The 114,225-nt window shown below is 67.7% G+C and carries 99 protein-coding genes and 4 pseudogenes (1 of these 103 only partly in view); 54 read left to right on the top strand and 49 right to left on the bottom strand.

All coding sequences use genetic code 11. The features are described from left to right. The 3 genes from O1Q03_RS09465 to O1Q03_RS09455 form a co-directional block, all read left to right on the top strand. A protein-coding gene (locus O1Q03_RS09465) for an ABC transporter ATP-binding protein (protein WP_269503131.1) crosses the window boundary here: on the top strand, positions 1–446 show its final stretch. 499 nt of this gene lie to the left of the window's left edge; 446 of the gene's 945 nt are visible here — the last part of the coding sequence; its start codon lies off the left edge, out of view; it ends in the stop codon at positions 444–446. A gap of 5 nt (positions 447–451) precedes the next feature. Continuing rightward, a complete protein-coding gene (locus O1Q03_RS09460) occupies positions 452–1,222 on the top strand; it encodes an ABC transporter permease (RefSeq protein ID WP_269502996.1) in 771 nt (256 codons plus the stop codon). Between the two features lie 145 nt (positions 1,223–1,367). Beyond that, positions 1,368–2,072, top strand: a complete 705-nt coding sequence (locus tag O1Q03_RS09455; protein WP_269502994.1) for an MBL fold metallo-hydrolase — start codon at positions 1,368–1,370, stop codon at positions 2,070–2,072. 33 nt (positions 2,073–2,105) lie between these two features. Here the strand turns inward: O1Q03_RS09455 and O1Q03_RS09450 are convergent, their stop codons facing one another. Beyond that, on the bottom strand, positions 2,106–2,336 hold the full coding sequence (locus O1Q03_RS09450; protein WP_269502993.1) for a hypothetical protein: 231 nt from the start codon (positions 2,334–2,336) through the stop codon (positions 2,106–2,108). Between the two features lie 151 nt (positions 2,337–2,487). On the opposite strand from O1Q03_RS09450, the gene O1Q03_RS09445 reads away from it, so the two are divergent. The 6 genes from O1Q03_RS09445 to O1Q03_RS09420 all read left to right on the top strand — a co-directional run bounded on the left by O1Q03_RS09445 (position 2,488) and on the right by O1Q03_RS09420 (position 8,587). Beyond that, entirely contained in the window at positions 2,488–4,257 is a 1,770-nt protein-coding gene (locus tag O1Q03_RS09445) for an ATP-binding protein (RefSeq protein WP_269502992.1), read from the top strand. Positions 4,258–4,462: 205 nt separating this feature from the next. Next, a complete protein-coding gene (locus O1Q03_RS09440; RefSeq protein ID WP_269502991.1) occupies positions 4,463–4,894 on the top strand; it encodes a YciI family protein in 432 nt (143 codons plus the stop codon). A 302-nt stretch (positions 4,895–5,196) separates the two neighbouring features. Further along, positions 5,197–6,087: an alpha/beta hydrolase gene (locus tag O1Q03_RS09435; RefSeq protein WP_269502990.1), complete on the top strand. Its 891-nt coding sequence runs from the start codon at positions 5,197–5,199 to the stop codon at positions 6,085–6,087. A 93-nt stretch (positions 6,088–6,180) separates the two neighbouring features. After that, on the top strand, positions 6,181–7,080 hold the full coding sequence (locus tag O1Q03_RS09430; protein WP_269502989.1) for a LysR family transcriptional regulator: 900 nt from the start codon (positions 6,181–6,183) through the stop codon (positions 7,078–7,080). A 96-nt stretch (positions 7,081–7,176) separates the two neighbouring features. Further along, the gene (locus O1Q03_RS09425) at positions 7,177–7,503 is read left to right on the top strand and encodes a carboxymuconolactone decarboxylase family protein (RefSeq protein ID WP_269502988.1); all 327 of its coding nucleotides are present in this window, start codon (positions 7,177–7,179) and stop codon (positions 7,501–7,503) included. A gap of 76 nt (positions 7,504–7,579) precedes the next feature. Continuing rightward, a complete protein-coding gene (locus O1Q03_RS09420) occupies positions 7,580–8,587 on the top strand; it encodes an aldo/keto reductase (RefSeq protein ID WP_269502987.1) in 1,008 nt (335 codons plus the stop codon). Positions 8,588–8,779: 192 nt separating this feature from the next. Here the strand turns inward: O1Q03_RS09420 and O1Q03_RS09415 are convergent, their stop codons facing one another. Together O1Q03_RS09415 and O1Q03_RS09410 are read right to left on the bottom strand one after the other, a co-directional pair. Beyond that, positions 8,780–9,010 (bottom strand): hypothetical protein, encoded by a 231-nt coding sequence (locus O1Q03_RS09415; RefSeq protein ID WP_269502986.1) that lies wholly within the window; start codon positions 9,008–9,010, stop codon positions 8,780–8,782. A gap of 255 nt (positions 9,011–9,265) precedes the next feature. Then, the gene (locus tag O1Q03_RS09410; RefSeq protein WP_269502985.1) at positions 9,266–10,171 is read right to left on the bottom strand and encodes a hypothetical protein; all 906 of its coding nucleotides are present in this window, start codon (positions 10,169–10,171) and stop codon (positions 9,266–9,268) included. A gap of 78 nt (positions 10,172–10,249) precedes the next feature. On the opposite strand from O1Q03_RS09410, the gene O1Q03_RS09405 reads away from it, so the two are divergent. The 3 genes from O1Q03_RS09405 (at position 10,250) to O1Q03_RS09395 (ending at position 12,944) form a co-directional block, all read left to right on the top strand. Then, complete coding sequence (locus O1Q03_RS09405; RefSeq protein WP_044844401.1) at positions 10,250–10,588, top strand: helix-turn-helix domain-containing protein; 339 nt, start codon at positions 10,250–10,252, stop codon at positions 10,586–10,588. Between the two features lie 129 nt (positions 10,589–10,717). Further along, entirely contained in the window at positions 10,718–11,563 is an 846-nt protein-coding gene (locus tag O1Q03_RS09400) for a GNAT family N-acetyltransferase (RefSeq protein WP_269502983.1), read from the top strand. Positions 11,564–11,690: 127 nt separating this feature from the next. Continuing rightward, complete coding sequence (locus tag O1Q03_RS09395; RefSeq protein ID WP_269502982.1) at positions 11,691–12,944, top strand: lipoprotein-releasing ABC transporter permease subunit; 1,254 nt, start codon at positions 11,691–11,693, stop codon at positions 12,942–12,944. A 110-nt stretch (positions 12,945–13,054) separates the two neighbouring features. On the opposite strand, the gene O1Q03_RS09390 is transcribed toward O1Q03_RS09395, so the two are convergent. After that, positions 13,055–13,984 carry a 2-hydroxyacid dehydrogenase gene (locus tag O1Q03_RS09390; protein ID WP_269502981.1) on the bottom strand — a complete coding sequence of 310 codons (930 nt, stop codon included), beginning with the start codon at positions 13,982–13,984 and terminating at the stop codon, positions 13,055–13,057. 165 nt (positions 13,985–14,149) lie between these two features. Between O1Q03_RS09390 and osmF the strand changes: the two genes are divergently transcribed. The 5 genes from osmF to O1Q03_RS09365 all read left to right on the top strand — a co-directional run bounded on the left by osmF (position 14,150) and on the right by O1Q03_RS09365 (position 18,846). Beyond that, complete coding sequence (gene osmF, locus O1Q03_RS09385; protein ID WP_269502980.1) at positions 14,150–15,073, top strand: glycine betaine ABC transporter substrate-binding protein OsmF; 924 nt, start codon at positions 14,150–14,152, stop codon at positions 15,071–15,073. Continuing rightward, positions 15,070–16,248: an ABC transporter permease gene (locus O1Q03_RS09380; protein WP_269502979.1), complete on the top strand. Its 1,179-nt coding sequence runs from the start codon at positions 15,070–15,072 to the stop codon at positions 16,246–16,248. The genes osmF and O1Q03_RS09380 overlap by 4 nt, the downstream gene beginning before the upstream one ends. Further along, positions 16,245–17,183, top strand: a complete 939-nt coding sequence (locus tag O1Q03_RS09375) for an ABC transporter ATP-binding protein (RefSeq protein ID WP_269502978.1) — start codon at positions 16,245–16,247, stop codon at positions 17,181–17,183. The genes O1Q03_RS09380 and O1Q03_RS09375 overlap by 4 nt, the downstream gene beginning before the upstream one ends. Then, the gene (locus O1Q03_RS09370; RefSeq protein WP_269502977.1) at positions 17,180–17,947 is read left to right on the top strand and encodes an ABC transporter permease; all 768 of its coding nucleotides are present in this window, start codon (positions 17,180–17,182) and stop codon (positions 17,945–17,947) included. The genes O1Q03_RS09375 and O1Q03_RS09370 overlap by 4 nt, the downstream gene beginning before the upstream one ends. A 230-nt stretch (positions 17,948–18,177) precedes the next feature. Continuing rightward, positions 18,178–18,846, top strand: a complete 669-nt coding sequence (locus O1Q03_RS09365) for a lytic transglycosylase domain-containing protein (protein ID WP_269502976.1) — start codon at positions 18,178–18,180, stop codon at positions 18,844–18,846. 117 nt (positions 18,847–18,963) lie between these two features. On the opposite strand, the gene O1Q03_RS09360 is transcribed toward O1Q03_RS09365, so the two are convergent. From O1Q03_RS09360 to O1Q03_RS09330, 7 genes are all read right to left on the bottom strand, one after another. Beyond that, positions 18,964–19,299, bottom strand: coding sequence for a helix-turn-helix domain-containing protein (locus O1Q03_RS09360; protein WP_269502975.1), 336 nt, complete (start codon positions 19,297–19,299; stop codon positions 18,964–18,966). A gap of 255 nt (positions 19,300–19,554) precedes the next feature. Then, a complete protein-coding gene (locus O1Q03_RS09355; RefSeq protein WP_269502974.1) occupies positions 19,555–19,995 on the bottom strand; it encodes a dihydroneopterin aldolase in 441 nt (146 codons plus the stop codon). Beyond that, positions 19,992–20,624, bottom strand: coding sequence for a sarcosine oxidase subunit gamma (locus O1Q03_RS09350; protein WP_269502973.1), 633 nt, complete (start codon positions 20,622–20,624; stop codon positions 19,992–19,994). Before O1Q03_RS09350 ends, O1Q03_RS09355 begins: the two co-directional genes overlap by 4 nt. After that, complete coding sequence (locus tag O1Q03_RS09345) at positions 20,614–23,625, bottom strand: sarcosine oxidase subunit alpha family protein (RefSeq protein ID WP_269502972.1); 3,012 nt, start codon at positions 23,623–23,625, stop codon at positions 20,614–20,616. The genes O1Q03_RS09350 and O1Q03_RS09345 overlap by 11 nt, the downstream gene beginning before the upstream one ends. Further along, entirely contained in the window at positions 23,622–23,921 is a 300-nt protein-coding gene (locus O1Q03_RS09340) for a sarcosine oxidase subunit delta (protein WP_011547035.1), read from the bottom strand. The genes O1Q03_RS09345 and O1Q03_RS09340 overlap by 4 nt, the downstream gene beginning before the upstream one ends. Positions 23,922–23,945: 24 nt before the next feature. Then, on the bottom strand, positions 23,946–25,190 hold the full coding sequence (locus O1Q03_RS09335) for a sarcosine oxidase subunit beta family protein (protein ID WP_006480591.1): 1,245 nt from the start codon (positions 25,188–25,190) through the stop codon (positions 23,946–23,948). 15 nt (positions 25,191–25,205) lie between these two features. Next, positions 25,206–26,591, bottom strand: coding sequence for an L-serine ammonia-lyase (locus O1Q03_RS09330; protein ID WP_269502970.1), 1,386 nt, complete (start codon positions 26,589–26,591; stop codon positions 25,206–25,208). A gap of 261 nt (positions 26,592–26,852) precedes the next feature. Here O1Q03_RS09330 and O1Q03_RS09325 point away from each other — a divergent pair, with 261 nt between their 5' ends. The 8 genes from O1Q03_RS09325 (at position 26,853) to denD (ending at position 35,055) form a co-directional block, all read left to right on the top strand. After that, complete coding sequence (locus tag O1Q03_RS09325) at positions 26,853–27,920, top strand: GlxA family transcriptional regulator (protein WP_269502969.1); 1,068 nt, start codon at positions 26,853–26,855, stop codon at positions 27,918–27,920. 200 nt (positions 27,921–28,120) lie between these two features. Next, entirely contained in the window at positions 28,121–28,825 is a 705-nt protein-coding gene (locus tag O1Q03_RS09320; protein WP_269502968.1) for a FadR/GntR family transcriptional regulator, read from the top strand. Between the two features lie 14 nt (positions 28,826–28,839). Further along, positions 28,840–29,778, top strand: coding sequence for an L-threonate dehydrogenase (gene ltnD, locus O1Q03_RS09315; RefSeq protein WP_269502966.1), 939 nt, complete (start codon positions 28,840–28,842; stop codon positions 29,776–29,778). A gap of 19 nt (positions 29,779–29,797) precedes the next feature. Further along, positions 29,798–31,096: a 3-oxo-tetronate kinase gene (otnK, locus tag O1Q03_RS09310; protein WP_269502963.1), complete on the top strand. Its 1,299-nt coding sequence runs from the start codon at positions 29,798–29,800 to the stop codon at positions 31,094–31,096. Next, the gene (gene otnC, locus O1Q03_RS09305) at positions 31,093–31,734 is read left to right on the top strand and encodes a 3-oxo-tetronate 4-phosphate decarboxylase (RefSeq protein WP_269502961.1); all 642 of its coding nucleotides are present in this window, start codon (positions 31,093–31,095) and stop codon (positions 31,732–31,734) included. The genes otnK and otnC overlap by 4 nt, the downstream gene beginning before the upstream one ends. Before the next feature lie 145 nt (positions 31,735–31,879). Next, entirely contained in the window at positions 31,880–33,205 is a 1,326-nt protein-coding gene (locus O1Q03_RS09300) for an MFS transporter (RefSeq protein ID WP_269502960.1), read from the top strand. Positions 33,206–33,278: 73 nt separating this feature from the next. After that, the gene (otnI, locus tag O1Q03_RS09295) at positions 33,279–34,055 is read left to right on the top strand and encodes a 2-oxo-tetronate isomerase (RefSeq protein ID WP_269502959.1); all 777 of its coding nucleotides are present in this window, start codon (positions 33,279–33,281) and stop codon (positions 34,053–34,055) included. Positions 34,056–34,083: 28 nt separating this feature from the next. Next, positions 34,084–35,055, top strand: coding sequence for a D-erythronate dehydrogenase (gene denD / locus O1Q03_RS09290; protein ID WP_269502958.1), 972 nt, complete (start codon positions 34,084–34,086; stop codon positions 35,053–35,055). Positions 35,056–35,128: 73 nt separating this feature from the next. Here denD and O1Q03_RS09285 read toward each other — a convergent pair whose 3' ends face one another. Then, the gene (locus tag O1Q03_RS09285; protein WP_269502956.1) at positions 35,129–36,217 is read right to left on the bottom strand and encodes a lysylphosphatidylglycerol synthase domain-containing protein; all 1,089 of its coding nucleotides are present in this window, start codon (positions 36,215–36,217) and stop codon (positions 35,129–35,131) included. Next, positions 36,214–37,383, bottom strand: coding sequence for a bacteriohopanetetrol glucosamine biosynthesis glycosyltransferase HpnI (gene hpnI / locus O1Q03_RS09280; protein WP_269502954.1), 1,170 nt, complete (start codon positions 37,381–37,383; stop codon positions 36,214–36,216). The genes O1Q03_RS09285 and hpnI overlap by 4 nt, the downstream gene beginning before the upstream one ends. Positions 37,384–37,878: 495 nt before the next feature. On the opposite strand from hpnI, the gene O1Q03_RS09275 reads away from it, so the two are divergent. Beyond that, positions 37,879–38,406 carry a cytochrome b gene (locus tag O1Q03_RS09275; protein ID WP_269502953.1) on the top strand — a complete coding sequence of 176 codons (528 nt, stop codon included), beginning with the start codon at positions 37,879–37,881 and terminating at the stop codon, positions 38,404–38,406. Positions 38,407–38,455: 49 nt separating this feature from the next. Here the strand turns inward: O1Q03_RS09275 and O1Q03_RS09270 are convergent, their stop codons facing one another. Together O1Q03_RS09270 and O1Q03_RS09265 are read right to left on the bottom strand one after the other, a co-directional pair. Next, positions 38,456–38,731 (bottom strand): DUF4148 domain-containing protein, encoded by a 276-nt coding sequence (locus O1Q03_RS09270; RefSeq protein WP_269502951.1) that lies wholly within the window; start codon positions 38,729–38,731, stop codon positions 38,456–38,458. Positions 38,732–38,801: 70 nt separating this feature from the next. Next, entirely contained in the window at positions 38,802–39,146 is a 345-nt protein-coding gene (locus O1Q03_RS09265) for a DUF4148 domain-containing protein (RefSeq protein ID WP_269502950.1), read from the bottom strand. A 236-nt stretch (positions 39,147–39,382) separates the two neighbouring features. On the opposite strand from O1Q03_RS09265, the gene O1Q03_RS09260 reads away from it, so the two are divergent. Next, complete coding sequence (locus tag O1Q03_RS09260; protein ID WP_269502948.1) at positions 39,383–40,072, top strand: aspartyl/asparaginyl beta-hydroxylase domain-containing protein; 690 nt, start codon at positions 39,383–39,385, stop codon at positions 40,070–40,072. A 58-nt stretch (positions 40,073–40,130) separates the two neighbouring features. On the opposite strand, the gene O1Q03_RS09255 is transcribed toward O1Q03_RS09260, so the two are convergent. Continuing rightward, positions 40,131–44,288: a chemotaxis protein CheB gene (locus O1Q03_RS09255; protein WP_269502947.1), complete on the bottom strand. Its 4,158-nt coding sequence runs from the start codon at positions 44,286–44,288 to the stop codon at positions 40,131–40,133. 26 nt (positions 44,289–44,314) lie between these two features. Here O1Q03_RS09255 and O1Q03_RS09250 point away from each other — a divergent pair, with 26 nt between their 5' ends. Further along, complete coding sequence (locus O1Q03_RS09250) at positions 44,315–45,013, top strand: chemotaxis protein CheB (protein ID WP_269502946.1); 699 nt, start codon at positions 44,315–44,317, stop codon at positions 45,011–45,013. A gap of 19 nt (positions 45,014–45,032) precedes the next feature. Here the strand turns inward: O1Q03_RS09250 and O1Q03_RS09245 are convergent, their stop codons facing one another. Further along, complete coding sequence (locus O1Q03_RS09245) at positions 45,033–45,959, bottom strand: LysR substrate-binding domain-containing protein (RefSeq protein WP_269502944.1); 927 nt, start codon at positions 45,957–45,959, stop codon at positions 45,033–45,035. A 146-nt stretch (positions 45,960–46,105) separates the two neighbouring features. Between O1Q03_RS09245 and O1Q03_RS09240 the strand changes: the two genes are divergently transcribed. Continuing rightward, complete coding sequence (locus O1Q03_RS09240) at positions 46,106–46,531, top strand: PACE efflux transporter (RefSeq protein ID WP_269502943.1); 426 nt, start codon at positions 46,106–46,108, stop codon at positions 46,529–46,531. A 287-nt stretch (positions 46,532–46,818) separates the two neighbouring features. Here O1Q03_RS09240 and O1Q03_RS09235 read toward each other — a convergent pair whose 3' ends face one another. From O1Q03_RS09235 to O1Q03_RS09220, 4 genes and pseudogenes are all read right to left on the bottom strand, one after another. Beyond that, positions 46,819–47,766: a choline ABC transporter substrate-binding protein gene (locus O1Q03_RS09235; protein ID WP_269502942.1), complete on the bottom strand. Its 948-nt coding sequence runs from the start codon at positions 47,764–47,766 to the stop codon at positions 46,819–46,821. A gap of 109 nt (positions 47,767–47,875) precedes the next feature. Further along, a complete protein-coding gene (locus O1Q03_RS09230) occupies positions 47,876–48,874 on the bottom strand; it encodes a GlxA family transcriptional regulator (RefSeq protein ID WP_124826844.1) in 999 nt (332 codons plus the stop codon). A gap of 118 nt (positions 48,875–48,992) precedes the next feature. Beyond that, positions 48,993–49,889, bottom strand: a complete 897-nt coding sequence (gene choW, locus O1Q03_RS09225) for a choline ABC transporter permease subunit (RefSeq protein ID WP_269502941.1) — start codon at positions 49,887–49,889, stop codon at positions 48,993–48,995. Further along, positions 49,882–51,173: pseudogene (locus O1Q03_RS09220) on the bottom strand (quaternary amine ABC transporter ATP-binding protein); the annotation flags it as partial. The pseudogene O1Q03_RS09220 and the gene choW, both read right to left, overlap by 8 nt. Before the next feature lie 477 nt (positions 51,174–51,650). Here O1Q03_RS09220 and O1Q03_RS09215 point away from each other — a divergent pair. The 6 genes from O1Q03_RS09215 (at position 51,651) to O1Q03_RS09190 (ending at position 59,628) form a co-directional block, all read left to right on the top strand. Beyond that, positions 51,651–55,094: a DUF2339 domain-containing protein gene (locus tag O1Q03_RS09215; protein ID WP_269502940.1), complete on the top strand. Its 3,444-nt coding sequence runs from the start codon at positions 51,651–51,653 to the stop codon at positions 55,092–55,094. Continuing rightward, the gene (locus O1Q03_RS09210; protein WP_269502939.1) at positions 55,091–56,458 is read left to right on the top strand and encodes a DUF3999 domain-containing protein; all 1,368 of its coding nucleotides are present in this window, start codon (positions 55,091–55,093) and stop codon (positions 56,456–56,458) included. Before O1Q03_RS09215 ends, O1Q03_RS09210 begins: the two co-directional genes overlap by 4 nt. A gap of 452 nt (positions 56,459–56,910) precedes the next feature. After that, positions 56,911–57,216, top strand: a complete 306-nt coding sequence (locus O1Q03_RS09205) for an NIPSNAP family protein (RefSeq protein WP_269502938.1) — start codon at positions 56,911–56,913, stop codon at positions 57,214–57,216. 315 nt (positions 57,217–57,531) lie between these two features. Beyond that, entirely contained in the window at positions 57,532–58,182 is a 651-nt protein-coding gene (locus O1Q03_RS09200) for an NADPH-dependent FMN reductase (RefSeq protein ID WP_269502937.1), read from the top strand. A 226-nt stretch (positions 58,183–58,408) separates the two neighbouring features. Next, entirely contained in the window at positions 58,409–58,627 is a 219-nt protein-coding gene (locus O1Q03_RS09195) for a transcriptional regulator (RefSeq protein WP_096502005.1), read from the top strand. A gap of 98 nt (positions 58,628–58,725) precedes the next feature. Then, entirely contained in the window at positions 58,726–59,628 is a 903-nt protein-coding gene (locus tag O1Q03_RS09190) for a ferritin-like domain-containing protein (protein ID WP_269502936.1), read from the top strand. A gap of 92 nt (positions 59,629–59,720) precedes the next feature. Here the strand turns inward: O1Q03_RS09190 and O1Q03_RS09185 are convergent, their stop codons facing one another. The 10 genes and pseudogenes from O1Q03_RS09185 to O1Q03_RS09145 all read right to left on the bottom strand — a co-directional run bounded on the left by O1Q03_RS09185 (position 59,721) and on the right by O1Q03_RS09145 (position 70,691). Continuing rightward, complete coding sequence (locus tag O1Q03_RS09185) at positions 59,721–60,155, bottom strand: hypothetical protein (protein WP_269502935.1); 435 nt, start codon at positions 60,153–60,155, stop codon at positions 59,721–59,723. Positions 60,156–60,204: 49 nt separating this feature from the next. After that, the gene (locus O1Q03_RS09180; RefSeq protein ID WP_269502934.1) at positions 60,205–61,008 is read right to left on the bottom strand and encodes an EAL domain-containing protein; all 804 of its coding nucleotides are present in this window, start codon (positions 61,006–61,008) and stop codon (positions 60,205–60,207) included. A gap of 753 nt (positions 61,009–61,761) precedes the next feature. After that, positions 61,762–63,876, bottom strand: a complete 2,115-nt coding sequence (locus tag O1Q03_RS09175; RefSeq protein WP_269502933.1) for a phosphocholine-specific phospholipase C — start codon at positions 63,874–63,876, stop codon at positions 61,762–61,764. A 42-nt stretch (positions 63,877–63,918) separates the two neighbouring features. Further along, entirely contained in the window at positions 63,919–64,122 is a 204-nt protein-coding gene (locus O1Q03_RS09170) for a hypothetical protein (RefSeq protein ID WP_269502932.1), read from the bottom strand. Positions 64,123–64,460: 338 nt separating this feature from the next. Next, entirely contained in the window at positions 64,461–64,778 is a 318-nt protein-coding gene (locus O1Q03_RS40150; protein WP_442865776.1) for a DUF1493 family protein, read from the bottom strand. Between the two features lie 20 nt (positions 64,779–64,798). Then, a pseudogene (locus O1Q03_RS40145) lies at positions 64,799–64,930 on the bottom strand (STM2901 family protein); the annotation flags it as partial. Positions 64,931–65,028: 98 nt separating this feature from the next. Then, positions 65,029–67,029: an acetyl/propionyl/methylcrotonyl-CoA carboxylase subunit alpha gene (locus O1Q03_RS09160; RefSeq protein WP_269502930.1), complete on the bottom strand. Its 2,001-nt coding sequence runs from the start codon at positions 67,027–67,029 to the stop codon at positions 65,029–65,031. 36 nt (positions 67,030–67,065) lie between these two features. Then, positions 67,066–67,851, bottom strand: coding sequence for an enoyl-CoA hydratase/isomerase family protein (locus O1Q03_RS09155; protein ID WP_269502929.1), 786 nt, complete (start codon positions 67,849–67,851; stop codon positions 67,066–67,068). Positions 67,852–67,870: 19 nt separating this feature from the next. Continuing rightward, positions 67,871–69,478 carry a carboxyl transferase domain-containing protein gene (locus O1Q03_RS09150; protein WP_269502928.1) on the bottom strand — a complete coding sequence of 536 codons (1,608 nt, stop codon included), beginning with the start codon at positions 69,476–69,478 and terminating at the stop codon, positions 67,871–67,873. A gap of 31 nt (positions 69,479–69,509) precedes the next feature. Then, positions 69,510–70,691, bottom strand: coding sequence for an isovaleryl-CoA dehydrogenase (locus O1Q03_RS09145; RefSeq protein WP_039339638.1), 1,182 nt, complete (start codon positions 70,689–70,691; stop codon positions 69,510–69,512). Between the two features lie 172 nt (positions 70,692–70,863). Between O1Q03_RS09145 and O1Q03_RS09140 the strand changes: the two genes are divergently transcribed. After that, positions 70,864–71,610, top strand: a complete 747-nt coding sequence (locus O1Q03_RS09140) for a TetR/AcrR family transcriptional regulator (protein ID WP_269502925.1) — start codon at positions 70,864–70,866, stop codon at positions 71,608–71,610. Between the two features lie 95 nt (positions 71,611–71,705). Here O1Q03_RS09140 and O1Q03_RS09135 read toward each other — a convergent pair whose 3' ends face one another. Then, a complete protein-coding gene (locus O1Q03_RS09135; protein ID WP_269502924.1) occupies positions 71,706–72,194 on the bottom strand; it encodes a MarR family winged helix-turn-helix transcriptional regulator in 489 nt (162 codons plus the stop codon). Positions 72,195–72,385: 191 nt separating this feature from the next. On the opposite strand from O1Q03_RS09135, the gene O1Q03_RS09130 reads away from it, so the two are divergent. From O1Q03_RS09130 to O1Q03_RS09110, 5 genes are all read left to right on the top strand, one after another. Further along, positions 72,386–73,465 (top strand): aromatic ring-hydroxylating dioxygenase subunit alpha, encoded by a 1,080-nt coding sequence (locus O1Q03_RS09130; RefSeq protein ID WP_269502923.1) that lies wholly within the window; start codon positions 72,386–72,388, stop codon positions 73,463–73,465. Then, positions 73,462–74,427: a PDR/VanB family oxidoreductase gene (locus O1Q03_RS09125; RefSeq protein ID WP_269502922.1), complete on the top strand. Its 966-nt coding sequence runs from the start codon at positions 73,462–73,464 to the stop codon at positions 74,425–74,427. The genes O1Q03_RS09130 and O1Q03_RS09125 overlap by 4 nt, the downstream gene beginning before the upstream one ends. Before the next feature lie 48 nt (positions 74,428–74,475). Next, positions 74,476–75,537 carry an aromatic ring-hydroxylating dioxygenase subunit alpha gene (locus tag O1Q03_RS09120; protein WP_269502920.1) on the top strand — a complete coding sequence of 354 codons (1,062 nt, stop codon included), beginning with the start codon at positions 74,476–74,478 and terminating at the stop codon, positions 75,535–75,537. A 155-nt stretch (positions 75,538–75,692) separates the two neighbouring features. Continuing rightward, a complete protein-coding gene (locus tag O1Q03_RS09115; protein ID WP_269502919.1) occupies positions 75,693–77,036 on the top strand; it encodes an MFS transporter in 1,344 nt (447 codons plus the stop codon). Positions 77,037–77,153: 117 nt separating this feature from the next. After that, a complete protein-coding gene (locus O1Q03_RS09110) occupies positions 77,154–78,251 on the top strand; it encodes a porin (protein ID WP_269502918.1) in 1,098 nt (365 codons plus the stop codon). Between the two features lie 20 nt (positions 78,252–78,271). Here O1Q03_RS09110 and O1Q03_RS09105 read toward each other — a convergent pair whose 3' ends face one another. Then, positions 78,272–78,718 carry a hypothetical protein gene (locus O1Q03_RS09105; protein WP_269502917.1) on the bottom strand — a complete coding sequence of 149 codons (447 nt, stop codon included), beginning with the start codon at positions 78,716–78,718 and terminating at the stop codon, positions 78,272–78,274. A gap of 418 nt (positions 78,719–79,136) precedes the next feature. On the opposite strand from O1Q03_RS09105, the gene O1Q03_RS09100 reads away from it, so the two are divergent. Beyond that, positions 79,137–81,341: a TonB-dependent siderophore receptor gene (locus tag O1Q03_RS09100; protein ID WP_269502916.1), complete on the top strand. Its 2,205-nt coding sequence runs from the start codon at positions 79,137–79,139 to the stop codon at positions 81,339–81,341. A 69-nt stretch (positions 81,342–81,410) separates the two neighbouring features. On the opposite strand, the gene O1Q03_RS09095 is transcribed toward O1Q03_RS09100, so the two are convergent. The 3 genes from O1Q03_RS09095 to O1Q03_RS09085 are packed head-to-tail and all read right to left on the bottom strand — an operon-like array spanning position 81,411 to position 84,433. Beyond that, entirely contained in the window at positions 81,411–82,442 is a 1,032-nt protein-coding gene (locus tag O1Q03_RS09095; protein ID WP_269502915.1) for a Zn-dependent oxidoreductase, read from the bottom strand. Positions 82,443–82,471: 29 nt separating this feature from the next. Next, positions 82,472–83,680, bottom strand: coding sequence for a D-mannonate dehydratase ManD (manD, locus tag O1Q03_RS09090; RefSeq protein ID WP_269502913.1), 1,209 nt, complete (start codon positions 83,678–83,680; stop codon positions 82,472–82,474). A gap of 21 nt (positions 83,681–83,701) precedes the next feature. Beyond that, entirely contained in the window at positions 83,702–84,433 is a 732-nt protein-coding gene (locus O1Q03_RS09085; protein WP_269502912.1) for a GntR family transcriptional regulator, read from the bottom strand. Positions 84,434–84,591: 158 nt separating this feature from the next. On the opposite strand from O1Q03_RS09085, the gene O1Q03_RS09080 reads away from it, so the two are divergent. From O1Q03_RS09080 to O1Q03_RS09065, 4 genes are all read left to right on the top strand, one after another. Continuing rightward, positions 84,592–86,055, top strand: a complete 1,464-nt coding sequence (locus tag O1Q03_RS09080) for a mannitol dehydrogenase family protein (RefSeq protein WP_269502911.1) — start codon at positions 84,592–84,594, stop codon at positions 86,053–86,055. Between the two features lie 141 nt (positions 86,056–86,196). Further along, on the top strand, positions 86,197–87,480 hold the full coding sequence (locus tag O1Q03_RS09075; protein WP_269502910.1) for an MFS transporter: 1,284 nt from the start codon (positions 86,197–86,199) through the stop codon (positions 87,478–87,480). A gap of 598 nt (positions 87,481–88,078) precedes the next feature. Next, the gene (locus tag O1Q03_RS09070; protein ID WP_269502909.1) at positions 88,079–88,762 is read left to right on the top strand and encodes a c-type cytochrome; all 684 of its coding nucleotides are present in this window, start codon (positions 88,079–88,081) and stop codon (positions 88,760–88,762) included. Then, positions 88,759–89,694, top strand: coding sequence for a c-type cytochrome (locus O1Q03_RS09065; RefSeq protein ID WP_269502908.1), 936 nt, complete (start codon positions 88,759–88,761; stop codon positions 89,692–89,694). The genes O1Q03_RS09070 and O1Q03_RS09065 overlap by 4 nt, the downstream gene beginning before the upstream one ends. Before the next feature lie 36 nt (positions 89,695–89,730). On the opposite strand, the gene O1Q03_RS09060 is transcribed toward O1Q03_RS09065, so the two are convergent. The 4 genes from O1Q03_RS09060 to O1Q03_RS09045 all read right to left on the bottom strand — a co-directional run bounded on the left by O1Q03_RS09060 (position 89,731) and on the right by O1Q03_RS09045 (position 95,304). Next, complete coding sequence (locus O1Q03_RS09060; RefSeq protein ID WP_269502907.1) at positions 89,731–91,653, bottom strand: SMP-30/gluconolactonase/LRE family protein; 1,923 nt, start codon at positions 91,651–91,653, stop codon at positions 89,731–89,733. A 556-nt stretch (positions 91,654–92,209) separates the two neighbouring features. Beyond that, positions 92,210–92,641 (bottom strand): GFA family protein, encoded by a 432-nt coding sequence (locus O1Q03_RS09055; RefSeq protein ID WP_269502906.1) that lies wholly within the window; start codon positions 92,639–92,641, stop codon positions 92,210–92,212. Between the two features lie 92 nt (positions 92,642–92,733). Beyond that, complete coding sequence (locus O1Q03_RS09050) at positions 92,734–93,927, bottom strand: porin (protein ID WP_269502905.1); 1,194 nt, start codon at positions 93,925–93,927, stop codon at positions 92,734–92,736. A 324-nt stretch (positions 93,928–94,251) separates the two neighbouring features. Next, a complete protein-coding gene (locus tag O1Q03_RS09045) occupies positions 94,252–95,304 on the bottom strand; it encodes an RNA-guided endonuclease InsQ/TnpB family protein (protein WP_269502904.1) in 1,053 nt (350 codons plus the stop codon). A gap of 89 nt (positions 95,305–95,393) precedes the next feature. Here O1Q03_RS09045 and O1Q03_RS09040 point away from each other — a divergent pair, with 89 nt between their 5' ends. From O1Q03_RS09040 to O1Q03_RS09030, 3 genes are all read left to right on the top strand, one after another. Next, on the top strand, positions 95,394–95,930 hold the full coding sequence (locus O1Q03_RS09040) for a GNAT family N-acetyltransferase (RefSeq protein ID WP_269502902.1): 537 nt from the start codon (positions 95,394–95,396) through the stop codon (positions 95,928–95,930). A gap of 97 nt (positions 95,931–96,027) precedes the next feature. Beyond that, entirely contained in the window at positions 96,028–96,762 is a 735-nt protein-coding gene (locus O1Q03_RS09035) for a metallophosphoesterase family protein (RefSeq protein ID WP_269502901.1), read from the top strand. A gap of 58 nt (positions 96,763–96,820) precedes the next feature. Next, entirely contained in the window at positions 96,821–97,429 is a 609-nt protein-coding gene (locus O1Q03_RS09030; RefSeq protein WP_269502900.1) for an alpha/beta fold hydrolase, read from the top strand. A gap of 54 nt (positions 97,430–97,483) precedes the next feature. Here O1Q03_RS09030 and O1Q03_RS09025 read toward each other — a convergent pair whose 3' ends face one another. Both O1Q03_RS09025 and O1Q03_RS09020 read right to left on the bottom strand, forming a co-directional pair. Continuing rightward, the gene (locus O1Q03_RS09025; RefSeq protein ID WP_269502899.1) at positions 97,484–98,806 is read right to left on the bottom strand and encodes an ATP-binding protein; all 1,323 of its coding nucleotides are present in this window, start codon (positions 98,804–98,806) and stop codon (positions 97,484–97,486) included. Then, positions 98,803–99,543: a response regulator gene (locus O1Q03_RS09020; protein ID WP_269502898.1), complete on the bottom strand. Its 741-nt coding sequence runs from the start codon at positions 99,541–99,543 to the stop codon at positions 98,803–98,805. Before O1Q03_RS09020 ends, O1Q03_RS09025 begins: the two co-directional genes overlap by 4 nt. Before the next feature lie 234 nt (positions 99,544–99,777). On the opposite strand from O1Q03_RS09020, the gene O1Q03_RS09015 reads away from it, so the two are divergent. After that, entirely contained in the window at positions 99,778–100,359 is a 582-nt protein-coding gene (locus O1Q03_RS09015) for a thioredoxin family protein (protein ID WP_269502897.1), read from the top strand. Positions 100,360–100,434: 75 nt separating this feature from the next. Here the strand turns inward: O1Q03_RS09015 and O1Q03_RS09010 are convergent, their stop codons facing one another. Beyond that, entirely contained in the window at positions 100,435–101,073 is a 639-nt protein-coding gene (locus tag O1Q03_RS09010; RefSeq protein ID WP_269502896.1) for an FMN-binding negative transcriptional regulator, read from the bottom strand. Positions 101,074–101,199: 126 nt separating this feature from the next. Between O1Q03_RS09010 and pdxR the strand changes: the two are divergent. After that, positions 101,200–102,828, top strand: a pseudogene (pdxR, locus tag O1Q03_RS09005) (MocR-like pyridoxine biosynthesis transcription factor PdxR); the annotation flags it as partial. A 167-nt stretch (positions 102,829–102,995) separates the two neighbouring features. Next, complete coding sequence (locus O1Q03_RS09000) at positions 102,996–105,194, top strand: penicillin-binding protein 1A (protein WP_269502893.1); 2,199 nt, start codon at positions 102,996–102,998, stop codon at positions 105,192–105,194. 69 nt (positions 105,195–105,263) lie between these two features. Here O1Q03_RS09000 and add read toward each other — a convergent pair whose 3' ends face one another. Both add and O1Q03_RS08990 read right to left on the bottom strand, forming a co-directional pair. Then, positions 105,264–106,364 carry an adenosine deaminase gene (gene add, locus O1Q03_RS08995; protein ID WP_269502891.1) on the bottom strand — a complete coding sequence of 367 codons (1,101 nt, stop codon included), beginning with the start codon at positions 106,362–106,364 and terminating at the stop codon, positions 105,264–105,266. Positions 106,365–106,411: 47 nt separating this feature from the next. Next, on the bottom strand, positions 106,412–107,761 hold the full coding sequence (locus O1Q03_RS08990; protein WP_269502890.1) for an NCS2 family permease: 1,350 nt from the start codon (positions 107,759–107,761) through the stop codon (positions 106,412–106,414). Positions 107,762–107,855: 94 nt separating this feature from the next. Here O1Q03_RS08990 and O1Q03_RS08985 point away from each other — a divergent pair, with 94 nt between their 5' ends. Further along, positions 107,856–108,767, top strand: a complete 912-nt coding sequence (locus O1Q03_RS08985; RefSeq protein WP_269502889.1) for a LysR family transcriptional regulator — start codon at positions 107,856–107,858, stop codon at positions 108,765–108,767. Between the two features lie 30 nt (positions 108,768–108,797). On the opposite strand, the gene O1Q03_RS08980 is transcribed toward O1Q03_RS08985, so the two are convergent. The 4 genes and pseudogenes from O1Q03_RS08980 to O1Q03_RS08965 all read right to left on the bottom strand — a co-directional run bounded on the left by O1Q03_RS08980 (position 108,798) and on the right by O1Q03_RS08965 (position 113,945). Next, on the bottom strand, positions 108,798–109,850 hold the full coding sequence (locus O1Q03_RS08980) for a nucleoside hydrolase (RefSeq protein WP_269502887.1): 1,053 nt from the start codon (positions 109,848–109,850) through the stop codon (positions 108,798–108,800). Positions 109,851–109,861: 11 nt separating this feature from the next. After that, a pseudogene (locus tag O1Q03_RS08975) lies at positions 109,862–110,822 on the bottom strand (porin). A 163-nt stretch (positions 110,823–110,985) separates the two neighbouring features. Beyond that, positions 110,986–111,891, bottom strand: a complete 906-nt coding sequence (locus O1Q03_RS08970) for a hypothetical protein (RefSeq protein ID WP_269502886.1) — start codon at positions 111,889–111,891, stop codon at positions 110,986–110,988. 635 nt (positions 111,892–112,526) lie between these two features. Next, the gene (locus O1Q03_RS08965; protein ID WP_269502885.1) at positions 112,527–113,945 is read right to left on the bottom strand and encodes an MFS transporter; all 1,419 of its coding nucleotides are present in this window, start codon (positions 113,943–113,945) and stop codon (positions 112,527–112,529) included. On the opposite strand from O1Q03_RS08965, the gene O1Q03_RS08960 reads away from it, so the two are divergent. Then, complete coding sequence (locus O1Q03_RS08960) at positions 113,896–114,099, top strand: hypothetical protein (RefSeq protein ID WP_269503138.1); 204 nt, start codon at positions 113,896–113,898, stop codon at positions 114,097–114,099. The genes O1Q03_RS08965 and O1Q03_RS08960 overlap by 50 nt on opposite strands. Positions 114,100–114,225 lie beyond the last annotated feature (126 nt).

The following is a 114,225-nucleotide window of genomic DNA, read 5'->3' as shown; positions in this document are numbered from 1 at the left end:
TCGAGTTGCGCCGCGACATGTGGAAGCTCGTCGACTCGCTGCGTGAAAGCGGCGTGACGATCCTGCTCACCACGCACTACATCGAGGAAGCCGAGGAGATGGCCGACCGGATCGGCATCATCCTCGGCGGCGAGCTCGTGCTCGTCGAGGAAAAGCGCGAGCTGATGCGCAAGCTCGGCAAGAAGCAGTTGACCGTGCAGCTCGAACATCCGCTGGCAGCCGTGCCGGGCGAGCTCGCGCCGTTCGGGCTCGAACGCGCGGACGACGGCACCGCGCTCGTCTACACATACGACTCGCAGCGCGACGACGCGAGCATCGCGAAGCTGATCAACGCGCTCGGCACGGCCGGCATCGGCTTTCGCGACCTGCATACGACACAGAGCTCGCTCGAGGATATTTTCGTGAGCCTGATCGACAACCGCCGCAACGGCGCACAAGGGGCGTAACGCACATGGCCAACTGGAATCTCCACGGCATCCGCGCGATCTACCGCGCCGAAATGGCCCGCACGCGCCGTACGCTGATGCAGAGCATCATCGCGCCGGTGATCTCGACGTCGCTGTACTTCGTCGTGTTCGGCTCGGCGATCGGCTCGCGCATCAGCGACGTGAACGGGATCGGCTACGGGTCGTTCATCGTGCCGGGCCTCGTGATGCTGTCGCTGCTGTCGCAAAGCATCTCGAACGCGTCGTTCGGCATCTACTTCCCGCGCTTCACGGGCACGATCTACGAGATCCTGTCCGCGCCGGTGTCGTACTGGGAAATCGTGATCGCGTACGTGGGCGCGGCCGCGTCGAAGTCGCTGCTGCTCGGGCTGATCATCCTCGCCACCGCCGGCCTGTTCGTGCCGCTGCATATCCTGCATCCGTTCTGGATGGTGCTGTTCCTCGTGCTGACGTCGATCACGTTCAGCCTGTTCGGCTTCGTGATCGGCATCTGGGCCGACAGCTTCGAAAAGCTGCAGCTCGTGCCGCTCCTGATCATCACGCCGCTCACGTTCCTCGGCGGCAGCTTCTACTCGGTCGACATGCTGCCGCCCGCGTGGCGCATCGTCACGCTGTTCAACCCGATCGTGTACCTGATCAGCGGCTTCCGCTGGTCGTTCTACGGGCTGGCCGACGTGCACGTATGGATCAGCCTCGCCGCGACCACGCTGTTCCTGGCGATCCTGCTCGCGATCGTCGCGTGGATGTTCCGCACCGGCTACAAGTTGAAGAACTGACGCGGGTGCGCGCAGTCGCGGATGCTGCAGCCCGGTTCGCGGAACCGGACGGGCGCTGCTAGACTGGATCGGAAGATCGGCCGCTGCCCCCCGCCGCCCGACAGGCGCGGGCCGCACGGCCCCACTCCCTGCGTGAGGATCCCCGATGAGCGCTTCCCGAATCGATACCGTCCGCGACGGCCTGTTTCGCGCCACGACCTTCGTCGATACGCTGAACCTGACCTTCAGCCAGTTCTTCATCCGCTCGCCGCACGGCGACGTGCTGTGTGTCGAAACCGGCACCCGCGCGAACTTCACGCAACTGAGTGCGGCGCTCGACGCCGTCGGCATCGCGCCGTCGATGGTGAGCAGCGTGATCGTTCCGCATTTCGAGGCCGACGAAATGGGCGCGCTGCCCGATTTCCTCGCGGCCAATTCGGCGCTGGTCGCGTACGGTCATCCGATGTGTACATGGGGGCTCGCCGACGTGTTCGGCGTGCGCGCGATTCCGCTGAAGGATGGCGTGCCGACGACGCTGTCGGGCATCGACGTCGTGCCCGTCTTCACGACGCACGTGCATCAATGGGATGCGCTCGTCGTGTATCTGCCGGCGTACAAGGCCTTGCTATCGTCGGACATCCTGATGCGCTTCGGCAACGAGCAAACGGACGACCCGCTGCCCGAGATCCTCGATGCGATCACACGCTCGGACTACCTGCCGTCGCTCGCGCACATGGCGAGCGCACTGCGCCGCATCCAGGCGCTCGACCTCGACATCATCCTGCCGATGCACGGCCCGGCGATCACGCACGACATTCCGCGCGTGATCGCCGGGGTGATCGCCCACTGCGAAGCGGCCGCGGCCGCATAGCGCAAGCGCGCCGCCCGCGGGCGGCTGGCGCGCTCAGGCGCCCGTGACGATGAATTCGTCGGCCGCCTTGCTCTGGATCGAGGCCATCACCGCGAGCTCGCGCTTGCTGTGCGGCTCGCCGGACACCACGCCCGTCGCATGCTTGGCCTTCGCGCCGATCGGAAAGAACACGAACGACGCGCCGGCCGGCGCGCCCGGCTCCGCGCGCAAACGTTTGTTCAGAATCTTCAGGTACTTCTTCTTCGACACTTCCTTCGCTGCCATGGCGCCCTCCGCACGAACGTGATGCAGGTCAGCATACCAGTTTTGGACCGGGGCTCTTGCGCGGCGCACCATCGATCTGCACTAGAATGGACTGGCTTACGCGACTCGCCGCACCCGTCCGGCGCCGCCATGTTCTAATCGGAGCGATTCCATGCATGTCGAGTTGTTCGCGCAGCACCACGATTGTCCGGGCTGGCGAGGAGAAATGGCGCGGCGCATCGCCGCCTTCGACTGGTCGTGCACCGACCTCGGGCCGCTCGACGGCTGGTCGGCGAGCCTCGTCGCGGCAGTGCGCACCGTGCTCGCGTCACCGCTGCCGCTGGTGATGTTGTGGGGCCGGCCCGGCTACATGATCTACAACGACGCATACGCCGGGTTCGCCGGCGGCCGCCATCCGTATCTGCTCGGCACGCCGGTCGAACTCGGCTGGCCCGAGGTCGCCGATTTCAACCGCAACGTGATGAACGTCTGCCTCGCCGGCGGCACGCTGTCCTATCGCGACAAGGAGCTCGTGCTGCTGCGCAGCGGCCACCCGGAAGACGTGTGGATGGACCTGCACTACAGCCCGCTGCCCGACGACGACGGCGCGCCGGGCGGCGTGCTCGCCGTGGTGATCGAGACGACCGAACGCGTGCTCGCCACGCGCCATCGCCAGCACGCTGAAACCGCGCTGCAGGAATCGAACGATGCGCTGCGCCGGCTGACCGAAACGCTCGAACAGCGCGTGGCCGACGCGATCGGCGAGCGCGCGGCGATCGAGGAACAGTTGCGCCACGCGCAGAAGATGGAAGCGATCGGCAGCCTGACCGGCGGCATCGCACACGACTTCAACAACGTGCTGCAGGTGATCAGCGGCAACCTGCAGATCCTCGCCGTCGAGCTCGGCGAATCCGCGAGTGCGCAGCCGCGGATCGAAAGCGCGAACAACGCGGTGCGGCGCGGCGCGCAACTGGCGTCGCACCTGCTCGCGTTCGCGCGACGCCAGCCGTTGTCGCCGACGGTACTGAATCCGCGCCGGCTGATCGACGGGATGAGCGAGATGCTGCGCCGCGCGCTCGGCGAAACCGTGCGCATCGTTCCCGCGCTGGCACCCGACGTCGGCAACGTGCTCGCCGATCGGCATCTGCTCGAAAACGCGCTGCTCAACCTCGCGATCAACGCGCGCGACGCGATGCGCGGCGAAGGCACGCTGACGATCGCCGCGTACAACAGCACGCAATCGGAGCCGGCCGCCGGCACGCCCGGTCCGTCGTTGCCGGCGGGCGACTACGTGACGTTCGAGATCACCGACACCGGCAGCGGGATGACGGCGGACGTGCTCGAACGCGTGTTCGAACCGTTCTTCACGACCAAGCCGGACGGCGAAGGCACCGGGCTCGGGCTCAGCATGGTGTTCGGTTTCGTCAAGCAAAGCGGCGGCCATATGTCGATCGACAGCACGCCGGGCCAGGGCACCACCGTGCGCCTCGTGCTCCCGCGCTGCCACGATGTCTGCGCGGCCGAGCCGGCGCGCGCGCCGCAGCACGATCCGGTGCGCGGCCGCGAGACGATCCTCGTCGTCGAGGACGATACGGACGTGCGCCTGACGGTCGTCGAGATGCTCGCGCAGCTCGGCTACAAGGTCATCACGGCATCCGACGGCGAAGCCGCGCTGCGGATGCTCGACAGCGGCATGGAGATCGACCTGCTGTTTACCGACGTGATCATGCCGGGCCGCATCAAGGGCGGCGAACTCGCGCGGCGCGCGGCGCTGCGCACGCCGCCGTTGCCGGTGCTGTTCACGTCCGGCTACACGCGCGACGAGATTTTCCATGCAGGACGGCTCGACCCCGGCATCATGCTGCTCAGCAAGCCGTACCGCCGCGACGAACTCGCGACGCGGATACGCAGCGTGCTCGATGCGCACGTCAAGGCGGCGTGAGCGGCCGATCCGCGCGCTGGTGTGCGCGGCGCTCGGCCAACCGGGCATGTCGACGAGCGCCGGCCGCCCCGTCATCCACCTTCGAAATTTTTTTCGCAGCCGATGTCGATTGACGCGATCGTCACGCGTCGTAGTGTCGTAACCGGTCGTTTTGCGGTCCGCACGGCCGGCCGCCATCCCCTTTCCCGTTCAAGGAGCAGCAACAATGCGCGTCATGGTGATCGTCAAGGCAACGGCCTCTTCCGAATCGGGCGCGATGCCCGATACCGCCCTGCTGGCCGCGATGGGCCAGTACAACGAAGAACTCGTGAAGGCCGGCGTGATGCTCGCCGGCGAAGGGCTGCACCCGAGTTCGCGCGGCAAGCGCGTGCATTTCTCCGGCAACGAGCGGACCGTCATCGACGGCCCGTTCGCCGAGACCAAGGAACTGATCGCCGGCTACTGGGTGTGGCAGGTGAAGTCGATGGAAGAAGCCGTCGAATGGGTCAAGCGCTGCCCGAACCCGATGCCGACGGAGTCGGACATCGAGATCCGCCAGATCTTCTCGCCGGAAGACTTCGGCGCGGAATTCACGCCGGAGCTGCAGGAACAGGAAGCGCGGCTGCGCGCGGAGATGGAGGGCAAGCGTAACGCGTAAGTGGGCGCGGCCGGCCGCGTCGCGGCGCGGAGCGGCGGCAGCGGCGGTAGCCCGGTCAATCGTCGGAACAAACCGTTCGACGACGCGTCGCGCGGGTCGCGCATCACCTCGATACGTTACCCCCGATGTGGTGCGCACTCGTGCGCTGTCTCGGCTGACGCGTGCAGCGGCCCCGCCGCGCCGGCCACCTGACAACTCGTATGTTTCGCCGAAATATGGCTGAAAGGCGCGATTGCTAGAGTCGCCTAACAGGGTTTTCCCGATGCCCGACTGCCAAACGAAAACGACCCATGCGAGGCTCCATGAACCTGGTACGCGCGTTCTGGCTACTCCTGCTGCTCGCTGTCGCGGGCCCGGCCCTCGCCTTTCAGGCGCGGGTCATCGCGATCCCGAGCGCGGCGATGAACGAGACGCTCAAGGCAACCGTCGTGCTGCCGGACGACTACGCGCGCCTGCGCCACGGCCCTGAACGCGGCGTCGAACGCTTTCCGGTCGTCTACCTGCTGCACGGCTCGGGCGGCGACCACACCGACTGGACCGCGAACACGCAGATCGCCGCGCTGGCCGATCGCTATCACGTGATCCTCGTGATGCCCGACGGCGGACACGAAAGCTGGTACATCGACAGCCCGTTCGACTCCGGCAGCCGCTACGAAACCTTCGTCGGCGACGAAGTCGTGTCCTATGTCGACATGCACTTCAGGACGATCGCGACCAAGGGCGCCCGCGCGATCACCGGGCTCAGCATGGGCGGCTTCGGCGCGCTGCGCATCGCGCTCGACCGGCCCGACACGTTCGGCGCGGTCGGCAGCATCAGCGGCGCGGTCGACCCGCGCTGCTGCGAGGACGAGCCGGGCATCGACCACGTGTTCGGCGACCCGGTCCGCCATCCGTCGTTCTGGAATCGCAGTGCGATCATCGCAAGCGCGCGCGCGTTCGTCCGCGCGCACCTCGACATGACGATCGACTGCGGCCGCGACGACTCGTTCGTCGGCTCGAACCGCACGCTGCACGAACGGCTCGTCGCGCTCGGCGTGCCGCACGACTATGCGGAGCGGCCGGGCGGCCATACGTGGGACTACTGGGCGCATGCGATCCACTACCAGATGCGGTTCTTCGCGATGTCGTTCCAGCACGGCGGCTATGCGTACCACCCCGCGCCCCATGCGCCGGGCATGACACGCGCGGGCTGACGGGCACGGCGCAGCCCTTCGCATCACGCAGCTAGGCGCGGCGCGGCGAACCCGATGGTACGATGCGCTGGCATCGACCACCCACGTTCCTCCATGCCGCGCGACAACTTTGCGGACCTGCTTGCCTTCATCGCCGTCGCACGCGAGCGCAGCTTCACGCGCGCGGCCGCCCGGCTCGGCGTATCGCAATCCGCACTCAGCCATACGATCCGCTCGCTCGAGACGCGTCTCGGCGTGCGGCTGCTCACGCGCACGACGCGCAGCGTGTCGCCGACCGAAGCCGGCGAGCGCCTGCTGCTGAACCTCGCGCCGCGCTTCGACGAAATCGAGGCCGAACTGTCCGCGCTCGCCGAGCTGCGCGACAAGCCGGCCGGCACGGTGCGCATCAACGCGACCGACTACGTGATCCGCACGGTGCTGTGGCCGAAGCTGTCGCCGATGCTGCGCGACTATCGCGACCTGAAGGTCGAGTTCGTGACCGACTACGGGCTGTCCGACATCGTCGCGGAACGCTTCGACATCGGCGTGCGGCTCGGCGACCAGGTCGCGAAGGACATGATCGCGGTGCGCATCTCGCCCGACCTGAAAATGGCGATCGTCGGCGCGCCCGCGTATTTCGCGCAACGCGAGCGGCCCGCGACGCCGCAGGATCTCGTCGCGCACGACTGCATCAACCTGCGGCTGCCGACCCACGGCGCGCTGTACGCATGGGAACTCGCGCGCGGCGACGACGCACTGCAAGTGCGCGTCGACGGCCAGGTCACGTTCAACGGCACCTACGAAATGCTCGACGCGGCGCTCGCCGGCTACGGCCTCGCGTACGTGCCGGCCGAACTCGCGGCGCCGCATGTCGATGCCGGCCGCCTCGTCAGCGTGCTCGACGACTGGTGTCCGACGTTTCCCGGTCATCACCTGTACTACGCGAGCCGGCGGCAGTCGTCGCGCGCGCTCGCGCTGATCGTCGACGCGCTGCGCCATCCGGCTCACTCATGAACCCGCGCGATAAGTGCATGCGAATTATTGGGGATTATCGCTAAGCGTATCGGTGACTACCATCGTCGATGTCTTCAACGTGACCCGGAGCCATCGATGTCCGAACCGACTTCTCCCGCGCGCCGCGCGTTCGGCGCCATCGCGCCGGCCCTCGCCGATTACACGGACGACGTGCTGTTCGGCGACGTGTGGCAGCGCCCCGGCCTGTCGCCGCGCGATCGCAGCCTGATCACCGTCGCGAGCCTCATTGCGCTGTATCGCGTGAACGAGCTGCCGTTCCATCTGAAGAAAGCGCTCGACAACGGCCTCACGCGCGACGAGCTGATCGAGGCGATCACCCACCTCGCGTTCTACTCGGGCTGGCCGACCGCAAGCTCGGCGCTGCCGATCGCGCAACGCGTCTTCGACGAAGCGGGCGTGTGAGCGCAACGCACGGCCGGCACCTTCTCATTCAACCGACTTGAACCGACGCGGGCGCACGCCCGCATGGAGTCTGCATATGGATTACCGCTATCTCGGGCGCAGCGCGCTCAAGGTGTCGCCGCTGTGTGTCGGCGCGATGATGTTTGGTGGCGAAACCGACGAAGCGACGTCGGTGCGCATCATCGACAAGGCGTTCGACCAGGGCGTCAACTTCATCGACACGGCCGACGTCTATCACGCCGGACGCTCGGAAGAAATCGTCGGCCGCGCGATCGCGCGGCATCGCGACAGCTGGGTCGTCGCGACGAAATTCGGCTATCCGGCCGGACCGGACGCGGGGCCGAACCGCCAGGGCCAGTCGCGCAAGTGGATCTTCGAATCGGTCGACGCAAGCCTGAAGCGGCTCGGTACCGATTACATCGATATCCTCTATTTCCATCGCGCGCTGACCGACGCGCCGCTCGACGAAGCGATGCGCGCGGTGGCCGACCTGATCCGGCAAGGCAAGGTGCGCTACATCGGGCTGTCGAACTTCAAGGGCTGGCGCATTGCCGAGATCGTGCGACTCGCGGATCAGCTCGGCATCGACCGGCCGGTTGCGAGCGAACCGCTGTACAACCTCGTCGATCGCACGGCCGAGGTCGAACAGCTTCCGGCCGCCGCGCATTACGGGATCGGCGTCGTGCCGTACAGCCCGCTCGCGCGCGGCGTGCTGACCGGCAAGTATGCGGTCGATGCGCAGCCGCCCGCCGATTCGCGCGCGGGCCGCGGCGACCGGCGCATCCAGCAGACGGAATGGCGGCCGGAGTCGCTGCACATCGCGCAGCAGGTGGCCGCGCATGCGGCTGCGCGCGGCACGACGTCGGTCGCGTTCGCGCTCGCGTGGGTGATGAAGAACCGGATCGTCAGCTCGACGATCGCGGGGCCGCGCACCGAAGCGCACTGGGACAGCTACGTCGATGCGCTGGCGCTCGAACTCGGCCCCGACGACGAGCGCTTCGTCGATGCGCTGGTGCCGCCTGGGCACGTGTCGACGCATGGTTATACGGATCCCGGCTACCCCGTCGAAGGACGGAAGGTTTGACGTCGGGAGAGTGAAGCGGGATGCGCGCTGCCCGCCGGCATGATGCGGCGATCGCGATTGCAAGCGCGTGAAGAACGAACGACTGACGGGCCGGACGGTGTGGTCCGGCAAGCGCGTGAGCGGGTGCCGTGCGCGTCGAGCGACGCGGCGAAAAACAGAAAAGGAAAAACGAAGACGGCGGCGGCCGCGAACTCAGTTGCCGCGCGCCGCGTCGGCGCTCACCACGCGATCGAAAAATTCCTGCGCTTGCGCCAGTTCGTCGAGCGCGCGATCGAGGCGCGACATCGCGCGTGCATATTCCGCCGACGAGATGTCGTCGTCGCTTTCGCCGCGCAGGGCGCGAAACGCCTGATCGACATTGCGCGTCGCTTCGACGAAGCGTTGCGCGGCCCGGGCTTCCTGCGAACAGATGTGGGTCGACATCGACACTTCTCCCTCAGGGTTGCTGTGTGAAGCAAGCCGACGCTCAGTGTGCGTCGCGCGCATGTCGACGGCGTGAACGCATCGACCGCCGCACAGCGTGCTTCGAGCCGATTGTCGCTCGGGGTTCGCGGATCCGCTATGGCGAGATTGCAACAAATTCTTGCGCGCGCCGTGACGATGGCCGCACCAGCGCGTGCGTTGCATGCGCATACGCTTCGCTGCCGATGTCACGCGCCGCACTCGGCGGCGCAAACGTCACGCGCGCCCGATGCGCGGATGCGTCAAGCCGCCGAACGCCGCCGCTTCACCGGGCGACAGATCGAACAGATCGCCGGTGGGTTCGCGCGGATGCTCGGTAGCGGGACGACTGCGCAACCGCGCCACATGCGCGGGCGCGACATAGGCGGCCGCCGTTTCGATCGGCGGCACGTCGAACAGATCGCGCGTGACGCCGCGCACGGCGTCCGTCGGTGAACGGCCGCGCAGGCGCGCAACCAGTTCGACGAAGCGATCGAAATCGCCGGCGCGTGTCGCCTTGTTCACATCGGCGAGATCGCGCGCCTTCAGCACGCACGGCTGCGCGAGCCGCACAAAATACGGTGCCTCGAGCTCGACCGACAGCGCGAGCGGATAGCTCTTTCCCGTTTGTTCCTTTGCACGCCCGATGCAGTCGACCACGGCCGCGCCCTGCGCGACGCCGAGCGGCTTGCCCGTGCTCACGCTGCGCAGGTGATCCGGGAACACGCGCAGTTGCGTGCCGACCGTCAGCGCGGTGGACGATGCGCACACCAGCGCGTAGTGCTGTTCGCGACGCCGGCCCGACGGCAGCGTCGAGCGGCTCGCGATGAACGTGTGCGGCGGCAGCGGCCGCACCTGGCCGCTTGCGTCGACCCATGCATTCCACAGCAGTGCGTCTTCGCGCTTGCGTTCGCCCGGCCGCGTGCGCGACGCGACCGGCGAAAACAGCGCGAGCAGCGAGCCCGTGCGATGCGCGGCGACTTGCGCGCTGCTGCCGAGCGGCTGGTTGATGCCCCACAGAAAACGCCCGCCTCCGAGCCGCCGCTCCCACTCCTTGCGGAGCACGACGGTCGGCAGTTCCTCGCCGGACTCGGTACCGATCTTCGTCCAGCAGAACGTGGGAGGGAGGTGTTTCAGTGTCATCAACTTTCTCGGAATACAGCCTCGCTGGTGACAGCAAGCCCATTCAACAACCGTAACTGTATAGGTATAATGCATCGCATGGAAGCCCCGGACCACGATTTTCCTGTTCAAGACCTGTTGCGCCGTCTGATGGCGGACACGCGCTCGTCCAGCGAAATCGCGCGGCTTTCCGGCGTGAGCCAGCCGACCGTGTCGCGTTTGCGGTTGTCGAACGGGCACCGGCTGCGGCGCAGCGCGCCATTCAACAAGCTATGCAGTTTCTATGGTGTCGATACCGGGCCAGCGCGCCGCCGCTACAACGACCTGCTGCGCGACGCGATCGTCGACGCGTGGGACGGCTCGGACGAGCACGGCCGCGCGCTGCTCGTGGTGATCCAGGGATTGAAGGATCTGCAGGCGAAGGCGGACGACGGGTGATGGTGCAGCGGGCACGCAGCACCGCCCGCATCGACCGGCAATTCGCGCACCGTCAACCGCGCGAAACGACCATGCCGATGCCCGTCGCCGGGACTATGATGGTTCGGTCAGCAGCCCCGGGGGCGAACCGTGGATCGAGACGAAGACTTCATCGTGCGCACCATGTCGGCGGACGACGTCGCCATGTCGGTCGAATGGGCGGCCGCGGAAGGCTGGAACCCCGGGCGGCACGACGCGCAGTGTTTCAGGCAGGCGGATCCGGCCGGCTTCTTCGTCGGCGTGTTGCGCGGCGAACCGGTCGCGTGCGTCGCCACCGTCGCGTACGACGCACACTTTGGCTTCCTCGGCCTGTACATCGTCAAACCCGCGTATCGCGGCCGAGGCCTCGGCATGCGAATCTGGCGGCACGGCATGCGCTACCTTGGCGATCGCAACGTCGGCCTCGACGGCGTCGTTGCCCGGCAGGCTGACTACGGGAAGTCAGGCTTCCGCATCGCGTACCGCAACATTCGCTATCAGGGGCACGTAACCGGCATCGGATGCGCGCAGGTGGCGGCAGCGGCCGACGTGCCGTTCGAGCAGTTGCTTGCGTACGATCGCCAGTGTTTCCCCGCCGCGCGCGAGCGCTTCGTCTCCGCGTGGATCGCCCAGCCCGACGCCGTCGCGCTCGCGGCGCTCGACGCAGGCCGCGTCGCCGGATACGGTGTCGTGCGCCGCTGCCACACGGGCTGCAAGATCGGCCCGCTCTTCGCCGACGATGCAGACGTCGCGACCGGGCTGTTTCATGCGCTGGCGGCGCGCATGCCCGGCGAGACGATCGTGCTCGACGTACCGGAAACGAACCCTGCGGCCGTCGCGCTGGCGGAACGGCACGGCATGACGAGCGTGTTCGAAACCGCGCGGATGTACACGCAGCACGCGCCCGCGATTGCGATCGAGCGCGTGTTCGGCGTGACGTCGTTCGAGTTGGGATGACGGCGCGAACGAGCGGGCCCGATCGATCTGCCGCACATCACGACAGGCCAACCTCTGCGCGCGACCGCCCGGCGTTCGCTAGAATGCGCGGCTCGTCGTGACTCGAATCAGATCGAAAGGAACCGCTGTGAAACTCCCGTTCGAATGGCAGATCGGGCTGCGCTATGCGCGCGGCGGCCGTCGCACGGCCGGCGACGGCTTCGTGTCGTTCATCGCGGGCGCCGCGATGGCCGGCATCGCGCTCGGCGTCGCCGCGCTGATCGTCGTGCTGTCGGTCATGAACGGCTTTCGCACCGAGGTGCGCGACCGGATGCTGTCGGTGCTCGCGCACGTGGAAATCTTTGCGCCGTCCGGCGCGCTGCCCGACTGGCGGCTGACCGCCCATGAATCGTTGCAAAACGCGACGGTTCGCGCCGTCGCGCCCTATGTGGATACGCAGGCGCTGCTGACCAACGCCGGTAACGTGACGGGCGTCGCGCTGCGCGGCATCGATCCGGTGCTGGAGCCGCGCGTGTCCGACGTCGTGCGCCAGCTGAAGACCGGGCGCCTCGATGCGCTCGTGCCGGGCGGCATGGGCATCGTGCTCGGCGCCGCGCTGGCCGATGCATTGCACGTGAAGGTCGGCGATCGCGTCACGTTCTTCGCGCCGGGCCGAGCCACGCGCATCGACGACGCGCTGCCGCGATTCCGTCAGTTCACGGTGGTCGGCACGTTCGAGTCGGGCCATTACCAGTACGACAGCGCGCTTGCCTACATCCATCTGCGCGACGCACAGACACTGTCGAACGTGACCGCGCCGACCGGCTTGCGCTTGCGCATCGACGATCTGCAGCGCGCGCCGGAAGTCGCGCAGGCGCTGGCGCATACGCTGTCCGGCAGTTTGTATATCCGCGACTGGACGCAGCAGAACCGCACGTGGTTCGAGGCCGAGCGGCTGCAAAAGCGCATGCTGTCGCTGATCCTGATGCTGATCGTCGCGGTCGCCGCGTTCAATCTCGTGTCGTCGCTCGTGATGACCGTCACGCAGAAGCAAGGCGACATCGCGATCCTGCGCACGCTCGGCGCGCCGCCCGTATCGATCACGAAGATCTTCGCGGTCCAGGGGATGACGATCGGCCTCGCCGGCACGCTGGCGGGCGTCGCGCTCGGCTGCGCGATCGCGGCGAGCATCCCGACGGTGCTGCCGGCGCTCGAGCGACTGCTCGGCATCCACTTCCTGACGCCGTCCGTGTATTTCCTCAGCGCGCTGCCGTCGAAACTCGTGCCGGCCGACGTGATCGCGATCGCCGCGGCCGCATTCCTGATGTCGTGCGTCGCGACGCTGTACCCGAGCTGGCGTGCCGCACGCGTGCGGCCGGCCGAAGCGCTGCGCGACGAATAGGCGCAAGCGCCACAATCGTCTTATCTTCGCGGGCCGGCCGCGACAAATGCGCGCCAGATCGCGCGCGTCCCCGACACACCTGCGCGAGCCGCGACGCGCTCGCCCCGCGCTTACACCGGCGTCAGCACCGGCTCCCCGGCGAAGTGCCGCGCGGCGTTGTCGAGAAACTGCTGGACCGAGCGATCGAACGCCTCCGGCGACCAGCCGCCCATGTGCGGTGTCAGCACGATGTTGTCGAGTTCGATCAGCGCGCGCGGCGGCGCCGGTTCGCCTTCGTACACGTCGAGCCCGGCGCCCGCGATGCGCCGCTCGCGCAACGCATCCGCCAAAGCAGCGGTATCGACAACGCTGCCGCGCGACACGTTGACGAGAAACCCGCCGGGCCCGAGCGCATCGAGCACCGCGCGGTCGATCAGATGGCGCGTACCGGCGCCGCCGGGCGTCGCGACGATCAGGAAATCGGCCCACTGCGCGAGCGCGTCGAGCCGGTCGAAGAAGCGGTACGGCACGGGCTTGGCGGAACGGTTGTGATAGCCAATCTCGATGTCGAAGCCGGCCGCGCGACGCGCGCATTTCTCGCCGATCTTGCCGAGGCCGACGATCCCGAGCTTCTTGCCCGACACGTTCGGCGGCATCGGCAGCGCATCGCGCCACACGCCGTCGCGCGTCGCCGCATCGAGCCGCACCACGCCGCGCACGGCGGCGAGCAGCAGCGCAAACGCGTGATCGGCAACGCAATCGTCGTTGGTGCCCGCGCCCGTGACCACGGTGATGCCGCGCGCCTTCGCGTGCGCGACGTCGATGTGCTCGTAGCCCGCGCCGAGCGCGCTGACGAACGTGAGTTGCGGCAGGCGATCGATGTCGGCGGCGGTCAGGCCCGTGCTGCCGTTGGTCAGCACCGCGCGAACGGCGCCGCCGTGTTCGGCGATCGCGCGTTCGCGTTCGTCGGCGGTCGGCGCATAGTGGACGTCGTACGACGCGGCGATCTGGCGATGCGCGTCGCCGCGCAACGCGATGAGGACCAGCAACTCGGGTTTCATGTCGGGAAATGTCCGCAGGCGGCAATGCGCTCCAGTGTAACAACGGCGCGTGACGCGCGCGGGTTACCCCCACGCGCGCTGTGGACGCGCCGCCTCAAGCGGTTTGCCAAAGCCGACTCAGTCAAGTAACTTTCGGCGTACGTCCCCGTTCTGGAGATTGGCCCGATGAAGCTCGCCCTGCCCGCCCGGATACTGGGCCTCGCGTTCGCCGCCGCTGTCGTTGCACCCGGCGCGCACGCCGACACGCCCGTCGTGGTGTCGTCGAAGATCGACACCGAAGGCAACCTGCTCGGCAACGTCATCGCCCAGGTGCTGAAGGCCCACGGCATCCCCGTCACCGAAAAGATCGCGCTCGGCGCGACGCCGATCGTGCGCAAGGCGCTCACGAGCGGCGAGATCGACATCTATCCCGAATACACCGGCAACGCCGCGTTCTTCTTCAACAAGGCCGACGACCCTGTATGGAAGAACGCGGCGCAGGGCTACGACACCGCGAAGAAGCTCGACTACGCGGCCAACCATCTCGTCTGGCTCGCACCGGCGCCCGCGAACAACACGTGGGGCGTCGCCGTGCTCGCGCCGGTTGCGCAGTCGCAGCATCTGAAGACCTTCTCCGACTTCGGCAAGTGGACCTCGAGCGGCGGCAAGGTGAAGCTCGCCGCGTCGGCCGAATTCGTGAACAGCGCGTCCGCGCTGCCGTCGTTCGAGAAGGCCTACGGCTTCAAGCTGAAGCCCGACCAGCTCGTCGTGCTGTCGGGCGGCGACACGGCCGCGACGATCAAGGCGGCCGCGAACCAGACCGACGGCGTGAACGCGGCGATGGTGTACGGCACCGACGGCGGCATCGCATCGAGCGGCCTCGTCGTGCTCGACGACGACAAGCACGTGCAGCCCGTCTATGCGCCGACGCCCGTGATTCGCGAAGCCGTGCTGAAGGCGCATCCGCAAATCGCCGACTATCTGAAGCCCGTGTTCGCGAGCCTCGACCTGAAGACGCTGCAGACGTTGAACGCGCGCATCCAGATCAACGGCGAACCCGCGGCCGGCGTGGCCAAAAGCTACCTGAAGTCGAAGGGCTTCATTCAATGACCGATCGCGCGGCGGTGTCCGCGCGGCGCGTGACGCTCGACAAGGTCGGCATCCTGATCGGCCTGCTGACGATCGCCGCGGTGTTCGGCCTGCCGTTCATGGTGCTGCGCCCGAACCGCATCGCGGCCGGCACCGGGCTGTCGGTGTTCGCCGCGCTGCCCGCGGTGCAGGGGGCAGCGCTCGCCGCGCTGTGGATCGTCGGCGCGCTGTGGGCGATGACGGCGAGCCGCCCCGCATCGCGACTCGCGGCCGGCTGCGCGTGGCTCGCGACGCTTGCGTATGCGGTCGGCGCGGCGGCCGCGCACATCGTCGCGCCCGACGACATGCTCGCACGCGTGTCGCCCGCCGCAGGCGTGTGGCTGCTGTTGTTCGCATGGGCCGTGCTCGTCGCGGACGCGCTCGCGCGCCTCGCGTTCGGCCCGTGGCGGCGGCTCGCCGCGCTCGTCGTCGCGATCGCGGCGATTTCGCTGCCGCTTGCGAGCGGCTGGTGGGACGGCCTGTCCGTGATGCGCGAATACGCGGTGCGCAACGACGACTTCTGGCGCGAAGCGATGCGCCACGTGTCGCTCGCGGGCGGCTCGGTCGCGGCCGCGCTCGTCGCGGGCCTGCCGCTCGGCATCGCATGCGCACGCATCGCGCCGGTGCGCACCGTCGTGATGCCGGTGCTCAATGTCGTGCAGACGGTCCCGAGCATCGCGATGTACGGGCTGATGATGGCGCCGCTCGGCCTGCTCGCCGCGCACGTGCCGCTCGCGGCCGCGCTCGGCATCCGCGGGATCGGCGTTGCGCCGGCCGCGCTCGCGCTGTTCCTCTATTCGCTGCTGCCGATCGCGTCGAGCGTCGTGGTCGGGCTCGCACAGGTGCCGGAGCACGTGAGCGAAGCGGCGCGCGCGATGGGCATGACGCGCGCGCAGCGGCTGCTGCGCGTCGACCTCGTGCTCGCGCTACCGGTGATCCTGAGCGGCGTGCGCATCGTGCTGGTGCAGAACATCGGGCTGACCGCGGTCGCCGCGCTGATCGGCGGCGGCGGGTTCGGCACCTTCATCTTCCAGGGGATCGGGCAGTCGGCCGCCGATCTCGTGCTGCTCGGCGCGATTCCGACGATCGCGCTCGCGCTGACGGCCGCCGTCGTGTTCGAAGCCGCGACCACGCTCGCGAAGGGACGGTCCGCATGATCGAGATCGAACGCATCGGCAAACGCTTCGGCGACATCGTCGCCGTCGACGATGTGTCGCTGACGATGCAGCAAGGCACGATCACCGCGCTCGTCGGCGCATCGGGCAGCGGCAAGTCGACGTTGCTGCGGATGATCAACCGGCTGATCGCGCCGACGAGCGGCACGATCCGCATCGACGGCGCGGACACCGCGAGCGTGCCGCCCGAGCATCTGCGGCGCCGCATCGGCTACGTGATCCAGGGGCACGGGCTGTTTCCGCACTGGAGCGTCGCGCGCAACATCGCGACCGTCCCGCGGCTGCTCGGCTGGCCGACGCAGCGCATCGACGCGCGCGTGCGCGAATTGCTCGAACTGTTTCACCTCGCGCCGGCCGAATTCGCGAACAAGCTGCCGCACGAGCTGTCGGGCGGCCAGCAGCAGCGCGTCGGCGTCGCGCGCGCGCTCGCGGCGGAGCCCGCGATGCTGCTGATGGACGAGCCGTTCGGCGCGCTCGACCCGATCATCCGCAACAAGGCGCAGGACGATCTGTACGCGCTGCAGCGCCGCCTCGGCATCACGGTCGTGATCGTCACGCACGACATCGAGGAAGCGCTGAAGCTCGGCGACACGATCGCGGTGATGGACGGCGGCCGGCTGCTGCAGGTCGCGTCGCCCGCCGAGATTCTCGGCAAGCCGGCGGAAGGCGTCGTCGAACAGCTCGTCGCGGGCGTCGACCGGCCGCTGCGCCTGCTCGCGCTGACGCCGATCGACGCGGTGGCCGAACCCGGCCACGCTGACGGCGAACCGATCGCCGCGACGCGTACGCTGCGCGATGCGGTGTCCGAACTGCTGTGGCGCGGGGCCGACGCACTGCCGGTCGACGACGGCCACGGGCGCGGCACGCGCCGCATCACGCTCGACGCGATCCGCGCACATGCGAGGAAGCCCGCATGACGGCGCACGCCGCACGGTCGCCTCTGCCGCGGCGGCTGCCCGCCTATGCGGCGCGCGCGGCTGCACTTGCGCTGCTGCTCGTGCTGCTGTTGCGCCCCGCATGGCTGCAGGGCGTGTTCGCGCCGTTCGCGGACAACGGCGCGCCGGTCATCTACGATCGCGCGAGCCTGCTCGACCTCACGCTCGCGCATCTCGGCACCGTCGCGCTGTCGAGCCTGATCGGCACGATCGTCGCGGTCGCGGCCGGCATCGCCGTCACGCGGCCGTCCGGTGCGGATTTTCTGCCGGTCGCGCGCAGCGTCGTCGACATCGGCCAGACCTTTCCGCCGGTCGCCGTGCTCGCACTCGCGGTGCCGGCCGTCGGCTTCGGACTGAAGCCCGTGCTGATCGCACTCGTTCTGTACGGGCTCCTGCCGATTTTCGAGAGCACGATCGCGGGGCTCGAGGACGTGCCGCGCGACGTCGTCGACGCCGCGCGCGGGATGGGGATGAGCGGCTGGCAGCAACTGGTGTCCGTTGAACTGCCGCTCGCGTTTCCGGTGATCGTGAACGGCATCCGGCTCGCGGTCGTGATCAATCTGGGCACCGCGACGATCGGCTCGACGGTCGCCGCGCGCGGGCTCGGCGACGTGATCATCGCGGGGCTGCAGACGTCGAACACCGCGTTCGTGCTGCAGGGCGGCGTGATCGTCGGGCTGCTCGCGGTGCTGGTGAGCGATGCGATCGGCGCGCTTGCGCGAATGGCGAGCGCGCGGCACACGTAAAAAGGACCGGTTAACGGCCTCGTGCGCGAAAGCGGAAACCGCGCGGAAATCCGGCGATGCCGGTTCGTCCGGACTCCGATGCGTGTTTGCGCAACGATCGCGCGCGATGCCTGGCTCGACGCGGCCCGGCACGTCACAAGCCTACACCGCGCTTTCATTCGAAGCCGTGCTCGAACGCAAGCCGTGATTGGTCGATATACTATGCGCCTCCCATTCCCCTGCCCTCCACCATGCGACGACGGTTTTTCTGGCTGATCGTGCTTTCGCTCGGCATTGCGCAGCAGGCCTCCGCGCAACAGGCGGCCGTGGTGCCGGCGCCCGCGCCCGACGCAGTCGCGTCCGCGCCGATCGATGCGTCCGCACCGATCGCCGACGATCAGCCGAATGAAGCAAACCGCCGCATCACGTCGTACCTGACGAAGAAATTCGGCGTCGCAAAGGAACGGGCCGCGAAGCTCGCCGATATCGTGAGCGTCACTGCGACGAAATATTCGCTGCCTCCGGCACTCGTTTACGCCATCATTTCGATCGAATCGCGCTTCCAGGAGAAAGCGCGCGGCCAGCACGGCGCGACCGGCCTGATGCAGGTCGTGCCCACCGCGCACCGCGGGCTGCTGCGCAACGTGAAGGATCTGACCGAGCCGAACGTCAACGTCGACGCCGGTTCCGCGATCCTGTCGGGCTATGTGCGGGCGGCCGGCGGCAATGTACAGGCCGGGCTGAGGAACTATGGCGGATCCAATGCGTATGCGGCGAAGGTGATGCAGCGCGTCGACACGTTCCGGTTCGTGCTCGACGCCGAAGACGGCACGCACAACGCGGGCGCCGGCAAAGCGCGTATGGTGCCGGTCAGCGATTCGTCAACTGCGGCGCCCGCCGCGATCCGCAACGCGAAGTAAGCGCCTGTCGGGTCCATTTCAGCGACGCGCGCGTGCGCATCCTGAAGAATTGGAAAGCGCAGCTGGACGCGCCGCCCTGAGCAGGGCACGACGCACATCACCCGTGGCGATGGATCATCACGCGCCGCCGGTCGAACCGGACGAGCCCGGCGGTGCCGCACTTACCGCGGCGTGATCGCGCACTGCGTTGCGCGCGGCCTGAACGTCGCGTTTCGGCACGACGAGCAAATTCAGGCCGAAGCCGTCCAGCACCTTGAACAGCTTGTCGAGACTCACCGCGCGGCCGTTTTCGAGGCGTGACAGCACGTCCTTCGAGACCCCGAGCATGTCGGCCGCATCGTCGATCCGCATCTGGATTTGTGCGCGCCGGTTGCGCACGAGCGCCCCCAAGGCGGCGAGATCCAGTGCGAGTGGGTCGGGTGTCGCGACGGGTTGCGGTAAGGTGCGGGCCATAATTCCGGGATTTCAGGAACAAAGCGCCATCGACTGGGGGTCGGCGGCATAGTTACGGGAATATCGGAATTATGGAGACTCGTCGGCGGAATCCGCAATTGTTCTCATATTTCAGAAACAAACGGACCACTGGCCGGCCGCGGCTCGTAATTCGCATATTTCAGGAACTATAAACGAGCGCGGCGGCACATCTGTGCCGCCGCGCTCGCTGGGTCGCCGGATCGCCTTCCTCTCCCCTTGATCCGGCTCCTCCGATTACAGTTGCCCCGCCGCCCCCGTCCACCGCAGGTAATCCCCGCGTGTCCAGTCGAGCGACACACCCACGCGCTTCGTGCCCGGCCGGATCTTCGGCTTGTACACCGACAGCGTCAGCGACTCCAGCGCCGGCCATTCGCGAAACGACAGCACCGCGATGTCGGCAACCAGCGTTTCGAGCAGCCGCGTATGCGGCTTGTGCGACAGGAACGACGCGAGACGCGTGCAATAGCCGTCGTAGTCGATCCACTCGCCCTGCTCGCTCGGCTCGCAGCGGTATCCGAGCCGCGCATCGATCACGATCGGCTGAGGCGCCTCGTGCTCGTGCGCGTGAATGCCGATTCGCGCGGGCACCTTCAATTCGTCGACGAACACGCTCCAGCCGCGCCCGCGCAGGCGCGGCGATTCGATCGCCACGAACGGTTCGTCGAACGGCTTCATGATGCGAGCGGCGCCGCGGCGTCGAGCATGATGCGCACGAAATAGTCGGCGAAGCTGCGACGCAGGACGATCTCGAACGACTCGTCGCCGGTCGGGATCAGCGTGATCGGCGACTTGAAGTAGTGCGACTGCGCGCACTGGCCCGGCTTGAACACGCGCGGATGCAGATCGAGCGGGCAGCCGCGCGCAATCACGTCACGCACGCGTTCGCCGCTGATTTCCACCACCGTGTAGCCGCTGCCGACGTCGACGGCCGCCGCATACAGACCCTGTACGGCTTCCGCGAGCACGCCCTCGAGCACGCCGGCCTGCACCGGCCCGTTCGAGCGCACCAGCCACTCGTCCGGACCGAGCCACAACACGTCGTACTCCGCGCCGCGCGCGACCGTGTTCGGCTCGGCGGGCGGCCGGCAGCCGACCACGCGCTCGAACGCGGCGACGAAGGCCGGATCGCTCAGCTCGCCGCGCACGTTGACGAGATCGAGGAACGGCCGCTCGCGCAGCGTGAACTTCTTCGATGCGCGCGCCTGGTGCAGCTTCAGCACGTCGGCCGCGCCGACGAACGGCGATTCAAGCGTCACGCCGCCCGCACCCGCCACCTGCGTCTGGTTTCTGGTTTCATTCCACATGCTGACGCACCCCTTCGGTATCGTAGAAAACCGGGCTCGAGATCTTCGCGACGATGCGCTTGCCGTTGGCCAGCGGAATCACGACGCTCTCGCCCATCTTGTTCAGGCCGCCCTTCACCACCGCGAGCGCGATCGAGCGCTTCAGGATCGGGCTGTAATAACTCGACGTCACGTGGCCGATCATCGGCGTCGGCTCGGTGGCGGACACCTGGGTGTCCTTCGCGATGATCTGCGCGCCTTCCGGCAGCACGAACTGTTCGTCTTCCGTCAGCAGGCCGACGAACTGCTTGCGGCCTTCCTTCGACGTATCCGAGCGCGACAGCGAGCGCTTGCCGAGGAAGTCCTTCGACTTCGCGACGACGCCGCCCATTCCGAGGTCGTACGGCGTGATCGACCCGTCGGTATCCTGACCGACGATGATGTAGCCCTTCTCCGCGCGCAGCACGTGCATCGTTTCCGTGCCGTACGGCGTGATGTCGAACTCGGCACCGGCTGCCATCAGCGCTTCCCACACCGCGCGGCCCGCGTTGGCCGGCACGTTCACTTCGTACGCCAGCTCGCCCGAGAAGCTGATCCGCATCACGCGCGCCTTCGCGCCTGCGACGGTGCCGTTGCGGTAGCTCATGAACGGGAACGCTTCGTTGCCGAAGTCGATGTCCTGGCACACCTTCTGCACGACCTTGCGGCTCTTCGGGCCGACCACCGCGAACGTCGCCCAGTGGTCGGTGACGGACGCGAGCCGCACCTTCATGTCGGGCCATTCGGTCTGCAGCCAGCGCTCGAGCCACGTCAGCACGCGCGCCGCGCCGCCGGTGGTGGTCGTCATCATGAAATGCTGGTCGGCAAGGCGCACGGTCACGCCATCGTCGAACACCATCCCGTTCTCGTCGAGCATCAGCCCGTAGCGGCACTTGCCCACTTCGAGCTTGTTCCACGGGTTCGTGTACATCCAGTTCAGCAGCTTCACCGCGTCCGGACCCTGGATGTCGATCTTGCCGAGCGTCGACGCATCGAGGATGCCGACGCTGTTGCGCACCGCGAGGCATTCGCGCTTCACGGCCGCATGGAGATCCTCGCCCTTCTTCGGGAAATACCAGGGCCGCTTCCAGTTGCCGACGTCTTCGAACATCGCGCCGTGCTCGACGTGCCATTCATGCACGGCCGTCTTGCGGATCGGATCGAGGAAGTCGCCGGTTTCGCGGCCCGCGAACGTACCGAACGACACGGGCGTGTAGTTCGGGCGGAACGTGGTCGTGCCCGTTTCCGGAATCGTCTTGCCGAGCGCCTGCGCGAGGATCGCCATCCCGTTGATGTTGCCGAGCTTGCCTTGATCGGTGCCGAAGCCCATCGCCGTGTAGCGCTTCACGTGCTCGACCGACTCGAAACCTTCGCGCGCGGCGAGCAGGATGTCGGCGGCCGCCACGTCGTTCTGGAAGTCGACGAACTGCTTCGGCCCGCGTGCCGCGGCCTCGCGGCTGCCGACCAGCCACAACGGCTGCAGCGGGCCTTCGACGGTTTCGGCGACCTGCGGCGCGACGGGGCGCTGCGCGGCCGTGTAGCCGGCGGCCTTCGCCGCTTCGGCGCCCGCGTCGAGCGCGAGCCGCAGTGCACGGGCGAGACCGAACTCGCCCGCGGCCGCACCGACGCTCGCCTCCGCCTGCACGGGCTTGCCCGGCAGGAAGCATGCCTTCTCGTCGTTCCAGCATGCCTTGCCGCCCGATTGCGCGAACAGGTGCAGCACCGGGCTGAAGCCGCCCGACATCGCGACGAGGTCGCACGGCAGCGACTGCGTCTTGCCGCCCGTCTTGCCGTTCGAGTAGGACGCGACGTCGACCGACGATACGCGCCACTTGCCCGAAGCGGCCGTGACGACCGCACCGCTCATCACCGTCACGCCCTGCCGCTTGGCCGCCGCCGGCAACGCACCGTTCGACGATGCGCGCGAATCGACGACCGTCACCTTCGCGCCGCATGCCTTCAGGTCGAGCGCGGTCTGGTACGCACGATCGTTGTTCGTGAACACGACCGCGTTGCGGCCCGGCAGCACGCCGAAGCGATGGATGTAGGTGGACACCGCGCCCGCGAGCATCACGCCCGGCAGGTCGTTGTTGCCGAACACGATCGGCCGCTCGTGCGCACCGGTCGCGAGGATCACGCGCTTCGCGCGGACCTTCCACAGCAGTTCGCGCGTGCCCTTGCGCATCGACACCGGCTGGTGATCGGTCAGGCGTTGCGTGACCGTCACGAGGTTGTGGTCCTGGTAGCCGAACGCGGTGCTGCGCGACAGGATCGTCACGTCGGGCAGCTTGCGCAGCTCGGCCTCGATCTTCTCGACCCATTGCAGCGCGGGCTTCGCGTCGATCTCCGCGCGGCACGACAGCAGGCTGCCGCCGAGTTCGCGCTGGTCGTCGACGAGGATCACGCGCGCGCCGGCCGTGGCGGCCGCGTGCGCGGCGGCGAGGCCCGACGGGCCACCGCCGACCACGAGCACGTCGCAGTGCGCGTAACACTTGTCGTAGCGATCGGCGTCGAGCACTTCAGGCGCCTTGCCGAGGCCGGCGGCCTCGCGGATCTTCTCTTCGTACTTCGGCCACATGTTGCGCGGCCACATGAACGTCTTGTAGTAGAAGCCCGCCGGCATGAAGCGCGACAGCTTCTGATTGATCGCGTACTTGTCGTTCTCGAGCGACGGTTCGGCGTTCACGCTCGTCGCGACGAGGCCCTGGTACAGCTCGATCTCGGTCGCGCGCGCGTTCGGCACGGTGTACGGACCGGACTCGAGCTGCACGACGGCATTCGGTTCTGCCACGTCCGCCGTCACGATCCCGCGCGGACGGTGGTACTTGAAGCTGCGCGCGACGAAATGCACGCCGTTGGCGAGCAGCGCGGACGCGAGCGTGTCGCCCTGGAAGCCCTGATACGTGCGGCCGTTGAACGTGAACGTCAACGGAATCGCGCGATTGATGCGGCCACCGGTGCCGAGGCGGTCTTTCTGGCTCATTTGCTCGTGCCCTCTTCGTGTGCGTTGCCGGCAGATGCTCCACCGAACTTTTCGTAGCCCTTGATATCGTAGGTCACCGTGTCGCGCGTGACCTTGAACCAGCGGCGGCAGCCCTGCGTGTGCAGCCATTGCTCCTTGTGCAGCCCGCGCTTGTTCTCGCGCATGAACACGTACTCGCCCCATTCGCGGTCGGTCATGGTCTCGTTCGCCACCGGGCGCACGATGTCGGCTTCACCGCCGCACGTGAACTCGGATTCGGCGCGCGGCCCGCACCACGGACATTCGATCAGCAACATGTTTCTTTCTCCTTCAGTGCGGGGTTAGTGCGCGACGGCGGCAGCGCCGTGCTCGTCGATCAGGTGACCGGTGTAGAAGCGGTCGAGTGCAAACGGCGCGTTCAGCGGATGCGGTTCGTCGCGGGCGATCGTGTGCGCGAACACCCAGCCCGAGCCCGGCGTCGCCTTGAAGCCGCCGGTGCCCCAGCCGCAGTTGAAATACAGGCCCTTCACGTCGGTCTTGGTGATGATCGGGCACGCGTCCGGCGACACGTCGACGATGCCGCCCCACTGGCGGTTCATCCGCACGCGCGAGAACACCGGGAACATCTCGACGATCGCCTGCAGCGTGCTTTCGATGATGTGGAAGCTGCCGCGCTGGCCGAAGCCCGTGTACTGGTCGATGCCCGCGCCGATCACGAGGTCGCCCTTGTCGGACTGGCTGATGTACGCGTGCACCGCGTTCGACATGATCACCGAGTTGACCACCGGCTTGATCGGCTCGGACACCAGCGCCTGCAGCGGGTGGCTTTCGATCGGCAGACGCACGCCGGCCATGTCGGCGAGCGTCGTCGTGTTGCCGGCCGCGACCACCGCGACCTTCTTCGCCTTGATGAAACCCTTCACCGTGTCGACGCCGACCACCGCGCCGCCTTCGCGACGAATGCCCGTGACCTGGCAGTTCTGGATGATGTCGACGCCGGCGCGATCCGCGCCGCGCGCGAAGCCCCAGGCCACCGCGTCGTGACGTGCGACACCCGCACGGCGCTGGATCGATGCGCCGAGCACCGGGTAGCGGCTGTTCAGGTTGATCGTCGGCTCGATTTCCTTGATCTGCGCGGGCGTCAGGAATTCGGCGTCGACGCCGTTCAGCCGGTTCGCGTTCACGCGACGCTCGGTGTCACGCACGTCCTGCAGCGTGTGCGCGAGGTTCATCACGCCGCGCTGGCTGAACATCACGTTGTAGTTGAGATCCTGCGACAGCCCTTCCCACAGCTTCATCGCCTTCTCGTACAGCGCGGCCGACTCGTCCCACAGGTAGTTCGAGCGCACGATCGTCGTGTTGCGCGCGGTGTTGCCGCCGCCGATCCAGCCTTTCTCGAGGATCGCGACGTTCGTGATCCCGTGCTCCTTCGCGAGGTAATACGCGGTCGCGAGGCCGTGGCCGCCGCCGCCGACGATCACGACGTCGTATTCCTTCTTCGGTTCCGGGCTCTTCCACTGCTTTTCCCAGTTCTCGTGATACGAGAGGCCGTTGCGGAACAGGCTGAATATCGAGTAGCGGCTCATGTTAGTGATCCTTCGTTAGCATTCGATGACGTTCACGGCAAGACCGCCGCGCGACGTTTCCTTGTATTTCGTCTTCATGTCGGCACCCGTCTCGCGCATCGTCTTGATCACCGAATCGAGCGATACGTAGTGCTGGCCGTTACCCTTGAGCGCCATCCGCGATGCGTTCAGCGCCTTGATCGCGCCCATCGCGTTGCGCTCGATGCACGGAATCTGCACGAGCCCGCCGACGGGATCGCAGGTCATGCCGAGGTTGTGCTCCATGCCGATCTCGGCGGCGTTCTCGACCTGGTCGGGCGTGCCGCCCATCACCGCGGCGAGCGCGGCGGCGGCCATCGAGCACGCGACGCCCACTTCGCCCTGGCAACCGACTTCCGCACCGGAGATCGATGCGGTTTCCTTGTAGATGATCCCGATCGCCGCGGCCGTCAGCAGGAATTCGATGATCCCGGCCTCGCTCGAGCCCGGCACGAACTTCACGTAGTAGTGCAGCACGGCGGGAATCACGCCGGCCGCGCCGTTGGTGGGCGCGGTGACGACGCGGCCGCCCGCGGCGTTCTCTTCGTTGACGGCCATCGCATACAGGTTGACCCAGTCGAGCATCGACAGCGGATCGCGCAGCGACTCTTCCGAACGCGCACGCAGGCGGGCGTTCAGTTCGGCCGCGCGGCGCTTCACGCGCATCGGGCCCGGCAGGTCGCCCTCGACCTTGCAGCCGCGCTCGACGCATGCGGCCATCGTGCGCCAGATCGCGAGCAGCCCGGCGCGCACTTCGTCGGCCGGACGCAGCGCGCTTTCGTTGCGCAGCATCAGTTCGGCGATCGACAGCCCGTGTTCGCGGCACTGGCGCATCAGGTCGTCGCCGGTGCGGAACGGGTACGGCACTTCGGCCGCCGCGCGCACGCCGTTCACGCGATCGCCGTCGCGGTTCACGACGAAGCCGCCGCCGACCGAGTAATACTCTTTCTCGACGAGCAGCTGGCCGTGCTCGTCGAACGCCTGGAAGCGCATCCCGTTCGGATGCACGATGCTCGTGCCGCTCATCAGCTTGCGATAGAAGCCGATGTTTTCCTTCTCGTCGAAGCGGACCGTCTGCTTGCCGAGCAGCGCCAGCGACTTCTCCGCGCGGATCGCCGCGAGCCGCGGCTCGATCAGGTCCGGATCGATCGTGTCGGGCAGATGGCCCTCCAGGCCGAGCAATACGGCCTTGTCGGTGCCGTGGCCCTTGCCCGTTGCACCGAGCGAGCCGTATAGTTCGACCCGCACGCGGCGCACGAAACCGAGCAGGTTCGCGTCCTCGATGTGCGACGCGAAGCGGCAAGCGGCGATCATCGGGCCGACCGTATGCGAACTGGACGGGCCGATGCCGATCTTGAACAGGTCGAACGCGCTGACGTTCATCTGGCTTCCTCTGGGTGGGCGTACGTGAAATGTCGTTGGCATCAGTACATCAAAGCGTAAAATTGGCCGATAGAACAAAAACGGCATCGGCGTGGGATACCGCCGCCAAGCCCGGAAAAGGACGGACCGAAAGTACGTTTTGACGATGGTTCGCGACGCAAAAGCACAAGTCGGCCGGCGCGTGCGCACGCCGGCAGCCGTGCCCCCAAACAGAGTGAAACGAGTGAGACGCGCCTGCCCGGCGTGACGAGATTTACCGCGATGACACCCGACGTACCCGCTTCCCCCCTCGCCGAACCCGCGCCGCAGCGCATCCGCTTCGGCATCGTGCTGCTGCCGAATTTCACGCTGACCGCGTTCTCGGGTTTCGTCGACATGCTGCGGCTGTCGGCCGACGACGGCGACTACAGCAAGCCCGTGCGCTGCGCGTGGAGCGTGATCGGCGAAACCCTCGCGCCGGTGCGCGCGAGCTGCGGGATCCAGATCACGCCGTGGGAAACCTTCGATGCGGCCGAGCCGTTCGACTACGTGGTCGTGGTGGGCGGGCTGCTGCATTCGGGGCCGCAAGCCGGCCCCGAAACGCTGCAGTTCATCCGCCGCGCGGCGGCGGGCGGCGCGACGGTCGTCGGCATCTGCACGGGTGTGTTCACGCTGATGCGCGCCGACGTGCTCGACGGCTACCGCACCTGCGTGAGCTGGTTCCACTACTGGGATTTCATCGAGCGCTTCCCGAATGCCGATGCCGACCTGCTGATCGCCGACCGGCTGTTCGTGATCGACCGGCGCCGGATCACGTGCTCGGGCGGCCGCGCGTCGATCGACGTCGCCGCCGCGATCCTGCTGCGCCACTTCGACCATGCGACGGTGCAGAAGGCGCTGCGCATCCTGCTCGTCGGCGAGATGCAGAAAGGCAATGCGCCGCAACCGCATCCGCCCGGGCTCGAGCCCGCCACGCACCCGAAGGTCAAGCGCGCGATTCTTCTGATGGAACAGCACGTCGGGCGCGCGCTGCCGCTCGAGGAGCTCGCGGCCAAGCTCGACATGTCGACGCGCCAGCTCGAGCGCCTGTTCAAGGCCGAGACGGGCAAGAGCCCGCAGGCGTTCGCGAAACAGGTGCGGCTGCGCACGGCCGCGTGGCTGCTGACCAGCTCGGATCGCACCGTCGCCGATATCGCGTCGAGCTGCGGGTTCGCCGACGCGTCGCACCTCGGGCGTGAGTTCCGCAAGCAGTTCGGCGTGCCGCCGGCGACCTATCGCGAACGCGGCGGAGATGTCGCCGAAATCGCTGCGCCCGTCGCGATCGATCCTGTCGAAGACATCGCCGACTGAAGCGCGACGCACCCGCAACCCATCTTTCCCGTCGCCGATCGCGCGCCAAAGCTGCACGCGTTCGCCGTCTTTTCCGTCGAAATGGAACCGGTTCCAATCAACTTGAGCGACGTTGATGCGTGTTAGCCGAGGGTTATCACGGATGTCGGCCCACATCCAAATTTGTATGATGACCACATCACCTTACAAACCAGAGCGTCATGTTCGAGAAAATTCCCGCCCGTGCGATGAGCGACCATGTCGCGCAGCAACTGCTCAAGCAGATCGAAGCCGGCAGTTTCCTGGCCAGCGGCAAGCTGCCGACCGAAGCCGTGCTCGCGCAGGAATTCGGCGTGAGCCGCACCGTGATCCGCGAGGCGATCTCGCGGCTGAAGAACGAAGGCGTGGTCGAGCCGCGCCAGGGCAGCGGCGTGTTCGTGAACCAGCACGGCGCGATCCGGCCGCTGCGGATCGACTACGCGGAAGCGGTCGAAGCAAGCTCGCTGCCGCATCTGCTCGCGGTGCGCCGGGCGATCGAGGCTGAGGTCGCGGCCGAAGCCGCGCTGCACCACACCGACGACGACATGGCCGACATCGACGACGCGCTGCGCCGGATCGACGATGCAGTGGCCGAAGGCCGCGACGGCGTCGCGGAAGACGTCGCGTTCCATCGCACGATCGCGGCCGTCACCGGCAACCCGTATTTCCTGAAGACGCTGCAGTTCCTGAACCAGTATCTCGAGGCCGGCGTGAAGGTGACGCGCAGCAACGAAGCGACGCGCGAGGATTTCTCGCGCCAGGTGCGCGACGAACACGCGGCGATCGCCGACGCGATTCGCGCACGCGACCCGATGGCGGCACGCAATGCGGCGCGCACCCATATGTACAACGCGGCCCGCCGTCTGGCGGAAGCCGGCATCTGCTGAAGCCGGCGGCGCGCGTGCGCCGCCGATATCACGAACCTCTCCCGAATCGATCAAGGTTGACCATGTCACGAAATGTTGGAGTCATCGGCCTCGGTGCGATGGGCCTCGGCGTCGCCCGCTCGCTGCTGCGCGCAGGCTTTCGCGTACACGCATGCGACGTGCGCGACACCGTGCTGCACGCGTTCGCGGCCGAAGGCGGCGTGGCCTGCACGACGCCGGCCGAACTCGGCGCGCAGTGCGACGTCGTCGTCACGCTCGTCGTCAATGCCGCGCAAACGGAAACCGTGCTGTTCGGTGAACACGGCGCGGTCGCGGCGATGAAGCCGGGCGGCGTCGTGATTGCGAGCGCGACCGTCGCGCCCGACTTCGCCGTGGCGCTCGGCGCGCGCATCGAGGCCGCGGGCCTGCAGATGCTCGACGCGCCGGTGTCCGGCGGCGCCGCGCGCGCGGCGTCGGGCGAGATGACGATGATGACGTCGGGCCCCGCCGCCGCGTATGCGGGCTGCGACGACGTGCTCGGCGCGATCGCCGGCAAGGTCTATCGGCTCGGCGACACGCACGGCATCGGCTCGAAGGTGAAGATCATCAACCAGCTGCTGGCCGGCGTGCATATCGCGGCGGCCGCCGAAGCGATGGCGCTGGGCCTGCGCGAAGGCGTCGATGCCGACGCGCTGTACGACGTGATCACGCACAGCGCCGGCAATTCGTGGATGTTCGAGAACCGCGTGCCGCACATCCTGAACGGCGACTACACGCCGCTGTCGGCCGTCGACATCTTCGTGAAGGATCTCGGCCTCGTGCTCGATACCGCACGCCGCAGCAAGTTCCCGCTGCCGCTGTCGGCCACGGCGCACCAGATGTTCATGAGCGCGTCGAGCGCCGGCCACGGCGGCGAGGACGATTCCGCCGTGATCAAGACTTTCCCCGGCATCACGCTGCCGCCCGCCCGCTGATTCGAACGACGTGCCTGCCATGACCGCTTCCGCTTCCCGTCCCCTGCTCGGCTGCATCGCCGACGATTTCACCGGCGCGACCGATCTCGCGAACATGCTCGTCAAGAGCGGCATGCGCACCGTGCAGACGATCGGCGTGCCCGCCGACGGTGCCGCTGCCGACACGGCCATCGACGCCGACGCGATCGTCGTCGCGCTGAAGTCGCGCACGGTTCCCGCCGCCGACGCCGTCGCGCAATCGCTCGCCGCTTACGAATGGTTGCGCGCGCAAGGATGCCGCCAGTTCTTCTTCAAGTACTGCTCGACATTCGACTCGACCGACGCGGGCAACATCGGGCCGGTGGCCGACGCGCTGCTCGATGCAACCGACGGCGGCTTCACGATCGCGTGCCCGGCGTTTCCCGAGAACGGCCGCACGATCTTCCGCGGGCATCTGTTCGTCGACGACGTGCTGCTGAACGAATCGGGGATGGAGAACCACCCGCTCACGCCGATGAAGGACGCGAACCTCGTGCGCGTGCTGCAGCGGCAAACGAAGTCGCCGGTCGGCCTGATCCGCTACGACACGATCGCGCAGGGCGCGGCCGCCGTGCGTGCACGGATCGAGCAGCTGCGCGCGGAAGGCGCACGCTTCGCGATCGCCGATGCGCTGTCGGACCGCGACCTCTACGTGCTCGGCGAAGCGTGCGCGGGCCTGCCGCTCGTCACCGGCGGCTCGGGCATCGCGCTCGGCCTGCCGGAGAATTTCCGCCGCGCGGGGTTGCTGCCGCAGCGCGACAACGCGGCATCGCTGCCGCGCATCGACGGGTTGTCGGCGGTGCTCGCCGGCAGCGCGTCGAAGGCAACCAACGCGCAGGTCGCCGCGTGGCGCGACAGCCGGCCGAGCTTCCGGATCGATCCGCTCGCGGCCTCGCGCGGCGAACCCGTCGTCGACGAAGCACTGGCCTTCGCGCGCTCGCACCTGCCGCAGCCGGTGCTGATCTATGCAACGGCAACCCCGGACGAAGTGAAGGCCGTCCAGCAGGCGCTCGGCGTCGAAGCGGCCGGCCATCTCGTCGAAAGCACGCTCGCGGCGATCGCCCGCGGGTTGCGCGAACTCGGCGTGCGCAAGTTCGTCGTGGCCGGCGGCGAGACGTCCGGCGCGGTCGTGCAGGCGCTCGACGTGGAGTCGCTGCAGATCGGCGCGCAGATCGATCCGGGCGTGCCGGCCACCGCCACCATCGACGCGCAGCCGCTCGGCCTCGCGCTGAAATCCGGCAACTTCGGCACGGTGGACTTTTTCGACAAGGCGCTGCGCGCGCTGGACGGAGCCGCATGATGAGCGTCGAAGCGAAACTGCGCGAAGAAATCTGCGTCGTCGGCGCGAGCCTGTATGCGCGCGGCCATGCGGTCGGCAGCGCCGGCAACATCAGCGCGCGTCTGACCGACGGCTGGCTGATCACGCCGACCGACGCCTGCCTCGGCCGCCTCGACCCCAACGACATCGCGAAGGTCGGCACCGACGGCCAGCCCGTATCGGGCGGCAAGCCGTCGAAGACGCTCGCGCTGCATCGCGGCATCTATGCGCGCAACGCCGAAGCAAACGGCACCGTGCACACGCACTCGACGCACCTCGTCGCGCTGACGCTCGCGGGCGTGTGGCGCGACACCGACGTGCTGCCGCCGATCACGCCGTACTACGTGATGAAGGTCGGCCACATCCCGCTGATCCGCTATCGCCGCCCGGGCGACCCGGCCGTCGCGGCCGAAGTCGCCGCGCTCGCCGACCAGGTGCGCGGCGTGCTGCTCGATCGCCTCGGCCCGGTGATGTGGGGGCCGTCGGTGTCGCACGCGTCATATGCGCTCGAGGAGCTCGAGGAAACCGCGCGGCTGTGGCTGATGACGAACCCGAAGCCCGAGCCGCTGTCCGACGCGGCGCTCGACGAACTGCGCCAGACCTTCGGCGCGCGCTGGTAACACCACGCGTCGCACGCGGTTCGCGCATGCATCACGCAGGACTGCAAACCGATTTCGATGCCCGCCGTGTGCGCGGGCCCTTGCGACAGCACACACGATCCGGCGGCGTACGCGCCGCCGGCACACGATAGTCCAGGAGACGACAATGACTGCTCTCGACGCGGCCGCAAGCCGCTCGCCCATCGCGCCAGCCCAATCGGCCGAACTCGACCGCGCCTACAAAAAAGTGTTCTGGCGCATCGTGCCGTTCCTGATGCTCTGCTACGTGGTCGCCTATCTCGACCGCGTGAACGTCGGCTTCGCGAAGCTGCAGATGTCGCAGGATCTCGCGTTCAGCGAAACCGTGTTCGGCCTTGGCGCCGGCATCTTCTTCCTTGGCTACTTTCTGTTCGAACTGCCAAGCAACCTGCTGATGCACCGCATCGGCGCGCGGATCTGGATCGCGCGGATCATGATCACGTGGGGGCTGCTGTCGGCGGTGTTCGCGTTCGTGAAGACGCCGACGCAGTTCTACGTGCTGCGCTTTCTGCTCGGTCTGGCGGAAGCCGGCTTCTATCCGGGCGTGATCCTGTATCTCACGTACTGGTTCCCGTCGCATCGCCGCGCGAAGATCATCGCGGTGTTCATGTCGGCGATTCCGGTGTCGGGCATCTTCGGCAACCCGCTGTCGGGCTGGATCATGGAGCGCTTTCACGGCGGCTCGGGCTTTCACGGCTGGCAATGGATGTTCATGATCGAAGCCGTGCCGGCCGTGCTCGTCGGCATCGCGACGATCCTCTATCTCGACAACAACATCCGCAGCGCAAAGTGGCTCGACGAGCGCGAGAAGCAGCTGCTCGAAACGGAAATCGCCGCGCAGCCGCAGGAACAGCAGCAGCACGGCCATTCGCTGAAGGCCGTGTTCGCCGACCCGCGCATGTGGTGGATGTCGCTGATCTACTTCGCGTTCGTCACCGGCCAGTACGGCCTGACGTTCTGGATGCCGACGCTCGTCAAATCGACCGGCATCACCGATACGCTGCAGATCGGCCTGCTGTCGGCGATTCCGTTCGTCGTCGCGATCGTCGTGATGAACCTGTTCGGCCACAGCGCGGACAAGCGCCGCGAACGCCGCTGGCATCTGATCGTGCCGGCGCTGATGGGCGCGGTCGGATTTGCGGTCGCCGCGTCGTACTCGCACAATACGGCGGTGTCGATCGTGTTCCTGTCGCTCGCGGCGGGCGGCGTGCTGACCTGCGCACCGCTGTTCTGGTCGCTGCCGACCGCGTTCCTCGCGGGCTCCGCTGCCGCCGCCGGGATCGCGATCATCAATTCGGTCGGCAACCTCGCCGGCTTCGCGAGCCCGTACGTGATCGGCTACCTGAAGGACGCCACGCACAGCACCGCCTCCGGCATGTATGTGCTCGCGGGGATGCTCGTGATCGGCGCGATCGCCGTGTGGCTCACGCCCGCGAAACTCGTGAACCGCTGATCCGCCGCTGGCCGATTCATCATTCGACGCGGGGCGCGATGCCCCGCCCCATTCATTCACAGGACCCGCTGCCATGCCCCGCTTCGCCGCCAACCTCTCGATGATGTACACGGAGCACGCGTTCCTCGAACGCTTCGCCGCTGCCGCCCACGACGGCTTCAAGGCCGTCGAGTACCTGTTCCCGTACGACTTCGCCGCCGAAGACATCCGCGCGCGCCTCGACGCGCACAACCTCGAACAGGCGCTGTTCAACGCGCCGCCCGGCGACTGGGCCGCCGGCGAGCGCGGCATTGCATCGCTGCCGGGCCGCGAGGACGAATTCCGTCGCGGCATCGACCAGGCGCTCGACTATGCGCGAGTCATCGGCAACAAGAAACTGCACGTGATGGCCGGCATGGTGCCGCCGGGTGCCGATCGCGCCCGCCATCGCGACACCTACCTGTCGAACCTGCGGCATGCGGCGCAGGCGGCCGCCGCGCACGGCATCACGATCCTGATCGAGCCGATCAACCAGCGCGACATGCCCGGCTATTTCCTGAGCCGTCAGGACGACGCGCACGAGATCTGCGCGGAAGTCGGCGCGCCGAACCTGAAGGTGCAGTTCGACTGCTATCACTGCCAGATCGTCGAGGGTGACCTCGCGATGAAGCTCAAGCGCGATTTCGCGGGCATCGGCCACATCCAGATCGCCGGCGTGCCCGAGCGTCACGAGCCGGATCTCGGCGAGCTGAACTACCCGTACTTGTTCTCGGTGATCGACGCGCTGGGCTACGACGGCTGGATCGGCTGCGAGTATCGGCCGAAGGCCGGTACGTCCGAAGGCCTCGGCTGGATCAAGCCGTACCTGTAACGCAAGCATTCCTTAGAGGATGAAGAACATGAAAGTACTGATCACCGGCGGTGCCGGCTTTCTCGGCCAGCGTCTCGCCCGCAAGCTGCTCGAGCGCGGCGAACTGACCGGCCCCGACGGCCGCATCGAGAAGATCGACGAGCTGGTGCTGCTCGACGTCGTCAAGGGCAGCGATTTCGGCGACGCGCGCGTGACGTCGATCGTCGGCGACATCGCCGATCGCGCGGTGCTCGAAAGCGCAATCGACACGCAGACGAACGCGATCTTCCACCTCGCGGCAATCGTCAGCGGGCAGGCCGAAGCCGATTTCGATCTCGGCATGCGGATCAACCTCGATGCATCGCGCACGCTGCTCGAAGTGTGCCGCGCACGCGGCCACCGGCCGCGCGTCGTGTTCACGAGCTCGGTTGCCGTCTATGGCGGCGTGCTGCCCGACGTCGTGCAGGACGATACCGCGCTGAACCCGCAATCGTCGTACGGCGCGGAGAAGGCGATCGCCGAGCTGCTGCTGTGCGACTACGCGCGGCGCGGCTTCGTCGACGGCCGCGTGCTGCGCCTGCCGACCATCAGCGTGCGGCCGGGCCGCCCGAACGCGGCCGCATCGTCGTTCGCGAGCGGCATCATCCGCGAGCCGCTCAATGGCGAGGAAAGCGTGTGCCCGGTGCCTGGGTCGACACGGCTGTGGCTGCTGTCGCCGCGCGGCGCGATCGAAGCGCTCGTCGCGGGCTGCGAGATCGACAGCGCGAAGCTCGGCAACAAGCGCGTGATCAACCTGCCGGGCCTGTCGGTGTCGGTCGACGAGATGATCGCGGCGCTGCGCGAAGTAGCCGGCGACGACGTCGTGAAGCTGATCCGCCATGCACCGGACGAGCGCGTCGAGAGAATCGTCGGCAGCTGGCCGGGCCGCTGGGACACGACGCGCGCCGAAGCGCTCGGGCTGAAGGGCGATACGTCGTTCGCGGACGTGATCCGCAGTCATATCGCCGACGAAGGCCGTTGACGGTCGCGCCTGCCGCGCGGCCCCGTAACGGGCCGCCGTCGGCAGGCAGCGACGCCGGGCCGGGCCACGCCGCTCAGCGCCGCCCGGCGGATTCCCCGATCCGCATCGACGCGGGTTTCGCGCCGCCCGGCGGGCGTGCCGCGCCTACCGCGTGCTGCCACGCGAGCAGCCCCGGCAGATAGAACAGCAGGTCGCGCACGCGCCGCGCGCCGGCCAGCGCGAGGCAGGTCGGCGCGTCGAACCCGAGCAGCCCGCCGATCAGCACGAAGCCGCCCTCCTGCACGCCGAGCCCGCCCGGCATCAGGAACGCGATGCTGCTCAGCAGCTGGATCAGCGCCTCGATCGCGAGCGCCTGCGCGAAGGTCGCATCGGTGCCGAGAAACCGCAGCGCGAGCCAGATTTCCAGCGCATATCCGGCAAACTGCAGCGTCTGCCAGATCCCCAGATAGCGGACGACGATCCCCGTCTTTCTCCAGATCATCCGGATCGACTGATCGGTGCGCGCCGATTCGCCGACCAGCGCATAGACCTTCCCGCTCGTGATGCGGTTGAGCGCGCGCATCGCCCGCTCGAACGGCCGCGCATGCTGCACCAGCGCGAACAGCAGGAGCACCGGCACCAGCGCCGCCATCCCGATGGCGAGCTGCGCCGCCACGCGCGCGGCATCGGACGACACGCGCTCGAGCACGTAGCCGATCGCGACCAGCGCGAACACCAGCTGGCTGATCAGCGTGAGCTGCATGTCGGCGACGAGGCTCGCGACGGCCGTTGCCGGCCGCACGCCGGCCTGCCGCAGCAGGCTGAACGACACGATTTCGCCGCCGATCCGCGCGACCGGCAGCAACCCGTTGATGGATTCGCGGATCCACACGATCTTCAGCATCGTCGCGAACGACGGCCGGCGCCGGCAGCGGATCAGCATCCGCCAGTCCCACGCATTCGCGAGCATCGGCAGGATGTGCGCGAGCGCGACAACCAGCAGCCCGGCACCGGCCGCCTCCAGGCGGCGCAGGACATCGAGCGGATGCTCGCGCCAGATCAGCCATACCGCGATCGCGAGCCCCGCGAGCGCGGCCAGGCGGCCCGCATGCCGCAGCCGTGCGTCGCCGCGCACGGACGTCGCGCGCGCGCCGTCGTCGCCGGAGTGCGTGTCGTGCGTCATGATTTCCCCGCCGGCGACAGCAAGCCCTCGCGATCGACGCGAAACCGCGTGCCGCGCCAGATCACGTGCGATGAGAAGAAGCTCGACACGAACACCGCGAACTGCAGCAGATCGACGAACGGCAACCACACGGCGCCGCTCACGCCCACACCGGTCGCACGCCCGGTTTTCATCATCAGCAGCACGCGCGCGGCGAGGGCCGCCGCCGTCAGCCCGCACGCGGCCGGCGCGCCGCCGGACAGCAGCAGCGCCAGCAGCGCGAGCGGCAGCGGATGCATCAGCACCGAACCGGCATGCCCGGTCCGGTCCGCCGCGCGGATGGTGCGACTCCAGCGCAGTTCGTGCGCATACAGCGTCGCGAACGTGTCCTCGACGCACGCGTGCCCGACCACGAACGGCGGAACGACGACCCGCGCGCCGGCCTGCCGCACCGCTTCGCCGAGCGCGTGATCCTCCGCCAGGTGATGGGCGAAGCGCGCGAGGCCGCCGATGCGTTCGAGCATCGTGCGCGTGATCGCGATCGTCTGGCCGAAGCATGGACGCGCGCGACCGATGAAAAGCCCGGTGATCACGCCCGGCAGAAAATGGTAGTTCGTCATCGCGGCCGCGACACGCGGCCAGAAGCCCGGCGACGCGACGCCGCGATACACGCTCGTCACGATCCCGACCTCCGGTTCCTGCAACGCACCGACGGCGGCGCGCAGATAGTCGCGCTCGACCAGCACGTCGCTGTCGGCGAGACAGAGCACCGAGTGCTCCGCGCGTTCGAGCATGTTGACGAGGTTGCCGATCTTCCGGTTCGGCCCGTACAGCCGCGCGTCGGCGACGACCGTGATGTTCGCGTCCGGATAGCGCGCGCGCAGCGTCTCGACGGCGTCGAGCGCGGCGTCGTCCGCATCGTGCACGCCGAACAGGTGCTGCACCGGCCCCGGATAATCCTGGACGAAGAAGCTTTCAAGATGCTGTACGAGCTGCCACTCGTCGCCGTGCAACGGCTTCGCGATGGTGACACCCGGAAAATCGCGCGGCATCGCCGCCGCGCGGGAAAAGAATCGGCCGACCAGCACGCTGGCCACGATCGTGTACGTCATGCCCAGCACTGCGCCGAGCCCGCAAGCGATCGACATTGTCCAGGCCAGCGCGTGCGCCATATGCAGCAAGACCATGCTTCGTCCCCGTGGTTGCCCGTACGACCGCGACGCCGGGACCGGCACCGCGCGCACGGACTCATCCACACATGCGGTCGAAACGGTTGCCGTCGAACCGGATGTAGCGGATGACCCACGCACGGTACGCGCAATCAGATGACACGGCTAGCGTGCGACGATCGATCCCACTTACGCACACGTCGCCGCACGCGCGCGGCCGTAAGCGCCGCGTCGGATACCTTACGGGCCGACAGGATCGCCGTCGCGATCGCGACGACGGCCCGTACGCGAAGCGTCATCGTGGTGAAAGATGCGTGCGGTATGCATAACGCCAGCAACGACATCAGCACGATGCATTGGATGACCGTGCCGGCCCGCGCACCGGCCCGAGCGTGCGCCGACCGATCGCACGCCACGCCACGCCACGCCACGCCGAGGGCTTAACGTTTCGTTAAGGATTCCACCGTAGAATCCGCCCCACGATACCCTCCCCGCCATCCGTCAGGAGTTTTCATGTCCGGACCTGCCCGATACGACGCCGTGGCGCGCCTTCTCCACTGGCTGATCGTGGCGTTGATCGTCGCGCAATATGCGATCGGCTGGACGATGCCCGACGTGCATCGCGACACGCAACCGGTCGGCCTGATCGCCGCACACCTGATCGTCGGCACCGCTCTGCTCGCGGCCATGGCGTGCCGGGTGCTCTGGCGCGTGACGCACCGTCCGCCCGCCGACGACCTGTCGCCCGTGATGCGCGCGCTGTCCGGTGCGACGCACGTCGCGCTCTACGCGTTGCTGATCGCGGTGCCGCTGCTCGGCTGGATCAACGCATCGTCGCGCGCATGGAGCGTGACGCTGCTCGGGATCGTGCCGTTGCCGGCGCTGTCCGCGGCCGGCTCCGGATTCGGTCACGCGATGGGCGACGTGCACGGCATCCTCGCATGGGTGCTGTTCGGCGGCATCTGCGTGCACGTGGCCGCCGCACTCGCGCATCGTTTCGTGCTGCGCGACGGCGTGATGCAGCGCATGATGCCGTGGTGAGATCCGCGCCGCATGCATGAAACGGTGCGCCCGTCGTTCTCGTGCGCACCTAGTTTCCAGCCTGCGGCGGCATGCCGTCGGTGACGGCACGCGCGCCGGCCGCCGCCGTCCTCGCCTGCTCCTGCGCCGCGACCCGCGCCTGCGCAGCCTGGATGTCCGCGGGATATTCGCCGTCGTCGCCCTTCGACGGATCGTACCCGGCCGCTTCCAGACGAATCAGTTCTTCGCGAACCTGCGCGCGCGTGAGCGGCGCGGACGACTGCGCGAACGCAGACTGACCGGCAACCGCGCCGATCATCATCAGTAGTGCGATATATGTCTTCATGATGAACTCCATCCATTTCCGTATCGATCAACTGCTATGAGCATCGAGCCCGGCGACGCGGGCTGATGCGTCAGCTTCCGAAATAAGGGGTGCAGAAGCTCTCAGGGCCGACGCACGCGGCCGAGCCCGGACGCGATGGCGTCACCGCCCGCCGCCCGGCATCGGAATTCGCTGCCGGCTCGCTTCCGAGCGCGTCCTCGGCCTGCTGCTGCGGCATCCGTTCGACCTGCCGCCGGAACAGCGGGCTCACGTCCGGATACGACGTGTCGGTCACGACGCTCAGCCCGTGTCGTTCGGCGTCGATCAGTTCCTGCCTGACCTGCGCGCGTGTCAGCGCCTGTGCCGACGCGTGCGTCGCGACGCCCGCGAAAGCCATTGCCGCCACCGTGGCGGCCTTCATCCACTGCCTGTTCATGGTCCACTCCTTCGAGGTCAACGAGACGATGTGCTACATCCCGTATGACGACGCCGGACGCGGGTTTATTCCCGGGTACGCCGCAGCGGTGTTCACGATGCCTCCCCGTTTTCGGGCCATCGGTGCCGCACGTTCATCCTGCTGTCATTCGTTCGTCAGCCGGCGTAACCTGACGTAACGCAGCCGCCACCGCGCGTGGGGCAGACTGACGACATCCTGCGGATCGCCCTTCGATCATGTCCGTCGCTTACGACTATGCAGCCGCCTGGCTTCGCACGCTTTACGACCGCCATATCGATGGCGGCGCGGTGCTCGACACGGCCGCATTCCCCGATGCCGAGCGTTTCATCCGCGCGTGGCCCGACATCCAGGCGGAGGCGTTCGCCGTCGCGCGCGACATGCCGCGCATCCCGCGCTTTCACGAGATCATGCGCGAGCAGTACGACATCTCGGCCAACGATGCACGCGACTGGCGGATGTTCATCATGCAGGCGTATGGCCAGCCGTTTCCGCGCAACCTGTCGCGCTGCCCGACCATCGCGTCGATCGTCGCGGCGTCGCCCGACGTGTTGTCCGCATCGCTGTCGTTCCTCGCGCCGGGCAAGCACATCCCGCCGCATCGCGGGCCGTTCCGCGGCATCCTGCGCGGCTATCTGGTGCTGTCGATGCCGAAGCGCGCGGACGGCTCGCCCGCCGCGGTGCTGAAGGTCGACGGACACGAATACCGGCTCGACGAAGGGCGCTTCCTGTTGTGGGACGACACGTTCACGCACGAGGTATGGAACGACAGCGACCGGGTGCGGATCGTGCTGCTGCTCGATATCCGCCGACGCGGGATGCCGCGGCTGCTGACGTGGCTGTCGAATGCGGTGATCGGGGTCGTGCGGCTCGGCATCCGGATACGCGGACGGTCGATACCGGTTTAGCGCGCGCCGTCAGCGCGATTCAGCGCGACGATGCGCGACCTCACGGCCGAACCGGCCGTCACGCAACCGACCGGCCGCCCGAGCGATGCGACATCACGCGCGCGATCTCGTCCTTCAGCGCACGCACCGCAACGGGCTTCGTCAGATGCCCGTCGTATCCCGCCGCGCGCGCCTCGGTCTTGTCGTGCGCGCGGCCGAAGCCGGTCAGCGCGATCGCCGGCACGTCCGCCATCGACGGGAAGGTCCGCAGCACCTTGATCAGCTGATAGCCGTCCATGCCGGGCATCGCGATGTCGGACAGCACGAGATCGAAATGGCCGTTCCTGGCCGCGTCGATCGCTGCCTTCGCGCTGCCTTCGCTCGTGACGATCGCGCCTTCGAACTGCAGGACCTTGCAGAACGCGCTCAGCATGTCCTCGGAATCGTCGACGACCAGCACGCGCATGCCTTCGAGCACGATGTCCGTCGGCCGCGGCCCGTTGCCGTCGCCCAACGCGCTCGACGGCGCGATCGGCAGCCGGAACTGGAGCAGGCTGCCGCGCCCGACCCCGTCGGAATGCGCTTCGATCCGCCCGCCGTGCATCTCGGCGAGCTGCTTGACGAGCGACAAACCGATCCCGAGGCCGGCGGTCGAGCGACTGCGCGCGACGCTCGCCTGGCTGAACATGTCGAAGATCTTCGGCAGGAAATCCGGCGCGATGCCGCTTCCGGTGTCGGCCACGTCGATGCGCACGTACTCGGTTTCGCGCGCGAGGGTCAACTTCACCGCGCCGCCGGCCGGCGTGAATTTCAGTGCGTTGCTGAGCAGGTTCCACACGATCTGCTCGACGCGCACCGGGTCCGCTTCCACGACGACGGGCGCCGATGCGCCCTCCAGCGTGACCGTGATGTCGCGACTCGACGCCTCCGGCCGGCATGCGACGACGAGCCCCTGCAGCAACGCGGCGAGGTCGGTCGGAACGTGGTCCAGCGTCAGCTTGCCGGTGCGTGCGCGCGACATGTCCAGCAGGTCGTCGATGATCTTCGCCCGGCTCATCACGGAACGCTGGATCGCGCTGACGGCATCCTTGACGAGATCGAGGTCGCGGGTTTCCGGCGCCAGCGACAGCAGCTCGGCCTTCACGTGGATCAGGTTGAGCGGATTCTTCAGCTCGTGCGACAGCACCGCAAAGAACTCGTCCTTGGCCCGGTTGGCTTCCTCGGTCTTCTCGCGCATCGAGCGTTCGCTGAGCAGCTGGTCGAACTGGCGCTTCTCGATGCTCTTGCGCTCGGTGAGATCCCGCGCGATTTTCGCGTAGCCCTTGAACGTGTCGTCGTTGATGAACGTCACTTCGCCACCGCAATAAATCTTCGCGCCGTCCTTGCGCCGGTACCACCGTTCGTCGTCGGAGCGCCCGAGCCGCTGCGCCTCGTCGCGCTCGATCGCGCTGTACCCGACGTCTTCCGGCAAATAGATCATGTCGATCGGCTGGCCGATCACCTCGCTCTCGGCATAGCCGAACACGCGCTCCGCCCCCTTGTTCCACGTGACGATCGTGCCGTCCATGTTCTGGACGATGATCGCGAAATCGCTCGTGCTCTCGGCCGCGAGCTGCAGCCGCGCCTCGTTCGCGCGCAGCTTCGCTTCCGCACGGCGCCGCTCCGTGACGTCGGTCAGCGTCAGCACCGCGCCGTCGATCCGGTCGTCCGACGTGCGGTAAGGCAGCAGCCGCGCCAGATACCAGTTGCCGTCGGCACTGCCCACCTCGCGCTCGATCAGCCGCAGCGATTCGAACGCGGCGACGGCATCCGCCGCCAGCTCCGGATAGTTCAGGCGATGCGTGATGTCCAGCAGCGAACGGCCGACATCGGTCGAAATCAGGTTGAACAGGCCGACCGCGGCCGGCGTGAAGCGCTTCACGCGCATCGCGCGATCCATGAAGATCGTCGCGATGCCGGTCGATGCGATCAGGTTCTGCAGGTCGTCGTTCGCCTTCGCGGTTTCCTCGACCTTCGCCTGCAACTCGCCGTTGACGGTGATGAGCTCCTCGTTCACCGATTGCAGCTCTTCCTTGCTGGTCTCGAGTTCCTCGGTGGCGGATCGCAGTTCTTCGTTGATCGCCTGCAGCTCTTCGTTCGACGCCTTCAGCTCTTCCGTCGACACGTCCGCCTGCTCGATCGTCGACTGCAGTTGCTGCTTCGTCCGATGGAGCTCGTTTTCGAGCTGCGTCAGCACCGCGTTGTTGCAGTTCGCGTCATCGGTCCGCCGCACTTCCGCGCGAACGTCGGTTTCCTCTTCGAACACCACCAGCATGAACACGCTGCCGAGCTGATCGTCGCGGAACGGCCGCACCGACATGTTCACGCGCGACACCATGTCGCCCATCGGCAACTCGACCTGCTGCGCAGTGACCGGGCGGCCGCCCTGCAGCGCCTGGAACAACGCGGTGCGCAGTTGCAACCGGAGCTCGGGGCGCACCAGCGTGACGAGATTGTGCGACGGTTCGCCGCCGACGTAGCGCAGATACCGCCCCGCCAGCTCGGCCATGTGCACGATGTCGTAGTTGTGGTCGACGACGAGGCTCGGCGCGCCGTATCGTTCGAGCGCGCGCTGGTGCAGGCTCGCATACGCGAACTGCGGCCGCTGGACCGTCACGTCGTCGTGCGCGACGGCGCCGAACGGCGTGCCGTACTGCATGGCCGGCAACGCCGGCGGCGGCGGACGAAGCGTCGCGGTGCCCTGTTTCGCGCGATAGACGCGGTGCTTCGCGTCGATCGGCATGAAGAGGTCGTCCGCGACTTCGGCGGATTCCGAGTTGCCGAGGAACAGGTAACCGCCGGATTGCAGCGCGAAATGGAACGTCTGCAACACGTGGCGCTGCGCATCGCGATCGAGATAGATGAGCAGGTTGCGGCATGAAATGAAATCGAGCCGCGAGAACGGCGGGTCACGCAGCACGTTGTGCGTCGCGAACAGCACCTTCTCGCGCAACGGCTTGATCACGTGATAGCGGCCGTGGTCCTTCGTGAAGAACTGGCGCAGGCGCGTGGCCGACACATCCGCGAGGATCGATTCCGGATACGCGCCGACGCGCGCGACGCCGATCGCACGCTCGTCGATGTCGCTGCCGAACAGTTGAATCGACGGCAGGTTCGGATGATGATCCACATATTCGAGCAGGATCATGCCGAGCGAATAGACTTCCTCGCCGGTCGAGCAGCCTGCCACCCAGCCGCGGATCTGATCGTCGCTCGTCTTGTTCTCGAAGATCCGCCCGACGATTTCCGATTCGAACGCGTCGAACGCGCTGCGATCGCGAAAGAAGTTGGTCACGCCGATCAGCATGTCCTTCAGCAACGCGTTGGTTTCGTCGAGATGCGCTTGCAGGAAACGCTGGTATTCCACCAGCGTGGTCAGCCCGTTCACCTGCAGGCGCCGCTCGATGCGCCGCAGGACCGTGGCCCGCTTGTAATGGCGAAAATCGTTGCCGGTTCGCGTGCGCAGCATCGACAGGATGTCGCGCAACGCCTTCTCCGTATCGACCGACATGCCCGTGCCGTTCGGGTCGTCCGCCGACTCGTTGCCGTTCCCTTTCGGCATCTGGATCGCGCGCGCGTTCCGTTCGAGCCCGATCAACTTCTGCGGCATCTCGGCGACTGGCAGCACGAAGTCGACCTGGCCGGTCGCAATCGCGCTTTGCGGCATTTCCTGATACTGGGCTTCTTCCGGCGATTGCGCGATCGTGATGCCGGCGTGCTCCTTGATGTGTCCGATGCCCACCGAACCGTCGCTGCCGGTGCCCGACAGCACGATGCTGACGGCACGCTCGCGATGCGCTTCGGCAAGGCTGCGGAAGAACAGGTCGATCGCGACGGGCCGGACCTGCGGGCGCTCCTGGCGGCTGACATGCAGATTGCCGCCGTCGATCGAAAGCTCGTTCGACGGCGAGATGATGTAGACGTGGTCGGGCTCGATACGCGTGGATTCGGTCACCTGCACGACCGGCATCTTCGTTGCGCGCTGCAGCACCTGATCGGCATTGCTCTCGTGCTTCGGCGACAGATGCAGGATGACGACGAATGCCATCCCGGTATCCGCCGGCGCGTTGCTGAAGAAGTTCAGGAGGGCCTGTATGCCGCCGGCGGAGGCGCCGATGCCCACGATCGGGAAGCGGCCGTGGTCGTCGGCGACGTGCGGCGCGGTGGCCGGCTCGTCAGCCCTGGGTCTCTCGCTCATTTCGAAAATATCTCCGGTACCGGATATTGTATATCCGCTCCGTCCGCATCTCCGCCCCTCTGCACGATTCGCGCCTTCGCACGAGCGGCGGCACAAGTTGTGCGCCGATCACGTCACACGCCACCTCGGCGTCGGGAGGCCAGATGCAAAGTCGAAACATCGTCGTCGTTGCCGGATCGGCCGGCGGCTTGGCCGTGCTTCAGCAGGTCTTGCCCGCGCTTCCGGCGGGCCTGGACGCGGCAATCCTGATCGTTCTGCACACCGGCCCCAATCGGAACACGCTTCCGGCCACGCTCTCACACGGTTGCCGCCTGCCCGTCCGCCACCCGTACTGCAACGAGCCGATCCGGCGCTCGGTCGTCTATCTGGCCCCGCCCGACCGGCACCTGGTGCTCGCGCACGGGCGCGCGCAACTCACGTCGGCACCCAAGGAAAACTTTACACGGCCCGCTGCCGATCCGCTGTTTCGCTCGGCGGCGCTCGGATATGGGTCGGGAGTCGTCGCCGTCGTCCTGACCGGCTACCTGAGAGACGGTGCGGCGGGCGCGGCCGCGATCCAGTCGCATGGCGGCTTCGTGATCGTGCAGGATCCGTCCGACTGCGTCGCGCCGTCAATGCCGCTGAACGCGCTGCGCGCCGTGCACGCGGACATCGTTTCGCCGGCCCGCACGCTCGGCGCGCACATCATCGCCGCGGTCAACGGGACAGAACAGCCGGCGGACTGACCGACGGGCCGCAACGCGTTCATCGCCCGTCGGCCGCGATCCGCGCGACGGCCGCGCGCGTGTGCGCGATTTCCGCTTCGAGCCAGTCGAGAAATCGCTTCACTTGCGGGTCGCGTTCGCGCCCCGGCCGGCACAGCGCGACGAACCGCGCGCCGGCAAGCCGCACCGACGGATCGATCGCCGTGAGCGCGCCGCGCTCGACATGTTCGGCGACCAGCACGGAGCTGAGCAGCCCGATACCCTGCCCGTGCAGCACGGCCTGCAGCGCGTAATGCTCGTCGTCGAAGTGGCGGAACAGCGCGCGCTCGAGCCACGCTTCGCGCCCGGCCGCGCGACACCACGACGGCCAGTCGATCGACACGGGCAACGGCGTAGCCCACGCGGTCTCGATCAGATCGATCCGCTCGTCCGTGCGCGCGATGTCGAAGTCGTGCGCCGCGTACGCGCCGAAATACTCGTCGATCAGTGCGATCTCGTGCAGCGCCGCGAACGTGCGCGACGTCGCGCGAATCGCGAGATCGATCTTCGCATCGCGTTCGAGATCGACGAGCGCATTGCCGGTTTCGACCTTGATGTGCAGTTGCGGATCGACGCGACGGAACCGGCCGAGGCGCGGGATCAGCCACATCGCGGCAAACGCGGGCGTGGTCGTCAGCACCAGCGTGCGCTCGCCGGTCTCCGCGGGCCGCAGCGCGTCGAGCCCGCGGCTCAATCCGAGCAACGCGTCGTGGCACGCGCGAAACAGGCGCTCGCCCTCTTCCGTGAGCCGCACGCCGCTCGCGCCGCGCGCGAACAGCAGCACGCCGAGCCGGCTTTCGAGCGACTTGATCTGATGCGACACGGCGGCCGGCGTCACGGACAGTTCGTCGGCGGCCGCCTTGAACGTGCCGAGCCGCGCCGACGACTCGAATACGCGCAATGCGGTCAGGGGGATTCTGGAGAACACGGAGCCTCGCGGGCCGCGGCCGGCCGGTTGAATTCGATTCAATCCGCGTGAGATTAGGTGAATTGATGCGGGTGCGCAACGCGGGTAGCGTGGCGGGACGTCGCGGTACGGTGCCGCGGCCGCAACCTTCGACCCGGAGCCACGACGTGCAAGGCCTATCGCGCAGGATCACGCAGGCGGTGCTCTACGAAGCGATCGCCATTTCCTGCATCTCGCCCGTGATCGCAATGCTGTTCAAGCACGACCTCGTCTACTCGGGCGCGCTGTCGGTGACGATGTCGGCGATCGCGATGCTGTGGAACATCATCTTCAACGCGCTGTTCGAGCGCTGGGAAGCGTTGCGCCGGCAACCCGCGCGCACGCTAGGGCGGCGGATCCTGCATGCGACCGGTTTCGAAGGCGGGCTGATCTTCATTCTCGTGCCGGTCGTGTCGTGGTGGCTCGACATCTCGTGGCTCGACGCGTTCGTCGTCGACGTCGGGCTGTTCGCGTTCTTCTTCTGCTACGCGTTCGTGTTCCAGTGGGCGTTCGATCGCGTGTTCGACGTGCCGGCGGCGACCAAGGGGTCGTGATCCGCACTTCGCTTCGGTCCGAGCTTCGGCAGGAATGATCGGGAGACCTTCGGCTGCGCGCCGGGCGCCGAGCGGAAAAGGCGGGCGCTGAGCGAAGCCGATTCGCACGGCCGCTGATCGCCGCTACCGCGCGCGCCGCGGCACAGCGCGCCGATCGGAATTCGGCATGCAAAATGCGCGAGGGCCGGGGCAGGAAATCATCCCGCCCCGGCCCTCGCGATCCGCATCGGCACTTCGATGCGTTACGGCCGGCGACGCAAGCCGTCACGCAGCCGCAACCCGGCCGCTCAATGCACGCCGAGATACGCCTTCACGGCCGGCAGGCCCGGCTTGCCGTCCAGCGTCGTCACGCCGGCCAGCCACTTGTCGAGCGATTGCGGGTTCGCCTTCAGCCACGCGGCGGCCGCCTTGTTCGGGTCTTCCTTGTTCATGATCGGCACCATCACGTGGTTCTCGATCGACGTCGTGAACTGCAGGTTCGACACGAACTTCGCGACGTTCGGGCAGCGCTGCGCGTAGTCGGGCGGCGTGGCCGTCAGCACCTTCGCTTCGCCGTAGTTCGGGCCGAACACGTCGTCGCCGCCGGTCAGGTAGTCGATCTTCATCTGCACGTTCATCGGATGCGGTTCCCACCCAAGGAACACGATCCACTGCTTGTCGCGGATCGCGCGGTTCACCTCGACCAGCATCCCGGCCTCGCTCGACTCGACCAGCTTGAACTTGCCGAGACCGAACTGGTTGGTGTCGATCATCTTCTTGATCAGCATGTTGCCGTCGTTGCCCGGCTCGATCCCGTAGACCTTGCCGTTCAGCTTGTCCGCGTACTTCTGGATGTCGGCGAACGACTTCAGGCCGCCCTGGTAAACATAGTCGGGCACGGCCAGCGTGTATTTCGCGCCGGTCAGGTTGGGCGTCGCGAGCACCTTGATCGTGCCGGCCTTCGTGAACGGCTGGATGATCGGGTCCATCGTCGGCGACCAGTAGCCGAGGAACACGTCGATCTGCTTGCTCTTGATGCCCGCGAACGTGATCGGCACCGATGCGATCGTCTTGGTCGGCGCGTAGCCGAGGCCCTGCAGCATCGTCGCCGCGAGGCCCGTGGTGGCCGCGATATCGGTCCAGCCGACATCCGCGAAGCGCACGTTCTTGCACACGGGCGGGTCGGCCGCATAAACGGCCGACGTCGGCGCGGCTATCCCCATCCCGCACACCGCTGCGATCAATAGGCGCTTCATTTGTCTTCTCCTCAAGGTGACGTCGTTGGCTTGGATGCGGGATCGTTTATAGAAGCCGCGCGCCGCGATCCCGGCGGCGTCGCGGACCGAACAGGTTCGCGCGGCAGTCTCAGCGCCCGGGCAGCCGGCGCTCGTAGCTCGGCGCGTGGCCGAACTGCGCGCGGTATGCCTTGCTGAAGTGACACGGCGAATGGAATCCGCAGGTCGTCGTCACGCGCGCGATCGACGCGTCGGTCGTGCGCAGCAGGTCGCGCGCGCGCTTCAGGCGCAGCGTCAGGTAATAGTGGGTCGGCGACACGTTCAGGTACACCTTGAACATCCGCTGCAGGTGCCGCTGCGACAGGCGCACGAGCCGCGCGAGTTCCTCGAGCGACAGCGGCTCCTCGATGTTCGCTTCCATCAGCCGCACGACCTCGATCAGCTCGGCGCGCGAGAAGCCCACCCGCGCATCGACCGGAATCGGCTGCGTGTCGGTCGAGCTGCGGATGCGTTCGAGAATGAACTGCTCGGACACCTGCGCGGCGAGCTGCTGGCCGAAGCGCATCCCGACGAGGTTCAGCATCAGGTCGAGCGGCGCGGTGCCGCCGGTGCAGGTCAGCCGGTCACGGTCGACCACGAACAGCTCGTCGGCGAAGCCGACGTTCGGAAACTCCGCGTGCAGCGACGACAGGTTCTCCCAGTGCACGGTGCAGCGGTAGCCGTCGAGCAGCCCGCCCGACATCAGCGCATACGCGCCCGTGCAGATGCCGCCGAGCGGCAGCCCGCGTTCGGCGAGCGCCGCGAGCGTGTCTCGCGCGCCGTCGTCGACCACGTCGCGGATGCGAATGCCGCCGCACACGATCATCACGTCGGGCAGGCTCGTGTAGTCGAGCGCCTGGGTCGGCCGCACCGCGATGCCGTTGCTGGCATGCACGGGCGCCCCGTCGAGCGAGTAGATCGACCACCGGTAATGATCGGCGCGTCCGACGTAGTTCGCCATCCGAAGCACTTCGACGGCGCTCGAGAACGCGATCATCGAGAAATTCGGCAGCGTCAGGAAGCCGAAATGGGCGAGGGACGAAACCGGTGAAACGCAGGCGGCGGGCGCAACGGCAGCGGCGGACGTCACATCGGGCTCCTGGCGAACGGGTTGAGCAGGTTGCAGGCAACCAGCCCCGCGGCGGATGCCGCGGAAGCCGGTATCGAATCGGGGAAGGCGGCCGGAAGACTGGCCGGCCGCCGGCAGGTCACGCTTGCACGGGCGTTGCCTTGCTGCGGAGCAGTTGCTTCAGGCCCGAGAACAGCGGTGCTTTCGCGGTGCCCGGCGCACGGCCGAAGCTTTCGGTAATGCGGTCGAGGATGATCGCGAGCAACACGACCGACAGACCGCTTTCGAAACCGAGGCCGATGTCGAGACGCTGGATGCTGGCGAGCACGTCGTTGCCGAGGCCGCCCGCACCAACCATCGACGCGATGATCACCATCGACAGCGCCATCATGATCGTCTGGTTCACGCCCTGCATGATCGACGGCAGCGCGTTCGGGAACTGCACCTTGTACAGCAGTTGCCACGGCGTGCAGCCGAATGCCTGGCCGGCTTCGACGATCTCGCGGTTCACGTGACGGATACCGAGGCTCGTCAGGCGCACGGCCGGCGGCATCGCGAAGATCACGGTCGACAGGATCCCCGGCACGCGGCCGAGACCGAACAGCATCGCGGCCGGAATCAGGTAGACGAAGGCCGGCATCGTCTGCATCAGGTCGAGGATCGGACGCACGATCGCGGCGACCCACTTGCTCTTCGCGGCCCAGATGCCGAGCGGAACGCCGAGCACGAGGCTGATGATCGTCGACGACAGCGTGAGGCCGAGCGTGATGACCGTCTGATCCCAGAAGCCCGTCGCGAAGATCAGCAGCAGCGACAGCGTGGTGAACAACGCGAAGCGCCAGCCTACCCGCCACAGACCGACGCCGATGAAGAGCGCCATCATCAGCCACATCGGGATCGCCTGCAGGCCGTGTTCGACGAAGGCGGCAAGCCCCTCGATCGCGCGGCCGATCGCATCGAACGTCGCCGCGTCATGGTCGAGCAGGTAGTGAACGGACTGGTCGACCCAGCTACCGAGCGGAATCATTTCAGACATGGGAACCTCGCGAACGCGTGATGGCCTTCAGGATGAGTGCTCGGTCGACCGAGCCGCAGTAGCAACCGTCGTCGTCGACGACGGGCAGCGCATTCGGGCTCGCGACCACGCGCGCGACGACGTGCTCGAGCGACGCATCGCGGCGGATGCTTTCGATCGGGCGCACGGACGGCGTGTCCTGCCCGATCGCCTCGCGCGTGACGAAGCCGCGGATCTTGCGTGCGGCGTCGAGCACGAACGCGTAGTCGGCACTGCCGTTCAGCGTGGCCGCGACGTTCGCGGCATCGCACTTCGACACGATCGGCACCGCGCCCGTCTGCATCAGGTCGCCGGCCGTCAGGTAGCGGCTGGTGTCGATGCCGTCGAAGAACGCGCGCACGTAATCGTCTGCCGGATTCGCGATGATGTCCTGCGGCGTGCCGACCTGCACGAGCTTGCCGCCTTCCATGATCGCGATGCGGTTGCCGATGCGCAGCGCCTCTTCGAGGTCGTGCGACACGAACATGATCGTGCGGCGCTGTTCCTTCTGCAGTTGCAGCAGCACGTCCTGCATTTCCCGGCGCTTGAGCGGATCGAGTGCGGAGAACGCCTCGTCCATGATCATCAGCGACGGGTTCACGGCCAGCGCGCGGGCGAGGCCGACGCGCTGCTGCATCCCGCCCGACAGCTCGGACGGCAGCTTGTTCGCGAACGGGGCGAGACCGACCTGCTCGAGCACTTCCATGGCACGGCGCTCGCGTTCCTTCCTGCCGACGCCTGCGACCTCGAGGCCGAACGCGGCATTGGACACCACGGTGCGATGCGGCATCAGCGCGAACGACTGGAACACCATGCTCATGTCCTTGCGGCGCAGCGCGGTCAGCGCCGAGCGGCGTGCCGACGCGACGTCGAGCCCGTCGATCAGCACCTTGCCGGCGCTGGGATCGACCAGCCGGTTCACGAGGCGGATCAACGTGGACTTGCCGGAGCCCGACAGGCCCATCAGCACGAATATTTCGCCTTCCTGCACGTCGAACGATACGTTGTGCACACCGACGACCTGACCGGTACGCTTGAGCACTTCGTCCTTCGTCGAGCCGGCGGCGAGCATGTCGAGCGCCTGCTGCGGGTTGCTTCCAAACACCTTGCACAGACCTTCGACCACGACCTTGGGGGCATCCATCGAAACCTTCTCCTCGTGTAGCGGGGACTCACGCGAGTCATAGCGTGCCTACATAGTTGCCAGAAAAAACCCCGACCTGCCGACGAATTACGACAAACGCTTGCGCAAATACGACACGGCCGATAGCCCCGCCAGGCGGGCCGCCGCGCGGGGCACCACCCGATTGCGGCGACGCAATACCCGCAGGCCCAGCAACGACGGGCGTCACGCGCGGGTGTTGTGCGCAGCAGCGCGACGTGCGGCCGATGATGTTTTGCGTCAAAGCGCGTTTGCCGCGCGTCGCTTTGCGACAATTTCACGTCCGATCGGACCGCATCGCGGTCGAACGCGGACAAAAAGCATGACCGTACGTAAAACCGCGCGCCGCAACGGGCGAACAGCCACGTTTGGCGGCCGGTCCGCAACCCAGAAAATCCCGCATGGCCGCTGTGATACATTGCCGGCAACCACACTGATCGCGACGTCGCGACGCGTTGCGTGCGCCGTCACTGCGCCGGGGTGCGCGCATGCCGGTTCGCCTGCCGGCCATGCCGAAACAGCCTTGATCGGGCCGTATCACGATCGACGCACGATAACGAAATGAGAGAGGGAGCAAGGCGATGAATTGGGCTTTTGCCGCAATCGGCTTCATCGTGGGCGGTATCGCCGCATTGTTCGGGGATTTTTCGGCCGCCAGCGGCGCGCTGCTCGGTGCGGCGGTCGGGTTCTGTGTCGGCCACGCGCTGCTGCAACGCAAGCGCAGGGACAGCGACACCGCGCGCGACGCCTTCGCCATCGCGGCAACGACGACGCCACCGCAGCCGCCCGCGACCCTCGCCGATCGCGTCGCGCGTCTCGAAGCGACGGTCGACACGCTCACGCGCGAGCTCGACGTGCTGCGCGGTCAGTTCGCCGGTGCGAAGGCCGGCGCGGCAGCGACCGGCAGCAGCGCCGCGCAAGCGCCGTCAGCGGCGTCTTCGGCCGCCGTCGTCACGCCACCCGCCGCGTCGATCCCGCCACGACCGTCGACGCAGCCTGCCGCCGCGAGCTCGAGTGCGAGTGCGAGTGCGAGTGCGAGTGCGCCATCTTCAACCTCCACCCCGGCTCCCGCGCCTGCGGTCGCCACGCCGCGCACGCACGACGCCGACGCTGCTGCCCGCGCACCGATCGATGCGCCCGCAACGACCGCGCGTGCTGCCGCGACTGCCCCACCCGCCCCATCCGCGCCGCTGACGCCGCACGAACCCGACATCGTCGAACGTGCGTTCCGCGCGGCGCGCGACTGGCTGCTCGGCGGCAACACGGTCGTGCGCGTCGGGATCATCGTGCTGTTCTTCGGCGTCGCGTTCCTGCTCAAGTACGCGGCCGACAACAACCTGCTGCCGATCGAATTCCGCCTCGCAGGCACCGCGCTCGCCGCGGCCGCGCTGCTCGCGATCGGCTGGCGCGTGCGCGCACGCCGCGCCGCGTACGGCCTCGTGCTGCAAGGCGGCGGCATCGGCATCCTGTATCTGACGATCTTCGCCGCGACCAAGCTCTACCCGCTGCTGCCCGTCGGCGCGGCGTTCCCGCTGATGGTCGCGGTGTGTGCGCTCAGCGCCTTCCTCGCGGTGAAACAGAACGCGTTGCCGCTCGCGTTCATGGGCAGCGCGGGCGGCTTTCTCGCGCCGGTGCTGCTGTCGACCGGCCACGGCAGCCACGTCGCGCTGTTCAGCTACTACGGGCTGCTGAACACCGGCATCTTCGCGATCGCGTGGTTCAAGGCATGGCGCCCGCTGAACCTCCTCGGCTTCGTGTTCACGTTCACGATCGGCTCCGCGTGGGGCGTGACGGCCTACCGCCCGGCGCTGTTCGCGAGCACCGAGCCGTTCCTGATCCTGTTCTTCCTGATGTATGTCGGCATCGCGCTGCTCTATGCCGTCAAACGCGAACTCGCGCTGCGTCACTATGTGGACGGCACGCTCGTGTTCGGCACCCCGATCGTCGCGACCGCGCTGCAGGCGTCGCTCGTGAAGGACATGCCGTTCGGCCTCGCGTGGAGCGCCGTCGCGCTGTCGGCATTCTACGTTGCCGTCGCCGCATGGCTCGCGCGGCGCCGCGACCGCCTCGAGCTGCTGTTCGAAGCGATGCTCGCGCTCGCGGTGATCTTCGCGACGCTGGCGGTGCCGCTCGCGTTCTCGGGCCCGACGACGAGCGCCGCATGGGCGATCGAAGGCGCGGCCATCGTGTGGGTGGGCGTGCGAGAGAAGCGCCTCGCGCCGTTCGGCTTCGGGCTGCTGATGCAGGTCGCCGCGGCCGGCGCATTCTTCACGAGCATGCTCGCGCCGGTCGACGCAAACGCGTTGCCGGTGCTCAACAGCCCGTATATCGCGATGCTGCTGATCGCGCTCGCCGGGCTGTTCACGGGCTGGTGGCTGCACGGGCGCGACGAGGCGCGCGCGTGGCGCGCATGGATGCCGGAGGTCGGCGCGGCCGCCGCGGCGTGGGGGCTGCTGTGGTGGGTGAGCGGCGGGCTGCACGAGATCCTCGTCTATGCGAGCCGTCACGTCGACCTGCATGCGGACCGCTTCGTCGTCGACACCACCGCGCTGTTCGCGGCCGGCACCGCGTGGCTCGCGCACGTCGCGCGCCGCAAGCTCGCGTGGCCGATCGCCGAGTGGCCGGCGCTCGCGCTCACGCCGGTGCTGGCGCTGCTCGCGCTGCGCGCGTTCGACGCGCACGAAGCGCCGCTGTCGGGCATGGGCGCGTTCGCATGGCCGATCGCCGTCGTCGCATGCTATGCGCTGCTGTGGCGTCAGTCGCGCGATACGGCGGCCGCCGGCACGTCGGCCGTGACCTCGGCCGGCGCGACGGCCATTCCCGCCGGCGTGAGCGCGCCGCTGCATACGCTGATGTTCTGGACGCTGTGCGGGCTGTTCTCGCTCGAAGGCTTCTGGCGGCTGCGCGCGTTCGTCCCCGAAGGCGCGTGGAGCTGGAGCGCATGGGCATACGGCTTCGGCGCGCTGCTCCTGCTGGTGGCCGGCCCCGGCACGCGCGTGCGCTGGCCGATTGCCGCATTCCCGCGCGCCTATCAGGTCTGGGGCGCCGCACCGCTCGCCGCGCTGCTGTGGCTGTGGAGCATCGTCAGCGTGACGAGCGACGGCGACGCGTCGCCGCTGTTCTGGCTACCGCTGCTCAATCCGCTCGACGTCGCGCAACTGCTGATCTTCGTCGCGTGCCCGACGTGGCTGCGCCGCCTGAAAGCGCTCGGCGTCACGTGGCAGCCGCTCGCGATCGACCTTGCCGCGCTCGCGACCGTGTTCCTGTGGTTCAACGCGCTGCTGCTGCGCACACTGCATCAGCGCTTCCACTTCGGCTACGACATCGACACCGTGCTGTCGTCGTTCGGCATCCAGCAGGTGTTCATGGTCGGCTGGAGCCTGTTCGCGTTCGCCGGCATGTGGCTCGTGCGCCGCGACGGCATCGCGCGTGTGTGCGGGCTCGCGGCGCTGCCGCTGATCGTCGTGATGTGGGCCTGGACCTTCTACGCGAACTTCACGCAGGACGGCGGCAGCTGGGCGCGCATCCCGCTGCTCAATCCGCTCGATCTCGTGCTCGTGGTCGTCTATGCGCTCGCCGCGTCGTGGTTCGTGCGGACACGCAAGCTCGGCTGGTCGTTCGACGACTATCGCGTCGAGCTGCTCGGCGCGGCCGGCGCGACCGCATTCCTGTGGCTGAACGCGATCCTGTTGCGCACGCTGCATCACTGGACCGGCGTGCCGTACGCGTTCGATGCGATGGCGGAATCGACGCTCGTGCAGGCGTCGGTGTCCGTGTACTGGACGGTCTGCGCGCTCGCGACGATGATCTGGGCGACGCGTCGCGGGTTGCGTGCGCTGTGGTTCGTCGGCGCCGCGCTGCTCGCGCTCACGGTGATCAAGCTGTTCCTGTTCGACCTGTCGCACGTCGCCGGCATCGAGCGCATCGTGTCGTTCATCGGCATCGGCGTGCTGCTGCTGTTGATCGGTTACTTCTCGCCGCTGCCGCCGAAGGCCGCGGCGCAACGCAACGAGCCCCAACCATGAAACGACTCGCAGCCCTGCTCGGCCTGAGCCTGCTGACGTCGTTCGCGGCGGCCGACGGCACGTCGGGCGCCGAACGCGTCGCACATCGCTTCTCGCTCGATCTCGACGGCAGCGCCGCGTATTACCAGCTCACCGTGCCGCAGGCCGTCTATGCGGGCAGCCGGCGCGACGATCTCGGCGACGTGCGCATCTTCAACAGCGCGGGCGAGCCCGTGCCGTATTCGCTCGATGCGCCCGTCGCGGCCGCGGTGGCGCCGTCGCGAACGCCCGTGCAATGGTTCCCGCTGCCGCCGGCCCGCACCGACGACAGCCACGCGCCGCTCGGCGTGTCGGTCGCCCCGGACGGCTCGCTGCGCGCGGCCGCCACCGCGCCGGCCCGCGCGCGGCATGGGTCCGATCTCGTCGACCTGTCGCATGCGAACGGCGAAATCGACGCGCTGCTCGTGCGTGTGAACGACGACAGCTACCAGGGGCGCGTCGCCGTCGCTGCCAGCGACGACCTGCGCAGCTGGCGTGCGCTCGGCAGCACGCAACTGCTGAAGGTCGGGCGCGGCGGCGACATGCTGGTGCAGGAACGCATCGCGCTCGAAGGCGCGGGGCCGCGCTACCTGCGGCTCGACTGGCTCGACGGCGCGCCCGCGATCGGGTCGGTCGACGTCGAGACGCATCCGCGCGATGCACGCTCGGCGGACGCGGCGGCCGTGCCGCGCCAATGGCGCGACGCCACGCACGTGCGCGCCGGCAGCGCGCGCGGCGAATACCTGTTCGATACCGACGGCGCCTATCCGGTCGACCGCGTGCGGATCGACCTGCCGCAGCCGAATACCGTTGCGCGCGCAACGCTGCAGAGCCGCCCCGACGCACAGGCGCCGTGGCGCGACGTTGCCGGCGCCGTGCTGTTCCGCCTGCAGGGCAAGGGCGGCGAACAGCGCAATCCGCCGCTCGAATTCCCCGCCGACACGGACCGCGCATGGCGGATCGTCGTCGACATGCGCAACGGCGGCCTCGGCGGCGGCCAGCCGGCCGTCTCGGTCGGCTGGCATCCGGCCGCGCTGACCTTCGTCGCGCGCGGCACGCCGCCATTCACGCTCGGCGTCGGCAATGCGGCACTGCTGTCGTCGGCGGTGAGCCGCGATGCGCTGCTGGTCGGCATGGCGCCGGAAGTCCGGCCCGCACGCGTGAGCGCGGCGTTGGCGGCATCACCGGCATCGCCGGATCAGGCCGTCGCCGATACGGACGCAACCCGCCGTTACGTGCTGTGGAGCGCGCTGGTCGTCGCGGTCGGCGTGCTGGGGACGATCGCGTGGCGTCTCGCACGAAGTGGCGGCGACACCGATGGCGGCGCGCGCAATCGCGACGAGTGATAGCGCATCACAACGCGAGCATGGCGAAACGATCCCGCATGATGCACGCCTGGCGGGTCGCGACCCGACCATGCTGACGCGGGCGCCACGGCGACGACCGGCAACTCGCCGCGCGTGCCACGCCCATCGCTGCGGAACGCACGCCGCGGCGCAGCCGCCTGTCGGGTCCCGCCGCCGCGATGGCACGCGCCACGCGCGCACGCGCAATGACGATACGCTGCCCACCGAGCCGCGAAGCCGGCGACCTGCACCGCCCGCGCTGCGCGGCGAGCGGGGTCGGTGCGCATCACGGGCGGCGCGTCGGGTGAACGTTCGGCGATCGCGTTCCGGGAAATCGACATCGCAGTGCTCCGTGGTTCGAATGACCGAAGTCTAGGAGCGTGCCGACCGGCGTTGACACGCCACGCGACGCAATCCAGACTCGCTGTTCCTTCATCGCACCGCGAGCGCCCATGGTCACCTGCTTCCTTCGCTACGTCATCGATCCATACAAACTCGAGCAGTTCGAGACCTACGGCAAGATGTGGATCCCGCTCGTCGAGCAATTCGGTGGCACGCATCACGGCTACTACCTGCCGTCAGAAGGCGCGAGCAATATCGCGCTCGCGATGTTCTCGTTTCCGAGCCTCGCCGAATACGAGCGCTACCGCGAACGTTCGAAAGACGATCCGGCCTGCCAGGCGGCGTTCCGCTATGCGGAGGAAACGCGCTGCATCGTCAGCTACGAACGCAGCTTCTTCCGCCCGGTGTTCGGCTGACGCGTCGACGAAGTCGCACCACGCACCACGCACCGCACACCGGCGACAGACGAAAAAAAGCCCCGCCTGCATCCGCGCGGCGGGGCCAACCCATGTCAGTAGAGACATCATGGAGGAGACGAGTCCATCTTAGCGAGCATGGCACGCCGTCCCAACCAAGCATTTCTGCTATCCATCTGCGGCGCCGCGCGCACGCGCGACCTGCGCGCACGGCATATCGATAGAACGAAAAGTCGTTTTCAGAGTGGCGACAGGGTCGTTACCATCTGGTTTTAAGCCTGTGCTTAGCCGGGCAAGCCATCTTAGGAGCGCCCCTTGACTGCATTCGATCAACACCGCCGCCCGTTCGTCGTCGGCATCGGCGGCACCACCCGAGCCGCGTCGTCGACCGAGCGCGCACTGTCGTTCGCGCTGCGCGGCGCACAAGCCGCCGGCGCACGCACGCGCCTGTTCGACGGCCCGTTCCTGCATACGCTGCCGCACTACGCCCCCGAACACAAAACGCTCACCGACGCGCAGCGCGAGCTGATCGACACCGTGCGCGAAGCCGACGCGATCATCATCGCGACGCCCGGCTATCACGGCGGCGTGTCCGGCCTCGTGAAGAACGCCCTCGACACGCTCGAGGAACTGCGCGCCGACGACCGTCCGTATCTCGACGGCCGCGCCGTCGGCCTGATCGTCACCGCGTACGGCTGGCAGGCCGCCGGCACCGTGCTCACGTCGCTGCGCTCGATCGTCCACGCGCTGCGCGGCTGGCCGACGCCGTTCGGCGCCACCGTGAACACGCTCGAAACGCGCTTCGACAGCGCCGACAGCTGCTCGGACCCGAAGGTCGTCGCGCAGCTCGAGACGGTCGGCGCGCAAGCCGCCGAATTCGCGCTCGCGTTCGCGTCGCATCGCGCGGCCACGCATGCCGCGTCGGTCGACGCGCTCGCGCCCGTGCTGAAGATCGCCAACCACTGATCGCCGCCTTCCCGCCGCCCGCCCCGGCCGATCACGCTCGCCGGCGGCGGGCGGCGCGCGTCCCGAAGCCCGGCGCGAGCCGCGCGCACGCCTTCCGTTCCATCGAACCCCGCCGCCGCACCGATAACGATTCGGCCCGCCACGGAATTTGCATTGGCCGAAAGATTGGTTCACGCGGGCTGCCGGTTTTCGTACGCTGAAAGCCCGAACCCTCTGCGCGCATGCCATGAACCGCACGATCCGCTACAAGGGCTACGAAGTAGCCCCCGCCGCCGCCCGGCTGCCGAATGGGCTGTTCGCCGCGAACCTGACGATCGAGAAGGCCACCGGCGGCCCGTCGCCGCGCGCCGTCTCGTTCGACGCAATCGACTTCTTCTTCGAAGAGGAACACGCGCTCGCGTATGCGTCCCGGTGGGGCCGCCTCTGGGTCGACACGCAGGCCTGAACGTTCTGCGGCAGCACGGCAGCTCGACAGCACGCGAAAATACGCGTTTATGGAAGCTATGCAAGAATCTTTCATTCCGTAATCGCGTAACAACAGCCATGTCCGACACGCTGCACGAAGAGCATGCAGCGGCAGATCACGCCATGCGCAACTGGACCTTCGACAGCCAGGGTCCGGTCAGGATCGGTTCCGATGCGCACAGGCAGATGTTCTGCCGCATGCTGCTCGACACACACAACCCGTACAAACCGGCGGTCATCGACTGGCCCGCGCTCCAACCCGACGCGCTCAAACGACTGACGTCGCTGCCGATCTGGGACATCGCCGTGCAGACCGAAGGCCGCGCGTCAATCCGCGTCGCCACCTTCGCCGCGACCGTCGACGATCCGCTGCTGCGCCGGGCGCTCGAGATGGACGGCGGCGAGGAGGCACGCCACAAGGTCGTCCTGTCGAAGCTGGTGCAGGCATACGGCATCGAGCTCGCGCCCGAGCCGCCGTATCCGGCGCCGACGGATCCCGAATGGTCGTGGATGATGACCGGCTTCAGCGAGTGCATCGACAGCTTCTTCGCGTTCGGACTGTTCCGCTCCGCCCAACGCTCCGGTTATTTCCCGTCCGAACTCGTCGAAACCTTCGAACCCGTGATCCAGGAGGAAGGCCGGCACATCCTGTTCTTCGTGAACTGGTACGCGTGGTACTGGCGCAATTTGCCGTGGTGGCGCCGGCCCTGGTTCTTCGCGCGCGTGGCGGCCGTATGGGCGGCCCTGATCCGGGAGCGCATCGGCATCGCGCGCGGCATCGACACCGATGGCGTCGCGCGCGACGCGAACTTCCCCGCGACGGGCACCGCCGATATCGGCGAGTCGCTGAACCCGCGCGAGCTGATCCAGCTGTGCCTCAGCGAGAACGACCGGCGCATGGCCGGGTACGACAAGCGGCTGCTGCGCCCGATGTTCGTCCCGCGCATGGCGCGCCTCGCGCTGCGCTTTCTGCGGAAATAACGCTGCGGCGCGTCGATTTTCGGTTCCACCGACGGAGCGTTGCGGGGTGAGCCTGCTATCGGAGTGAGCCGGTTATCAGCGTGAGCCGGACATCACGCGCGCAGCGGTGCGCCAGGCCGGCACGGGCCGCCGTGGTGCGCGGCGAACGCCAGGCCATGCCGGCGGCCGACTCGCGCAAGCGCCGCGAAACAGCGGTTCGCCTGGCGGCTGACGCGGCCGGCGTGGCGCGCCACGCTGCCCGACACGCCGCGCGCGATCGCCGAATCGTCGCCGCACGCGCCCGCGATCACGCCGGCGTAATAGTGCCGCGCCGCGAGTTCGCGGCGCTCGGCGTCGAGCGGCTTCATCCGCTGAATACGATGCGCAACGGCGTTCAGGCCGTCGAGCAACGGCGCGACGTCGAACCGCGCATCGGCTGCGTCCGCACCGAGCTGCCGCAGCATGTCGGCGAGTTCGGCGATCGCGACGAGCGCGCGCCCGTCGGCCGCCTGCGGGCCCGCTCCAGGCCGGGCTTTCAAGTGCGCCATGCCCGCCCCTCCGCGATCCAGGATGGCCCGATACCGGTGCGCCGCGACGTCATGCGACGGCCGGCGAGCGCCATGAAAACCGGACGCCCTGCGCCCACGCGACGCCGGAATCCAGGATGATCTGCCGGTCAGCCTCGGTCTCCACGCCTTCGACGACGACGTGCCGCGCGCTCTCGTGCGCAAACGCGATCAGCCGGCGAAACTGGTAGCGCCCGATCGTGTTGCGCTTGATCAGCGACAGCACCGATCGGTCGAGCTTCACGATATCGGGATTGCCGATCACCACGCTGTTCAGCGCGCTGAAGCCGACGCCGAAATCGTCGATGGCGACGCGGCATCCGGCCCGCCTGAACCGATTCACGAACGAGCGGCCCGTGACGGGGTCCAGCGGCCCCGTCTCGGTGATTTCGACGACGAGCCGCGCCGCGAGCGACGGCTCGCGCTCGAGCCGCCTGATGACGGCCAGCCACGCGTCGTCGACGACGGCGCTCGCCGCCGCGATATTGCAGCCGTACACGGCTTTCGGATCGGCGTGCAACGCGTCGATGATCCGGTCGACCACGAGCCGGTCGAACCAGCGCATCAGCCCGAGCGATTCGAGACGTGGCAGGAATGCGAGCGGCGGCAGCGTATTGCGCGCGCCCGACCGCAACCGCGCGAGGCATTCGTGATACAGCACGCCGCCCGACAGATCGGCCCGGCACACCGGCTCGCGCGCAAACCCGAGCCGGCTTTCGACGAAACTGCGTATCGACGCGAGGTCGGGGTGATCGTCAGCGGCACCGAATACGAGATCGATCTCGTCCCGATACGCTTCCCTGTTCGCCCCAGGGCGAGGTTCGACCGTGGTCATCCGGCGCTCCGGCAAATGTCGGGCCGCCGATGGCGGCCCGCGCTCAAGATACATGTGGAGCAAGCCGACAACGACATGTTCCACCGCCTACCCCGGCCCATCCTGTTGTTTCGATCTTTTCCGGGAGCGTACTTTTGATTTCGGCGCGCCGTCAAATCCGATATCGTCAACGAACTTCAAACAGGGAAAATACACCACACCGACACCCTGCCGACAGTGCGACAGGTTACACAAAACCGCCTGGAATTTCAGGCCGATTCAGCTTATTAATCGCCCCAAATGACGATCCGATTATTTATTCTCGACAGGCATTCAAAAAGCGAACGCATTTGATGTGACGAATAACCATCGATGACGCCGCCTTGGCAGTCGACATGGAGCCCACCAGACATGACTTTCAGCCACATTGCCCACGCAGTTCGATCGAGCCGAACTTTAATCGCGCCGTTTCAAACGATATTACCAATATCTAAAGAGAAATCAGCCTTAATTCCACCGACAATATCGGACAGAATTATATGACAGTTCGCCTCAGCAAGATATTTAACAGTACCTTCGACTTGTTAACCTATAAAATTATTTTCGGCGGCCTTCCCTCGGAGCCGTCAAATTCGTGCCTTTAAAAACCGTCGAATCCCCCGGTTCGACGGTTTCTTTTCAACCGCACCATTTCTTCAGAGCAGCAGCGCATCGGCGCCCTTTTGCACGTCGCTGTCTGGCCGGCTTCGACCGGCCGGCGCACGCCGGTTGCCGTCAGATCGCGTTGATCGTCGGCGCGACGGCGGCGGGATCGGTGATGCTGGTCTTGCCGGTTTCGACGTGCCCCGCGATGCGGCGCACCCAGCCCGCATTGCCTGCTACCGCGAACTGCAGGTCGTACCAGCGACTGCTGCACGACAGGTCCCAGTGCGCCTCGACGCGCTGTCCCGCCGGAACCGTCAGCGTGCGCGGCGCCCCGCCGTACGCGACGTCGGTCGCCGTGACCGTGAGCGCGCTGGCGCCGGCATTCGCGATCGTCACGTATACGTCGCCGTTGGCGACGTCGTAGCACGGCGTGATTTCCGGCTTCGCGGCGGCGTCTGCTGCCGCCGAGCCCGCGAAGCGCCGGAAATAGCCGTTGGGGCCCCACACGCTCACGACGTAGTTGCCGCTCGCGTCGAGCGCCCACGTATCGGTCAGCTGCTTGCCCGCTTCGACCGTATAGCGGCGCGGCATCGCGGTCGGATCGCCTGTATAGACCCAGAAGTGCGCGCCCTGCGTGCCGGTATTCGCAAACGTCAGCGCGTAGCCTTGCGCCTGGAGCTGGCCGGTGACGTGCAGCTCGTACGGCAGCGCGCGCGCCGGCCGCGTGCCCGGCTCCTGCGCCGGCACGACCTGCTGCGCGGTGCTGGCCGGCGCCGTCTGCGACGACGCGCGCGAACACTGCAGGTCGGCCTGCGCGACATACGACTGCGTGCTCGGCAGCGTCGGCAACGCGGTATCCGACTTCGAGAAGTCGAGCGCCGACGTGAGATCGCCGCAGATCGCGCGGCGCCACGGCGAGATGTTCGTTTCCATCACGCCGAAACGCTTCTCGATGAATTGCAGCACCGACGTGTGATCGAAGACCTGCGAGCAGACGAAGCCGCCCTTCGACCACGGCGACACGACGAACATCGGCACCCGCGGGCCGAGCCCGTACGGCAGGTTGTCGGCCGTATACGTGCCGGCTTGCGTCGCCGTCACGTGGTCGTGCCGCTCGAGCGACACGTCGACGGTGCTCATGCCGGAACCCGGCAGCGTCGGCGCCGACGGCGGCACGACGTGATCGAAGAAGCCGTCGTTCTCGTCGTACATGACGAGCAGGACGGTCTTGCTCCACACCTCGGGGTTGGACGTCAGCGCATCGAGGATCGTCGACAGGTAGTACGCGCCGTACAGCGGCGTGAACTTCGGATGCTCGGAATACGCGGCGGGCGGCAGCAGCCACGATACCTGCGGCAGCGCATTCGCCTGCACGTCGGCCTTCAGCTGCGTGATGGCTCGCGTGCTCATCCCGCGCGCCTGCAACGACGAACCGGCCGGCGCGTTCACGAAGTTGCTGAAGCACGCCAGCATGTTCGTGCCGTAGTTGCCGGTGAAGTTGTCGAACCCGGTGCCCTGCTGGTAGACCTGCCACGAGATGCCGGCCTTCTCCAGCCGCTCCGGGTAGGTCGTCCAGCTGAAGGGCGGCAACTGGATCTTGTCGAACTGGTTGTCGATGTAGTCGGTGTTGTCGAGCAGCGGGCCGCCGCCCGTGCCGAGCGGATCGACCATGCCCGTCATCAGGTACATCCGGTTCGGATGCGTGTTGCCCGGAATCGAGCAGAAGTAGTTGTCGCACACGGTGAATGCATCCGCGAGCGCGTAGTGGAACGGGATATCGTCGCGGACGTGGTAGCCCATCGTCATGTTGGACTTCTGCACCGCCCACTGATCCGCGCGGCCGTTGTCGATCGCGCCGTGCGTCGTCGCCCACGTATGCGGCAGCCCGCCGATGCACTGGGCGTTGACGCCCGGGTCGGTGGTGTCGTAGCGGAACGGCGCGATCACGCTCGCGTGGTCTTCCTGTCGCGGCTGGAACCAGACCGGCTTGCCGTTCGGCAGCGTGACCGGGAAGCGGTCGTTATAGCCGCGCACGCCGCTCAGGTGGCCGAGGTAGTGGTCGAACGAGCGGTTTTCCTGCATGAACACGACGATGTGCTCGACATCCCGGATCGTGCCCGTCACGGTATTCGGCTCGATCGCAAGCGCCTTGCGGATCGACTCGGGAAGCAGCGCGGTGGCGGCGGTCGCACCGGCGAGGCCGGCGGAGAACTTCAGAAAATCGCGTCGCGAATGGATGGCCATGCTGAGTGCTCGTGATTGGATTTCTGGTGGAATCGGCCGGTATCAGGATGCGGGCGACGAAGCGGGTGCGGTGAAGCCCGGCGGGCAGTGCAGTTGCGCGGTCGCGACCGTGCCGCCGCCGCATGCGGCCTTCTGCTGCGCGACTGGCGCAGGGGTGGCGGTCAGGTCGTCGTTGCAGGCGCTAAGGAGTGCGATCAGCGTGAGCACGCCGGCGACCGCCAAAGGCCGCAGGGCCGACTTTCGCATAACGGTTCTCCGTGGATGGGATGACGTGACGCGGACGCGAAGCCGCGTCGGTCATATCGACGCCGAGATGCTAAGTTTGACGTGTTACACGAGAGTGTCGCGCGACAGGGGCCGGCGTGCATGCAGATGCCCGCGTGGGTGTGGAAATGGCAGGTGCGCCGTCGATAGAAAGGCCGGGGCGGTCATCGGCGGCGGCGCGGGAGATTCGAAGGAGCCGGTGTGGCGCGTGGGGCGGCGCACAGCGGGAACAGCGCGCCGTTTCAGCGGACGGCGTGCCGGGGCACTGACATGGATGGCCCGCAACGAACCGGGCGATGCCTGGCCGGTTTTTCGAGTGGTTACATCGCCCACCGCCCGGTTTCAATCGCCGCCTCCATCATTTTGATGGTGAGCGGACGTTCCAGTATTTTGTCCCTGGCGTCGGCGCTGAATCGCGACCTGAATACCGCCATCAAGAATCGACCCAATCCCAGTTTCCGGGAAGGGTAATAATAATCAATATCGAAATCGGAAATATCAACACCAAACGTTTCCGAAAATCTCCGCATCAATCTCAACATGGCCCTGTCGGAAATTTCAAGATCGATGCAGAGATCCGTGTCCTCGGTAATCTCGAGCTCGCCCCATAGTGGCGAATCGGCCTCATCCCGCACCATCTCTATCAGACGACCGTCCATCAAAAGCGATCCTCCTGCTTGACGAAGCCATTGTACGCGAGCAGCAGGAGACGCTTGAATGACGTTACCGTTGGCAGAATTTTGTACTTGAGTTGATAGGGCAACACCTTTCTCGATACCCTGGAAGGCACAAAACTTCTGGCGCAGTGGTGTCCGGCACGCTTGGATAATACGGGGCACGATGGCCCGTGCGTGAGAGCCGGCAACGGCCCTCACGCGCATACAACGCTCAGCCTTCCGCCATCACCAGCAACTGCGCACCGTCCGCAACCTGATCGCCGACGCCGTACAGCACTTCCGCGACGACTCCCGCGCCCGGCGCGCCGATCGTGTGCTCCATCTTCATCGCTTCCATCACGATCAGCGGCGCGCCGGCGTCGACCTTCTGCCCCGGCTCGACCAGCACCGCGATGACCTTGCCGGGCATCGGCGCGGTCAGGCGGCCGCCGCCATGCTCGACATCGCCCGCGTGCGCCAGGTCGTTGCGCCATTCGAGCGTCTCGGCCATGCCCTGCGTGAACACGTGGAAACTGTCGCCGTCCGCATACACGCGGCCGCTGCTGCGCACGCCGCCGAGCGTCACGTCGAAGTCGACCGGCGTCGCGCCGCGCACCCACGCGAACGGTTGCGCGGCCGCATCGCCGACCGCGATGCCCGCGCCGTTGCCGTCGTCGTCGTAAGTCACCGTCACGTCGGCTTCGCGTTCGAGCGCATGCCAGTCGAGCGTGCGGCGATAGCCGCCGTTCAGCCGCCAGTCCGGCAGCGAACACCACGGCGACGCCCCCTCCCGCGCAGCCGCGTCGCGTTCGCGTGCGAGCAATGCCGCGCAGGCCAGCGCGAGCGTCGCGCGCGGCGGCTGTTGCGGCGCGAACAGCGCATCGTGATTGCGCTCGATCAGCCCCGTGTCGAGATCGGCGATCGCGAACGGCGCGCAAGTAACGATCCGCTGCAGGAACGCGGCATTGGTGTGCAGGCCGACCACTTCGCATGCGCGCAGCGCACGCAGCATCCGGCCCAGCGCTTCCTCGCGGTCCGCGCCGTGCACGATCAGCTTCGCGATCATCGGATCGTAGAACGGCGTGATCGCATCGCCTTCGCGCACGCCGCTGTCGACGCGCACCGGCGCGCCGATCGCGAACTCGACGCCTTGCGGCAGCCGCAGGTGCTTCAGCGTGCCCGTCGACGGCAGGAAGCCGCGCGCCGGGTTCTCCGCGTAAAGACGCGCTTCGATCGCATGACCCTGCACGCGCAACTCGTCCTGCTTCAGCGGCAGCGGCTCGCCCGCTGCGACGCGCAGTTGCCACTCGACGAGGTCGAGCCCCGTGACCATCTCGGTGACCGGATGCTCGACCTGCAGCCGCGTGTTCATCTCCATGAAGTAGAACGCTTCGCCCGTCATGATGAATTCGACGGTGCCCGCGCCGACGTAATTCACCGCGCGCGCGGCCGCGACGGCCGCTTCGCCCATCGCCTCGCGCACGTCCTCGTGCAGACCCGGCGCCGGCGCTTCCTCGAGCACCTTCTGGTGACGGCGCTGCACCGAGCAGTCGCGATCGAACAGATAGACGGTGTTGCCGTGCGTGTCGCCGAACACCTGCACTTCGACGTGACGCGGCCGCGTCAGGTATTTCTCGATCAGCACGCGGTCGTTGCCGAAGCTGCTCGCGGCCTCGCGCTGGCACGATGCGAGCGCCGCAAGGAAGTCCTCGGAGCGCTCGACCACGCGCATCCCCTTGCCGCCGCCGCCCGCGCTCGCCTTCAGCAGCACCGGGTAGCCGATCTCGTCGGCCTCGCGATGCAGGTTGGCCGCATCCTGGTCGTCGCCGTGATAGCCGGGCACGAGCGGCACCGCGGCCGCGTGCATCAGCGCCTTCGCGGCCGCCTTCGAGCCCATCGCCGCGATCGCGTCGACCGGCGGCCCGATGAACGTGATGCCGGCCGCTTCGCACGCGTGCGCGAAATCTTCGTTCTCCGACAGAAAGCCGTAGCCGGGGTGAATGGCCTGCGCGCCGGTGGCGCGCGCGGCCTCGATGATGCGCTCGATGCGCAGGTAGCTGTCCGCTGCCGCCGAGCCGCCGATATGCACGGCTTCGTCGCATGCGGCGACATGTTTCGCGTGCGCATCCGCGTCGGAATAGACGGCAACGCTCGCGATCCCGAGACGTTTGCAGGTCGCGGCGACGCGGCACGCGATTTCACCGCGGTTGGCGATCAGAATCTTGTCGAACATGGCTTCGGTATCGTCCGGAAAGTTATTGGCACGCCATCAGTCACGCCACGAAGGCGTGCGCTTTTCGAGGAACGATGCGATCCCTTCGCGCGCTTCCGCGCCTGCGCGGGTCCGCGCGATCCAGTCGGCGGTCTGCTCGATCAGCGTCGCGTCGAGCGGCCGGCCGGCCACGTCCGCGACGAGCCGCTTGCACGCCTTCACCGCGTCGGGGCCGTTCGCGACGAGCGCCGCGGCCAGCTTCGCGACCGTGTCGTCGAGCGCGTCGGCCGGCACCGCGTCGTGAATGAAGCCGAGCGCTGCGGCGCGTGTGCTGTCGAACACTTCGGCCGTCGTGAAGTAGCGGCGCGCGGCGCGTTCGCCCATCGCGCGCACGACGTACGGCGCGATCGTCGCGGGAATCAACCCGAGCCGCGCTTCGGACAGGCAGAACTTCGCGCCGTCGGCCGCGATCGCGATATCGGCCGCCGCGACGAGGCCCACGCCGCCCGCATACGCGTCGCCGTGCACGCGCGCGATCACCGGCTTGCCGCAGCGGTGGATCGCCTCGAGCATGCGCGCGAGCTTGCGCGCGTCGGCGCGGTTCTCGTCGTCCGAGTAACCGGCCATCTTCTTCATCCAGTTCAGGTCCGCCCCCGCGCAGAACGCCGGGCCTTCCGCGGCGAGCACGATCGCGCGCACGCCTTCGTGCGCGTCGAGCCACTCGAACGCGGTGGTCAGCTCGGCGATCGTCGTCTCGTTGAACGCGTTGCGCACGTCGGGGCGTGCGAGCGTGACGGTCGCCACGCGGCCGGCTTCGCTTACCTTGATCGTTTCGTATCGCATCGATGAGTCCTCCCGGCCGTTACATGCGGAACACGCCGAAGCGCGTGTCGTCGATCGGCGCGTTCATCGACGCGGCGAGGCCGAGCCCGAGCACGTCGCGCGTCTGCGCGGGGTCGATCACGCCGTCGTCCCACAGCCGCGCGCTCGCGTAGTACGGATGCCCCTGGCGCTCGTACTGGTCGCGGATCGGCTGCTTGAACGCATCTTCTTCCTCGGCCGACCACGCACCGCCCTTCGCCTCGATGCCGTCGCGACGCACGGTCGCGAGCACCGACGCGGCCTGCTCGCCGCCCATCACCGAGATCCGCGCGTTCGGCCACATCCACAGGAAGCGCGGACCGAACGCGCGGCCGCACATCCCGTAGTTGCCGGCGCCGAACGAGCCGCCGATGATCACCGTGAACTTCGGCACCTTCGCGTTCGACACGGCCGTCACCATCTTCGCGCCGTGACGCGCGATGCCTTCGTTCTCGTACTTGCGGCCGACCATGAAACCCGTGATGTTCTGCAGGAACACGAGCGGAATCTTGCGCTGGCAGCACAGCTCGATGAAATGCGCGCCCTTCACGGCCGATTCGGAGAACAGAATGCCGTTGTTCGCGATGATCCCGACCGGATGGCCCCAGATGTGCGCGAAGCCCGTGACGAGCGTCGTGCCGAAGCGCGCCTTGAATTCGTCGAATTCGGAATCGTCGACGATGCGCGCGATCACCTCGCGCACGTCGAACGGCTTGCGCGTATCGACGGGAATCACGCCGTACAGGCTCTTCGCGTCGTAGCGCGGCGGCTTCGGTTCGCGCAGCGCCACCGGCGATGCGATCTTCGGCGCGAGATGATCGACGATGTTGCGCGCGATCGACAGCGCATGCGCGTCGTTCTGCGCGAGATGGTCGACCACGCCCGACAGTCGCGTGTGCACGTCGCCGCCGCCGAGATCCTCCGCGCTCACTTCCTCGCCGGTCGCGGCCTTCACGAGCGGCGGGCCGCCGAGGAAAATCGTGCCCTGGTTCTTCACGATGATCGACTCGTCGCTCATCGCCGGCACATACGCGCCGCCGGCCGTGCACGAGCCCATCACGACGGCGATCTGCGCGATGCCGGCAGCCGACATCGTCGCCTGGTTGAAGAAGATGCGGCCGAAGTGATCGCGATCGGGAAACACGTCGTCCTGGTTCGGCAGGTTCGCGCCGCCCGAATCGACGAGGTACACGCACGGCAGCCGGTTTTCCGCGGCGATTTCCTGCGCGCGCACGTGCTTCTTCACGGTCATCGGGTAGTACGTGCCGCCTTTGACCGTCGCGTCGTTGCACACGATCATGCATTCGCGGCCCGCGATCCGGCCGATGCCGGTGATCACGCCCGCGCCCGGCGCGTCGTCGTTGTACATGCCGTTCGCCGCGAGCTGCGACAGCTCGAGGAACGGCGCACCGGGGTCGAGCAGTTGCGCGATCCGGTCGCGCGGCAGCAGCTTGCCGCGCGACAGGTGCTTGTCGCGCGCGGCCTGGCCGCCGCCTTGCGCGAGCTGTTCGATCTTCGCGCGCAGGTCGGCGACGACCGCCTCCAGCGCCGCGGCGTTCGCGCGGAATTCTTCCGAACGCGGATTCAGTTTCGATTCGATGATCGGCATCGACGGGGCTCCGTTCGCGTGACGTGGGGCGTTACATCGTTTCCGCGAACAGCTCGCGGCCGATCAGCATCCGGCGGATCTCGCTCGTGCCGGCGCCGATCTCGTACAGCTTCGCATCGCGCCACAGGCGGCCGACCGGGTATTCGTTGATGTAGCCGTTGCCGCCGAGGATCTGGATCGCCTCGCCGGCCATCCACGTCGCCTTTTCGGCCGTGTAGAGGATCACGCCCGCGCAGTCCTTGCGTACCTGGCGAATATGGTCGCTGCCCGCCGAGTCGAGATGGCGGCCGACCGCGTACAGATACGCGCGGCACGCCTGGAACGTGGTGTACATGTCGGCGACCTTGCCCTGGATCAGCTGGAATTCGCCGATCGCCTGGCCGAACTGCTTGCGGTCGTGGATATACGGCACGACCGCGTCGAGACACGCGGCCATGATGCCCGTCGGCCCACCCGACAGCACCGCACGCTCGTAGTCGAGGCCGCTCATCAGCACCTTCACGCCACCGTTGAGCTGGCCGAGGATGTTCTCTTCGGGCACTTCGACGTCCTGGAACACGAGCTCGCCCGTGTGCGACCCGCGCATGCCGAGCTTGTCGAGCTTCTGCGCGACCGAGAAGCCCTTCATCCCCTTCTCGACGATGAATGCGGTGATGCCGCGCGAATTCGCTTCGACGTCCGTCTTCGCGTAGACCACCAGCGTGTCGCAGTCGGGGCCGTTGGTGATCCACATCTTCGTGCCGTTCAGCACGTAGCGGTCGCCGCGCTTGTCCGCGCGCAGCTTCATGCTGACGACGTCGGAGCCGGCGTTCGGCTCGCTCATCGCGAGCGCGCCGATGTGTTCGCCCGACACGAGCTTCGGCAGGTATTTCTGTTTCTGCGCTTCGGTGCCGTTGCGGTGAATCTGGTTCACGCACAGGTTCGAGTGCGCGCCGTACGACAGGCCGATCGACGCCGATGCGCGCGAGATCTCCTCCATCGCGACCATGTGCGCGGTGTAGCCCATGTTCGCGCCGCCGTATTCCTCGGCGACGGTCATGCCGAGCACGCCGAGATCGCCGAACTTCTTCCACAGATCCATCGGGAACTGGTCGGTGCGGTCGACCTCCGCCGCGCGCGGCGTGATTTCCTTCGCCGCAAACGTCGCGACGGCGTCGCGCAGCATCTCGATGTCTTCACCGAGCATGAATTGCACGCCGGGCAGGTTGATCATGTCTCCTCCGTGTTCCAGAAAGTGGGTCGCACGCGCCGATTTCTGAGTTTCGCTCAAATCGGATCAATGCGTCGATTCATTAAGCCAATGCAGCGGAAATTTTGCACAGTTTCGCGCCTCGTCCGGTCGGCCGTCAATAGTTTTTTGAGTGATACTCAGATATCATCGCGGCATGACAGCCGCTACCGCCGACACCATGACCGCCACCGCCAAAGCCGACCGCGCCGACTCGTCGCGCGCCCCCGCCGGGCGCAAGTCCCAGCAGCGCGTGCAGGACATCCTCCGCGCCGGTCGGGAAGTGTTCGCCGAGAAGGGTTACGAGCATGCGACGGCCGCCGAGATCGCGCAGCGCGTCGGCGTGTCGGAGGCCACGGTGTTCAGCTATTTCCGCGGCAAGCGCGAGCTGTGCGCGCGCGTGATCGCGGATTGGTATGACGAAATCATTGCCGCGTTCGAACACGGGATGCCGCTCGAGGCGTCGGTGCAGCAGCAGTTCGCGTTCATCGTGCGCACGCACTTGCGGCTGATGCTGGTGAATGGCACGGGGCTGTGCGCGCTGGTGCTGTCGGAAGGACGTGCGAAGCAGCATGCGCTGAGCGACGAGCTCACCGCGCTGCAGCGCCGCTACACGGCGCCGCTGATGGACGTGCTCGCGCGCGGCCAGGCGGCCGGGCAGGTGCGCCGCGACATGCCGCTGAGCCTGCTGCGCTCGATGGTGTTCGGGCCGATCGAGCACGTGCTGTGGGATGCGATCCTCGGGCACCGCAAGCTCGATACGGAAACGACGGCCACGCAGCTGATCGACATGCTGTGGGCGGCCGTGCAGCCGCCCGCGCCCGAGCAGGCGGCGCTGGTGCGCTTCAGGAATGAAGTCGCGGAAGCGGTGCGGCGATTGGAAGGAGAAGCGCCGCGTGCGTGACGTGACACGTCACGCGTGACGCAGGCAGGGGCGCGCAGCACGCCCGCCGCCGCCGCGCCGCGGCTTCTGCGCCGTCGCGCGGGAATCAGGAACCGCTACGAATCCTCGCCGACCCGCAGCGGCGCGCGGCTCTGCTCGTTGTTCAGATGCACGAACTTGCGCAGCAGCCGCACCAGTTCCTGCGCATCGTCCTCGCCCATTCCGTCGAACAGCCCGGCCCGCAATTCCTTCACCGACGGAATCAGGTGCGTGAGCAGCTCGACGCCCGCCGGCGTCAACAGCAGCCGCCGCTGACGCCGCGGCAGCACTTCGCGCACGATCAATCCTTTCGCCTCGAGCCGCACCGCGAGATCCGCGGTGGTCGACGTATCGAGCGCAACCCGCTGCGCGAGCGTCACCTGGTCGAGCCCCGGACACTCGTAGAGCATCCGCAGGACCGCGTACTGCACCGGCGTCACGTCCCGGCCCAGCTTCTCGTAGAACATCGCAACCGCGATCTGGTGCGCGCGCCGGATCAGGTGCCCGGGTTCGTCGTACAGATCGAGCGGGAAAGCCGGCAGGTCGGCGGGATTCGTTTTTTCCATGAATGAGTCGATGACATAGGCCGCGCACGCCGGTTGCGTGCGCCGACGGCATGGCGCTGCCTCGCGCCATTTCCCGGGAAAACCAGTATACCGCCCGGCTTGCCCACGCCAATCTCGATGAGTACACTGAATCTCATTCAGTACACGGAATGAAGAGGCGCCGCAGCGCCAACCTCAAGGAGACGACGAACGTGTTTCTCAAGAACGCTTGGTATGTGGCGGCCACGCCCGACGAAATCGACGGCAAGCCGTTGGGCCGCAAGATCTGCAACGAATCGATGGTGTTGTATCGCGCGGCCGACGGCCAGGTGGCCGCGCTCGAGGACTTCTGCCCGCACCGCGGCGCGCCGCTGTCGCTCGGGTTCGTGCGCGACGGCGTGCTCGTGTGCGGCTATCACGGTCTCGAAATGGGCTGCAACGGCAAGACGGCCGGCATGCCGGGCCAGCGCGTCGGCGGGTTTCCGCCGATTCGCAGCTTTCCGGTGGTGGAACGATACGGATTCATCTGGGTGTGGCCCGGCGATGCGTCCGAAGCCGATCCCGCGAAGCTGCCCGCGCTGGCGTGGGCCGAGGATCCGGCCTGGGCGCACGGCGGCGGGCTGTATCACATCCGCTGCGACTACCGGCTGATGATCGACAACCTGATGGACCTCACGCACGAGACCTACGTGCATGCGTCGAGCATCGGCCAGAAGGAAATCGACGAAGCGCCGCCGAAGACGACCGCCAACGGCGACGAAGTCGTCACGAGCCGCTTCATGCAGAACGTGATGCCGCCGCCGTTCTGGCAGATGGCGCTGCGCGGCAACGGCCTCGCCGACGACGTGCCGGTCGATCGCTGGCAGATCTGTCGCTTCACGCCGCCGAGCCACGTGATGATCGAAGTCGGCGTCGCGCATGCGGGCCACGGCGGGTACGATGCGCCGGCGAACAGGAAAGCGTCGTCGATCGTGGTCGACTTCATCACGCCCGAGACCGACACGTCGATCTGGTACTTCTGGGGGATGGCGCGCAACTTCCGGCCCGACGATCCCGCGCTGACCGCCGAGATCCGCGAAGGCCAGGGCAAGATCTTCGCCGAGGATCTCGAGATGCTCGAGCGCCAGCAGCGCAATCTCGAGCATTGGCCCGATCGCACGCTGCTGAAGCTCAACATCGACGCCGGCGGCGTGCTGTCGCGCAAGGTGATCGACCGGCTGCTCGCCGCCGAACGCGCGTCGAGCCCGCAACGGCCCGTGATTCCGGTCACGCCGGTGAGGGAGGCATCATGAGCACCGCGACGTTGACCGTCCGGGTCGCCCGCAAGTGGCAGGAAGCGCGCGACATCTGCGGATTCGAATTCGTCAGCGAAGACGGTTCGCCGCTGCCGCGCTTCGATGCGGGCGCCCATATCGACGTGCACTTGCCGGGCGGGCTCGTGCGCCAGTACTCGCTGTGCAATCACCCCGAACACGGCGACCGCTATCAGATCGCGGTGCTGCGCGATGCCGACGGGCGCGGCGGCTCGCGCGCCATTCACGACGAAGTCCGGCAAGGCGATACCGTGAAGATCGGGATGCCGCGCAACCACTTCCCGCTCGCACCGAACGTGCCGCATCACCTGCTGCTCGCGGGCGGGATCGGCATCACGCCGATTCTGTGCATGGCGGAACGGCTGTTTTCGTCCGGCATCGCGTTCGACCTGCATTACTGCGCGCGCTCGACCGATCGCATGGCGTTCGTCGAACGGATCAACGCCGCCGGGTTCCGCGATCGCGCCCACTTCCACGTCGACGACGGCAACCCCGCGCAACGCTTCGACCTCGCCGCCGTGCTCGCCGCGGCGCCGGCTGGCACGCATCTGTACGTGTGCGGCCCGCGCGGCTTCATGGATGCGGTGCTGGCCGAAGCCCGCGCACGCAACTGGGCCGACGAGCGGCTGCACTACGAATTCTTCGGCGGCGCGGTCGAATCGTCCGACACCGATCGCGCGTTCCAGGTTCGCATCGCGAGCAGCGGCCAGGTGATCGACGTGCCTGCCGCATGCACCGTCGTCGCGGCACTGGCCGCAAACGGCGTCGACGTGCTGACGTCGTGCGAGCAAGGCGTATGCGGCACGTGCATGACGCGCGTGCTGCAAGGCGAGCCCGATCATCGCGATTCGTATCTGACCGACGAAGAAAAAGCGGCCGGCGACCAGTTCATGCCCTGCTGCTCGCGATCCAGAACCGACATGCTGGTACTCGACCTGTAGACAGGCCGCTCGACGCGCGGCGGCACAACACGATATTGGAGACGAACAATGGAACAACACGCCGGCTCACTCATCAACACTACTAAGTTTCCGGTCGACCGATGGTGGGTCGCGGCACTTTCATCCGAACTGACCGAAACACCCGTCGCGCGCACGCTGCTCGGCCGGCCGATCGTGCTGTTCCGGCTGCCGTCCGGCGCAATCGGCGCGCTGGAGGATCGCTGCTGCCACAAGTCGCTGCCGCTGTCGTGCGGCTCGCTCGAACCGCGCGGCCTGCGCTGCGGCTATCACGGGCTGCTGTTCAACCGCGACGGCGCCTGTGTCGAGATTCCCGGCCAGGACCGGATTCCTGCAAAGGCATGCGTGGCGTCGTATCCGGTGCAGGAGCAGGACGCCATCGTGTGGATCTGGATCGGCGCCGATCCGCACGCGCAACCCACCTGCGCGCCGCCGCGCTACCCGTTCCACACGGACCCGAACTATCGCTTCGGCGGCGGCCGCTACCACTACGACGCGCCGTATCAGCTCATTCACGACAACCTGATGGACCTGAGCCATCTCGGCTATGTGCATCTGAAAACGATCGGCGGCAACGCGCCGCTGCACATGGGCGCGGACACCCGCGTCAGTGGCGACGGCGACACGGTATCGCTGATCCGCCGGATGCCCGACTCCGAACCGCCGCCAACCTATACGGCCGCATGGCCGTTCGCCGGTCGCGTCGATCGCTGGCAGGAGATCGAATTCCACGTGTCGCATATCCGGATCTGGACGGGCGCGATGGACGCCGGCACCGGCGACCTGCTCGATCCGTCGCGCGGCGGCTTCCACATGCGCGGCTTTCACGGCATCACGCCCGAGACCGACGCGACCACGCACTACTTCTGGACCGTTGCGACCAATCCACAGCACGACGTCGAGCGTGTCGCGCAAACGGTCATCGAGCAATCGGCCGCGACGTTCGACGAGGACAAGACCGTGATCGAAGCGCAATACCGGAACCAGCTGCGGTTTCCAGGCGGCCGGCAGATCGACATCCATGTCGACGCGGGCCCGAATCGCGCGCGGCGCGTGATCGAGCGCCTTCTGCAGCAAACCGAACCCGCGTAAGCGTCGCGCCGGCGCGCGCATAACCGGCAACGGCCGCGGACAGCGTCCGGCATCGCGGCCGCCCATCCATCCTCAATCTTTCATCCGTTCGACACCGCCGGCTTCGATTCAACTCCGTTTAATTAGTCATACTATTTTAATAAAGGGTCTTTGACGTGAGTGCAAATATCCGCAATACGATTGACGTGTCCCCGATGAGTGCGTTCCAGACGATGGCGGTGACCGCCTGCGTCGTGCTGAACATGCTCGACGGTTTCGATGTGCTGGCCATCGCGTTTGCCGCGCCGCATCTGGCGGCCGAGTGGAAACTGAGCGGCAAGGAAATCGGCCTGCTGCTCAGTGCCGGCCTCGCCGGCATGGGCATCGGCTCGGTGCTGATCGCCCCGCTTGCCGACCGCGTCGGCCGCCGCAGGATCATCCTGCTCTGCCTCGTCCTGATCTCGACCGGAATGCTCGCGTGCGCCGCCACGCATAGCACGCTGCAGCTCGCCGTCGCGCGGGCGTACACGGGGCTCGGCATCGGCGGGATGCTCGCGAGCCTGACCGTCATCAGCGGCGAGTACGCATCGAACAAATGGCGCAGCGCCGCGATCGGCATGCAGTCGACCGGCTATGCGATCGGCGCCACCGCGGGCGGCGTCGTGGCCGGCTACCTGCTGTCGACATGGGGATGGCGCAGCGTGTTCGCGTTCGGCGGCATCCTCACCTTGGTGGCGATCCCGATGGTGCTCGCGCTGCTGCCGGAATCGCTCGACTTCCTGCTCGCGAAACGCCCGCACGACGCGCTGCGGAAAATCAACCGCATCCTCGCCAGGATGAAACGCGCACCGATCGACGTGCTGCCGGCCGTTGCATCGTCCAGCGACGCCGCAGCGCCCGCGTCGAGCTGGACGGCGGTGCTGCGCCCGCCGCTCACGCGCCGCGCGATCGCGCTGTGGATCGCGTTCTTTCTCGTGATGGGCAGCTTCTATTTCGTCGTGAGCTGGACACCGAAACTGCTGGTCCAGGCCGGACTGTCGGCATCGCAGGGCGTGACCGGCGGCGTGCTGCTCAATCTCGGCGGCATCGCGGGCGCGTCGCTGTTCAGCCTGCTGTCGACCCGCATCGGCCTGCGCAACCTGCTCGGCGCCTCGCTGCTGCTGGGCGGCGCACTGATGGTCGTGTTCGGCGCGAATACCGGTTCGCTCGGCATCGGGTTGACGGCCGGGGTATTTCTCGGCGCCGTCATCAACGCGTGCGTGGCCGGCATGTATGCGCTGTCGCCGACACCCTATCCCGCCGAAATCCGCACGACCGGCATCGGCCTCGCGGTCGGCATCGGCCGCCTCGGCGCGATCCTGTCGCCGATGACGGTCGGCGCGCTGCTGGACGACGGCTGGTCCGTGTCGCATCTGTATCTCGCGTTCCTCGTGCCGATGGCCGGTGCGGCGATCGCCGTCGCCGTGGCCGCCGGGCCCACCCGCGCGTTGCGCGCGCAACGCGATCCGGCCATGTCGTAACGCACGGCGGCCGTGGTCTCGCCGACACCCGTCGGCGCCCCGGCGTCACTCCGGCGTCACCGGGTGGCACGATAAAAAATCGATAAGCATGTCTACATACACTGTTTGGAGACGGCAATGAAAAAGAAACTGGGCGTCGCATGCTCGACGGCGCTGACGCTGGCCCTGGCCGGCCCTGCTTGCGCACAAAGCAGCGTCACGCTGTACGGGATCATCGACACCGGCGTGTCCTACTACAACAACGCCGCACACGGCGGGTCGTTCACCGGGATGCCGACGCTGACCGGCGAAGTGCCGTCACGCTGGGGCGTGAAAGGCACGGAGGATCTCGGCGGCGGCTACCAGGCCTTCTTCGTGCTCGAGAACGGCTTCCAGCCCGGCAGCGGCGCGCTGAACTACGGCGGGCGTCTGTTCGGGCGGCAGGCGAATGTGGGCGTGAACAGCCCGTTCGGCGCGCTGACCCTCGGCCGCCAGATGAACATGTCGATGATCGTGCTGACCAACGCCGACGTGATCGGCCCGTCGCTTCATTCGATGGCGGATTTCGACTCGTACCTGCCGAATGCGCGCAGCGACAATGCGATCGGCTACAAGGGCACGTTCCACGGCTTGACGCTCGGCGCGACGTACAGCTTCGGCCGCGACGCGGCGGGGCCGGCAGGACCGTCGGCCACGGGTTGCGCGGGCCAGGTGGCGGGCGACTTCGTCGCGTGCCGCCAATACACGGCGATGATCGCGTACGACGCGAGCAATTTCGGGCTCGCCGCGTCGCACGACGTGATGCGCGGCGGTAGCGGTGCGCTCGCGCCGCTGAACAATCCGGCCTACACCGACACGCGCGACATCGTCGCCGGCTACGTGAAGATCGGCCCCGCGAAACTGGGCGCCGGGTGGATCCGCCGCAACCTCGCCGCGGCCGAACACCTGCAGGCCGACATCATGTTCGCCGGCGGCACGTATTACGCGACGCCGTACCTCGCGCTCGACCTTCAGGGCGTGCGCTACCTGCAGCGCCGCGAGAACAGCGAAGGCTCGAACGGCACGCTGCTCGTCGGCCGCGCGAACTACTTCCTGTCGAAGCGGACGACCGTCTATACGTCGGTGGGCTACATGTTCAACAGCAAGCTGGCTGCGAACGCGGTCGCCGCCGGCGGGACGGTCGGCACCGGGATGAACCAGCTCGGCGTGATGGCCGGCATCCAGCAGAAGTTCTGAGCGCCGGCCACGGCGCTACGTCAATCGGCGAGCCGGCAATGCACGAGCTTCAACGCCGGCAGCACCGGCGCGTCGATATAGCCGTCGTTCAAGCAACTGAAGCGGAAATTCGCGGATGCCGTGAACGGCTTGATCTCGCCGCCGGGGAATTTCGGCTTCAGCGCCTCCTGGTCGGTCACGTCGAAGTCCGTGTCGAACAGCGCGCCGTCGGTCGCCACCGCACCGAAGTACGTGCCGCCCGGGTCGCTGCCCATCCGGATCAGCGCGCCGACGAATGCGAGGCGCTTGCCGTCGTATTTCGTCTTCGCGGTGTTCATGTCCCGCGTGTAGGCCTCGATCACGGACGCGTAGTGCGCATCGATCGCGGGCTCGGCCGCCGGCGCGGCATGAACGCGCTGCTGAACCCCGGCCAGCATCGCACATGCCGCGAGCGCGGCCGCCGCAAACGGCGCGGAAATCTTTTTCATGGGGTGGTCTCCCGTCAAAACGTGGTGGTTGAAGTGATTGAAGGCGACGCTGCGCCGGCTGCCCGACGCAGCGCGACATGCACGCGCGACGCGTGGCTTTATTCGTTCGAATCGTGGAATACGGCTGCGATCACTTCACCACCCGCATGGTCGGCTGCGGTGCGCGGCGTCGCGCTGCACGCGACGGGACAGGTAGATGACATGGTGCGGCCCCCGGCTCTCATTGAATTTCACTGCTTCTGATTTTGGGCGCTACGGTAGCAGACCGACGCGGCCCCGGCAAATCGCCGCCCGCGTTCCGGATCACGCCTTATTACAATTGCAAATGATTCTCATTAAATATATCATCCGGACCCTGCCATGGCGAAACCGCTGCGGCCCGCGACCAGACTCTTAGCACTCCGTCACTCACCGATTCATGCCATCCCGTCGACTGCCCCGCCGCGCCCGGACCTTGCGTCCGTGGCGCACGAGCCTGCCTGCCCTGATCACCCTTTGCGTCGCAAGCGGCGCGCATGCTGCCGCCGACGATCGCGCGTCCACCGCCGCTGACGCGGCGGCAGCATCGGCCACGCCCGCATCCACGCCAGCACTGCCGCCCATCGAGCGCGAACTGCCGGCGATCAGCGTCAGCGCGTCGGCGACCGCGGACCCGACCGTCGGCTATCAGCCGCGCACCAGCAGCGTCGCCGGCGGCGACGAACGAGCGATCAAGGACATTCCGCAATCGGTCGCGGTGGTCAGCAGCAGCGTGATGCAGGACCAGCAGGCGCGCTCGCTCGACGACGTGCTCGGCAACATCAGCGGCGTCACGCAGACCAACACGCTCGGCGGCACGCGCGACGCGTTCATCAAGCGCGGCTTCGGCTCGAACAACGACGGCTCCGTGCTGGTCGACGGCGTGCGCACGCCGGTGCTGCACAGCTATCTCGCGACGATCGACCGCGTCGAAGTGCTGAAGGGCCCGGCTTCGCTGCTATACGGGATGCAGGATCCGGGCGGCGTGATCAATCTCGTCACGCGCAAGCCGGAAGACGCGTTCGGCGGTTCGGTCTCGGCGTCGCGCACGAGCCACGGCGGCGGCAGCGCGCAGTTCGACCTGACGGGCCCGCTCGGCAAGCCGGGCCAGGTCGCGGGCGGCACGCTCGCGTTCCGGCTCACCGGCGAATACGACACGAGCCGCTACTGGCGCAGCTTCGGCCGCGAACGCGACGCGCTGATCGCGCCCGCGCTGTCGTGGCACGACGCGAACACGTCGATCGACGTCAGCTACCAGTACGTCGACTACACGACGCCGTTCGATCGCGGCACCGTGCTCGTGAACGGCCGCCCCGACGACACACTGCGCTATCGCCGCTACGAGGAAGCGTGGGCGCAAAGCAGCGGGATCCAGGAAACGCTGCGCGCACGCATCGAGCACCGCTTCTCCGATGCGTGGCGCATGCGCGCGACCTACGGCTGGGGCCGCGACCGCTACGATCAGTACATCACGCGCGCGACCGCCTTCAACAGTACGACTGGCGCGCTGTCGCGCTCGTCCGACGCGAACCTCGGGCGCAACGACTCCGACCAGATCGCGACGCTCGGCCTGCTCGGCAACCTGACGCTCGCGGGGATGAACCATGCGCTGTACGTCGGCGGCGAGTACGAACGGCAGCGCAGCTTCCGCGGCGACACGATCCGCGGCGCCGCGACGAAGGGCTTCGATCTGTACGATCCCGTCTACGGCCTGCTCGCACCGGGCGGCACGGCGAGTGCGAAGCAAAGCGATTCGCTTTCGAAGGTGCACACGTACTCGCTGATCGTGCAGGACTCGGTGAAGCTCACCGACCGGCTGACCGCGGTCGCCGGGCTGCGCTGGGAAGACTGGCAGCAGGAATCGGGGATGGGCCGGCCATTCGTGTTCGCCGACCGCTCGCACGGCAACGTGTGGCTGCCGCAGTTTGGGCTCGCGTATGCGCTCACGCCGTCGCTCACCGCGTATGCGAACGTGAGCCGCTCGTTCAAGACGAACGTCGCGTCGAATGTCACGTCGCCGCTCGCGCCGGAATTCGGCCGCGTGCTCGAAGCCGGCCTGAAGTTCAGCGTGAAGCCCGGCATCACCGGCACGCTCGCCGCGTACCAGATCGACAAGCGCAACGTCGCCGTGACCGTCGGCGACATCACGTCGACGATCGGCACCGCGCGCTCGCGCGGGATCGAACTCGATGTTGCAGGGCAGATCACGCGCCACCTGAGCCTGATCGGCAGCTATGCGTACACGAACGCGAACGACCGCGACAGCAACACGCCGCTCGCCAACGTCGCGCGCCACACCGGCAGCCTGTTCGCGGTGTACGACACGGCCATCGCGAACCTGCCCGGACGCTGGCGCTTCGGCGGCGGTGCGCGGCTCGTCGGCGCACGGCCCGGCGACGCCGCGAACAGCTTCACGCTGCCCGGCTACGTGACCGTCGATGCGTTCGCGGCCTACGAAACGACGATCGGCAAGTTCCCGACGCGCATCCAGCTGAACGTGAAGAACCTGCTCGACAAGACCTACTATCCGTCGAGCAACAGCAACCTGATCATCGCGGTCGGCGAGCCGCGGCTCGTCACGCTGACGACGACGGTGTCGTTCTGACGCCCCCCGTGGCGCGGCAGCGCGCGCGACACGCCGCGGCCGGCGAACCGAAAGGGGATGGAAGCGGTATCAGCCGCCCGCGAAATCGAGCAGGATCTTGCAGCTGTTCTCGGGATCGCGCTCGGCCATCTCGAACGCGTGCACGACGTCGCGAAAGCCCACCTTGTGCGTGACGATGTGTTCGGGCTCGAGCAGCCCGCGGGCAATCCAGTCGATCACCTGCGGGAACATCGCGCAGTTCAGTCGCGACGCGGCGAGCGTCAGCTCCTTCTTCGTCAGCTCCGCCTGCACGATCGCCGAAGGTTCCGACGAAAACCCGAGCACGCCGATCCGGCCCGCCGGCGCGGCGATCCGCACGGCTTCCTCGAGAATCGACGGATGGCACACCGCATCGAAAATCAGCGTCGGGCCGCCGTCGACGCCGCGCTTTTCCAGCGCGTCGGGCAGCGATTCGACGCTCGTGTTGATGAGCTCGTCCTGCGCCGCGCCGCACTTGCGTGCGAGCTGCAGCCGCGCGTCGAGCCGGTCGGTGATGAACGCGCGAATGCCGTACACGCGCTTGAGCACCTGCAGGATCGTCAGCCCGACCGTACCGGCGCCGTAGATCAGCGCGACGTCGCCCGGCAGCACGGCGGTGCGCGACGTCGCGTTCGCGGCCACCGCGAACGGCTCGACGATCGCCGCGCAGGTATCGGCGATCGCCTCCGGAATCCGGTACGCATTACCGGCCGGCACGCACGTGTACTGGCTGAAGCCGCCGTCGCGATGCACGCCGAGCACGGTCAGGTGCCGGCATACGTTGCGCCGGCCGATCGTGCACGCGTGGCAATGCCCGCAGCTGATCACCGGATCGACCGCGACGGTCTCGCCAAGCCGCGCGGCGTCGACGCCCGCGCCAACCGCGTCGATCGTGCCGACGAACTCGTGGCCGATGATGCGCGGGTACGACACGAACGGGTTCTTGCCGTGAAAGATATGCAGGTCCGACCCGCAGATGCCCGCATAGCGCACCTTCACGCGCACTTCGCCGGCGGCGGGCGCGGGCAGCGGCACTTCGCGCACGCCCATGCTGTTCGGACGATCGACAACGACGCTCAACATTTCGGTTCTCTCCTTCGGATCTTCGCCGCTTACCAGTTCCACATCGAGCCGTCGCGCAGCCGGGCGACCGGCAGGTACGCGCGCTCGTACGGATATTTCGCGGCCAGCGTCTCGTCGATGTCGACGCCGAGGCCCGGCACGTCGTCCATCACCAGATAGCCGTCCTCGAATCGGTAGCTGTGCGGAAACACTTCATCGGTCAACGGGCTGTGCGGCATCAGTTCCTGGATGCCGAAGTTCGGCGCCCACAGCCCGAAGTTCACGGCCGCCGCCATGCACACGGGTGACAGGTCGGTCGCGCCGTGGAACCCGGTGCGCACCTGGTACATCGCCGCATAATCGGCAATGCGCCGCACGTGCGTGATGCCGCCCGCGTGCACGATGGTCGCGCGGATGTAGTCGATCAGCTGGTCGCGGATCAGGTCCTTGCAATCCCAGATCGAGTTGAACACCTCGCCGACCGCGAGCGGCGTCGTCGTGTGCTGGCGGATCAGCCGGAACGCGTCCTGGTTCTCCGCGGGCGTCGCATCCTCCAGCCAGAACAGCCGATGCGGCTCGAGATCGCGGCCGAGGCGCGCGGCCTCGATCGGCGTGAGCCGGTGATGCGCGTCGTGCAGCAGGTGCGGCGCATCGCCCACCGCGTCGCGCACCTTGCGGAACAGCTCCGGCGTGTGCCGCAGATAGAGCGCGGTGTCCCACGGCTCCTCGGGCGGCAGCCCCTTCTCGGCCGGCTCGTACGCGCCGGCCGTCTTGCCGACGCCGTACACCTTGTCGAGCCCCGGCACGCCCGACTGCACGCGAATCGCGCGGTAGCCGGCCTCGATGTGCGCGCGCACCGCGTCGACCGCCTCTTCATGATCGCGCCCGTTCGCATGGCCGTAGACCATCAGGCCGTCGCGGCTCTTGCCGCCGAGCAGCTGATAGACCGGCATGCCCGCCAGCTTGCCCTTGATGTCCCACAGCGCCATGTCGATCGCGGCGATCGCCGTCATCGTCACGGGCCCGCGCCGCCAGTACGCGCCGCGATACAGGTACTGCCAGATGTCCTCGATGTTGCGCGGATCGCGGCCGACGACGCACGGAAACACGTGGTCTTCCAGATAGGCGCGCACCGCGAGCTCGCGCCCGTTGAGCGTCGCGTCGCCGAGGCCGACCACGCCTTCGTCGGTCACGATCTTTACCGTCACGAAGTTCCGGCCCGGACACGTGACGATGGTCTGCAAGCGTTCGATTTTCACTGCGCTCCTCCAGCGGGCGTTTCAGTCGACAAAGTAATGAGGCGTGCGGCTGCGCACTTCGGGCAGATGCGAGCCGATCCGGTCGACGTGCGACGCGACCGACGCGCCGAGCAGCGCCATGTTGCGCGACGCGATGTGCGCGAGGATCTGCTCGTGCTCCTGCAGCGCGCGGCGCGCGTGATCCTCGACGCGATCGAGCAGCAGCCAGCGCACGCGGTCGAACTGGCGCTTCATCGGCTGCAGCATTTCCCACACGTGCGGCCGGCCCGCGAACGCGAACATCCGGCCGTGCATCGCCTCGTCGAGATCGAAGAACGCTTCGACGTCGCCGGCGGCCACGGCCTCGCGCTGCGCGTCGATGATCCGCGACAGCTCCGCGAGCTGCGCCGGCGTGATCTTCTGCGCGAGCTCGACATGATTCGCGCATTCGAGCGTGCTGCGCGCGAAGCGCCCTTCCTCGAGGATCGACACCGGAATCGGCGCGACTAGCGTGCCGACCTTCCGGATGATCTGCACGAGCCGCTCGTCGGCGAGCTGCGCGAATGCCTCGCGCACCGGCGTACGGCTGACCTTGATCGTCGTGGAAATCACCGCCTCCGACAGCGCAGTGCGCGGCGGCAGTGCGCCGCGCACGATCGCGTGGCGCAGCAGCGCGTGCACCTGCTCCGTATACGAGCGGCTCTCGTCCAGCGAGAACCCCTGCAACGCCGTGACGACGACGTCCTCTTCTTCCAGTGCTGCCGTTTCGCTCATGGTGGTGGCTTCGTCTAACGCGATATCAACATCTACCATGGTACAGAAGCGATCCGCGTCGGGCGATCTAGCGTTTACACCGATAACTTCGCAGACAAACTCGAAATAACCTGCACGGACTCACTTATCTACCATGGTACGAACCCGCTCCGACCGTCATGCCGTCCGCCCCCGATTTCCTGCTCACCGCGCCGCCCGGCACGCGCCGCCCCCGTTATGACCGGCACGCGGTCCGCACGGGCATCGTCCATCTCGGCCTCGGCGCGTTTCATCGCGCGCACCAGGCTCTTCATACCGAGACGGTGCTGGAACAAGGCGACCTGCGCTGGGGGATCGTGGGCGTCGAACTGCGGCGGCGCCATACGGTCGACCTGCTCGCCGCGCAGGATCATCTGTACACGGTGACCGAGCGCGACGGCGACGGTGCCCACACGCGCATCGTCGGCGCGGTGCACGGCGCGCTGTTCGCGCCCGATTCGCTGCCCGCGCTGCTGGCGCTGATCGCCGATCCGGCCGTGACAATCGTCAGCCTGACCGTGACGGAAAAAGGCTATTGCCGCCGCCCCGGCGGCGGTCTCGATCTCGACGACCCCGCTCTGAAGCAGGATCTCGCGACGCCGGACGCGCCGCGCACCGCGCTCGGCGTGATCGCCGCCGGCCTGCGCATGCGGCCTGCGCATGCGCCGCTGACCATCGTCTGCTGCGACAACATGACGTCGAACGGCGACACGCTGCGCGCGCTGCTGATCGACTACGCGGAACACGTCGACGGCGCGCTCGCGCGGCGCATCCGCGACGACGTCGCATTCCCGAACAGCATGGTCGACCGGATCGTGCCGGCCGCCACGCCCGAATCGCTCGATTGGGCGCAAGCGCATCTCGGTGCGCGCGACGCGGCCGCAATCGTCTGCGAGCCGTTCTCGCAATGGGTGCTCGAGGATCGCTTCGCCGGGCCGCGCCCGCGCTGGGAAGACGCCGGCGCGCACCTGGCCGCCGACGTGCGGCCGTACGAAACGATGAAGCTGCGGCTGCTGAACGGCTCGCATTCGGCGATCGCCTATGCGGGGCAGTTGCGCGGACGCGCGACCGTATCCGACGCGATGGCCGATCCCGCCATCGCGGCGCTCGTCGACGGCGTGATGACGCACGACCTGCTCGCGACCGTCGACGTGCCGTCGGGCTACGACGCGCACGGCTATTGCGCGACGCTCGTGCAGCGCTTTCGCAATCCGATGCTCGCGCATCGCACTGAACAGATCGCGATGGACGGCACGCAGAAGGTGCCGCTGCGCTGGCTGCCCGCGCTTGGCGAAAGCGCGGCGGCCGGCATCGAACGACCGTATCTGGAACGCGCGCTGGCGCTGTGGCTGCACTACGTCGCCACCGCGCGCGACGAAGCGGGCCGCGCGCTCACGATCAGCGATCCGGGCGCGGCGACGCTCGGCGCGACGCTGTCGGCGGCCGGCGATGCCGCCGGCGCGGTTCGGGCGGCGCTCGGCAGTCCCGCGCTCGCCGCTGACGTTGCGTGGCCGGACGCGCTGATCGCCCGTGTCGGTGCGCATCTGGCGACGCTGCGCGCGCGCGGCACCGACGCCCTGCTCGCACCGCTGCACGCGCGCTGAACGACTAACGACTGCGCGCCAGGTTCGCCGCCGCCGCGCGCACCGCGCAATACCCTTGCCCGCCGACGTCGTCCGCGACGCGGCGAACGATCGACGAGACACGAACATGATGGCCGGCCCACCGGCACGAAGGAGACGGAGATGAAGCAGAAGTCGCAGGCTTGGTTCACGGTGTTCCTGCTGTTCATGGTGTACGGCATCAACTATCTCGACCGCGTTGCGCTGTCGATCGTCGCGCCGATCGTGCAGACCGATCTCGGCATCAATGCCGTGCAGATGGGCCTCGTGTTCAGCACGTTCTTCATCGGCTACGCGCTGTTCAACTTCATCGGCGGGCTCGCGTCCGACCGGCTCGGGCCGAAGCTCGTGTATGTGCTGTCGGTCGGGCTGTGGTCGGTGTTCTGCGGGATGACCGCGCTGACCGTCGGCTTCGTGAGCCTGCTGATCGTGCGGCTGCTGTTCGGGATGGCCGAAGGGCCGCTGTGCTCGGCCGCGAACAAGATGGTCAACAACTGGCTGCCGCGCGACGCCGCCGCCACCGCGATGGGGCTGCTCAGCGCCGGCTCGCCGCTCGGCGGCGCAATCGCCGGCCCGATCGTCGGTCTGCTGGCCGCGCAATTCGGCTGGCGGCCCGCGTTCTGGATCGTCTGCGCGATCGGGCTCGCATGGGTCGTCGTGTGGATGATGTCGACGTCGGACCGTCCCGCCACGCCGGTCAACGCGGCATCGGGCTCGGCCGACGCGATGTCGGCTCACGCGCCGTCGGCCGTCGACGCGGCGGCCCCGGCGCACACGCTGTCGCACTACGTGCGCCAGCCACGCATCCTCGCGACGGCCGCCGCGTTCTTCAGCTACAACTACGTGCTGTTCTTCTTCCTGAGCTGGTTCCCGAGCTACCTCGTGCGCGCGCACCACCTGAACATCAAGGAGATGAGCGTGGCCACCATCGTGCCGTGGCTCGTGGGCACGGTCGGCCTCGCATGCGGCGGCGCGATCTCGGACGCGCTCTACCGTGTCACCGGCAACCTGCTGCTGTCGCGCCGGATCGTGCTCGTCACCTGCCTGCTCGGCGCGGGCGCGTGCGTGGCCGTCGCGGGCGCCGTGCAGTCGACGCAGGGCGCGGTCGCGCTGATGTCGGTATCGCTGTTCTTCCTGTACGTGACGGGCGCGATCTACTGGGCGATCGTGCAGGACGTCGTGCATCCGGCCCGCGTTGGCGGCGTCAGCGGCTTCCTGCATTGCATGGGCAGCCTGTCGGGCGTGATCGGGCCGGCCGTGACGGGTTTCATCGTCGATCGCAGCGGCTCGTTCGCGTCCGCGTTCGTGCTGGCCGGCGCGATCGCGCTCGCGGGCGCGGTGCTGGCCGGCGTGTTCGTGCGCAACACACGGCCGTCGGAAGTGCTGCGCGAGCGCACCGCGCACTGACGTCGCGCCGTTGTACCGCGCAGCGCGGCGCCACGTTCGAAGATTCGCGCATCGCTCGCCAAGGCCGGCGGCGATGCGCTCGCGCACACCAGCCACGACGACAAGCTGCGCGACGCGCACGACCGAACTCGCGCACATCCCTCATGCGAAACCGCGCCGTTCCTATGCAGGCGCCGTGCGGGCCTCGGTGTGCCGTGGCAATCGGAAGCGGCCTTCTCGAGAAACCACGCTGCTCCTGACGCAGTGCCGCGCAGACGCCGGCATGGCGTGGCAATCGGAGGCGGCCTTCCAGTAACACGTCGGGCATCCGCTGATGCACATCGACACTCCATCCGCGCACAATACGACGGCGATCTATGCGTGGGCGATGGTCAGGAACGCGCCGCACCGGGAAGCCGCGCTTGCGTGACTCGCGTTCATCCCGTCGCCGCACGCGTTGCGGATATCGAGCGCTGCGGCTTCGGCCGCTATGACACGAACGCAGCGATGCCGCCTCTCGCGCCGCAGCAGCCGCAGCAGCCGCGGCCCGACGCGCCTGACGCGGAGTGACGCGCTGCGGCACTGTTGCGCGCGCCACAAGACAACAAGGAGGGGACACGTGAACGATTCGTTCGACACACCGCGACGCCGGTTCGCACCGCTGCTGCTCGCCGCCGCGGCGCTGCTGGCCGGCCGCGCGTACGCGGACGACGCGACGCTCGGCAAGACGCTCGCGACCCAGGGCTCGACCACCGGCGTGGCCGCATGCATCGGCTGCCACGGCGCGCAGGGCGAAGGCAATGCGGCCGCGGGCTTTCCGCGGCTCGCCGGCACGAATGCCGCGTACCTGTCCGCGCAACTGGCCGCGTTCGCCGACGGCAGCCGCCAGAACCCCGTGATGCAGCCGCTCGCGAAACTGCTGTCGGCGCACGAGCGCGACGCGGTCTCCACGTATTTCGCGAACCTGCCCGCGCCGACTGCGATCGCAGCCGGCACCGCATCGATCGATCCGGCGAACACCGGCGCATGGCTCGCGACGCGCGGGCGCTGGTCGGACGGCCTGCCCGCGTGCGCACAATGCCACGGCGCGGGCGGCCTCGGCGTGGGCACCGCGTTTCCGCCGCTCGTCGGCCAGCCCGCCGCGTACATCGCCGGCCAGTTGAACGCGTGGAAGCACGGCACGCGCGCGCCCGGGCCGATGGCGCTGATGCCGATGATCGCCGGCAAGCTGTCCGATGCCGATATCGACGCGGTGGCCGCCTACTATGCGCGCGCGGGCGCCACGAACGGAGACAAGCCATGATCGACCGCACGCAGCTGATCCGCCGCGCCCGCGCCGCGCTGCTCGGCGCGGCCTGGATGCCCGCGCTCGCATGCGCGGCCGCGCCGCAGGACACGCCGACCGCGTCCGCACCAGCGGCGGCCGCCGTGCCCGCTGCCACGGCGAAGCCGTTCACGCCGCCGGCCGAATCCACGCTTCCCGCCGACGACTTCGGCAAGACCGTGAAGCTCGGCGAACAGATCTTCCTCCACACGCCCCAATACGCGGGCAAGTACGTCGGCAACAAGCTGACCTGCGCGAGCTGCCACCTCGACGCGGGCCGCCGGCCCGATTCGAGCCCGATGTGGGCCGCGTACCTGCTGTATCCGGCCTACCGCATCAAGAACGGCCACGTGAACACGTTCGCCGAACGCCTGCAAGGATGCTTTCGCTACAGCATGAACGGCAAGGCGCCGCCGGCCGGCGACCCGATCCTCGTCGCGCTCGAAACCTATTCGTACTGGCTCGCGAAAGGCGCGCCGGTCGGCACGAAGCTGCCGGGGCAAGGCTTCCCGAAACTGCCGCCGCCCGCGCAGAAGGCCGATTACGCGCGCGGCGCCGCCGTCTACGCGCAACACTGCGCGCTGTGTCACGGCGCGGACGGCCAGGGTCAATCGAGCGGCGGCCAGCCGGCGTTCCCGCCGCTGTGGGGCGCGCGCTCGTTCAACTGGGGAGCGGGGATGGGCGACATCCGCAACGCCGCCGGCTTCATCAAGGCCAACATGCCGCTCGGGCTCGGCGGCACGCTGACCGATCAGCAGGCGTGGGACGTCGCGACCTTCATGGACAGCCAGGAGCGCCCGCAGGACCCGCGCTTCACCGGCACGGTGCAGGACACCCGCGCGAAGTTCCACGACACGCCCGACTCGATGTACGGGCGCGAGGTGAACGGCCGCGTGCTCGGCGCGCCGTGACGCGCGTGCGGCGCGGCCCGCGTGGTCACGGATTGGTCACGGATGCCAGCGATACACGACGATGCTCGACCCGTTGTAGTTGTCCTTCGTGATCACGTACTCGCCGGACGAGCGCCGGTACGCGCGCACACCGTACATCGAGTCGACGTCGTTGCCGACGTCCATCGCCGACGTGTTCGAGTTCGTCAGCGTCGTGACGAGGTTGCCGGTGTTCAGGTCGTAGACGTCGATGTTCGGCACCGTGTGCACGTAGCCGACGAACAGATAGTGGCCGGCCGCGGCGATCGACTTCGGGTTCGCGCTCGTCAGGTTGATCACCGGGTTCGGTGCGCTCATGTTGCCGCCCTTCCAGCCGTGATAGACCTCGATGTGCCCGTTCATCGCGGTCCAGTCCCAACTGCCCGAGATGCCCTGCGCGAGGATCATCGTGTCGCTGTCGGCCTGGTAGATGATCCGCGTGAGCGGCAGCACCGTGCGCGGAATCGGGATCTGCACCGGCTTGCCCCATGACGGCTTGCCGGTCGCATCGAAGCCCGTCAGCGGATAGTGCGAGATGTTGTTGGTGCGATCGAGCCCGGCCCACACGTCGCCGTTGTCGTCGAGCATGAAGCCGGCCGTCACCTGCAGGTTCGTGTTGAACGGCTTGCCGGGGATCGAACCGTCCGGAATCGCGATGTAGCCGTTTGCACTGTTGAAGTGATAGACGTTGTAGTTGCCCGGATTCTGCCCGGTCGCGACGAGCAGCCGGTTGCCGTTCACCATCGCGAGCTGCCCGAAGTGCTGGCCGCGCTGGTAGTCCTTCATGTCGAGGCGCGGATCCTTCGGATAGCGGAACGGGTCGATCGTGTTCGCGACGAACGTACCGCCCGATGTGCCCGTGTACACGTTGTTGCCGCTGTAGAAGAACGCGCCGTCGGTCAGCGGATCCGGCGCGGCGATCGCCTCGAAGTTCAGCGCCTGCAGCTTCCATTGCAGCGCGCCGGTCGGGCTGTACGAGTGAAGGTCGGTGCTGCCGTTGCGCCCGAGATCCCAGCCGCCGCCCCACGCGTTGTTCAGCACGTACAGGTTGCCGGCCGCATCCTTGCCGATGCCCGCGACGCGCGTGAAGCGCTTGTCGCCCACCTGCCCCTTGATGCCCGAGGTCGTGTCGAGATAGCCGCCCTGCACGCCGAACGTGCCGACCTGCGCGGGCTGGCCGACGAGCGTGTACATCTTGATGTTCATGTCGGGCCCTTCGTCGCCCACCAGCAACTGGCCGCTCGGCGCATCGAAGTACAGCGACGCCGGCCGCGCGTCGGCCGCCATCTGGATCGTGCTCATCGCCGCGCCGGTCGGGCTGAACTGCGCGACCACCGCGGCGCTCTTGCGCGCGACCCACAGGTTGCCCGACGCATCGAGCGCCAGCGCGCCCGGCCCCGCTACGCCGATGTCGCGCTGCCATACGCCGTCGGTGGTATAGACGCGCACGCGGTTGCCGTAGAAGTCGCTCGCATACAGCAGGTTGCCGGCCGTCGCGAGGCCGGTGATCACGTCGGCGTACTGGATGCCCGTCCACGTGCTGACCGGAATGCGCAGGTCGCGCCGGTTCGTGCCGCGGTTGTAGCGGCCCACCGAGCCGCTGCCGAACGTGCGGTTGTAGCCGAGCGCGACGAACAGCGACGTCGCGTTGCCGGTGATCGCGCCGCCCTGGAATTCGTCGTGGATGCCGATCGTGCCGAGCGTCTGCCCGTTCTGGTAGATCGCGACGCCGCCCGCGTTCTCGTCCCACCGCGACGCCGTATAGATCACCCCCTCGGGGGCAACCCACAGCGAGCGTGCGCCGTTGCCGACGTGCATGCTCAGCGTGCCGAACGTGTTGGCGAGCCAGTCGGTCGAGTACGACGTCTGCGCATGACCGACCGATGCCAGCATGGCAATGCATATTCCAAGCAATACTGCGCGAATTTGTTTCGCTAACATGAATGATGCTCCCGGGCGATCGTTTCTTGATACTGTAATTCGCCGCATATGAAACGTTGGTGATTTCTGCAAAATCCGCCTCAATTCCACCGCGAATTACCCGCTACGTTCTTTTACCGCTCAATGTCTTTTCGACGCTGCAGTGCAATACCGCGAACGGCGCCGTCGCACGTCGTCTGACGGCACGTCGGGAGCCTGTATTTCCCGGAATTTTCTTCCGAATCATTCAATGCACGCATGTCATTTTTTCTTAAAATACGCATTGCTTTTTCATTGCCTTCAAATCGGTTCGATGATCACCAATCGAAATTGAAATGAAAGAAGAAAAATAATGTGGGACTCGTTCGGCATGGCGCGGCCGAAAGCGCACGACGCGTGCCGCATGGCCGTGGAAATCGTGAAGAGGTGAAGTAACGCGATGCGTGTCGCGAGGCGCTGGCCGACGACGAATGTGCCGCGTATGCGGCGCGCGGCTAGCGGCGGACGGCTACCGAAGAGACGCCCGCAAGCGAGCAATCACAGCCGCACGCCGGCCGGCGCGTGCGGCCGGTGCCGATCAGTTTGCGCTGTCGAGCGTCGGGCCATCCCAGCCGTCGAGATACTTGGGCAGCGCGTCGACGACGTCGATCACGCGCTGCCGGTAGAACAGGTGCATCGTCGGCTGCAGTTCATCGGGCAGTTGCCCGCCATGCGCACGCGCGGCGACGCTGTTCGGCACGACGCGCATGCCGAGCCGGTTCGTGCCGAACACGATCTCGCCGCATGCCGCGCACCACGTGCGCGACATCGACTTCGACGGATGCGGAAACGTCGCGTCGCCGCCCGTGACGGACACCTGCTCCGGCTGCCATGCGGTCGCGGACAGCATCGGCGTGCCGTAGAAGTCGCGGCACGTCGCGCAGTGGCAATTCGCACGCGCAGCCGGCTCGCCTTGCAGCGTGACGGTGACGGCGCCGCACAGGCAGCTCGCGGAATGGGTACGGGTCATGTCGCCTCCGGGAAAGGAAGGCGACAGTATAGAGACGCGCCGCGCGACCGGCTGCCCGCTTCTCGGGCGGCCCGCCGGTCGCGCGCGTGGCGTCAGAACTTCTGGCGCAGCCCGAGGCTCACGATCGCCTGCGACCGCGAGTCGGACGAGTGGCCGTTCGCCTTGTCGGACGCCGACGCGGTCGCGGCCACCGGATGGCCGAGCGCGTCGAGCGTCGTGCCCGACGCGTGCTGGTATGCGCCGAGCAGGTACACGCTGGTGCGCTTCGACAGGTCGTAGACCGCGCCGAGCGTGACGTTGTGATACTGCGCGCGGTCGTCGATGCCGTCGACGCTGCTGCCGCGCGTGTAGCTGTAGCCGGCGAACAGTTGCGTCTGCGGCCGCACGTTCCAGCGCGTGAACACGCCCGCGATGTTGAAGGTCGCATGGCCGCTGAACAGCGACTGCGCGCCGCTGCGGTACTGCACGTTGCTGTAGTTCACGCCGACGACGGCCGGGCCGAAGTCGTACGTCGCGCCGGTCGCGATGACCTGCTGCGACTGCGCGCTCGCATAGCCTTCGTTGATCGACGAGTTGAACAGCCCGTCGTCGGTGCTCTGCCACTTGCCGGCCGTCGGGTCGGTCGCGCCCGTCTTGCTGTTGTCCGAACGCTCGTAGCCGACGCCCACGCGCAGCGGCCCCGCCGCGTACGCCGCGCCGACGCTCCACGTGTTGCGCTGCTTCATGCTGCCCGGCTGGCTGCCGAAGCCGTACAGCGCGCCGAACGTGAAGCCCGCGTAGTTCGCGCTCGTGTACTTGATCGAGCTGTCGACCCGCGCCGTCTGGTCGAGATCGTCGATGTCGCCCGGGTGCGCGCCGAAGCCGCCGATGAACGACGACGGGCCGACCGGGCTCACGAAGTCGTCGAGCGACGTGTACTGGCGGCCGAGCGTGATCGTGCCGTAGCGGTCGCTGCCGACGCCGACGAACGCCTGGCGGCCGAACTGGCGGCCGCCCTGGCCCGACGTGCCGTTGGTGACGTCGAAGCCGTTCTCGAGCACGAACAGCGCGCGCATCCCGCCGCCGAGATCCTCGGAACCCTTGATGCCCCAGCGGCTGCCGGACAGGTTGCCGGTCGAGAGCCCGACGCTCGAATGCCCGGTGTACGCGCCCGCCGTGCCGACCCGTTCGTTGCTGCGATAGGTGACGCCCGCGTCGACGATGCCGTACAGCGTGACGGAGCTTTGCGCGGCAGCGACACCCGCGAGCGAGAGCAGCAGCGGCGCTGCGATCAGTTGCTTGTTCATGTTGTATGTCTCCGGGCGGTGAACCCGTTGTTCTGGCTGGCTGTTGCGAGTAGCGCGCACGGGCGCCGACATCCGCCGGCGGTGCGAGGCCGGCGACGTCCGCGCGCGACGACGCGGCGGGCATGCCCGCTGCGGCCGGTATGGTAGTTGGAACCGGTTGCGTTCCAAAGCGGAATAATGACAACAGTTTCTTGTCGAAATTGAGATAGTCGGAGGCGTAGCCGCCACGCGCATGCCGTGCCTGTACAGCGCGGGGCGACGCGGACGATAATCGGCTGCGCGCCGTCCACCGGGAGCTTCTTCATGCTTGACGTCCTCATCTCCCTAAAGGGAGAGGATTCCCACACCTGGCGATGCACGTCCGCATCGGAGAATGTTCAACGCAGCGTTGGTATCTCGATCATGGTCGACACCACAGTCACTGCAGGCCCATGCTCTTATTCGCAGTCCCGCGATACCTTTCGGCCGCGTCGTGCTGTCTTTCGACCCGCACGCCGAACAAGACTGGGTGGAACCGCTTTCGTCGACTTCCTCGAACGTGGCCCCGTGCGCGATCGCTTTGTAGCGGAGCTTGTTCCGGAAGGACGACCAGGATGCGTCGTAGACGCTCTTCGCCATCCTGGTTCTGGCAAGTTTGACGGCCGACACGTTGCCGACCGCGATGTAATCGAAACGCCGCACCAGATCGAGCGCGAGCTTATGCTGGAAATCGGCACGGGCATTCGCGACCTTGGCGTACAGCTTCGCGATATGCCGCTTGTGCTTTCGCGCCCGTTGCGCTTTCGCCAGCTTTTCCGCCGCTCGTCGACCGAATTGGTCATTGGGCAGCTTCTCGCCGGTCGAAAGTGTGGCGAAGTCTTTCAGGCCGAGATCGATGCCGACGCCGGAACGGATCGGGCGGGCCTGAACATCGGGCATCTCGATCACGATGTTGAGAAACCAGTTGCCACGCGCATCCTGCGCAAAGTTGGTCCCGTCCTTGATCTTGCCTTCGGGAAGCGGCCGGCTGTTGAACACGCGAAAGGTGTTGCCGGCAAAGCGAAACGCGTCGCCCTCGCGCTTCAGGTCTCGGCCCTTCAGCGGCACCCAGCCGAGCGATTTCCGGCCGCGATAACGCAGGTACGGGCGTCGGTGCTGACTGCGCGACTTCGCATATTGCTCGCAAGTCGCGTTGACCGTGCCGGAGTGAATACCGAGTTCCTTGCTGCTGCCGGTCGTCAGCACGTTCAGGTCGAATCCTGTAGGGCACTTCTTGCCCCACTTGAGCGCGTGCTTCTGCGTGTCGTTGCAGAAGTTCCAGACGTAGTTCACCGCGCGGCTCTGCTTGTTGAGCAGTCCGTTGAGCGATTTCACCCGGTAGCGATAGACAAGGATCATGCAGGTGATCCTAACCCGTGGAAGAAGCTGCCTGTCAACTGCACTCCTTTCCTCCCCGTCCTGAAGGACGGGGTTTCTCGGAGCAACTGATGAGAATCGCCACACCGCCGCGCGCCGGAATCCCCGGCCTGTCGCTCAGGCAACTCGAACGCGCGGATCTCGACGCGTGGTACGCGTACCTGTCGAATCCCGACGTTTTCCGCCACACGAGCTGGAACCTGCGCTCGCCCGACGATCTGCTGCCGATGTTCGACAACATCGAATCGGCCGATCCGGATTCGATCCGGCGTCTCGCGATCGTCGACACCGCTTCGGGCGCGCTCGCCGGGACGGTCGGGCTGCATACGGTGTCCACCGTGAACCGCTCGGCGGAGATTGCGTACGACCTCGCGCCGTCTCACTGGGGGCGCGGCATCGCGAGCGCGGTGTGCGAAGCCGTCACCGCGTGGGCGTTCGCTGAAGGCGGCTTCATGCGCATGCAGGCCGTCGTGCTGGCCAGCAACGCGGGCTCCGCGCGCGTGCTGCAGAAGTGCGGCTACCGCTACGAAGGGCTGCTGCGCGCATACAAGATGGTGCGCGGCACGCCGGGCGATTTCGCGATGTACGCGCGGCTCGCGACCGACTGACGTGCCGCCCCGCGGCATCACGCGCCGATGCCGTGAAGCAATTGGACGCCACGCGCCGAATTGGCGACAATCGCCGTTCCCCCATCGACTTGCCGCCATGAAAATCGCCGCACTGTCCGACATCCACGGCAACCTTGCCGCGCTCGACGCCGTGCTCGCCGACGTGCGCCGCCGCGGCGCCGACCTGATCGTCAATCTCGGCGACATCGTATCGGGCGCGCTGCACCCTGCCGAAACCGCCGACCGCCTGATCGCGCTCGACCTGCCGACCATCAAGGGCAATCACGAACGGCAGCTGCTGACCGGCGAGCGCGAATCGATGCGGCTGTCCGACCGCTGGGCGCACGACACGCTCCGCGACGATCATCGCCAATGGATCGCCGCGCTGCCCGAACGCCTGACGCTCGGCGACGACGTGCTGCTGGTGCACGGCACGCCCACGAGCGACCTGATCTATTTCCTCGAAACGGTCACGCCCGACGGCTGCCGCGCGGCGACGCGCGATGAAATCGCGCAGCGCGCGGGCGACGCATCCGCGTCGCTGATCCTGTGCGGCCACACGCATCTGCCGCGCGTGGCGAAGCTCGACGACGGCCGGCTGATCGTCAACCCGGGCAGCGTCGGGCTGCAGGCGTACACCGACGATCTCCCGCATCCGCATCGAATCGAAACCGGCTCGCCGCACGCGCGCTATGCGATGGTGTCGCGCACGCCGTCCGGCTGGCACGCCGAATTCCATGCGGTCGAATACGACTGGCACACGGCCGCGGCCACCGCGGCAGCGCACGGCCGCGACGACTGGACCGTCGCGCTGCGCACCGGCCGGTGCTGACGCATCGGCACCCGCCTCGCCCGTCATCCCGCTTCATTCAACGGAAACCCGCCCCGCCATGCCCGTTCCGTCGCAACTGCTCTTCCTGCCCGGCGCATCGGGCAGCACCGCCTTCTGGCAACCGCTCGCGAGCCGCCTCGCGCATCCGGCCGCGCGGCGGATCGTCGCGTACCCGGGCTTCGGCGACACGCCGCGCGATCCGGCCGTCGACGACTTCGACGGCCTCGTGCGTCACGTGCTGGCCGCGATCGACCGGCCGACCGCCGTGATCGCGCAATCGATGGGCGGCGTGATCGCGATGCGCGCGGCGCTCGAGCGCGCCGAACGCGTCACGCATCTGGTGTTGACGGTCACGTCCGGCGGTCTCGACATGCAGGGGCTCGGCGCGCTGGACTGGCGCACCGGTTTTGCGGAAGCGAACCCGCAGCTGCCCGACTGGTTCATGACGTTCCGGGCCGACCTGTCGGACGACATCGGCCGCATCGCGCGGCCGACGCTGCTGCTGTGGGGCGACGACGATCCGATCAGCCCGGTCGCGGCCGGCGAGCGCCTGCGCGACCGGCTTCCCGACGCGCGGCTGCACGTCGTGCCGGGCGGCCGGCACGATCTCGCGGCCGTCCATGCCGACACGCTCGCGCCGCTGGTCGACGCGCATTTGCAGCGATGAACATCAGCGTGGGGGCGCAGCCGCGGGCGTGACTTCGACGCCCGCAGCGATGCGTCACGCCGCGTTCACGAGCGTCAACCGCGCTTCCAGCCCGCCGCCGTCCTGCCGGTTGCTCAGCGTGAGCGTGCCGCCCATCGCCAGCGCGAGCTGTCGTGCGATCGCGAGGCCGAGCCCCGTGCCGCCCGTCTCGCGATTGCGCGACGTCTCCACGCGGCGGAACGGTTCGAACACCGCGTCGAGCTGATCGTCCGGAATGCCGGGCCCGCGATCGCGCACCGCGATGACCGCGCCGCCGCCCGGCGCCGACTCCACGGCGATCTCGGCCGCGCCCGCGAACTTCAGCGCGTTGTCGACGAGGTTGCCGACGATCCGGCGCAGCGCCTTCGGCCGCGTCGTCAGCGCGAGCGGGCCGCCGCTCTGCAGCGCGACGTCCTGCCCCGCGTCCGTGTAGTCGCACACGATGCTGTCGAGCAGCGCATCGAGATCGATGCGGCGCGCGGCCTCCTCGGTGCCGTGCAGCGTGCGCGCATACGCGACGCCCTCCTTCACCAGATGCTCCATCTCGAGCAGATCCTGGCGCAGCTTCCCGCCTTGCACGTCGTCGTCCATCACGTCGACACGCAGCCGCATCCGCGTGATCGGCGTCTGCAGGTCGTGCGAGATCGACGCGAGAATCTGCATGCGCTCGGCCATGTACTGCGCGATGCGGTCCTGCATCGCGTTGAACGCGCGCGCCGCGCGCGCGACTTCGGACGGCCCGTCTTCGTTCAGACGCTCACCCTTCAGGTCGGGGCCGAGCGCGTCGGCGGCCTGCGCGAGCTGGTTCAGCGGCCGCGTCGCGAGCCGCACCGCAAGCCAGCAGCACGCGGCCAGCACTGCGAGCTGCACCGCGAGCACGGCCGGCAGCCAGCCCGACAGCGGCACCGTCGACATCGGATGAATGTCGATCGTCAGCGGCGACCCGTCGGTCAGCCGCAGATGCACCTGCAGATGTTCGCGGTCGCCGGGGATCGAATTCGCGGTCAGCGGGTAGTCGCCGCCGATGCCGTCCGAGATTGAGCGCTCGACGCGCGCCGACAGCCGCGCTTCCGGCGGCGTGCCCGTCTCGCCGGGCCCGAGGATGAACGCATAGCTGCGCCGCGCGAGGCGCGGCAGCCACGCCGCGCGCTGATCGGGCGGCAGATGGTCGAGCAGCGCGACCGAGCTGGCGACCTCGCGCTCGATGTAGCCCATCATCAGGTTGGTGGTCGCCTGGTCGCGCTCGGTCACGGTGAGCCAGAACGACAGCGTCTGCGCGAGCGCGAGGCCCACGCACAGGATCAGCGCGAGCCGCGCGAACAGCGAGCGCGGCCAGCGCAGCAGCGCACGCGCGCTCATGCGTCGCCCTCGGCCTCGGTCACGGCCGCCGAGAACACGTAGCCCTCGTTGCGCAGCGTCTTGATGTAGCGCGGCTCGCGCGCGCCATCGCGCAGCCGCTGGCGCAGCCGGCTCACGAGCAGATCGATCGACCGGTCGAACGGATCGGACTGCCGCCCCTGCGTGAGGTTGAGCAACTGGTCGCGCGTGAGCACGCGCTGCGGATTGTCGAGGAACACGCGCAGCAGCCTGTATTCGGCGCCGCTCAATGCGACCAGCGTGCCTTCGGCATCGAGCAGGTGCCGCCCCGTCGTATCGAGCCGCCATTCGCCGAACGCGAGCATCCCGGTCGTCTCCGTCACCTGCATGCCGGGCGGCAGCATGCGCGCGCGCCGCAGCACCGAGCGGATCCGCGCAAGCAGCTCGCGCACCGCGAACGGCTTCGCGAGATAGTCGTCGGCGCCCATCTCGAGGCCGACGATGCGGTCGGTTTCCTCGCTGCGCGCGGTGAGCATCAGCACCGGCACCGTGCGGAACTTGCCGGCGCGCAGATCGCGGCACAGCGTGAGGCCGTCCTCGCCGGGCAGCATCAGGTCGAGCACGATCAGGTCGGGCGCGCCGTCGTCGAGCACGTTGCGCATGTCGCGGCCGTTCGCGGCGAGCGACACGCGCATGCCGTTCTTCTCCAGGTAGTCCGCGATGAGTTCGCGAATCGCGCGATCGTCGTCGACGATCAGTACGTGGTCGATCTTGTCCATGACTCGGGCTCGGGGTCGGTGTCGTGATGTGGCGGCAGGCGATGTCCGCTTTTATACCGCAGCGCAGGCACGTGTTTGTATCCCAATGTATCGCACCGTCGTGACGACACACAACGTTGCACGCGCGCGGCTCGCCGGACACATCGCAGATACGTCGGCGCGGCCCAATGAGGGCTGTCGAAACCCGCCCGGCCGACGCAATCGCGCGGCGGCCGGCCGAACCGGAGAAACGCCATGCTGCCCCGACTCAAGACTGCCGCCCTCGTCATCGCCCTCGCCGCCACGGCCGGGATCGCCGCGTTCGCCGGCACCCGCGACGACGCGGGGATGACGACCTCGCTGGCCGGCACGCCGGCACCCGACTTCACCGGCATCGACCGGTGGCACAACAGCGCGCCGCTCAAGCTCGACCAGTTGCGCGGCAAGGTCGTGCTGGTCGATTTCTGGACTTACTCGTGCATCAACTGCATTCACACGATTCCGTACGTCAACGACTGGTACCGGAAGTATCGCGACCAGGGGCTCGTCGTGGTCGGCGTGCATACGCCCGAGTATCCGTTCGAGCGCGATCCGAAGAACGTCGCCGATGCGCTCAAGCGCTTCGGCATACAGTATCCGGTCGCGCAGGACAACCGCTACGACACGTGGCGCGCGTATGGAAACCAGTACTGGCCCGCGTTGTACCTGATCGATGCGAACGGGAAAGTCGTCTATACGCGCTATGGCGAAGGCGGCTACGACAAGACGGAGGCGGCGATTCGCGGCGCGCTGGCGCAGGCTGGCGGAGCAACCGGCGGGACGCCGCGCACGCAGTAACGCGCGGCAGGCGCGGGTTGCGCGGGTTGCGCCCCGCGCGCGAATCATTCCCATTCACGACGCATGGCGCCCGGCTCACCCGCGCTTCGCGTCGGCCTCCGCGAGCATCGCTTCGCCGATCGCCACGTTGCCGTCGGCGATCAGCCCGTCACCCGCGCCGCGAATATCGTCGACCGACTTGTTCTGCCCGAGCTTGCGCTTGCCGACGAATCGCGTGATTTCAATCTGCAGCCCGACGATCGCCTGCAGCATCGCGTCGAGATAGTCCTTCGGCGCATCGGCCATCTTCCACGGCACCGGCTGCGACGCCTCGTGCGTGCGCGTCAGCCGCGCGACCACGCCGCGCACGAACTTCTCGTCATCGCGCACCGTGATGCGGCCGTACGCATGCACGACCCTGTAGTTCCACGTCGGCACCTGCCGATGCGCGACGTGCTTGCTCGGATACCAGGTCGGCGAGATATACGCGTCGCCGGCGCGGAAAATCACCAGCACCTCGTCGCCGTTCGCGACGTCCTGCCAGACCGGATTCTCGCGGGACACGTGCGCATGCAGCTCGCCGAGCCCGCCGTCGCCCGGCAGCAGTTCGAACGGGAGATGGTTCGCGTCGAGCCCGCTCTTGCCGTGCGTGATCAGGCTGCCGAACGGATGCTGGACGATCAGCTCGCGCAGCACCTCGGGGCGGGATTCGGCGAAATCGGCGGGGACATACATGGCGGCTCCACGGTCAGGCAGGGTTGGAAGAAACGGGCCGGCAGGCGGCGCGTCATGCGCTGATTGTGATCTCTAACTGGTTTATGCTGTAGAGCCGGTTTAGAACAATTTCAGTAGACCAGAATCATGGCAAGAACCGCCCGGATCGTCGAAATCCCGTCGCTCGGCGCGCTCGACCGCGCGGCCGGCGACCTCAGCCGCCAGCTTGCGCAGGCGTTGCGGGACGCCGTGCGGCGCGGCGACGTGCTGCCCGGCGACGCGTTGCCGTCCACGCGGCTGCTCGCGGCGTCGCTGCAGGTGGCGCGCGGCACCGTCGTCGATGCGTATGCGCAACTCGTCGCCGAAGGCTTCCTGGAGTCGCGCGGCGGCCGCGGCACGCAGGTCGCGAACGCGCTGGCCGATCGGCCACCCGCACCGCGTAAACGTGTCGAACTCGCTGATCTCGCCGAACTCGCTGAACGTGTCGAACGTGTCGAACGCGCCGAACGCGCCGAACGTGCCCAACGTGCCGATCGTGCCGACCGCGCCGAACGTGCCCAACGTGCCGACCGTGCCGACCGTGCCGAACGCGCTGACCACCCTGAACCCGCCGCCCACACCGCCCTGCCCGAGCCCGCCGCGACGTTCGCGCGGATCGCCCGCGAGTTCCAGCCGCTGCCGGCCGTGCCGTTCGCGATCTCGGTGCCGGCCGGGCTCACCGCGCCCGACGACATCTGGCGCCGGCTCGGCAACCGCCTGCGCGCGCGCGGCGCCGGGGCGCCGTCCGGCTATGCCGACCCGCAGGGCGCGCTGCCGCTGCGCGAAGCGGTCGCCGACTACGTGCGCCGCTCGCGCTCGGTACGCTGCAGCGCCGACCAGGTCGTGATCACGACCGGCACGCAGCAGGGCCTGCACCTCGCGCGCCAGGTCCTGCTCGGCCCGGACGATCGCGCGTGGGTCGAGAATCCCGCCTATCGCGGCATCACCGCGCTGCTGGAGAGCACCGGCGCGCGCGACGCGATGGTCCGCGTGCCGGTCGACGCCGACGGCATCGACGTCGAAGCCGGCATCCGGCTCGCGCCGGATGCGCGCGCCGCGTTCGTCACGCCGTCGCACCAGTATCCGCTAGGGATGCCGATGAGCATGGCGCGGCGCAACGCGCTGCTCGGCTGGGCGCGAGCGCAGCGCGCGTGGGTGGTCGAAGACGACTACGACAGCGAGCTGCGCTACGAAGGCTATCCGTTCCCGTCGCTGCAAGGGCTCGATCCCGAGCGCGTGGTGTATCTCGGCACGTTCAGCAAGATCCTGTTTCCGTCGCTGCGGCTCGGCTACGTGATCGCGCCCGACGATCTCGTGCCCGCATTCTGCGGTGCGCGCGCGCTGATGGATCGCCATGCGCCGACCGCCGATCAGCACGTGCTCGCCGCATTCATCGCCGAAGGGCATCTCGACCGGCACATTCGTCGCGTGCGCGGCGTCTACGCGGAGCAGCGCGCGCTGCTGATCGACACGCTCGGCGCGCGGCTGCCGCGCGAACGCGCATGGGTGCAGCCGGGCGACCAAGGGATGCACGTGGTGCTGTGGCTCGCCGAAGGGATCGACGATCTCGACGTGGTCGCGCGCGCCGCGCAAGCGGGCGTCGCGGTGCGCGCGGTGTCGCCGATGTTCGCGCCGGGCACCGCGCGGCCGGGGCTCGTGCTCGGTTTCGGCGGCTTCGATCGCGCGCGGATGGAGGCGGCCGCGCAGCGGCTCGCGGACGTGGTGGGCGCGGCGGCCGCCGGCCATTGATCCGAGGAATCGCGGGCGGCACGTGCGCGGAAAGATTGTGTGCAGGCAACAAACGTAATCGTCTGTAAATCCTGCAAGAAAACCGGCCTTTTCGCCACAGCCGGCACCGCCCGGTTTGCTAGGATCGCGCCTTCTCCGCTCGCGCTCCTCCCGCCGTGAATCGCTTCGTGCCGTTCCTTCGCAATCTGTGGCTTCGCTGCCGTGACGGCGCCCGCGCGCTGAGCGCCGACGCGTGGCATCGCCTGCGCCATCCGACGCGCCGCGGCATCACACTGACGCTCGCCGCGATTCCGCTGCTCGGCCTGCTGGTCCTGCTCGCGTTCGTGCCGTTCACGCCGAGCATCGGCGACATCCGCAAGGCGCGCATCGACCGCCCGGCGCGCGTGCTGTCGGCCGACGGCCAGCTGATCGCCGAGTTCCGGTCCGTCAATCGCGAATGGGTGCCGCTCAAGCAGATCTCGCCGCACATGGTCGATGCGCTGATTGCGACCGAGGACCACCGCTTCTACGCGCATCACGGCATCGACTGGCGCCGCACGCTCGCGGCCGGGCTCCATACGTTCTCGGGCAGTCGCCAGGGCGGCTCGACGATCACGCAGCAACTCGCGCGCAACCTGTATCCGGACGAAGTCGGCCGCGCGCCGACGCTCACGCGCAAGGTGAAGGAGCTGATCACCGCGTTCAAGATCGAGACGGTGTACAGCAAGGACGAGATCCTCGAGACCTACCTGAACACCGTGCCGTTCCTGTACAACGCGTACGGCGTCGAAATGGCCGCGCGCACCTACTTCGGCAAATCGGCCGACCAGCTCGACATCGTCGAGAGCGCGACGCTCGTCGGGATGCTGAAGGGCAACAGCTACTACAACCCGGTGCTGAATCCGGAGCGCGCGGTCCAGCGCCGCAACATCGTGCTCGACCGGATGGCCGCGATGGGGATGCTGTCGCCGCGGCAGCTCGCGCAATTGCAGCGCCGGCCGCTGCGCGTCGACTTCGAGCCGCAGACCGCGCAGCCGGGCCCGGCGCCGCACTTCGCGGTGCAGCTGCGCAAGTGGCTGATCGCATGGGCCGACCGCAACAACTACGACCTCTACTCGGACGGCCTCGTCGTGCACACCACGCTCGATGCGCGGCTGCAGGACATGGCGACGCAAGCGCTGACCCGGCAGACCGAACGGCTGCAGGCGATCGCCGACGACGCATGGCGCAACCCGTCCGGCTGCGGGCTGCACAACGACGTGTTCCGCGGCTTCATCCGGCAGACGCCCGAGTATCGCGCGGCGCACGACGCGGGGCTCGCCGACGCGGCGGCGCTCAGGCAGCTCGGCGCGGATCGCACGTTCATGCGCGCGCTGTGCGAGCGCAAGACGCAGGTGCAGGCCGGCTTCGTCGCGATCGATCCGCGCAACGGCGCGATTCGCGCGTGGGTCGGCAGCCCCGATTTCGGCAGCGAGCCGTTCGATCACGTCGTGCAGTCGCGGCGCCAGCCGGGCTCGACGTTCAAGCCGTTCGTCTATGCCGCCGCGTTCGCGGACGGGATGCGGCCCGGCGATACGTTCGTCGATCGCCCCGTCGCGATCCCGGTCGATGCGCACGCGGTGTGGCGTCCGACCGATGCCGAGCCGCCGACCGACGCGCCGATGACGCTGCGCGACGCGCTGGCCCTGTCGCGCAACCGCATCACCGCGCAAGTGATGCAGCGCGTAGGCGCGGCGCGGGTCGCGCAGCTCGCGCGCGCGATGGGCGTGCGCGAGAGCCCGCTCGACGCGGTGCCGTCGCTCGCGCTCGGCACGAGCCCCGTCACGCTGAAGGAGATGGTGTCCGCGTACGGGACCATCGCGAACCGCGGCGTGTACGTCGCGCCGCAGATGATCACGCGCATCGAGGATCGCGACGGCAAGGTGCTCGCCACATTCGGCAGCGCGCCGCCCGAACGCGCGCTGCCGGTGGCCGCGGCCCAGACGCTGGTGGACGTGATGCGCGGTGTCGTCGACTACGGGACGGGTGCCGACATCCGCTCGCGCTACGGCATTCGCGTCGACGTCGCGGGCAAGACCGGCACGACGCAGGACAACACCGACGGCTGGTTCATCCTGATGCATCCGCAACTGGTGGCCGGCGCGTGGGTCGGCTTCGACGACGGCAGCGTGACGCTGCGCAGCGACTACTGGGGTGCGGGCGCGCACAGCGCATTGCCGATCGTCGGGTCGTTCTACGATGCTGCGCTGCGCGCGCGCGCGATCGATCCGCATGTGCAGTTCTCGCCGGACTTCCGGCCGCGCAGCGCGCCGGCGCCCGCGCCGAAGCGGCGCCCGCACGTCGGGTTGTTCGACTGGTTGAAGCTCTTCCGCTGATTCGGATCATCGTGAAGCCGGCCGGCCTGCGCATCACGCCGGCCGGCGGTTGCCGAACGCAGCGCGCGCTCAGCCCGCCGCGAGCGTCGCGGCCAGCGCGTCGAATTCCGGCGCCCACGCGGCGCGCCACGCGGCCTTCGTCGCGTCGCCGACCCACGCGCCGTCGATCCCGTTCAGCATGAATTGCTTCAGGTCCGCGACCGTGAAGCCGAAGTGGCTGAACATCAGCTCCCACGCCTCCGAAGGGTTCACCTTGTGCAGCGTCGGATCGTCGGTGTTCGGATGGATCTTCAACCCGAACCCCGGCATCTTGCGCATCGGGTGCAGTTCCGCCCATTGCTCCGGCGGTAGCGTGCGCAGGTAGTACGAGTTCGTCGGCACGACGGTGAAGACGATCCCGCGCTCCGCGTAGCGCGCGCACAGCGCCGGGTTGTCGACGATCGTATAGCCGTGATCGATACGATCGACGTGCAGCAGGTCGACGGCCGTTTCGACGTTACGCCACGGCATCCCGAACTCTCCCGCATGCGCGGTCGTGCGAAAGCCCGCCGCGCGCGCGTCGCGATACGCCTTCCAGAACAGTTCCGGCGGCCGATCGTTCTCGCGATAGTCGATGCCGATCCCCGCGACTTCCTCCGCGCGATTCGCCTTCATCCATTCGACGATCGCGACCGCTTCGTCCGGATCCTGCTCGCGATCGATGCTCGGGATCAGGCATGCACCGATCCCGAAGTCGCGCGCGGCATCGTGAATCGCCGTCACGATCGCCGCCTGCGCGTCTGCATACGGGATACCCGACACGCGCACCGTGCCGGTCGGATTCCAGAAGAATTCTGCATGCCGAACGTTGTGTGCGGCCGCGTCCTCCAGATACTCGTATGCGATGCGGCGCAGATCGTCGGCGCGCGTGAGCAAGTACTTGTCGAGCGCGCGCAGCACGTGCAGCACGCCGACGGGCTTCTCGCCGCGCGCATAGAACGCGTCGATCTCCGCGCGCTCGATCGGTGCGCCGCTGCGCTGCGCGAGCGCGACGAACGTGTCGTGCCGCACCGCGCCGAGCAGGTGGCAATGCAGCTCGACCTTCGGCAGCGCGTGGAAGAAGGCCCGATGGGCCGGCGTGATCTCGATGCCCGTGCGCGCGGCCGGGACGTTCCCTGGTGTTGCCTTCATGTCAGTCTCTTTTTGCGGTAGTGCCGATGCGTCGTGAGAGCCGTCTCTCAGTGCGGCTTCACGACGGTCCAGAAGTAATAGCCGAGCGGCAGCGCGAGCACGACGAGCCCCCACGACACATCGCGCCAGCGGCCGGCCAGCAGCTTGACGAGCACGTAGCACAGCAGCCCACCGGCGATGCCGGTGCCGAAACTGTTCGACATCAGCGTGAGCAGCACCATCGACATCACCGGCAGCGCATCGGTGAAGTCGTCGAAGTGCGTATGGCGGATGGTCGCGAACATCGACAGGCCGATCAGGATCAGCGCCGGCGCGGTCGCCTCCTTCGGAATCGCGAGCGCGACCGGCACGAACAGCAGCATCGCGGCGAACAGCACGGCCGCGGCCAGCGACGACAGCCCGCTGCGGCCGCCGGCCTCGACGCCGGCCGCCGACTCGATCAACGCGGTCAGCGCGGGAATGCCGAACACGGGGCCGAGCGTCGCGGCGAGCGAGTCGACCAGAAACGGCCGGTTGATGTTGGGCAGGTTGCCCTGTTCGTCGAGCAGGTTCGCCTTCGCGCCGACCGCGAGCGCGGTGCCGAGCGTCGAGAAGAATTCCGCCGCGAAGAACGCGAACAGGTACGGCGCGGCCGCAAGCGTCAACGCGCTGCGAATGTCGAGCTTGAACGCGATCGGCGCGATGCTGTGCGGCAGCGACACGAACGACGCCGGCAGATGCGTGACGCCCAGCGGCACGCCGGCCGCGGCCGCAACGAGAATCGCGATCAGGATCGCGCCGGGCACCTTGCGTGCCTGCAGCACGATCGCGACCGCGAGTCCGATCAGCGCGACGAGCGCGCCCGGCCGCGAGAAATCGCCGAGTGCGAACGCGTTGGTCTTCGCGTTCGCGACGACCATCCCCGCATTGCGCAATCCGAGCATCGTCACGAACAGGCCGATCGACGCGCCGAGCCCGAGCTTGATCTGCACCGGAATCAGCCGCATCACGACGCCGCGCGCGCCGAAGATCGTCAGCAGGAAGAACAGCACGCCCGATACGCACGCGATGCCGAGACCCGTCTGCCAGCCGACGTGTTCGGTCGTCGCGAGCGTCACGCCGATGATCACCGAGCCGCCGATGCCGGGGCCGACGAGGAACGGCAGGTTCGCGTAGAGCCCCATCAGCGTCGTGAACAGCACGAACACGATGATCGTCGCGGTGGTTGCCGCGCCGCGCTCCATTCCGCCCGTCGCGAGCAGCGACGGGATCACGACGAGCAGGTACGCCGCCGCGAGGAACGACGTGATGCCCGCGATCGTCTCGGTGCGCACGCTCGTGCCGCGCGCGGCGAGCGCGAAGCGCCGTTCGAGCCAGTTGGCCGGCGTACGCGCCGGCATCGTGTCAGTCGCTGACATGGTGGTTCTCCTGTGATTCCGGTTATTGTCCTGTGTCGGTTCGCACGGCGCGGTCTTATACTGCCGCGTACCGCCTCCCGACCGTACTGTTCCGATGTCGTCCGATCGCTCGTCGCTGCTGCCCGCACTCACGCTGCGGCAGGTCCAGCACTTCGTCGTCCTTGCGCATGCGCGCAGCTTCACGCAAGCCGCGCAGGCACTGTCGCTCACGCAGCCCGCGCTGACCGCGTCGATCCGCCAGATCGAGTTCCTGCTCGGCGGCCGCCTGTTCGCGCGCTCCGCGCACCGGCTGACGCTGACCGCCGCGGGCGAAGCCGTGCTGCCGCTCGCCGAGCGCCTGCTGAACCAGGCGCGCGGCACCTTCGACGACATGACGCGGCTCATCGGCGAACGCATCCAGACCGTACGCATCGCGTTCATTCCGTCGGTCGCCGGCCGCCTGCTGCCCGCGCTCAACGCGCTGCGCGGCACGCATTCCACCCTGCGCTTCACGCTCACCGACTTGCCGAACAGCGCGCTCGTCGAAGCCGTGCGCGACGGCGTCGCCGATCTCGGCATCGGCGTGCGTGAACCCGACGGCGACGACGGCACGCTGCACTACCAGCAGCTGTTCGAAGACGAGATCGTGATCGTCGTGCGACGCGACGATCCGCTCGCGAACGCGAAGAGCGTCACGTGGGCGAAGCTCGTCGATCGCGAACTGGCCGTGTTCGTGCGCGGCAGCGTCAGCGAATCGCTGCATCGCACCGGCGGCGCCGAGAAGCTGCGCCTGAACGTCGCGTACCGGATGGAGTACACCGAGCCGCTGTATGCGCTTGCGCGCAACGGCCTCGCGACCGCCGTGCTGCCGAGCCTCTATACGATGCATCTGCACGATCCCGAACTCGTCGCGCTGCGCATCGAGAAGCCGCGCGTCACGCGCGCGATCTCGCTGATCTCGCTCGCCGCCGACGATCGCGGCCCGCACGTGCGCACCTGCCGCGAATGGATCGAGCAGCACATCTGAGCCGGTTCGCCGCACCGCGCGTCGCAACGTTCAGGGCAGCTTCGCGATGCGTTCGACGAGCGTCGCGTAGAAACGGTCCGCGTCGACTTCGTTGATCCACGTTGCATTCGCCGCGCGGCCGCTGCGGCCGTTCCAGTCGACCACCGTTTCGCCCAGCGTCCACTGCCCGGCCGTCTCGACGACGACGTTCACCTTGCGTCCGGTGAACAGCGTCGGATCGACGAGATAGCCGACCGCCGTCGGGTCGTACATCGGCGCGTCCTCGGCCCCGCGCCGCTTCTTGTTGTACGCGAGCTCGGCCGCCATGATGTCCGCGACGATCGCGCCGCAGCGGGTGCCGAGCGCACGAAACGGTGCGACGCGCGCCGGCGTGATCGGCGCCTTCACCGCGACGTCGCGCGGCAGCACGACGATCGGCACGCCGCTGGCGAACACGACGTCGGCCGCTTGCGGATCGACGTAGATGTTGAACTCGGCGGCCGGCGTGATGTTGCCGCGCTCGAAGAACGCGCCGCCCATCAGCACGATTTCGCGCAGCGCGCCGCGGATCTGCGGCGCTTCGACCAGCGCGGTCGCGATGTTCGTCAGCGGGCCGAGCGCGCACAGCGTCACGCTGTTCGGCGCGGCATGGCTCAGCGTGTCGACGAGGTACGACACCGCTTGGCCGGCCGCGAGCGGCGCGCGCGGTTCGTGCAGCTCGACGCCTTCGAGGCCCGTCTTGCCGTGCACGTTCGCGGCCGTCACGAGCTCGCGCACCAGCGGGCGCGGGCAGCCCGCATAGATCGGCAGCGTCTTCGTGCGGCCGGCCCAGTCGCGGATGATCCGCGCGTTGCGTTCGGTAAGGTCGAGCGGCACGTTGCCGGCCACGGTCGTCAGCGCGCGCACGTCGAGACGGTCCGGTGCGCCCAGCGCAAACAGGATCGCGATGGCGTCGTCCTGCCCCGGGTCGGTGTCGATGATCACCGTACGGCGCGCGGCGTCGCCGCCGGCCGCGAACGCGCCGGTTTCGGGCAGCAGCGCGGTGCCGGCCAGCGCGGCGGACAGTTTCAGGAACGTGCGGCGGGATGCGATCGGATGAGTCATGGTCGGGGCTCTCAGAAGACGTGCCGGACGCCGAGCGTCGCCATCATCTGGCGCGTGCCGGTCGAGCGCGCGTACGCGAAGATCTGCGCGTGATCGGCGTCGCCGGCCGCCTGTTGCGCGATCACCGTCAGCGCGACGTCGGTGCGTTTCGACAGGAAGTAATCGGCCTGCAGGTTCACCTGGTGCCATTTCGGCCGCTTGTCGATCACGCCGTACTTGCCGTTCGTGAATGCGTACGCGGCGCCGAGAAAGAGTTGCGGCGTCATCGTGTAGACGATGTTCACGCCACGCGAAGATCAGCAGCGGCGATGCATAGTCGTTCGCGATCGCGCCGTCCGGGTTCGTGCTGCTGTACGGATGGTTGTACTGCGCATAGACCGCGCTCCAGCGCAGCGGGCCGCGCTCGTAGCCGAGGCCGAAGCTGTATGCGCGGTTGTTCGCGAAGCCCGTCGCGTTGCTGAAGCCGTACAGCGCGGTGAACTTCAGCCCGTAATACACGGGGCTCACGTACTTCACCGAGTTCTGCACGCGGATGTCGTTGTAGCCGTTGTCGTTGTCGCCGATGTTCACGCCGTTGCTCGCGATGATCACGGGCCCGATGTAGTCGTGGATCGCGTCGTACTGGCGGCCGAACGTCAGCGACCCGTAGGTGCGGTCGGCCAGCCCGACGTACGCCATGCGCCCGAACTCGCGGCCGTTCTGCGCGGCCGTGCCCGTCATCACGTTGAAGCCGTTCTCGAGCTGGAAGATCGCGGACAGCCCCTGCCCGAGATCCTCCTTGCCCTTCAGTCCCCAGCGCGGGTTCTGGTTCGTGCCGGACAGCGCCTGCCAGGCGTTCTTGCCGCCCTGGTTGGTCGCGTACCCGACGCCTGCCGAGATGAGGCCGTACAGCGTGACGCTGCTTTGTGCGCAGGCATGGGTCGCGAAGGCGCCGAGCATCGCGAGCGGCGCGAGCTTGTGAAGAGTTTTCATGCGGGTCGTAGGGTCGGTGAGAGTCCAGGCGCGGCAGGGTTCCGCGAAACTGGACACGACTATACGAACCCGGATCGGATAATAAAAGTTTGGTTTACTTATATATCAATAAAACGGATTTATTCTCATCGAGACGCCTCCCGCGCCGGCGGACCGGCTGTCGTCAGTCCGCCGTGTCGCCGTTCTTCGGCAACTTCGACCATGCGTTGCGCCCCGGCGCCGGCGACCATGCCGGGCGGGTCTTGCGCGCGCTGTCGATCACGACCAGGTAGCGGCCGGCGATCGGCGAGATGTCGCGGTCGTGACGCAGCACCCACAGCGACTTGCCGGCCTCGACGCGCGCCTGGTAGTCGTCGTCGAGAATCCCGTGCTGGTCGAGGAACGTGTTCAGCGAAGCCGGGATCCGCACGCAGCCTTTCGAGTGCCGGATACCGAGCAGCGGCTCGAGACGATCGGGGTCGGTCGCATGCATCTGGAAGCGCATCGGCGACTTGCCGCCCTTGCCCCAGCCACGCTCGCCGTCCACCCAGCCGAAGTCGAAGATGCGCATGTCGCGCTTGCCGTAGCCGCGAATGCCGTTGTCGTTCGTCGTGCCTTCCGCGCGGAAGTCCATGTGGTCGGGCGAATGATCGAACACGCCGAGCGGCGTCAGGAAGTGATCGTACTGGCCCGGCCAGCCGGTGGCGACCGGCGACGCGCCGACGAGCATCCACCCGTTGGACGGCGTCGCGCGGAAGTAGATGAACAGTGCCTGCACGTTCGGCGCGCGGTCGACCAGCACGACGTACTCGCCCGCCAGGTCGCCGAGATTCGCATCGGCGAGTGCCTTCTGAAGCCGCACGCCGTACGCGCGCTGCTCGGTCGCGGGCACGTTCAGGCGTCGCGTGACTTCCTGCGTGAAGCGCTTGCGCATGTCGACGGCACGCGCGGTTGCGTCTTTCGCTTCGTCGGCCGACAGCGGCGGATGGCGGCGCGGCGGCGTCGGTGCGGCCGCCTCGGCTTCGCTCGCGGACGTGGCGGATGCCGCCGATTCAGGCGCTGCGGCAGATGCTGCCGATGCCGCGGACACGCCCGATGCCCCGCTCGCCGGCGTTGCATGATGTGCCGCGGAAGGTGCGGAAGCAGACGATGCGCCCGACGGCGCATGCGCGGGCGACGCTGCCGATGCGTTTACTGAGGAGGACGTAGCAGCGGACGACGGCACGTCGGACGCAGCGAACGCAGGCCGATCGACAAGAACGGAAATCGGGAGTGCGGCAGCGAGCCACGTGGCGACTGCGAGGGAACGGCAACGCGGCTTGGGCAGCCACCGCGTCAGATCGGAAAGCATCATGGAGATCGAAGCCATCGGCCGATTCGGCCGCCGCGCAAAGGCGAACGGCGTATCTGCCGCGCGAGCCATCGACGCGCCGGAGTCCTTGCGAATTCCCGACGCCGACGCCTCTTCGCGGTGGAGCCGTTCGCGGATGCGGTGCGATCGGTCCGATGGGCTAATGAGTCGTCAGATCTTTCATTCTACTCGCGCAGGCCGCATCCGGCAGGGCCGAACCCCTGGTTTCGCGGCGGTTTTGCGCTTGGTCACGCTTTGTTTCAACTCGTTGCGACTTGCTGCGTCGCCGCGTGGCAGGCTCATTCGTTTCCGTTGCGCCAGCCGCCAAACAGCGCGCGCCGCCCCGCATGCGGCACGCGTGATGCCGTCGACACCTACTTCGAAATGGCCTCGAGCGCGATGCCTCTGGTGCGCGGCCCCATCAGGCCGATCGCGGCCATCACGATTACCATCGCGCCGGCGATGAACGCGAACACGCCGAACGTGCCGAAGCCTTTCAGCACGGCCGCGATCACGAACGACGAGAAGATCGCCGAGAAGCGGCTCCACGAGTAGACGAAACCGACCGCGCGCGCACGGATCGACGTCGGGAACAGTTCGGCCTGGTACGCATGGAAGCTGTACGACATGATGTTGCTCGCGAGCGTGAGGCCGATGCCGAGCACGATCAGGAACGCGCCCACCGTCGTCTGGCTGAACAGCAGCCCGCAAACGACGATCGCCGCCGCCATCGCGACGATCACCGACTTGCGCTCGAAGCGGTCGGCGATCACGAGGCCGATCAGCGGACCGAGCGGCGCCGCGAGCGCGATCACGCTCGAATACATCAGGCTCGACGTGATCGTGATGCCCTGCTTGATCAGCAGCGTCGGCACCCAGTTCGCGAAGCCGTAGAAGCCGACCGTCTGGAACACGTTGAAGATCGTCATCATGATCGTGCGGCTGCGATACGGCTGCACCCACATGTCGCGGAAGCTGCCGCGCGGCGGCACCGGCTCGGCCGGCGCGGGCGGCGGCAACGGGCGGCCGTATTCGGCTTCGACCTTCGCCTCCAGCGCGCGCATCACGCGGTCGGCTTCGTCGACACGGCCTTGCTGCGCGAGCCAGCGCGGGCTCTCCGGCAGCTCGCGGCGAATCCACCACACGAACAGCGCGCCGTGCGCGCCGATCAGCACGACCCAGCGCCAGCCGTCGAGGCCGAGCGGCGCGTGCGGCACGAGCAGGTACGCGAGGAACGCGACCACCGGCACCGCGACGAAGCCGACCGCCTGCTCGCACGCGAACGCACGACCGCGAATCTGCTTCGGCACGAGTTCGGAGATGTACGTGCCGATCGTCACCATCTCGACGCCGAGCCCGAGCCCGACGACGAAGCGCCAGAAGTTCAGCCCGCCCGCCGTGTCCTGGAACGCCATCACGACGTTGGCGGCCGTGTACCACAGCAGCGACCACGTGAAGATCGCGCGACGGCCGAAGCGGTCCGCGAGGAAACCGCATCCGATCGTGCCGATGAAGAGGCCGGCGAACAGCGCGGCGATGAAGCTCGCGACGCCCGTCGTGCCGAACAGGCCGTGCGTCGTCGCGGACAGGATCCCGCTTTTCACGAGGCCGGGCGCGACGTAGCCGCTGTACAGCAGATCGTAGAGTTCGAAGAAGAAGCCGAGGCTCAGCAGCACGACGAGCTTCCAGACGCTGCGGGTCGGCGGCAGGCGATCGAGGCGGGCTGAAATCGAGCCGGCGTCGATGGAAGAGGACACGGCGGCGGCCCGTGAAAAGCTGTCCGTTGAAACCATCTTGCTCGAGTCTCCTGATCGTGTCGTATGTTGTTGTCCGGCAGCCTGCGGGCCGCCGTCGGGCGAATCGCTGCATTGTACCGGCACGCCGCGCGAGCGGCGTCAGGTGGCGAACCGGTTCGGACACCCCGGTTTCGCGCCGGAGAATATGTAAATTGCGTAACCTTCTGTCGGTTCTGTAAGCCTCGCCGGCCTCGCGCTGCGCCGCCGCAGCCGCGCAGCCGACGCCGGCGCGAGCCCCGCGGGACGGGCGCTGCGCGCCGTCGCACGGCACCGCAGG

Origin of the sequence: Burkholderia sp. IMCC1007, from assembly GCF_027257875.1 — a bacterium.
Taxonomy (GTDB): Bacteria; Pseudomonadota; Gammaproteobacteria; order Burkholderiales; family Burkholderiaceae; genus Burkholderia.
Note: the sequence above shows the minus strand (reverse complement) of the source record. Positions and strands in the feature narration are given on the sequence as shown.

Excerpts from the sequence above, each read along its gene's own strand:
- O1Q03_RS09275 (WP_269502953.1), top strand. The coding sequence starts at position 37,879 with ATGTCCGGACCTGCCCGATACGACGCCGTGGCGCGCCTTCTCCACTGG.
- O1Q03_RS09430 (WP_269502989.1), top strand. The coding sequence starts at position 6,181 with ATGCCGCGCGACAACTTTGCGGACCTGCTTGCCTTCATCGCCGTCGCA.
- O1Q03_RS09450 (WP_269502993.1), bottom strand. The coding sequence starts at position 2,336 with ATGGCAGCGAAGGAAGTGTCGAAGAAGAAGTACCTGAAGATTCTGAAC.
- O1Q03_RS09095 (WP_269502915.1), bottom strand. The coding sequence starts at position 82,442 with ATGTTGAGCGTCGTTGTCGATCGTCCGAACAGCATGGGCGTGCGCGAA.
- O1Q03_RS09235 (WP_269502942.1), bottom strand. The coding sequence starts at position 47,766 with ATGAAGCGCCTATTGATCGCAGCGGTGTGCGGGATGGGGATAGCCGCG.
- O1Q03_RS09355 (WP_269502974.1), bottom strand. The coding sequence starts at position 19,995 with ATGAAGCCGTTCGACGAACCGTTCGTGGCGATCGAATCGCCGCGCCTG.
- otnC (WP_269502961.1), top strand. The coding sequence starts at position 31,093 with ATGATGAGCGTCGAAGCGAAACTGCGCGAAGAAATCTGCGTCGTCGGC.
- O1Q03_RS09270 (WP_269502951.1), bottom strand. The coding sequence starts at position 38,731 with ATGAAGACATATATCGCACTACTGATGATGATCGGCGCGGTTGCCGGT.
- O1Q03_RS09085 (WP_269502912.1), bottom strand. The coding sequence starts at position 84,433 with ATGAGCGAAACGGCAGCACTGGAAGAAGAGGACGTCGTCGTCACGGCG.
- O1Q03_RS09055 (WP_269502906.1), bottom strand. The coding sequence starts at position 92,641 with ATGACCCGTACCCATTCCGCGAGCTGCCTGTGCGGCGCCGTCACCGTC.
- O1Q03_RS09365 (WP_269502976.1), top strand. The coding sequence starts at position 18,178 with ATGCGACGACGGTTTTTCTGGCTGATCGTGCTTTCGCTCGGCATTGCG.
- O1Q03_RS09320 (WP_269502968.1), top strand. The coding sequence starts at position 28,121 with ATGTTCGAGAAAATTCCCGCCCGTGCGATGAGCGACCATGTCGCGCAG.
- O1Q03_RS09040 (WP_269502902.1), top strand. The coding sequence starts at position 95,394 with ATGAGAATCGCCACACCGCCGCGCGCCGGAATCCCCGGCCTGTCGCTC.
- O1Q03_RS09140 (WP_269502925.1), top strand. The coding sequence starts at position 70,864 with ATGACAGCCGCTACCGCCGACACCATGACCGCCACCGCCAAAGCCGAC.
- denD (WP_269502958.1), top strand. The coding sequence starts at position 34,084 with ATGAAAGTACTGATCACCGGCGGTGCCGGCTTTCTCGGCCAGCGTCTC.
- O1Q03_RS09110 (WP_269502918.1), top strand. The coding sequence starts at position 77,154 with ATGAAAAAGAAACTGGGCGTCGCATGCTCGACGGCGCTGACGCTGGCC.
- O1Q03_RS08960 (WP_269503138.1), top strand. The coding sequence starts at position 113,896 with ATGGAAGAGGACACGGCGGCGGCCCGTGAAAAGCTGTCCGTTGAAACC.
- O1Q03_RS09175 (WP_269502933.1), bottom strand. The coding sequence starts at position 63,876 with ATGGCCATCCATTCGCGACGCGATTTTCTGAAGTTCTCCGCCGGCCTC.
- O1Q03_RS09285 (WP_269502956.1), bottom strand. The coding sequence starts at position 36,217 with ATGACGCACGACACGCACTCCGGCGACGACGGCGCGCGCGCGACGTCC.
- O1Q03_RS09405 (WP_044844401.1), top strand. The coding sequence starts at position 10,250 with ATGGAAGCCCCGGACCACGATTTTCCTGTTCAAGACCTGTTGCGCCGT.
- O1Q03_RS08965 (WP_269502885.1), bottom strand. The coding sequence starts at position 113,945 with ATGGTTTCAACGGACAGCTTTTCACGGGCCGCCGCCGTGTCCTCTTCC.
- O1Q03_RS09380 (WP_269502979.1), top strand. The coding sequence starts at position 15,070 with ATGACCGATCGCGCGGCGGTGTCCGCGCGGCGCGTGACGCTCGACAAG.
- O1Q03_RS09025 (WP_269502899.1), bottom strand. The coding sequence starts at position 98,806 with ATGAGCGCGCGTGCGCTGCTGCGCTGGCCGCGCTCGCTGTTCGCGCGG.
- O1Q03_RS09080 (WP_269502911.1), top strand. The coding sequence starts at position 84,592 with ATGCCGTCCGCCCCCGATTTCCTGCTCACCGCGCCGCCCGGCACGCGC.
- O1Q03_RS08990 (WP_269502890.1), bottom strand. The coding sequence starts at position 107,761 with ATGTCAGCGACTGACACGATGCCGGCGCGTACGCCGGCCAACTGGCTC.
- O1Q03_RS09410 (WP_269502985.1), bottom strand. The coding sequence starts at position 10,171 with ATGACACTGAAACACCTCCCTCCCACGTTCTGCTGGACGAAGATCGGT.
- O1Q03_RS09020 (WP_269502898.1), bottom strand. The coding sequence starts at position 99,543 with ATGGACAAGATCGACCACGTACTGATCGTCGACGACGATCGCGCGATT.
- O1Q03_RS09075 (WP_269502910.1), top strand. The coding sequence starts at position 86,197 with ATGAAGCAGAAGTCGCAGGCTTGGTTCACGGTGTTCCTGCTGTTCATG.
- O1Q03_RS09060 (WP_269502907.1), bottom strand. The coding sequence starts at position 91,653 with ATGTTAGCGAAACAAATTCGCGCAGTATTGCTTGGAATATGCATTGCC.
- O1Q03_RS09205 (WP_269502938.1), top strand. The coding sequence starts at position 56,911 with ATGGTCACCTGCTTCCTTCGCTACGTCATCGATCCATACAAACTCGAG.
- O1Q03_RS08985 (WP_269502889.1), top strand. The coding sequence starts at position 107,856 with ATGTCGTCCGATCGCTCGTCGCTGCTGCCCGCACTCACGCTGCGGCAG.
- O1Q03_RS09160 (WP_269502930.1), bottom strand. The coding sequence starts at position 67,029 with ATGTTCGACAAGATTCTGATCGCCAACCGCGGTGAAATCGCGTGCCGC.
- O1Q03_RS40150 (WP_442865776.1), bottom strand. The coding sequence starts at position 64,778 with ATGGTGCGGGATGAGGCCGATTCGCCACTATGGGGCGAGCTCGAGATT.
- O1Q03_RS08980 (WP_269502887.1), bottom strand. The coding sequence starts at position 109,850 with ATGACTCATCCGATCGCATCCCGCCGCACGTTCCTGAAACTGTCCGCC.
- O1Q03_RS09420 (WP_269502987.1), top strand. The coding sequence starts at position 7,580 with ATGGATTACCGCTATCTCGGGCGCAGCGCGCTCAAGGTGTCGCCGCTG.
- O1Q03_RS09460 (WP_269502996.1), top strand. The coding sequence starts at position 452 with ATGGCCAACTGGAATCTCCACGGCATCCGCGCGATCTACCGCGCCGAA.
- O1Q03_RS09010 (WP_269502896.1), bottom strand. The coding sequence starts at position 101,073 with ATGTATGTCCCCGCCGATTTCGCCGAATCCCGCCCCGAGGTGCTGCGC.
- O1Q03_RS09375 (WP_269502978.1), top strand. The coding sequence starts at position 16,245 with ATGATCGAGATCGAACGCATCGGCAAACGCTTCGGCGACATCGTCGCC.
- O1Q03_RS09265 (WP_269502950.1), bottom strand. The coding sequence starts at position 39,146 with ATGAACAGGCAGTGGATGAAGGCCGCCACGGTGGCGGCAATGGCTTTC.
- O1Q03_RS09150 (WP_269502928.1), bottom strand. The coding sequence starts at position 69,478 with ATGCCGATCATCGAATCGAAACTGAATCCGCGTTCGGAAGAATTCCGC.
- O1Q03_RS09360 (WP_269502975.1), bottom strand. The coding sequence starts at position 19,299 with ATGGCCCGCACCTTACCGCAACCCGTCGCGACACCCGACCCACTCGCA.
- O1Q03_RS09445 (WP_269502992.1), top strand. The coding sequence starts at position 2,488 with ATGCATGTCGAGTTGTTCGCGCAGCACCACGATTGTCCGGGCTGGCGA.
- O1Q03_RS09350 (WP_269502973.1), bottom strand. The coding sequence starts at position 20,624 with ATGTGGAATGAAACCAGAAACCAGACGCAGGTGGCGGGTGCGGGCGGC.
- choW (WP_269502941.1), bottom strand. The coding sequence starts at position 49,889 with ATGTCTGAAATGATTCCGCTCGGTAGCTGGGTCGACCAGTCCGTTCAC.
- O1Q03_RS09180 (WP_269502934.1), bottom strand. The coding sequence starts at position 61,008 with ATGACCACGGTCGAACCTCGCCCTGGGGCGAACAGGGAAGCGTATCGG.
- O1Q03_RS09330 (WP_269502970.1), bottom strand. The coding sequence starts at position 26,591 with ATGAACGTCAGCGCGTTCGACCTGTTCAAGATCGGCATCGGCCCGTCC.
- O1Q03_RS09100 (WP_269502916.1), top strand. The coding sequence starts at position 79,137 with ATGCCATCCCGTCGACTGCCCCGCCGCGCCCGGACCTTGCGTCCGTGG.
- O1Q03_RS09105 (WP_269502917.1), bottom strand. The coding sequence starts at position 78,718 with ATGAAAAAGATTTCCGCGCCGTTTGCGGCGGCCGCGCTCGCGGCATGT.
- O1Q03_RS09415 (WP_269502986.1), bottom strand. The coding sequence starts at position 9,010 with ATGTCGACCCACATCTGTTCGCAGGAAGCCCGGGCCGCGCAACGCTTC.
- O1Q03_RS09300 (WP_269502960.1), top strand. The coding sequence starts at position 31,880 with ATGACTGCTCTCGACGCGGCCGCAAGCCGCTCGCCCATCGCGCCAGCC.
- O1Q03_RS09190 (WP_269502936.1), top strand. The coding sequence starts at position 58,726 with ATGTCCGACACGCTGCACGAAGAGCATGCAGCGGCAGATCACGCCATG.
- O1Q03_RS09015 (WP_269502897.1), top strand. The coding sequence starts at position 99,778 with ATGCTGCCCCGACTCAAGACTGCCGCCCTCGTCATCGCCCTCGCCGCC.
- O1Q03_RS09390 (WP_269502981.1), bottom strand. The coding sequence starts at position 13,984 with ATGAAACCCGAGTTGCTGGTCCTCATCGCGTTGCGCGGCGACGCGCAT.
- O1Q03_RS09135 (WP_269502924.1), bottom strand. The coding sequence starts at position 72,194 with ATGGAAAAAACGAATCCCGCCGACCTGCCGGCTTTCCCGCTCGATCTG.
- O1Q03_RS09345 (WP_269502972.1), bottom strand. The coding sequence starts at position 23,625 with ATGAGCCAGAAAGACCGCCTCGGCACCGGTGGCCGCATCAATCGCGCG.
- O1Q03_RS09435 (WP_269502990.1), top strand. The coding sequence starts at position 5,197 with ATGAACCTGGTACGCGCGTTCTGGCTACTCCTGCTGCTCGCTGTCGCG.
- O1Q03_RS09125 (WP_269502922.1), top strand. The coding sequence starts at position 73,462 with ATGAGCACCGCGACGTTGACCGTCCGGGTCGCCCGCAAGTGGCAGGAA.
- O1Q03_RS09170 (WP_269502932.1), bottom strand. The coding sequence starts at position 64,122 with ATGCGAAAGTCGGCCCTGCGGCCTTTGGCGGTCGCCGGCGTGCTCACG.
- O1Q03_RS09155 (WP_269502929.1), bottom strand. The coding sequence starts at position 67,851 with ATGCGATACGAAACGATCAAGGTAAGCGAAGCCGGCCGCGTGGCGACC.
- O1Q03_RS09340 (WP_011547035.1), bottom strand. The coding sequence starts at position 23,921 with ATGTTGCTGATCGAATGTCCGTGGTGCGGGCCGCGCGCCGAATCCGAG.
- O1Q03_RS09145 (WP_039339638.1), bottom strand. The coding sequence starts at position 70,691 with ATGATCAACCTGCCCGGCGTGCAATTCATGCTCGGTGAAGACATCGAG.
- O1Q03_RS09455 (WP_269502994.1), top strand. The coding sequence starts at position 1,368 with ATGAGCGCTTCCCGAATCGATACCGTCCGCGACGGCCTGTTTCGCGCC.
- O1Q03_RS09370 (WP_269502977.1), top strand. The coding sequence starts at position 17,180 with ATGACGGCGCACGCCGCACGGTCGCCTCTGCCGCGGCGGCTGCCCGCC.
- otnK (WP_269502963.1), top strand. The coding sequence starts at position 29,798 with ATGACCGCTTCCGCTTCCCGTCCCCTGCTCGGCTGCATCGCCGACGAT.
- otnI (WP_269502959.1), top strand. The coding sequence starts at position 33,279 with ATGCCCCGCTTCGCCGCCAACCTCTCGATGATGTACACGGAGCACGCG.
- osmF (WP_269502980.1), top strand. The coding sequence starts at position 14,150 with ATGAAGCTCGCCCTGCCCGCCCGGATACTGGGCCTCGCGTTCGCCGCC.
- O1Q03_RS09335 (WP_006480591.1), bottom strand. The coding sequence starts at position 25,190 with ATGAGCCGCTACTCGATATTCAGCCTGTTCCGCAACGGCCTCTCGTAT.
- O1Q03_RS09065 (WP_269502908.1), top strand. The coding sequence starts at position 88,759 with ATGATCGACCGCACGCAGCTGATCCGCCGCGCCCGCGCCGCGCTGCTC.
- O1Q03_RS09195 (WP_096502005.1), top strand. The coding sequence starts at position 58,409 with ATGAACCGCACGATCCGCTACAAGGGCTACGAAGTAGCCCCCGCCGCC.
- O1Q03_RS09255 (WP_269502947.1), bottom strand. The coding sequence starts at position 44,288 with ATGAGCGAGAGACCCAGGGCTGACGAGCCGGCCACCGCGCCGCACGTC.
- O1Q03_RS09050 (WP_269502905.1), bottom strand. The coding sequence starts at position 93,927 with ATGAACAAGCAACTGATCGCAGCGCCGCTGCTGCTCTCGCTCGCGGGT.
- O1Q03_RS09030 (WP_269502900.1), top strand. The coding sequence starts at position 96,821 with ATGCCCGTTCCGTCGCAACTGCTCTTCCTGCCCGGCGCATCGGGCAGC.
- O1Q03_RS09425 (WP_269502988.1), top strand. The coding sequence starts at position 7,177 with ATGTCCGAACCGACTTCTCCCGCGCGCCGCGCGTTCGGCGCCATCGCG.
- O1Q03_RS09120 (WP_269502920.1), top strand. The coding sequence starts at position 74,476 with ATGGAACAACACGCCGGCTCACTCATCAACACTACTAAGTTTCCGGTC.
- O1Q03_RS09185 (WP_269502935.1), bottom strand. The coding sequence starts at position 60,155 with ATGGCGCACTTGAAAGCCCGGCCTGGAGCGGGCCCGCAGGCGGCCGAC.
- O1Q03_RS09215 (WP_269502940.1), top strand. The coding sequence starts at position 51,651 with ATGAATTGGGCTTTTGCCGCAATCGGCTTCATCGTGGGCGGTATCGCC.
- O1Q03_RS09045 (WP_269502904.1), bottom strand. The coding sequence starts at position 95,304 with ATGATCCTTGTCTATCGCTACCGGGTGAAATCGCTCAACGGACTGCTC.
- O1Q03_RS09325 (WP_269502969.1), top strand. The coding sequence starts at position 26,853 with ATGACACCCGACGTACCCGCTTCCCCCCTCGCCGAACCCGCGCCGCAG.
- O1Q03_RS09260 (WP_269502948.1), top strand. The coding sequence starts at position 39,383 with ATGTCCGTCGCTTACGACTATGCAGCCGCCTGGCTTCGCACGCTTTAC.
- O1Q03_RS09440 (WP_269502991.1), top strand. The coding sequence starts at position 4,463 with ATGCGCGTCATGGTGATCGTCAAGGCAACGGCCTCTTCCGAATCGGGC.
- add (WP_269502891.1), bottom strand. The coding sequence starts at position 106,364 with ATGAAGGCAACACCAGGGAACGTCCCGGCCGCGCGCACGGGCATCGAG.
- hpnI (WP_269502954.1), bottom strand. The coding sequence starts at position 37,383 with ATGGTCTTGCTGCATATGGCGCACGCGCTGGCCTGGACAATGTCGATC.
- O1Q03_RS09035 (WP_269502901.1), top strand. The coding sequence starts at position 96,028 with ATGAAAATCGCCGCACTGTCCGACATCCACGGCAACCTTGCCGCGCTC.
- O1Q03_RS09210 (WP_269502939.1), top strand. The coding sequence starts at position 55,091 with ATGAAACGACTCGCAGCCCTGCTCGGCCTGAGCCTGCTGACGTCGTTC.